Here is a 115,343-nt window from a genome sequence, read left to right as displayed (position 1 = left end):
GTCCCGTCTTTCGAAATGTCTGTAAACACAATCGTTTGAACACCTAAACTTTCCATTTGTTTCGCTAAACTAACGTAAGAAATTTCAGACAGATCAAGCCAACCTCTCGTTGCTACGAAACCATTTTTCGCATCAATTCCAACAATGATTTTCTCTTTATATAGACGAACTGCTTCCTCTAAAAATGACTTATCATAAAGAGCTGCTGTTCCTAAAATCACTTTTTCTACACCTGCTGACAATAACTTCTCCACCGTTACAAGTGAACGAATTCCTCCTCCCACTTGCACAGGAATACGTACCGCCTTGCAGATTTTTTCAATGACGGGCAAATTTAACGACTCGCCAGCAATTGCACCGTCTAAATCAACAATGTGTAGTATTTCCGCTCCAAGCTTTTCAAATATGATCGCCTGCGCTACCGGATCTTCATTCATCACCGTTTCTTTACTAAACTCTCCTTGATAAAGTCTAACGCATCGCCCTTCTTTTAAATCGATAGCTGGGAAGATTTCCATGCTTCTACCACTCCTTGAAAATTTTTTAATATTTGCATGCCAATTTCGCCACTTTTTTCTGGATGAAACTGTGCACCAAATACATTTCCTTTCGCGACAAACCCTGGTATTTGCATTCCATAATCACTTACTCCGCATACAATTTCATCTGGACAATCCGCGTAATATGAGTGAACATAATACACGAAAGAACCATCCACTAATCCATTCCAAAGCGGAAATTCTCTTTCCTTCCTTAATTCATTCCATCCCATATGAGGAATTTTATACGAAACTTTTAACTTCCGAATTTCACCTGGTAGTAAACCTAACCCGCTACAATCTTTTAGTTCCTCACTTCGTTCAAATAAAAGTTGCATGCCCAAACATATACCGAGGAGTGGTTTTCCTATGTCACAAACTTCTTTTAGTACACACACTAAATCTCTTTCTTTTAATACTTCCATCGCTTTCGGAAATGCACCTACTCCCGGTAGAATCACGCCATCGCTTCTCAATATCTCTTCTTTATCACTCGTTACAATGTACTCTGCACCAATATATTTTAATGCTTGCTCTACACTGCGAATATTCCCCATTCCATAATCTATAATGGCAATCAATTACAACATCCCTTTCGTTGAATTTACACCAGTAATGTTGGCATTTTTTTCGACCGCTTCTCTAAGCGCTCTACCAAAAGCTTTAAATAATGCTTCAATTTTGTGATGTGTATTACTTCCGTATAGAACGCGCGCATGTAATGTAATATTGGCAGCATGTGCAACTGCTCTAAAAAATTCTTCCGTCAATTCTGTATCAAAATCCCCGAGCTTCGGATTTGTTAATTCCCCTTGAAATACACAATATGAGCGTCCACTTATATCAATTGCAACAAATCCTAAAGATTCATCCATCGGTACATACGCGGAACCGTAACGATTAATTCCTTCTTTATTTTGCAATGCTTCTTTCAAGCAATTTCCGAGTACAATTCCAACATCTTCAACGGTGTGATGTGCATCGACAAATACATCACCTTCTGCCTCAACTTGCAATCCAAATCTTCCATGTCTAGCAAATAAAGTCAGCATATGATCGAAAAAACCAACCCCCGTTTGAATAGATACACTCGTACTTTCATCAAGCTGCAAACTTAATTTAATTTTTGTTTCTGTCGTCTCACGTGCTTGACTGGACTGACGCATTATTTTTCCTCCTCAAACCTTATTTGGATTGCTCTCGCATGTGCATGTAACCCTTCTTTATTTGCAAGCTCTACAATATGATGCTGTACATTTTTTAATGCTTCCTCTGTATAAGAAATAAAACTTGATTTTTTCACGAAATCATCGACTGATAACGGAGAAAAAAATCTTGCCGTTCCGCTCGTTGGTAATACATGATTCGGTCCCGCCAAATAATCCCCGAGCGGTTCAGGTGCATATGGCCCAAGGAAAATAGAGCCTGCATGTTTCACATAATCTAGAGCATTCATCGGTTCTTTTATATGTAACTCTAAATGTTCTGGAGCAATTTCATTTGATAACTTTAGTGCCTCCTCTAAAGAAGCAACGATAAAGATGGCTCCATTTCTATTTATTGATTCACGTGCAATTTCACTTCTTGGTAACGTTTCTAACTGTCTTTCTACCTCTTTTTCTACTTCTTTAGCTAGTTCCATATTCGTTGTAATACAAATCGCCGTTGCTCTCTCATCATGCTCTGCTTGCGATAATAAATCCGCTGCGATATATTTTGCATTACCTGTTTCATCCGCGACAACTACAATTTCTGATGGACCAGCAATCATATCGATATTTACTATCCCGTATACTTCTCGTTTCGCTAGAGCGACGTACAAATTTCCCGGTCCAACTATTTTATCCACTTTCGGAATCGATTCCGTCCCGTATGCTAAAGCAGCAATTGCTTGTGCGCCACCTATCGTATAAATTTCATCTACTCCCGCAAGATTTGCAGCAGCTAATATATGAGGATCAATTCCCCCTTTCCTCGGCGGTGTTACCATTACAATTTTTTTCACACCTGCAAGTTTCGCCGGCAATACATTCATTAATACTGAAGAAGGATATGAAGCTGTCCCACCTGGTACATATACACCTACATTTTCTAATGGCCGAATAAGCTGCCCTCTAATTATGCCTTTACTTTCACAATCGAAGATTGAATACTTCTTTTGTTTTTCGTGATACGAAACAATGTTTTTCTTCGCCTCTTTTAAAGCTTCTAAAAATGAATTCTCTACAAACATACTCGCTTGCTGTATTTCTTCTTCACTTACACGAAAATCTTTCATCTCTACACCATCAAACTTTTTTGTATAGAAAGATAAAGCCTCATCATTTCCTTCCCTTACATGTCTAATGATTTCTCTTACACTTCTTTGAACAGTTTCTTCTATTATATTAGCGTTTTCTCTTAGCACTTTTATTTTAGATAATGCCTCCTTAAAGTCTTCATAAATGATTTCCATTTTAAATCCTCCTATTTCCCTGATAAGATTTCTTGCTCCATCATATTTACAATACTGAATATTTCGTCTTTTTTAGTTTTTAAAGCTGCCTTATTCACAATCATCCGAGCCGATATAGAGTGCATTTCCTCAAATACAATGAGTCCATTCTCTTGTAATGTTTTTCCTGTTTCAACAATATCTACAATTGCATCCGCCAATCCAAGAAGAGGAGCGATTTCTACAGAACCTTCTATTTTAATAATTTCTACATCCTCTCCCTTATCATGAAAATAAGTAGAAGTAATATGCGGGTATTTCGTAGCAATTCTTTTCTTCCGGTAACTCTTCGGATTATACGTAGGAATAGATGCCACACAAAACTTACAAATCCCCACTCCTAAATCCAGCATTTCATAAATATCTTTCTCGTTTTCCATTAAAATATCTTTTCCAACGATGCCAATATCAGCTACCCCATGTTCTACATAAGTAGCAACATCAATCGCTTTTACTAAAATAAATGAAATATTTGTATTTTTACTTTGAAATACAAGCTTCCGACCTTTATTTTTGAGCTCGGAACAATCAATTCCAATCTGCTCAAAAAGTGGAATGACATGTTTTTCTAACCTTCCTTTCGTTAACGCAATTTGAATGTTACGCATGAAGCCTCTCCTTCTTTCTGGACTACCCATTTCTCATTCCATACATATTCCACTAAGTATTCATTCTTTGCCTCAACGACCGTTCTTATTTTATTTTTTCTTGCGAATTGAAAGGTATCGCTTAAATTAGAGAATAGAGATAACCAAGCATTTTTTCCATCCTTTCGAATTAAATTTCGTAGCCTTTCTGCTTCCGCTATTCTATTTAACTCATAATGAATCACAATCTCAATTTGATTTCGTTCATATGGTTCTTGTTGCTCTTGCAGCGCCTTCACAATTTGATTTACTTGTACCGCGAGTCCAACAGCTGGCAGCATTTCTCCAAAATTGCCAATTAGCTCATCGTATCTTCCGCCACTAACGATTTCTTCTCCAATTTCATATATATATCCTTTGAAAATAACACCCGTATAGTAATCTAAGTGTTGAATCATGCCCAAATCAATTGATATGTAAGAACCATATCCTAACGTTTCAATTGTTTCATACATTTCTTTTATTCTTGCAATTGCCATTTTCATTTCATTACTTGAAGCAAGCTTTTCTGCCTCCTCAATAACTTCTAAATTTCCAAATAGCCTTGGTAATTTCTCAAGTAATCTTACTGTCTCATCGCATCGATCTAATTTCTTTTCTCCGATAAAATTTGAGAGGGCTGCATAATTTTTACTTTCTATATACGTTCTAAGTACCCTTTCTTCTTCATCATGGATGGAGAGTTTTTTTACAATACATTTATATAACTGTACTTGCCCAATCTCAATTGTAAAAGATTGCACCTTCAACTTTTGAAGTGCTTGAATGACACTTATTACACATTCAATTTCAGCTCTTACATTATCAATCCCGATAACTTCAATACCACTTTGTACGATTTCATTATATTTTCCAGAATGGGATTCATTCGCTCGAAATACATTCCCGCTATACGTCACTTTAAGTGGCGTATCCCATCTCTGTGTTCCAATAACTCTCGCTAAAGGAATTGTCATATCTGGACGTAAAACGATAATCCTTCCCTTTTCATCAAAAAATTTATACATCTTCTCTTCATCTATCGGTCTATTTTGAAATGCAAAAACGTCATAAAATTCAATTGTAGGTGTTCTTATTTCTTCATAACCTCTCTCTAAAAAAGTAAGCCTTAATTTTTGTTCTACTTCTTCAATTAACGTACATTCTTCGAATAAATAATCTCTCGTTCCATTTGGATTTGCCCGTTTCCATTTTGTCATCTAAATTTTCACACCTTTCCCCTTCTAATGTATGCCTATTTCATTCCCCTAAGCCGAAAATAAAAAGAGCCTTGTAGACAAAATACCTACAAGGCTCTTCAGTAGAGTGTAGGTACAACGGGAATACCCCTTGTACCTACACGTTTTCACGCTAGGTTCAAGGGTTTCATGTATGATGATGTAGTTGTGTAAGCATTGTAATAGATTGCACGATATTCATAATACTTACTCCCTTTCTCCTCTGATTTTCACATAGTATATAACAGTTAATTTTGAATGTAAATACATTTTTAATATTCCGTCATTTTTTTAATGTAAAGCCACTTTTCTTTCATACTCTTTTATTTCTTGTTCATATTGCATTGTAATACTAATTTCATCTAAACCATTTAATAACTTCTCTTTCCACATTTTCTCGATTGTAAAATGGAATCTATGCGTATTCGTTGTCATTATTTCATTTTCTAAATCAACTGTGATTTGTTCTCTCGCATCTGTTTTAGCAAGTTGTTCACGCATATCTTTATCCATTACAATCGGTAACATGCCATTTTTCATACAATTCATATAAAAGATATCGGCAAATCCTCCAGCGATAATAACGCGGAAACCATAATCAGCAAGTGCCCATGGAGCATGTTCTCTTGACGAGCCACATCCAAAATTATCGCCTGTGATTAATATACTGGCTCCTTTTCTTTCTTTTGCATTAAGCGGGAAATTAGGGTTTTCTTGGCGATTATTATCATATCGCCACTCATCAAATAAAAACTTCCCAAACCCAGTTCTTTCAATTCTCTTTAAATATTGCTTCGGAATAATTTGATCTGTATCAATGTTATCATTCATCAGTACTGCGGCAGTACCTTTATGAATACGAAATGGCTCCATCATAACTCTCCTTTCTAATATCAACAAAATGACCATATAACGCAGCCGCTGCCGCCATTGCCGGGCTAACTAAATGCGTTCGTGCTCCCTTTCCTTGTCTTCCTTCAAAATTGCGATTTGACGTAGAGGCACAATGTTCCCCTTCAGGCACTTGATCTGGATTCATACCTAGACACATTGAGCATCCGGGCTCTCTCCATTCAAATCCAGCTTCTTCAAATATGCGATGTAATCCTTTATGCATCGCTGCTTCTCTTACCCTTTGAGATCCAGGTACAACAAGTGCTCGCACACCTTCTTTTACTTTTTTACCTTTCACGACAGATGCAGCAATTTCTAAGTCAGAAAGCCTGGAATTTGTACAAGATCCAATGAAAACATGTTGAACTGGAATGTCATACGTACTTTGTCCGGGACTCAATCCCATATAAGAAAACGCTCTTTCGTCATTTGCATCATGCTTTTCTGGCAATTTCTCATCGATCCGAACACCCATACTAGGATTTGTTCCCCACGTAACGTACGGTGCTAAATCCGTAACATCTACTAGAATATGTAAATCATAAACTGCATCTAAATCTGTATAAAGTTCTGAACATTTTTTCTTAATAGATTCATAGTCTTTCGGTGCATATTTACGCCCTTTTACGTAAGCAACCGTTTTTTCATCTGGTGCAATAATGCCAGCCTTTGCTCCCCCTTCAATTGCCATATTGCAAAGCGTCATCCTCTCTTCCATATCCATAGCATGAATGGCCTCTCCGTAAAATTCCATTACGTAACCTGTTCCAACTGCTACTCCGTACTTTGAAAGAAGGTGTAAAATAATATCTTTCGCATAAACACCTTGCGGTAACTTTCCTTTTAACTCAATGCCCATTGCTTTCGGCTTTCGTTGCCATAACGTTTGCGTCGCCAATACATGTTCCACTTCACTCGTACCAATACCAAACGCTAGTGCGCCAAAAGCACCGTGTGTTGCTGTATGACTATCACCACAAACAATCGTTTTTCCTGGCTGTGTGAGTCCAAGTTCTGGTCCTATTACATGAACGATCCCTTGCTCTTCATCTCCGATATCCGCTAATGGCACCTGAAATTGTTTACAGTTTTCCCGAAGTGTATCTAGTTGCTGCTTCGCAATGCGGTCGGTAATATTCCAAACATCTTTCGTTGGAATATTATGATCCATCGTTGCAAATGTTAAATCTGGTCTGCGGACTGTTCGATTTGTAAGCCGCAAGCCTTCAAAGGCTTGCGGTGACGTTACTTCATGAACAAGATGTAGATCGATATATAATAAATCCAATCCATTTTCATTAGTCGCAACTACATGTCTTTCCCAAAGCTTATCTAGTAACCTTTTCCCCATTATCTTCCTCTCCCTACTAACGCTTGCTCTTCCATTTCTTGAATAACTGCCTTTGTAAATGAAGTTGTCGTTTCAGTCCCCCCGATATCTGCTGTACATTTTCCTGATTTAAGGACTGCAGAAACTGCTTCTTCAATTGCATATCCTTCTCTCGTTAATCCGAACGATTGCCCAAGCATCATTGCAACAGAACGCATCATCGCAATTGGATTCGCCTTATTTTTCCCCGCAATATCCGGTGCTGATCCGTGAATAGGCTCGTATAATGAAGGCCCCTTTTCAGCGTGACTTGCTGATGGAAGCATTCCTAATGATCCAGCTAATACTGAAGCCTCATCACTTAAAATATCACCAAATAAATTTTCCGTTACAATAACGTCAAATCTTCCTGGATTCCGAATTAATTCCATAGCTGCTGCATCTACTAAAATGTGTTCTACTTCCACATTTGGGTAGCGAAGTGCTACTTCTTCTGTCACAGTTCTCCATAATTTACTAGACTCTAAAACATTCGCTTTATCAATAGATGTTACTTTTTTCTTCCGCTTATTCGCTAATTGAAAAGCATACGAAACGATACGTTCAATTTCATGGCGATGATACGTAAGTGTATCTGTCGCCACTTCTTCCGTTCGCTCTTTCGGATAAGAAAAATAAATTCCGCCTGTTAATTCACGAACGACAACGAAATCAATTTCATCAGCGTTTTTTAATGGTGATAAATGTGCAGTTGCACTTTCTACCGTTACAGGGCGAACATTCGCAAATACACCGAGTCCTTTTCTTAATGCTAATAATCCTTTCTCAGGCCTTTCTTTCGCACTATCCCACCTTGGTCCACCTACTGCTCCAAGTAAAACCGCATCACTCGCTAAACAGGCGGCAAGTGTTCGCTGTGGTAATGGTTGCCCAGTTAAATCGATAGCAACACCACCAAAGTACTCATCTTGCAAATGAAAATGATGTCCATATAGCCTTTCTACCATATGCAATACTTCCTTCGCACTTTCCATTACTTCTGGACCAACACCATCACCAGCTAAACAAACGATACGTTTTTCCATTTTTAACACTCCTTTTAACTGAATTTTTAGAACTTTAATTTGATAGGTGAGGAAAGCTTCTCTCACCTATCAAATATTTATTTCACAAGCGCTATAAGAGATTTTAATTTCCCTGCTGCATGGACATAAGCTCTCGCCGACGCTTCCAATACGTCTTGCGCAACTCCGAAACCTGATATTTGGTGACTACCTTCTTTTAATTCAACATGAACGTGAGCAAGTGCATCTTGACCTTGTGTAATAGATTGTATGCGATAATCTGCCAATTCACATTCTAATCCTAAAATTCTTTGAATCGCATTGTATATCGCTTCAATACTACCAGAACCAGTGGCTGCATCTTCATATACATTTCCTTCCTCATCCTTCAGCACAACTGTTGCGCATTGTGTACTATTTGATACGAAATGCACTTGTAATTGCGTAATGTTATATTGCTGAGCTGCAAATGCTGCTTCACCAAGCATAAGTGCGCGTAAATCTTCTTCAGTAATTTCCTTTTTACGATCAGCCAATTTTTTAAATGCTTCGAATGCCGCATCTCGCTCTTCATTTGTAAATTCATAACCAAGCTCTTTCATTTTTTCCGTAAACGCATGACGGCCAGAATGTTTCCCAAGTACAAAGAGATTTTGAGATTCTCCTATAAGCGCTGGTTCGATAATTTCATAAGTTGTTACTTCTTTTAAAACCCCGTCTTGGTGAATGCCCGATTCATGAGCAAATGCATTCGCTCCAACGATTGCTTTATTTTTCGGTACAACCATACCCGTTAACCTGCTTACTAATATACTCGTCGCCTTAATTTCTTTTAAAGTCATTGAAGGCTCTGCTTTATAAAAATCTTTTCTAATATGAAGAGCTACCGCAACTTCTTCTAACGCTGCATTCCCTGCTCTTTCTCCAATGCCATTAATCGTTCCTTCTACTTGCAATGCTCCTCCTTCAACCGCAGCTAACGAATTTGCTACTGCCATACCAAGATCATCGTGACAATGACAAGAAAAAATCGCTTTTTCATATGATGGAACGGATTCTTGTAAGTATTTAAAAAGAGAATAATACTCTTCCGGATTCGTATATCCAACTGTATCTGGAATATTAATTACATTCGCTCCTGCACGAATCGCAACTTCTACTGCTTCAGCTAAAAAATCTCTTGTTGTTCTTGTCGCATCTTCTGCAGAAAATTGTACTGTCGGAAATAATGATTTTCCAAGCGTAACCGAGCGATGAATACTATCTAACACATCTTCTTTAGACATACAAAGTTTATATTTCATATGAATATCACTCGTAGCTAAAAATACGTGTAGACGGGGAGATACAGCTCCTTTCACTGCTTCATATGCTCTTCGAATATCACTTTCTTTCGCTCTAGCTAAACTCATAACTGTAGCATTTTGAATCGTATTCGCAATGCGTTTTACCGATTGAAAGTCACCTTCGGAAGCTGCCGCGAATCCAGCTTCCATTACATGAATACCAAGCCTCTCTAATTGCCTAGCAATTTGTAATTTCTCTTGTTCATTTAAATTTACTCCTGGTGATTGTTCGCCATCACGAAGCGTTGTATCCATGAACAAAACCTGCTTCATATTATTTAACCCCTACCTTTACTCGCGGCTGTACGAAAGGCATCATTTCACGTAATTTACGTCCAACTACTTCGATTTCATGTTTATTCTCTTTCTCATTTGTCGCATGGAAATTTGGTCTTCCTGCTTTATGCTCTGCAATCCAGCCTCTTGCAAATGTACCATCTTGAATTTCTGCTAATACTGCCCCCATCGCTTTCTTCGTATCTTCAGTAACAACGCGTGGTCCTGATACGAAGTCTCCCCACTGCGCTGTATCTGAAACTGAATATCTCATATTTTCAAGTCCACCTTCGTACATAAGGTCAACGATTAGCTTCAGTTCATGTAAACATTCAAAATATGCAAGTTCAGGCTGATATCCTGCATCAACTAACGTTTCAAACCCCGCTTTTACAAGTGCAGTCACTCCGCCGCAGAGTACAGCTTGCTCTCCAAATAAATCTGTTTCTGTTTCTTCTTTAAACGTCGTTTCTAGTACACCAGCTCTCGTTGCTCCAATTCCGTCAGCATAAGAAAGTGCTTTTTCAGTCGCAACTCCTGTTGCATCTTGATATACTGCAAATAATGCAGGAACAGCCCCGCCCTCGGCGAACGTACGGCGTACGAGATGCCCCGGTCCTTTTGGCGCTACTAGAAATACATCTACATTAGCTGGTGGTTTTACTTGATCAAAGTGAACATTAAATCCATGTGCGAACACGAGGGAGTTTCCAGCCTGTAAATTTGGTGCAATTTCAGCTTCATATACTTCTGGTTGTAATTCATCAGGCAGTAGAATCATTACTACATCAGCTTTTTCCGCTGCTTCTGCTACTGTATATACAGAAAATCCATCTTCATTCGCTTTATTCCAAGACTTACCTTTTCTTAAACCTACTACTACATCAAATCCGTTATCACGTAAATTTTGCGCATGTGCATGACCTTGCGAGCCATATCCGATGATTGCTACTTTCTTTTCCTTTAATACATTTACTGTTACATCTTTCTCATAATAAACTTTTGCCATTTTCATTTCCCCCTATATTTAAATGATTATTGAATTAACATAACTTGCTTATCTTGTTTTTTCATACTACGTGTAAATGCTGTTACACCTGTTCTAGCAATTTCTTTCAAACCGTATGGACGAAGTAATTCAATTAACGCTTCTACTTTGTCTTGCGTACCTGTTACTTGCACAACTATGGAATCCTTCCCAACATCTATTACAGCGGCTCGAAACGGTTCAATTAAACTATATAATTCTGCCCTCGCTACAGAAGTTGCTACTTTAATAAGAGCAAGCTCTCTAGCAATCATCGCTTCTTCTGTAATATCTGATACTTTCAGTACGTCAATTTGTTTATGCAGTTGTTTAATTAACTGCTCCACTTGCTGTTCACTTTCAACGTGTACAACAATCGTCATTCGCGATATATCTGATGATTCTGTATGACCTACTGAAATACTTTCAATATTAAAATGTCTTCGTGTCATAACCCCTGTAATTCGGTTTAAAACACCACTTTGATTTCGAACTGTCGCTGTAACAATTCTCTTCACCCTTTTTCCACTCCCTCCATTTGGTGAACACCTTTTCCTGGCGCAACCATCGGCATAACCTTCTCTGATTGAAGTACACGACAATCAATTACGACTGGCTCTTGTAATTCAATAGCATGCTGGATTTGCTTCTTTGCAAGAAGTGGATCGTCAATACGAACACCTTTTATGCCATATGCATTCGCAAGAGCGACGAAATCTGGTTGGCATGGTAATAAAGAATGTGAATATCTTTGATTGTAAAATTCATCTTGCCACTGTCTTACCATTCCTAAAGCTTCATTATTTAAAATAAATACTTTAACGGGTAAAGCGTGTTCTTTTAATACACTTAATTCTTGTAGAGTCATTTGAAACCCAGCATCACCAACAATTGCAATAACTAATTCTTCAGGCTTTGCAATTTGCGCACCGATTGCTGCTGGAAATCCAAACCCCATCGTTCCTAATCCACCAGAAGTTACCCATTTATCTGGATTTTTCAGCGGATAATATTGGGCTGCCCACATTTGGTGTTGCCCAACGTCTGTTGTTACAATCGCTTCTCCCTTCGTAATTTCATATAACATATCAATTGCGTATTGGGGCTTAATACTTTCAGAATTTCTTTTATAAGAGAATGGATATTGTTCTTTTCTCCCCTTTAATAAAGTGATCCATTCATGATGATTTTCTTTTCCACCTTCTGGTTCAAGTAATACTTCCAATGCCCGCTTAGCACTTGCAACAATAGGAATTTCAGTTGGCACATTTTTCCCGATTTCTGCTGGATCGATATCGATATGCGCAACAGTAGCCCCTTTAGCAAAATAAGCTAAATTCCCTGTAAGCCGATCATCAAATCTCGCGCCTATATTAATGAGTAAGTCACATTCATATAACGCCATATTGGCTGTATAAGAACCATGCATTCCTCCCATCCCTAGAAATAGTTCATCATCTGGTGGAAAACCACCAAGACCAAGTAATGTATGCACAACAGGGATTTCATATTTACGAGCAAAATTTGTCAATTCTTTCGAAGCTTTCGCATGCAATATACCCGCTCCAGCTAAAATTAACGGTTTTTTTGCGGTTTCAATTACTTTGAGTAATTTGTTTATTTGAAGTAGATTCGGTTCATAATTAGGGTTATATCCCGGTAAATCCATTTGTACATTGCTACATTGCTCACCTTTCTCGACTACCATATCTTTCGGAAGGTCAATAACGACTGGTCCTGGTCTTCCAGTTTTAGCAATATGAAATGCTTCTTTAATAATTCGAGGTAAATCTGAGGCCTTTCGCACTTGATAGTTATGTTTTGTCACTGGCATCGTAAGTCCCATAATATCTGCCTCTTGAAAAGCATCGCTCCCAATTAACGTTGTTGCTACTTGGCCTGTAAATACTACAAGTGGCAATGAATCAATCATCGCATCAGCTAGACCCGTAATTACATTTGTAGCACCTGGCCCACTCGTTGCAATTACAACCCCTGGATGCCCTGTAATTCTGGCATACCCTTCAGCAGCGTGAATTGCCCCTTGCTCATGCCTTGTTAAAATATGCGGAATTTCACAATCATACAATGCATCATAGAGAGGTAAAACGGCACCACCCGGATAACCGAAAATCACTTCTACGCCTTCCTTTTCTAGCGCTTCTAACAATAGCTGTGCACCAGTTGCCAGTTTCTCTTCCGTTTTTGAAGACATTGTTCTTATAAGCCCCCTTTTTCAAACTTTTATACAATAAAAAAATCCTACGTCCACACTCCAGCTATGTGCTGAAGGGACGAAAGATTTCGCGGTACCACCCTTCTTCGCAAGAATACTCTTGCCTCAGTGATCCATAAATGGATCTAGCTAATAACGGAGCTACCGTCTAAGCCTAGACAAATGCTTTAGCTTAGCACTCAAGGGCGATGTTCGTCGACGTGAACCATCGGTTTTCAGCAACCACCGACTCTCTGTGAGGCTTCACAATCAACTACTCCTCCCTATCAACGCTTTCTTATGTTAAAAAAGTTGTTATCCAACTTTATTTTCTTCGTAAATTTTCTCTCCATCTTCTACAACTAACTTACGAAACTCTTTTAATAAACGGTTCGTATGTGGACCTGTTTGCCCTAAGCCAATCGTTCTACCATCTACTGTCGTAACAGCAATCACTTCAGCAGCTGTTCCTGTTAAAAACACTTCATCAGCTACATATACATCATGTCTTGTAAATAACTCTTCTCTTACGTCATACCCAAATTTTTCGCCGATTTCTAAAATGGCGTTTCGTGTAATACCTTCTAACGCTCCAGCAGAACTTGGTGGTGTAATTAATTTATTTCCTTTAACAATAAACACGTTATCTCCTGATCCTTCAGCTACATATCCTTGATCATTTAACATAAGTGCTTCTTGTACTCCAGCTAATTTCGCTTCAATACGAACTAAAATATTGTTTAAGTAATTTAAAGATTTTACTTGAGGGGATAAAACATCGGGACGATTTCGGCGCGTTGCAACTGTTACAACTGGAATCCCTTTCTCATAATATTCTTGTGGGAATAAAGATAATTGTTCTGCAATTACTACTACATTCGGCTTCTTACATGAATCGGGATCCAATCCAAGATTTCCTGCTCCTCTTGATACAACAAGGCGAATGTATCCATTAGATAATTTATTTTGTCGAATCGTCTCAACAACAATATTTGTTACTTCATCTAATGAATATGGAATTTCTAAAAGGATTGATTTTGCTGATTCATACAGCCGGACAAGATGCTCTCTCAAACGGAAAACATTACCGCTATAAACTCTAATTCCTTCAAACACTCCATCGCCATATAAATAGCCATGATCATATACTGAAACTTTTGCCTCATCTTTTGGAACAAATTCTCCATTTAAGAAAATCCATTGCTCATTCACTAGAAGCGCCTCCTATGTTCTATGAATTTTTTATTGTTTCCTAGTTTACTCTCCTTTCTAAATAAATCAAGTGAATTTTTAGAAAATTTATAATTTTTAATCGTACGTACTTCTTTGCTTATACTGATTTAACAACATTGTTAACGTTTACAAAAAGTCAAAAAATTTTTTTCGCCAATTTCCACTAAAAAAATATTTGTTTAAAAGAAGGATTTTCATCAATTGATACGAATCTATTGTATTCAATAAACGGACGTCCGATTTTATAAATCCGGGGATATATAACGACTTTTGCTGAAAAAGGGGGAAAATAACAAAAATAGCGCTGTCTAAAAATAACATTCATATTTTTCATTTCGTAATCATAATCCTATTTTTAAAAAACAATTTGTCAAAATAAAGGAGGAAATAAATATGGCGTGTGTACAAATTAAAGGAACGAGACAAGAGGTAGTAGAAATGCTGCAATTATTTGATCTAATGGATACGAAAGGTTTTTGTAAATTCGATAATTACGTAGAGGTAGAACCAAATACGAAAGAACATAATCATTTTATTGCTTCAATCGACATCCATTCAAATACTTCTTCAGCACAAGATACATTAAACGATCAATTCGTTAGTCAAATGCTTACTGGCGTATATAACGACTAAACAAAGATTTACTTCCTACCGTCTTTTCATAAATATATGCAGTGAACTTGAGCATACTAGCAATTAGATGGTAGGAGGTGATAATTATGGCTAGAATTGGCGTTGAAAACTCATTAACAGACGTTCAACAAGCTCTTCAACAACAAGGTCATGAAGTTGTTACACTTAACTCAGAACAGGATGCACAAGGGTGTGATTGTTGCGTTGTAACTGGGCAAGATTCTAATGTGATGGGCATTGCAGATACATCAATTAAAGGATCAGTCATTACAGCTCACGGTTTAACAACGGATGAAATTTGTCAACAAGTTGAAAGTCGCACTTAAAAAATGAAAGAGGACCCCTTTTAAAAGGAGTCCTCTTTTTTATATTCACCTAACGGGAAAGTAACATATACTGGATGAAAGCCCTACCTCTCTCTCATCATTACGGTTCCACTGACCGCTCCTTGATTCACTAGTATACATATATAGCTTACAAATACAATTTATAGGGTTTGTTCACAAAAGTTGTTGATAAAATTACCCGATCTTTCGCAAACTTTTCGTATTGCATTCATAAGAGATATTTACTTTACACTAGCTGTAACCGAGACACGAATTAAAATTCTAACACCAATACAATAACTTGTCAACTTTTTTCCGTAAATTAAAAACAGACATTAACGGTTTGTCTGTTTTAGAATGGAGCTTTTTCTTTTATTACATATACAACAAAGCCGCTAACTAACATAAATAAGCCAACTACTAAGTTTTTGATATTAATCATAAATTCCTCTCCCTTATTCCACACATCATATATATTTACATTTCAATTATTCCGATCATCCTAAAGCGCACTTTTTCTAATATATCATAATTCCTAAAAAATGCAAGTTCACTTTTGACGACCATTCACAAATTTATCTACAGTGCTTGGTACAGTATTTAAAGCCTTTTCAATTAAATGTGTACTGCTGTTGAGATGTAATACTTGTACCCCATTAGAACCAACTACTAAAAAAGCTACTGGACTAATGGAAACCCCAGCCCCGCTTCCTCCTCCAAATGGATGCCGTTGTTTGTTCTCTTTATGCTGATTTTGCCCACCGTTATGTTTTTCAGTGATGAAATCCCCTTTAAAATCACTTCCACCAGCTCCAAAACCAAAAGCCACTTGAGATACTGTTAATACTACATTTCCGTCAGCTGTTGAAACCGGGCTCCCAACAATTGTATTTACATCTACCATCTCTTTTAAATTTGTCATTGCCGTTTTCATTAAATTTTCAATTGGATGTTCCATTATGTATTGCACCCTTTCCTCATTATTCCTTTTTATATTTTCCAAAATAGAGGAAGTCATACTAACTTTTCCTATTTCAAAAAAACATTTTCCTTCTTTTAAAAGATACTACTCCCTGTACATGCTCCGGTATAGTGAAACTTTAATCAGTGGGATGTGTACGTAGCTCGACTCCCACAAATAGCGGGATAAAAAAGAAAAAGAGATACATACTACTATTGAACCTTGTTATGAAAGGAGTCATGACTTTGACTGAGAAATTTGATGATTATAAAAAAAGAGATAGAATAGATAGTGATTATAGTGACTATAAAGAAGAGTACGCCGCTGAGGTTGCACCACAACGCATTGATTATGATTACGATGATAAAGACGATAAAGATGTTGTAAAATCGTCCGCTGCTGGATCAACTGCTGGTTTTATCGCTCTTGCGCTATCTATCTTATCGCTATTTACATTTCCAACACTATTTGGTCTTGTTTCTGTTTTACTCGGTATTTACGCTTATAATCGCGGAGCTACTGTAACTGGCGGTATCGCTGCAGTTGTCGGTGGAATTGCTGCACTTATCGCAATTTTATTCCGAGTAGCACTTATTGGTCTATTGTTCTCCCTGTTCTAAAAAAGAAAAAGGTATCTCGCTTAACGCGGGATACCTTATCCTGTAAACACATCTTCCGATGGATATTTTATTTTTTGTTTTGCTGGTCGCGCTAAAGAGAACACAAGTGTTAATGGTCCAATTAATCCGCAGAACATAACAAACATAATAATACATTTTCCGAATGCCGATAGCTTTGCAGTAATTCCCATCGTTAATCCGACTGTGCCAAACGCTGATATTGTCTCAAATAATAATTGAATAAAGCTGAAGTTTTCTGTAAGCATTAATATGAATACCGCTGCTAAAATAAGTATTTGACTGGCAACAGCAATCGCTAAGGCCCTCGTTACTGTCGACATTTTAATTGTACGCTGAAATAAAACAATTTCCTCCTTTTTTCTAAAGAAAGAAAGGACAGATGTAATTAAGATAACAAACGTCGTTAATTTAATTCCTCCACCTGTTGATACACTTCCTGCACCAATAAACATTAAAATCATCGTAAATAATATAGATGATTCTTCCATACCTCCATAGTCAACCGTATTAAATCCAGCTGTCCGCGGAGTAATACCTTGAAAGAAGGAAGCCCATAGTTTTTCATTTAAAGATAAATTCCCTAACGTCTTCACATTATTATATTCCAATACAAAAATCACAATCATTGCTATAACATTTAGTACTACTGTTCCAATAATCATTATTTTTGAGTGAAGTGATAATTTTCGAAAACTGCGACTATACCATATATCAATTAATACGGTAAAACCGAGTCCACCAATTACAATTAAAGAGCAAATCCCAATATTAATAATGGGATCCCCTACATATCTTGTTAAATTATCTGGCCATAAAGCAAACCCTGCATTATTATAAGATGCAATTACATGAAAAATACTATAGTATAAACCTTTTCCAAAACCAAACTCTGGAATAAAGCGAAACGATAAAAAGATGACCCCAATAAGTTCAATACAAATCGAAAATATAAAGACACGCTTTACTAATTTTACAAGACCACCTATATTTGTTTGATTAAATGCTTCTCCAATTAATAAACGATGGCGTAATCCGATTTTTTTACCTAGTACCCAAACAATTAAAATGGCAATTGTCATAAGGCCTAGACCACCTGTTTGAATTAAAAACATAATAACAATTTCGCCAAACATCGTAAATGTACTTGCTGTATCCACTACTCCCAAACCAGTTACGGTCGCTGCTGACGTTGCTGTAAAGAAAGCATCTACCCAACTAATATGTACTTTCGTTGCGAATGGTAATTTTAATAACAAACCGCCAACCACAATTAAGCAGAAAAAGCCTAATGCTAATATTTGTGGTGGGTTTAATCGTATAAGACGATTATACAGCCCTTGTTTTTTTGTTACGTCCATATCACTAACTCCCTTATTAAAGTGAAACTTCCCCTCATACAATAAAAAGCTTTTTAAAAGCCCTTAAATAATTGGGACAAACCTTATATTCTCATAATATAGTTGAGCATAATCTTTTTTTTCATAGATTACAACTTTTATTTATATTCAGATTCCTTTTCGTTTTATGCTGGAAAACTCTATATCCTAATTCTATATTGCTAGCAATAACAATTTCATATGTACTATCTTTCAAATCCCCATATCTTTCACTCTATGTTCACATAGAGGTCACATCCACCTTTTATAGTATATGTATCGAAGCTGTTCCTCCCTAATTTATAAGACGTTCCCCAGTGTCTTTGAATAGCTTCCATCCCTAATTAAATTGACATAAATTGTCCCCTTCCATTGACCATCTTATAAATGATGGTCTTATTTTTTGTTTGCTTTATCTTTTATTCCGCTATTTGTGGGCAATAAACGCCCGATTGGTTAAGGCTAATAATCAACAGGGGATGAACAAAAAACACTCATTAAATTTTCATTTTATTTAAAACTCCCTCTCTCTTTCACTCTATATTCACACAGAGGTCACATCTATCTTTTATAGTATATGTATCGAAGTTGTTCCTCCCTAATTTATAAGACATTCCCCAGTGTCTTAAAGCAACTTCCATCCCTAATTAAATTGACATAAATTGTCCCCTTCCTTGACCATCTTATAAATGATGGTCTTATTTTTTTGTCTTTCTATCTTTTATTTAAAACTCCCTCTCTCTTTCACTCTATGTTCACACAGAGGTCACATCTACCTTTTATAGTATATGTATCGAAGTTGTTCCTCCCTAATTCATAAGACATTCCCCAGTGTCTTTGAACAGCTTCCATCCCTAATTAAATTGACATAAATTGTCCCCTTCCTTGACCATCTTATAAATGATGGTCTTATTTTTTTGTCTTTCTACCTTTTATTTAAAACTCCCTCTCTCTTTCACCCTATGTTCACATGAGAGTCACACCTACCTTTTATAGTATATGTATTGAAGTTGTTCCTCCCTAATTTATAAGACATTCCCCAGTGTCTTAAAGCAACTTCCATCCCTAATTAAATTGACATAAATTGTCCCCTTCCCTAGACCATCCTATGTGATGGTCTATTTTATTTTCCAAACACAAAATCAGTCTATCTACACCCAAAAACCAAAAAATTCAGAAAATATTGTTAAATTAGGGATTTTTTCGGTATAATTACTTTAGAAAGAAATTTCACAAAAACAAAAGGGGGGATTTTATTGAAACAAACAAAAGCAATCTTAATCGCATTATTTCTAGGTCTAGTTGTTGGACTCACTCTAAATTTAGCTGCTCCATCTATCTTTGAGCCACTAAATCAATATGTGTTCAACCCAATTGGTCAATTGTTTATTCGACTTATTAAAATGCTAGTTGTTCCTGTTGTGTTCATTTCTATCGTACTTGGTGCTGCCGGCCTTGGAGATCCGAAACAACTTGGAAGAATCGGTTTAAAATCAATTTCATTCTTTCTCGTAACAACTGCGGTTGCCATCTCTATAGCGGTTACATTTGCACTTATTATAAAACCAGGAGCTGGCGGTAATTTTAAAACAGAAGGTCTTAAGTATGAAGGTGCAAAAACTGAAACATCTTTCGTTGACACATTGCTAAATATCGTACCAGATAACCCAGCAAAAGCGATGGCTGACGGAAACATGTTACAAATCATTGCCTTTGCCGTATTGATTGGACTCGGTATAGCTATTTTAGGAAAACGAGTTCAAGGTATCCATTCATTACTTGAACAGGGCAACGAATTAATGATGTATCTTGTTAATCTCGTTATGAAATTAGCCCCAATTGGAACATTCGGTTTGCTCGCTTCATCCGTTGGTAAAATGGGGCTTGCAGGCGTCGCTGCGATGTTCAAGTATATGATTGTCGTTATGTTAGTACTCATTATTCACGGGGTCTTTGTATATGGTGGCTTATTAAAGGTATTAGCAAAAGAAAATATTGTTCGTTTCTTTAAACATTTCGGACCAGTAATGGCAATTGGATTTAGTACATCTAGCTCTAATGCATCGCTTCCATTTGCAATGAAAACAGCACAAGATAAGCTTGGCGTTCCAAAAGCGATAAGCTCATTTGTACAACCACTAGGGGCAACTATTAATATGGATGGTACTGCCATTATGCAAGGAGTAGCCACTGTATTTATCGCTCAAGTATACGGAGTTGAACTTACATTACCGCAATTAGCTATGGTCGTATTAACTGCTGTACTAGCTAGTATCGGTACTGCTGGTGTACCTGGTGTTGGACTTGTAATGCTTACAATGGTTTTAAATCAAGTAAATCTACCAGTAGAAGGTATCGCTTTAATTATCGGTATTGACCGTATTCTAGATATGTCTAGAACAGCTGTAAACATTTCTGGGGATGCAATTTGCGCAATGATTGTCGCAAAATCAGAAGAAAAATATAATACGGATCAATCGGCAGCATCGTAAATCAAAAAAGGAGTGAATTAATTCACTCCTTTTTTGATTTACTCCCTTTTTTAGAACGATATTCTTTCCCTTTATTATCATTACCAGTTTCAAATTCAGTGCTAAATTCCTGATTAAACTGGCCGGACTTTGGTGATCCTTGATTACCGCTCCCTTTACTACCGTTACGATTCGTCATATTTCTCCCTCCTTCCTTGTATTAGTAGTATGGCGCTCTATCTTTTTTCATACACATTTTATTTATTAACATCTATTACACACGAAAGAAGATCTCCCATATATAAGGAAGACCTTCTATTTTATCACGTAAGCGTTTTCTTGTTTATAATCACTTAAATAAGTTTTTTAGAAATTGAAATCATTACATTCATTTCATCTTCTGAAAGTGCAGAGAATCTTTCTTGTAAATATTGTTTTTTCGCATCTTCCATTTTCGCAACTAAATCTTTCCCTTGTTCTGTAATCTCTAAATACACAACTCGGCGATCTGATGTAGAACGTGAACGAGTTACAAAACCTTTATTAATTAATTTTTCTGTAACAGCTGTAATATGACTATTCGACACATTTAATTCATTTGCTACACGCGATACCATTTCTTTATTCGTACGATTTAATATTCTCAGAACGATGAATTCATTCCACGGTATGTAACCACCGAATATTTTTCCGATATCATTACGCAATGTGCGAAACATAGCAAACACATTTGTCGATAGTTCTTCCATTAATTGCTCTCGATTTTGAGACAACATTGACAGCTCCTTTTATTTCATTTAGTTAAATAAAAACCTTATTAATAATTTTACATGAAATCTTACTTTTTGTCATCTTATTTTCTCATAATTCGTAGTTTTTTAATATGTATTTCATGATAAAATGAAGTCAACTTCCAGAAAAAGGGGGATTTTAATGCGTGAGGAGGAGAGGTTCTCAAATCTCAGCCAAAAAGATAAAATAATTATTATTAGTATTATTGCTCTTTTTCTCATTATAGTTTTTGCATTTATATTTTTTGTATATGTAGGAATCTTTCAAATTACAGGTATAGCGTATAGTTCACGTACTGCTTTACTTCTCTTTTTTTTATTAATCACTTTCTTAGAAGGTATTACATTTTTTATTTTCAGTTTCTTCAAAGCGCTGCTATATCCATCGACTCAAAACATGCCAAATTGGATTTCTATCACTCTTTTCTCATTCATTGAAATTACACTAGATTGGTTCGTCATTCATACTGCTGATGATTGGATAGAAAATGTACAAATGTCCAACTTAGCTGAATTATGTGCCGTACTATTCTTTTTTCTATTAAATAAATTATTAAGTGACAAGAAAGAGTAAGAATACAAGCTTTTCTATATAAAAATTGGTACAATGAAAGCAAATCTTACTAAAGAGGTGTTAATTATGAACTTACAACAATGGGCTGATAAAGGTATGTCCTTTGATACATATGTGAATGAAATGAAAGTAAACCAATACGAGCTACTACACATTTACAATAACTTTTTAATTCCAAATGAATTACTTCCTGTATTAGAAGAACGTCAAAATGATGGCTGGCGTGTTATCGTATTAACTGCCGATTGGTGTGGCGATGCTCTTTTATGCGTACCTGTTATGAAACGAATTTCTGAAGTTGCAAATATTGACATGCGTTTATTAATTCGCGATGAAAACTTAGAATTAATGGATCAATATTTAACAAATGGAACAGCACGTGCGATTCCAATCTTTATTTTCATTGATAAAGATGGAAATGAACAAGCCGTCTTTGGACCACGCGCTCCAAAAGTACAAGAATTAGTAACTTCAATGCGCGCTACATTACCTGAAAAAGAAGATCCAACATTCGAAGAAAAACAAAAAGAAATGTATGCTAATTTCCGTGCTACATTAGCTGATGATACTTCTCTTTGGGAACATGTAATGGAAAACATGATAGAAAAATTAGTAAAATAAAAACCTGCCGAGCTCGGCAGGTTTTTATTTTACATAATGAAGAAATAGAATACCGCAGCTAAAATGAAACGATAATAAGCGAACGGTGTTAGTTTTACACGAGATAATAATTTCAAGAATGAAACAATTGCAAGCATCGCAACAACGAATGCAGTTACAAATCCTGTTACAAATAGCGTTATATCTGCTGAGCTTAATACATCCCAGCTTTTAATTAAATCTAAGCCACTTGCAGCTACCATCATCGGTACCGCTAAAATGAACGTATATTCAGCTGCCGCTGTATGCGACACGCGAGCTAATAAACCACCACTTATTGTAGAACCAGAACGAGAAAATCCTGGCCAAAGAGCTAAACATTGGAACATTCCAATTGTAAATGCCTGTTTATATGTGATTTCATCTAACGTTCTTGCTGTACTTGGTTTCGAAAACTTCTCAGCAACAATCATTAAAATACCACCGGCTACTAAGCTAATAACAACTGGTCCTGGACCAAATAAAACCTCTTTAATAGTGCTATGGAATAATACGCCAAGTACCCCGGCAGGAATCATCCCGATAATAATATGTAATAAATTTAACGATGGTCCGTCTGTTACTTTACCTATTCCAACTAACGACCATAGACGTTTCCAAAATATAACAACAACTGCTAAAATCGATCCCAATTGGATAACAACTTCAAAAACTTTCGCTCTCTCATCGTCAAATCCAATTAAATGTCCTGTTAAAATCATATGTCCTGTTGATGATACTGGTAGAAACTCTGTTAACCCTTCAACAGCACCCATGATTAAACCAATTAACCAATCAGCCACAAGTAGTGCCTCCTTAATAACAAATAATATGTAATTTTTTCACACCTTATCATAATACCTTATCCCTTTTCAAAGTGCATCCTTTTTTTATTGGTTTCATATGTTGTAGGCGCGTATTTCTTTTCTAATCTTTGATTAAATTGTATGATAGTAAGAGTTTGTTTTTTTATACGGAAAGGGGATTTTATGAAAGAAACTACTTCATTCTCACAAAAGTTAAAGCAATTTGTATTACTATTTTTTCCGATTTTCGTAACGCAAATGTCATTATTTGCGATGAGTTTTTTTGATACAACAATGTCAGGACATGCAAGCCCAACTGATTTAGCAGGTGTCGCAATTGGAACAAGTATATGGATTCCAGTTAGTACTGGGTTAACAGGGATTTTAATGGCCACGACTCCCATTGTTGCCCAGCTCGTTGGATCCAAGAAAAAAGAGGACGTTCCTCACGTTGTCATACAAGCAGTTTATTTAGCAATTTGTGCTAGCTTCGTTGTTATCCTCATCGGTTTCTTCGTCGTTTCACCTATTTTAAACGGCATGCGCTTAGAAGAACCTGTGGAACGTATTGCAGCTCAATTTTTAAGTATTATCGCAATAGGAATTATACCTTTATTCACTTACACGGTTTTACGTGGATTTATTGATGCATTAGGAAAAACTCGAACAACGATGATTATTACATTACTATCATTACCAATTAACGTAATATTAAATTACTTATTAATCTTTGGTAACTTCGGTTTCCCAAAACTTGGTGGTGTCGGAGCGGCAATTGCTTCCACTGCAACATATTGGTGCATTTTAATTATTACAGTCATTATTATTCAGACGAAAGAGCCTTTTGCCTCTTTCAACATTTTCAAACAATTATACCGCCCTTCTCTTTCGAGTTGGACAGCATTCTTAAAGCTTGGCGTCCCTATCGGATTTGCTATCTTTTTTGAAACGAGTATTTTCGCTGCGGTAACGCTTATGATGAGTAATTTTAGTACGACAACTATTGCAGCTCACCAAGCAGCTATGAACTTTGCTTCCTTGTTATATATGACTCCGCTAAGTTTAGCAATGGCAATGACTATTGCGGTCGGATTCGAAGTTGGTGCAAAACGTTTCGATAATGCAAAACAATACGGACTGATTGGAATTGGATTAGCCCTTGCCTTTGCTTTATTATATTCGATTCTTCTCTACTTCTTTGATGATCAAATTGCTTCTATTTATACGACAGATGCAAAAGTTCATCATTTAGCAAAAGAATTTCTTATCTTTGCGATTTTATTTCAAATTTCAGATGCAATTGCAACCCCTGTACAAGGAGCTCTGCGTGGTTATAAAGATGTAAATGTCGCTCTAATTATGACTTTAATTGCTTATTGGATAATAGGTCTACCACTAGGTTATATATTAGCAACGTATACAGAATGGGCCGCAAAAGGCTATTGGATCGGTCTTATTATCGGTCTAGCATTTGGCGCTGCCTTCCTACTTATCCGTCTCTTTCAAGTACAACGAAAATATACAACACAAAACAGCCGCTAATAATAAAGCGGCTGTTTTCTTTATGCATATTTTTTCTTGTAACGTATAATATAATGAACAAGAAAGGTGGGTACATATGGACGACAAAGAAAAAAAGCAATCATTCGATGAAGAATTTGCCCCTGAAATTTCACCTGGATATCGGCAAGATGTACATAAGCCACCTAAATATAAAAACACTTCGTTTTTAATGGGCATTACCATTTTCGCTGCTGTATTACTCATACTTATCATTTTCGTTTATTTTTGATGAAAGGTGGCCTATTATATGAAGAAACAAGATTCCAATCGTTCAAAAAGAACTGTTAAAACACAAAAAGGATATGCAGGGGATTCTGTTCATACCCTTAAACAAGTCGAGCAAGGAAATTTATATATTGCTCAAAAAGAACTTGGTCAACAAAATGAAAATCTTTAAAGGCCCTTTATTCCTTGAGGGCCTTTTTATTCCGCATTAAGTAGTACACACCCCAAAATGTTCTATTGAGCAATGAATTTCCTTTATTGTACGCGCTGCTTTTGTTCTAGCACCATAAATATATTATTAACCTTTACAATTTTCACTTCATAATTCAATTTCATTTCGCTTCTCTTACCATTTTCAGTACCCGCAACGTACGCTACAGCTTGATAAAGAAAACTCTCATCGGTCTCTTCACGTATCTCCTCGTTTGTAAATTTATACTCTAAATCTCGAAAACGATTTGGATAATAATTTCCCATTAATTGTTCATACCCTCTATTTAAAAATAGTTCTTCACCTTTTCGTTTCACATCTTCTTTATTAGTAGACCCAAACACTGATAGTTGCTCGGTCACAAAATGCTCTCCTACCTTTTTCATTTCATTATGAGTTAAATTTTCTATACTTTTGTTCTTTAACTCCTTATTTAACTCGTACTGATCAATCGGTTTAAAGGTAGCAAAAACCTCCTCTTTATATGACCATAACAATATAAAAGCGATACATAGAGAACTGATTAACAGTCTTTTTTTCGTAATACTCCCGCCCTTCTTCATAATGATAGCTATATTTTAACATATAGAAAGAAAATTCTGATATCGTAAAGTGGAATAACTTAACTTAGAAACGAGGAACTTGAATTCATATCGGGTACAGAACAACTGAAAATAATACTGCAGGGATGAGATTACATTCTCTCCCTATATACTCTCTCCTCATACAACATTAATTTTTTATCCATTTCAACAATGACTTTATACAGTTGAAATGCTTGTAAAATTTGCAGTTGAATTTCAAAAGGAGCATTCTGTTCTTTTAACCACTGAAATACTTTCGTTTCATCTTTCATTGATTATTCCTCCCTTTATTAAAATCTGCTACAAATATACGGTAAATGATGAAAAGCTTTTCATGTCAACAACAAAAAAGGATGCAAAGTTGCATCCTTTAATGTACGATATTTTTCTTCTGCTCCGCTTCTTTCTTTACTTCTTCCCCTTGGCATTCACTACGAAATGCACAACTTATACACTCAGAACGAAAATGACGCTCTGTATAATGCTCGGGTTGTTGCAACATTTCTTTCATTCTAGATAAATCAGCCATTCCAGTTATAATATCTTCCTGTTTTGGAATGTACTCATACTTAGTTCCTTCTATTAAATTAATAACTTCAATCTTTCCTGGAAGAACGCCGAAAGCTTTATAACTGAATACTGTCATTAGCTTCTGACAAAGAGCAAGCATTTCCTCATCCGCATCGACGACATACTTTTTAATTACAAACGACCCAGCACTCCACTCACCAACTTCAAATGTCAATGACATGTGGACACCTAACTCTTCCATATATGTTTGAAACTTCTCGTATAAAAACAATGGTGGTGTCTGACTATCATCCTTTTCAACAAACTGTAATAAGTGATCCGTTAGCTTAGCTAATACAATATAGTACTCCGTCTTCGAAGTAAACATATTAATCCTTACTTTTTTCCAATACTTTTCTATTAATATTAAAAGTACAATTTTCGTTTGTTGACCCGCAGGTAGCGTGTAATACTCGTTAATAATTTGATTGACAATCATTTGTGCTATTTGTTGCCATTCAAATGAAGAAGGTTCTCTTCTTTTTATATGACGAAAATAAAATTTATGCGGACAACGCATAAAATCATACAAATGATAATCTGTCATTGTTTTGATTGAGATTTTCTCATGCACTTGCTCTTCATCTCCCTTCTGCCATTAAGAAAGGTGTTTTACAAATTCAGCTCCAAACTGTAAACATTTTTCTACATCTTCATCTTCTGGCGTTAATTCTACTTTTAGTCCTTCTAACACAACTGCTGCCCCGCGCTCTTGTAGCTTTTCTATTAAAATGTCAACTGCCACTCCGTATTTCGGATAAGCCGAATCACATGATCCGAATACTGCCGCTTTTTTCCCAGTTAAATCAATAGAATCCATTGCATCATAAAAATCTAAGAAATCATCAGGAAGATCACCATCTCCCCAAGTGTATGCACCTAAAATAATTCCATCATACTGTTCTAATATAGAAGCTTCTGGTGAATCCATAATATCAATAACTTCAATTTCATTTTCTGTTTCACGAATTACGCCGGCAATGTGGTCAGCCATTTCCTCGGTATTTCCACTCATACTTGCAAAAATCATTACTAACTTACTCAACTGAACCTCTCCCTTTACTTTGTATCTCTTTTTCTGTTTGAATGCTCTTCTTCTCATCTACATATTCAGACCGAATTACATTTCTTTTCCATTCCATATGCTGATCAACATCTTTATCTTTATTTTTATCTTTTAATCCCCTCCGCAGAAGGTGAAAATTTTTTCTCATTAACATGTCGCATCCATCCTATTGATAATAATTATCAATTTCAACTACATTTAGATTAATTGACATTGATTATCAATGTCAACAACTATTTTTAAAAAAATGATTAAAATGTACAAGCTTGTCCGTTAGCTATTCATATACTATGAATGAGCATAGTTCTTTCTCAGCCCTCTCTGACGGAAAGAAATAAAAGCAACTGCAATAGAGTGCAGTTGCCTTTTTTTGTTTTTCTATGATTTTAGTAATCTTATAGTCGTCTCTAAAAATAGCTCCACTCCACAAATTAATGCTGATTCATCCACATCAAATTTCGGATGATGATGTGGATAACAAGTATATATATTTTCATTACCTGTTCCTAATTTAATGAAACAACCGGGTGCTTTTCTTAAATATGCTGAAAAATCTTCCCCACCCATAGAAGGTTCAAGCTTCACAACACGCTCATTCCCAAACAAATGTAGTGCACTTTCTTCTACTATTTTCGTAATATATTCATCATTAATAACCGGATCATATCCATATCGATACGTATATGTATACGATCCTCCATGTGCTTCTGTAATTCCTTTCACAATTTTCTCGATTTTCCCTTCTGCTTCCACCCTCAATGCTTGATTAAATGAACGAACGGTTCCCATTAAAGTTGCTGTACTAGGAATAATATTGTCAGCCGTTCCCCCATGAAATTGTGTAACTGAAATAACCCTTTGCATAAAAGCACTCGTATTTCTTGATACGATATGTTGTAAATTTGTAATAATCTGTGCTCCGATAGCAATAGGGTCTATCGTTTCTTCTGGCCGCGCCGCATGTCCTCCTTTGCCTTGAATTTCAACTGTAAATACGTCTGGTGCCGCCATCATCGGCCCATACGCAATTCCTACCTTTCCGCTTTCTAATCCAGACATAACATGTAAACCTATTACATAATCAACACCGTCCATTACACCTGCCTCAACCATTTCTTGTCCCCCGCCAGGATACACCTCTTCTGCGTGCTGAAAGAATAGACGAATCTCACCTGCAAAATCTTCCTTTATATTTGATAGCACCTCTGCTGTGCTTAATAAAATAGCTGCGTGAGCATCATGCCCACATGCATGCATCATTCCTTTATTCACAGATGTATAAGATTTACTTGTCTCCTCTTGAATTGGCAAAGCATCTATATCAGCTCGAATCGCAATTACTTTCCCTTGCTTCACACCTCTTTTAATTGCTAGTACACTATACTTCGTCGGTCTCGTTACTTCAAAAGAAGAAAATGAGCATAATGTATCATATATAAATTGCGAAGTTTCTTTTTCATGAAATGATAATTCCGGATACTTATGGAAGTGCCTTCTCCATTTCACGATATTTTCTTCCGAAATTAGATTCTTCCACACTCTATTCATGATAATTTCCTCCTTTTCAAAAGAACTAGAAATTTAAAAGTTTACTCCGTCTTGAATGATTAATAAAAACAAATACTGTATTTTTACGTATTCTTATAGTCCACTTTTATGTATTCACACAATCCACTTTCTATTTACATGTCAAACCCATTACAAATTCATACTGAATGTAATATAATTGCTAAGTTAGGGATTTTCTTTTTTAGTATTTAGTGCTAATATCAAAAAAGAGCCTTTTGACTTATTTTTACCTAAAATGTGGGATTTTGTTTTTTTCACAATAATGTAGGACATGATACCTACAAAGAGCTATTATTTCATTAAGAGAGGGAAAGACATGGAAAGATTAAAAGAGATATGGTCTCGACCACTCACACAATGGGTTGCAAAGACGGTTTATTATCTTGCAATTTTATTTGCATTACTTTGGTTGTATGGATTCCATGATACAAACACAAGTACATTTATTTACAATGAATTCTAGGGTGGGAACGTTATGAAGTTATTAGAACAAATTGAAAAGTGGGCTGCAGAAACGCCTGATCAAACCGCTTTTGTTTGGCGAGATGCGAAAATTACGTACAAACAATTAAAGGAAGATTCTGATGCGTTAGCACATTGGATTTCTTCTGAGTATCCAGACGATCGTTCACCAATTATGGTGTATGGCCATATGCAACCTGAAATGATTGTTAACTTTTTAGGATGTGTAAAAGCTGGACATGCTTACATTCCTGTAGATTTATCTATCCCAGCTGATCGTGTACAACGTATTGCTGAAAATTCTGGTGCGAAATTACTTTTATCGGCAACAGCAGTAACTGTAACTGATTTACCAGTTCGCATCGTAAGTGAAGACAACTTAAAAGATATTTTCTTTACTCATAAAGGGAACACTCCAAATCCTGAACATGCGGTAAAAGGTGATGAGAACTTCTACATTATTTACACATCAGGAAGCACAGGTAATCCGAAAGGGGTTCAGATTACTTATAACTGCCTTGTTAGCTTTACAAAATGGGCTGTAGAAGATTTCAACTTACAAACAGGGCAAGTATTCTTAAATCAAGCACCTTTCTCATTCGATTTATCTGTAATGGATATTTACCCATCATTAGTAACAGGTGGTACACTTTGGGCAATCGATAAAGATATGATTGCGCGTCCAAAAGACTTGTTTGCTTCTTTAGAGCAATCGGATATTCAAGTATGGACTTCGACACCTTCTTTCGCTGAAATGTGTTTAATGGAAGCATCCTTCTCTGAAAGTATGCTACCGAACATGAAAACATTCTTATTCTGCGGTGAAGTGTTACCAAATGAAGTGGCTAGAAAATTAATTGAGCGTTTCCCAAAAGCAACAATTATGAATACTTACGGTCCAACAGAAGCTACTGTCGCTGTAACAGGTATTCACGTTACAGAAGAAGTGCTTAATCAATACAAATCACTTCCAGTTGGCTATTGTAAATCAGACTGTCGCCTTCTTATTATGAAAGAAGATGGCACGATTGCACCTGATGGTGAAAAAGGTGAAATCGTAATTGTCGGTCCAAGCGTAAGCGTTGGATATTTAGGAAGCCCTGAATTAACAGAAAAAGCATTTACTATGATTGACGGTGAGCGCGCCTATAAAACAGGCGATGCTGGCTATGTTGAAAATGGTCTTCTATTCTATAATGGTCGTCTTGATTTCCAAATTAAGCTGCATGGTTATCGAATGGAATTAGAAGAAATTGAGCATCACCTTCGTGCGTGTTCTTACGTAGAAGGTGCAGTTATCGTTCCAATTAAAAAAGGTGAAAAATACGATTATTTATTAGCGGTTGTTGTTCCTGGAGAACATTCATTTGAAAAAGAATTCAAATTAACATCTGCAATCAAAAAAGAACTCAATGAGCGATTACCAAACTACATGATTCCACGTAAATTCATGTATCAATCTTCTATTCCAATGACACCAAATGGAAAGGTAGATCGCAAAAAATTATTGAGTGAGGTTACAGCATGACCGCATATGGATCATTTTATTTTTTCGCTATAGTGGGCATTTTATTAATACCTACTATCATAGCTGGATTAAAAGGTAAAATGTTGCGTAAATATAATGCAGTATTAACATTAGTCATGATTGCTATTATCTTCTCAGATAAACCGAAGCAAGCAATGATGTTAGCCGCATTTATTATTTGGCAATATGCCCTAATTAAAGGCTATTTAATTTTAAGAAAACAAAATAATAGTACATTCACATTTTGCATAGCTGTTATTTTATCGATTTTGCCTCTTATTTTGGCAAAAATCGCACCATTTGCATCGTTACTACCTGAGTTAAAACTTGTTGTTTTTCTAGGTATATCTTACGTAACATTCAGAGCAGTTCAAATGGTATTTGAAGTTCGTGATGGTTTAATTAAAGAGCTTTCTTTCTTTAACTTCTGGGAATTCGTTTTATTTTTCCCTGCGATTTCAACAGGACCTATCGATCGTTACCGTAGATTCCAAAAAGATATTCAAAAGCCACCTAGCGCTGAAGAATATCAAAATTTACTATATACAGGACTAAATCGTATTTTCCAAGGTTTCTTGTATAAATTTATTATTGCTTACTTAATAAAGCAATATTGTATGGATCCAGCATTCGCTCAACACGATACAATCTTTTCAAATATGATTTACATGTATAGCTATAGCTTATATCTATTCTTTGATTTTGCTGGTTATAGCTCTTTTGTAATTGGTGTAAGTTATATGATGGGAGTTAAAACGCCAGAAAACTTTAATAAGCCATTCCTTAGTCGCAATATTAAAGACTTCTGGAACCGCTGGCACATGAGTTTATCATTCTGGTTCCGTGATTTCATCTACATGCGTTTCGTATTTTTTGCAACGAAGAAAAAGTTAATTAAGAACCGTTACACAATTTCGTATATCGGTGCATTTTTAAACTTCTTCATTATGGGAATTTGGCATATCCAAGGAAGCGCTGTTGCGCAGTATATTATTTATGGTCTCTATCATGCCGCACTGTTTATTTTATTCGATATTTTCGAACGAAAAAACAAGAAGCATAAATTTTGGCCAAACAATAAATTCACACGCATCCTTGCGATTGTAATTACGTTCCACGTTGTATGTTTCGGTTTCCTAATCTTCTCTGGACACCTTAACAGATACTTTTAATGCACCCTTCTTATTCCATTAAGAAGTTGCACATATAATATATTTCGGATATAAAGGAGATTTTAAAAATGGCAGAATTCAAAGAGCAAGTATTAGATATTTTAGAAGAAGTATGTGAAAACGATATTGTGAAAGAAAACTTAGATGTTCAATTATTTGAAGAAGGTATCCTTGATTCTTTCGCTGTAGTATCTTTATTAGTTGAATTCCAAGAGCGTTTAGATATTGAAGTTTCTATTTCTGATTTTGACCGTGACGAGTGGGCTACACCAAACATGGTTATTAAAAAGTTGGAAGAAATCCGATGAACAAAGCAAAATTTGGTCCGATGCTTTTAGCATTGGCCCTTTTTGCTGTATTCTTACTTATTCCAACGCGCTTCCTACTTCCACTTTTAAGTGATGAAAAAGTAGAACAAGCTGCCACTTCTTTAAAAGAAGAAAAAATTCAAAGTATGATTTTACAGCAAAAGATGTTAGCAGATCCAAAATATCTTCCGATGTACGGTTCATCGGAATTCGCACGTATGGATGCTTTCCATCCATCTAATTATTTTAAAGTAAAGCCTGAAGGATTTACGCCATTCCTTCTTGGACGCGGCGGAACACAAGACCTTGTACATGTGTTAAACTTCGCATCTACAATGGATCAATTGAAAGATAAGAAAATGGTATTCGTTCTTTCTCCGCAATGGTTTGTACCACAAGGTATTGACGAGACGCACTTTGCACCTAACTTTTCAAAACAACAAGGTTACCACTTTATTTTCAACAATGATTTAAAACCTGAAATGAAAAAACAAATTGCAAAGCGTTTATTAAACTTTGAGATTGTAAAAAAAGAAACTTTATTAAAAATCTCGCTTGAAGGCATCGCTTATGATGATACGAAGTATAAAGTAAAAGCACTTGCTGCTAAACCTTTCGCTTATATTTACCGTAACATTTTAGATCGTAAAGATTTATTTACAGCTATGTTTAATATTAAACCGCACAAAGAGAAGCTCGATCCTTCATTAAAACAAATGAACTGGGAAGAAGCTCGTAAACATGCGGATCAAACAGGTGCAGCAGAATCTGGATCTAATGAATATGGTATCGAAGATGGTTACTTCAATAGCAAAATTAAGAAAAAATTAAAGCAACGTGAAGGTTACTTAAAAAATGATGCTTACGACCAATCGCCAGAATATGAAGATTTACAAATTGTACTTGATTTATTAAAACAATCTGGTGCAAAACCACTCTTCATTTCTGTTCCTGTAAAAGGTCCTTGGTACGACTACGCTGGCTTCCCAAAAGAACGCCGCGAAGCATACTATAAGAAAGTTCATGAGCAAATTAAAAAAGCTGGTTATCCAATTGCCGACTTCTCAAATCATGAATACGATAAATACTTCTTAAAAGATCATATGCACTTAGGTTGGAAAGGCTGGGTTTACATCGACGAAGCCATCCAACAATTTTATAAAGCAAACTAATGAAAAGACCGCTTGAATTACTCAAGTGGTCTTTTTGTATATATTTTGTAATTGTTCGATTGCATTCTCTGCTTCTTTCATAACTCGCTCCACTACATGCTGAGCTGATTCGATTCGAGCTAATGATGCTGCCTGTCCTGCCCAAAGTGACATATATTCTTCCTTATTTTGCTTCGCTGCCTCTTGGCGTATTTTAGAAGTTAATACGTTTTGCACTGGATACATCGGTAGCCCTTCTTCTTTTCCTTCATGTCTCTCTATAAATTCATTCCGAATACCCCGCGCATATTTCCCAGAAAACGCACGAGTTACAGTTGTGCTCGTATCTGTACTATGTAAAACCGCTTCTTTATACACATCGTGCGTAATACTCTCTTCACTTGTTAAAAAGGCCGATCCCATTTGAACACCTTCTGCTCCTAGTGCCAATGCCGCAACAAGCCCTTGTCCGTTCATTACACCACCTGCTGCGACAATTGGGATATGTGGAACAGCCCCTACTAACTGAGGTATCAACGCAAAAGTACCAATCATAGCATCTCGTTCTTTCCCAATAAACGTTCCTCTATGCCCTCCTGCTTCGCTACCTTGCCCAATAATAATATCTACTCCTAGCTCAGCAAGTACTTTCGCTTCCTTCACATGGGTAGCTGTTCCGATAACTTTTATTTCACTTCTTTTTAAATCATTTATTTCTTCTTTTTCTAACGTTTGAAATGCAAAACTAACGACCGGTACTTTTTCATCTAATAGCACTTGTAATTGTTCCTTATAGCTTTTTGGAAGCTTTAACGTTCCTTCTACTTCTATACCTAATTCTCTATTCACTCCGCTTAGTAATACTTTCGCCTCATTTACCTTCTCTTCTTCTATTTCTATCTCTTTCGTTACAAGTAAATTAACACCGAACGGCTTATCTGTTAGTTCTCTTATTCTATAAATCGCTTCACGAATTTGTTCTGGGCTCATATAGCCCGCTCCAAGCGTCCCTAATCCTCCGCTATTACTTACTGCTGCAACAAGTTCTGGCGTCGTAATCGCGCCTGCCATACCGGCTTGAACAACGGGATACTCAATTTTTAATATGTCTGTTACTCGACTTATAAACATCATTTCCCCTCCTATTTCCTTTATATCTTCTTTATTTGATAAGCTTTCCCCTGCTTTTGCAAGGGTTGAACTTCATATGAAGCGAATATATTGAAAGAGAAGGAGGCTGAGCTTAATGATTTATCCAAATGCATTAAAACAAGGTGATACAGTAATGATCATTGCACCATCTGGTCCACCTACAATCGAAAATGTATTACAAGGTGTGAATGTATTACAAGAGATGGGGTTATCCGTAATAATCGGGAAGAGTGTTTACGAGAAATATGGATTTTTAGCCGGAAGTGATCAAGTTCGGCTTGACGATATACATGAAGCATTTACAAATAATGAAGTGAAGGCCGTTTTCTGTGCACGAGGTGGTTACGGAAGTGCTCGTCTCCTCCCTCACATTCAATATGAAATCATTCGGCAAAACCCTAAAATCTTTTGGGGATATAGCGATATTACAGCTTTACATACTGCTGTTTCACGTTATGCAAAGCTTGTGACATTTCATGGCCCAATGGTTGAAGAATTAGGGAAAGGTGTAGATTCTCTTTCTTTATCTTCTTTCAATCAGCTATTCCATCCGTATTCAACCATTTTATCTGCATCAGAATGTATCGTACCTAGCTCTCACAGTACAGTTACAGGTACGTTAGTTGGAGGAAATTTAGCTGTGTTAACAAGTATAATTGGCTCGCCCTACGAGATAAATACGGACAATACACTTTTATTACTTGAAGACATTGGTGAAGAACCGTACCGCATTGACCGTATGTTAAATCAGCTACTTTTATCTGGAAAGTTTAATGAATGTAGGGGCGTTATTTTCACAAGTTGTCACGACTGTACTCCTTCAAAGCCATCTCAATCATTGCAAGCAATATTATATGAATATTTCGCACCATATCATATACCGGTCCTATTCGGTTTACCAATTGGACATATAAGTCCAAACATCGGTATTCCACTTGGAGCTACAGCGACAATAAACACGAATAATAAAACAGTCTCTATTTCTTCCGGTATAGCCACTCCATATTCAAATTAAAAAGGAAAAGCGATTACGCTTTTCCTTTTACTTATAATAATTAAAAATTCGTCCAGATGAGATATCTGCAATTTCTTCTGGAATAAATGTTTTACTTATATCAGTACCAACATTTAATACAGCTGTAGCATCTTTCTCAATGCTACCAAATAACTCTTTCCCACGTATCGTAATAAGGGGCGTTCCTTCTGGCAACACATCTTTTACAAATTCCATTTGTGTAAAGAACGGAACGATCCATCTACCTTCTCCTTGGAAATGACGCAAACGAAGTATTCCCTCTGTTGCCCCGTCCTCTGCTTCTAGTGAACCAGCAACATAAAACTCAGTAGATAAGAGCAATTCATAAAATTCCTTTTGCTTCTGTTTATCATCCCCTGCTACAACAAGTACCTCTTCTAATTTCTTTACTGAAATTTGCTCCATATGATGCCACCCCTATTTTCAAAATGATTGTACTTAGATTATACGAAATATTCTTATTTTTTTCTACATAATTTGCAATTATTTTCTTAAAATAATTTTAATACTTCTTTTGTCGTCACAATCGTAGCAAACTCTTCATGTAAATTTACAAGTGTCATATTGTGAATATCTTCTGCACTATACTCCTTACCATCTAAACCTTTACGGCTAAAAGTAGCCGTTGCATCACTCACTAAATATGTTGTAAATCCTAAATTCCCTGCCATTCGTGTTGTAGTTTCCACACAGTGATTTGTCGTTAATCCTACAACCACTACTGCATTACATTTGTTCTTTCTTAATTGCTCTTCTAAATTTGTCCCAATGAACGCGCTGTTAACGAATTTCTGAATAACCACTTCACCAAGTAGTGGTTGCACTTCTTCTTTAAAGTTTACCGTTTCCGCTCTCTCATAAAACATTGACTGAGCATTTTCTTTATTTACATGTTGAATATGAAAAACTGGTCGTTCCCTTTTTCTCCATTCTTCTAATAAAATTCTCATGTTTTCTTCAGCAAAAATATTATTTCTCTCGCCCCAATCTGGTAATTGAAATGCCTTTTGTACATCGATTATGATAAGTGCTATTTGATTTGTCATCATTTCCCCCTTAATTTGGCTGTAATTGAAATAGAAAACCAAGTTGTTGTGACGCAGTAATAAAGCAAACATAGGCGCAAAGCTCTACAATTTCTTTTTCTGTCCAATATTGTTTTAATACGTGAAACATAGTATCATCTATTGCTTTTCGGTCATGAACAAATGTATGCGCAAAAGTAACGGCTACACCAATCTCCTCTGCCTTTTGCATATCATCAGGTCTTCCTTTTGCCATACAGTACGGACATTCATTCCCATACGCTAATGTTCTTCTCACTTGCTCCTTCAACTCTGCTGAAAGAGTTCCTTTATTGTACAGTGTATCTTCTAACGTACTCCACGAATGTAATATATCCGAATTATGCCCTAATAACTTTTGAAACTTTGTATCTCCTACATTTGATAATAAAATTCTCTCCATCATTTCCCCTCCTATTTCCTTCTGTTTTATTGTAAAATAAATAACGTTCACTTTACATTTCATATGAATCTTAATTTATATTTTCCCTTTACAAAAATCATTATTTTACTGGAGGTATATTTACAAATGCAATTAGACCGTGTTGATCGGAAAATTTTAAATGAATTATATAATGATAGTCGCCTTTCGATGCGTGAATTGGCGAAACGAGTAAACTTATCTGCTCCATCTACTTCAGAACGTGTTCGTAAGCTCGAAAGCGAAGGTGTTATTCAAAAATACACAATCGATATTGATTATAAAAAAGCAGGACTCGTTTTAGATTGTATTTTAGAAATCACTTTAAAAAATGGTGATACAACACGTATGCAACAGTTTATTCAGTCTTATCCATCTGCAAGTTTTTGTTACCGAGTAACAGGAAGCTTATGCTACATTGTAAAAATTTCTGTTCCTTCACTCGTTGAACTGGAAGAATTTATCAATGATGTTTCTTCATATGCAACGACCGTTTCTCATATCGTATTATCAGAAGTATCTCTTACTCCTGATATTGAACATATCTTCCCAGAAGATTAATTTATTTTTATTCATAAAATATAAAAAAACCCCTTACAATAAGAATAAAAATAATATATCATGTATTAAAATACATAAAGTTCGAGAAAGGGGCTTTACATTGAAAATCTGGTTTTATGAAAAAACGGCACAATTAGATGACTTGCTTGGTATTTGGGACAATGTTCCAACCATCCCACGAATTGGTGAAAAAGTGGAGATTTTAAAGACGGTCCGCACTGTTACAGATATTAAATATGTAAAGAACGGTAATAATTTTCGTGTAGAAATTATTACAAATTAAAAAGTAGCTCCTTAGGAGCTACTTTTTAATTATCTATTATGTGCTTTCTTTATAACGATTTTATCTTCTTCTACAGATACTGTTACATAATCATTTTCTTCTAACCGAAGCTTATTTACAGCCTCATCTGGTAACTCTATGGCCATCAATCTATCGGTTACGATCACTTGACTATACACTTCATTTTCTTGTGATGAACTCACTACTTTTTGCTCATTTATAAAACGTACTCGTGGCACGCCAACTTCTTCTACTGTACGCCATTGTTTCCAAACATAAGGAATTAACCAAAGTAATCCAACAACTGTAAGACCGATACCAATCCATAAATTACTTTGCGCTTGTAATTCAGTAATTGAGATTGTACCACTTTCTTCTCCACCGAAAAATTGCATACTTGTTGCAATCAAATTATTTAGAGCGTGCACAGCTATATTCGTCCATATATTTTGTGTCCTTATATATAAAAGACACATAACGACACCAAACATGAACGCACCAATAACATCAAAATGTCCTAAGCCAAAAATAATTGAAGATATAATTACAGCTTTTTTAATTCCCCATTTATAAGCCATTCGCTGTAAGAAAAATCCCCTAAAAATAACCTCTTCCATAATAGGTGCTAACACACATGCTGAAATGAAAGTAAATATCGTCATATATACGTTACTCGTATTAATAACATTTCCGTCTTCTAGCATAGTAACTAAGAAATTAGGTAACGTATGTGCTAATATGTAAAATTGAATCTGAGATATGCCAACTGAAGAAATCATTCCCATTATCGTTGCTAATACAATTAATCCCCAAGGTAAATGTCCTGGCTTATAAAAAAAACTGTTAAATACAATATTATTTTTATTTGTTTTTACGTATAGCCAAAGTAACGGAAATACAAAAAATACAGTTATTTGTGAAATAACCTCCATCGTATTCTCAGAAACATTTGCTAGACCTAATGGGATGATTATAAGGAGCACCCCTATAATCATCCATCCAAAAAAGCTACGTAGCCTTATACGTGAAAATGCATAGTGCATATAGAACCCCCCAAAAGATAGTAAAAATACAATAAAACTTTAATCAATACTTTATAGGCAATCCTTTCCCTATAAATAGCAGGATAACTAAATTATAATATGAATATAGTTGAAATTCTTCCTATTTTTCTCAAATCATTTCAAACAGCATATCTCTTAAAATAACATATCGCTGTTCTTCAGGTTGCAATCTAAGAGAAATTTATGTAATAAAAATCCCCGTTTTTACAAGCGGGGATTTCTTTTATTATAATACGTCACGTTTTTGGAATAATGCACTTGATGCTACAAGTAACACAACAAAGTATGCAGCTACAAGTAATAATGAAGTTGTAAACGTAAATTCTGTAAATGTTGGTTCCATTCCACCATTGATTAATTTATTACTATCGTAAGCTCTTAAATCCAAATGGTTGAATACTACAAACTTCGCTACACCTTTTGCAAACATTATTAATACCATATTAATTGCACCTTGTAAGAAGAATAGGAACATCGTAATAATTAATGGTAATACAGATTTTCTAAAGACATTTGCTAGGAAAAATGCAAGTGTTGCAAAAAAGAACGGTGAAAGTAGTTGATATAAAGTAGACTTCATTACGATTCCTAATGTTAATTCTGTTTTACTACCATCCATTACAATACCGCCAATAATCATTGCAATTAGCATACCAGCTAATACGATAAATAACATTGCTAATAACACTGTAATATATTTAGAAAATAAAACTGCAAGTCTTTTTCTTGGACGGATTAACAATTGTTTAATTGTACCTTTTTGGAACTCATCAGTAAGAGTACGGGCAGCAAGTGTAATCCCAAAAATCGTTGTAAATAAAACAATTAAGCCAATCTCTGAGTTTGCATAATCTAAATATGCCCCCTTAAACTCATCACCTTTTCCCCACTTCAACATTGCTAAAGTACCTAAAATTTCGAGTGCCGCAATGACACCAATTAAAATATACATACCTTTTTTCGCATGCAACTTTAAAAATTCATTTTGAATTAATTTAAACATTACGCTTTCACTCCCCCAGTAATCGCTAAGAACTCATCCTCTAACGTTTTATTTTGAACAGTAACGCCATATACAAGCACATCAGCATGAACAAGTTTTTTTACAAGTTGCGGAATGTTGTCTTTTGTTACAGATGCTACAATTACATTCCCTTTTGCTTTGCCTTTAATGATTTCATTTGCTTTCTGAACTTCATCTACTTCAAACGCTACAACGACTGCCTCATCATGTTTCACTTTTTCATGTAAGTTGTACTCTTGTACAAACTCACCTTGTTTAATAATAACAACGCGATCACACATTAATTCAATTTCACTCAATAAGTGACTTGATACGATTACAGCAATATTCTCTTCTTTCGCTAAACGTTGTAAATAATCACGAATTTGGCGAATACCAGCTGGATCTAATCCATTTGTCGGCTCATCTAAAATTAAGATTTTCGGCTGATGAAGTAATGCCTGTGCAATTCCTAAACGTTGTTTCATACCAAGTGAATATGTTTTCACCTTTTTATGAATCGCATGCTCTAATTCAACAAGCTTTACAATCTCAGCAATGCGCTCTTTACTAATTGGTGTAATGGCCATATTCGCAAAATGCTTTAAGTTTTGCATTCCTGTCATATAATCATATAGTTCAGGATTTTCTACAATCGCTCCAATTTGCTCTAGTGCCTTTTCACGCTCCGAGCGAATACTATGTCCACAAATTGTAATATCGCCCTCTGTCATTGAAATAAGACCTGTCATCATACGGATCGTCGTCGTCTTACCGCTACCGTTCGGCCCAAGGAATCCGTATACTTCTCCTTCACGAACCTCAAATGATAAACCACGAATAATTTCCGTTCCACCAATCTTTTTTCGAACATTCTCTAACTTTACTACTACGTTTCCCAATGCTGATTCCTCCTTTAGACTTCTAGTTTTTTATCGATAATGTGACCTGTAACTACTAGTAATATAATTGTTAATAAACAATTAAAAAATAGATTTAAAATTGTAACCTCTGTACCAGAATAAAATGATGTATTTAAAAAACCATTTTGATCTATAAATCCAATATTATTTATAGCAAACACATACTTTTCTATTTGCTGAAAAATATACGTTATTCCTCCATTAAATGCGGTAAAAATGACGAATAAAACTAAACAAGCAACTTTATTCATCGATGATTTCACATTGAATAGTTTTACAATTACTATAATAAAATAAATAGAAACTAGCATATTAAGAAAATCTAGTCCCCATAAAAAAATAGATAATATATGATGTAATATTCCATAATTATATAAACTGTGTATTGCTTGCTGAATACCTAAATTAGTTTTTCCATTGTAAATATTTAAAGAAAAATAGTATAGAAAAATGATTCCTATTCCTAGCAAAATCATAAAGAGTAGTACACAGAATAAAATATTTGCACATATATACTTTTTTGCTGAAATAGAAGTATAACGTAGCATAGAGTTTTTTAACATTTTCCGAAAAGACGATACACCTGTTAAAAGAATTGCAAATCCATTTATACCTAGTACGATAAAGAATATAATAATAATTATATCTTGCCTACCTGAAATTCTAACTCCTGAAACTCCTTTCATATTAAATAAAAGAATTAATGAAACTGTAATAAAACCAAAGTAAATAATGGCTATCTTTCTCTTATTACAATTATACAGATAATGAAAAAGCTGATTCATTTCTCATAGGCCTCCTTAAACAACTCATGTACTGCTTTACCCTTTTGAAATCGTAGTTCTTCCACATTTTCATGCAATATTATTTCTCCATCTTTCAAAAAGATTACTTCATCGAATATATTTTCGATTTCTCTTATTAAATGAGTCGATATAAGTAGCGTACAATCTTCACGATAAAATTTAAGTATTAGCTCAAGTACATGTTCTCTAGAAACAAGATCTATCCCGCCCAATGGCTCATCCAGTACGTATAGCTTCGCTTTTCGAGAAAATGTTAAAATAATCTGCAGCTTCTCAACCATACCTTTTGACAATGCTGTAATTTTTTCTTCTAACGGTATTTTAAATTCTGCAATCGTATCTACCGCTTTTTGAATATCGAAGTCTTTATAAAAATCTCGGTAAAAAAATAAAGCATCTTTTACAGTCATCCAATCATCAAAGACTGGCTTATCGGACATAAATGAAACGATTTCTTTCGTCTGTAATCCTACCTTTTTACCGTCTATTGTAATACTACCTTCAGAAGGGTGTTGCAAGCCTGCAATCATTTTCAATAACGTCGTTTTCCCGCTCCCGTTATCTCCAACAAGCCCAACGATTTTCCCTTCCGTAATCTCTATGTTTAATTCACGGATCACTGCTTTTAATCCGTATCTCTTCCATAAGTTTTCTATTTTCAATAGCTCTATCATTGGCTCTCCTCCCTCTTATCATGTAATGAAGAACGAAGAATTGTAAGAATTTCTTCTTCTGAAAAACCTAAATTGTCCATTCCATCTATAAAAGAATGAAGTAATTCTTTCGCCATCTCTTTTCGTAGCTCCATAATTTTCTCCCCTTCATTCGTTACATACCGTCCCATTCCTCTACGTGTGACAACAACTCCATCCCGTTCTAGCTCTTGAAATGTACGCTGAATCGTATTTGGATTCACTTGTAATTCACTCGCTAATTCACGGACAGAGGGAATTTTATCACCAGGCAATAAATGTCCTGTTACGATCTCTTTTTTTATGTATTCCATTACCTGAATGTAAATTGGTGTATTTGGAGAAAACTCTATTTTCATTTCTTCCCTCCTTTTGTATCGGTGTACTAGTTGAATAATACACTGATACAAAAGGTTTGTAAATACCCATTTAATTACAAAAAAGTTCTATCCGTTAACCGAATAGAACTTCCCAAATATAAATCGCTATACAAAAATAATAGTGTTATGTAAACAAAATTATAAAGAAAAGCTGTCTTATCAATCAATAAGACAGCTTTTCCTTATAATCCTATATTAAAAGTTAAACACGAAGTCATCGTCAGCTAACTTTTCAACGTTCGTTGCTTTTACGTAACCATTTCCTTTTACAGAGAAGAAATCATGGTTTTTCGTATCTGTACGTAAACCATTTAAAACGATTGGGTTAATTTCTTCTTCTTCAAACTTCGGCTCAAGTCCTAAGTTCATAAGCCCTTTATTTGCATTGTAACGAACGAAACGATTTACATCTTCTACAAGACCGATAGAAGTGTAAATTTCTTCTGTATAGGCCATTTCAATTTCATATAGTTCCATTAATAACTCTTGTGTTTCTTTTTGCACTTCTTGTTGCTCTTCTACAGAAAGTTCTGCGAAGATTTGTTGTGCTAAAATACCGACGAATACGCCGTGAATTGACTCATCCTTTACCTTCACATAAGTTCGCTACTCCTATGCCGTTTATACAGCTTACAGTTTCCTGTAAGAAGAGACTATATCATCTACCTTCTCAGGTAGCCCTCCATTTCGATTTAAGGGATTCTCACCCACCGCTTGGCCCTACTCCTCTTGCGGAATTTCACCGCCATTGGGATAGTCGTTGAACGTTCCTTTATCTACGTATCGCACCCACCACTGTTTATACAGTTTTCGATGTCTGATACGGCTTCCTGTGCCGCTCGATAACCCATGTTTTCTTTCAATGGATGCATTAGATTCACCGGCTTGTAGCATCTGAACGATATCCAAAAACATTTCAAGAGTCACACGTCCCCTTGTTTTCAGTTGGTGTTCAGATTTAACCGGCATATAATTTTGCACTTTTCCCCAAAGATATTTATAACGTTTCTTATGTCGAATTAAAGATACATAATTAGGATGAAGATTATACATATCAGCAATTTCTGGATTTGTCTTTCCGCACTTTAGTAGTTCTACAATCTCAAAAAATTGTGCATCTGTAATTTTTGATTGTGGATTTTTTTCACCTATAACACGTTGCCTTTTCTTCTCTAATTGTTCTTCAGTGAATTTAATTCCACCCAATCCTTCTCCGCCTAACGTCAAGTTATAGCCATTATTATAAGAATCATACAGCCAAATATACTGTTGCTCAATCTCACTCAATTCTTCCAATGAACATTCTATTTCCTCTAGAATTCCATATTCTAAAGTGGATTCATATTTACAGTATACTGCTTGTAAATACCTATTATAATGTGTACCACTCTTTAACATCCACATATGTTCCCTAATTCGTTTTAAATTTGAAACGTTCACATCTTTACCAATATAATACTTCCCATTGATTTTTAAATAGTAAATTCCGTACATGTTATCGCTAGATAAAGGCTTCGCTGCTGATTGCCCTATCAGCTATTCTCCTTTCCATCTATTGATAGTTAGAGAATAACCTGAATGCATATATTCATCAATAATAATACAGATAAATTTACAATAGGGGGTCCCAGCAATTAAAAGGGTTTTTCAATTGGTATCTCTACCAAAAGCCGCCATAAGTTAACGGATAATAAGGTTAATAATTTCACCACTTGCCGTCAGTTTACCTTGACCAGCTAAGTAAAGTGGATAGAAAAATCCACTATAGAATAAGTAACTTTCTAAGAACACACTTGCTACCATTGCCATGTATAACTCTTTTTTCGTTACTTCAGGCTTTAATAAACGACGATAGTAACTAGTAATAATACCAGCTTTTTTCTCAAGTAACGGATGATTGTCTACCCAGTCAAAAATATCATCAATTTCTTCTTCTGTAGCTAATGTTGTGAAAATGTGACTATAACTTTTCGCATGTACTTCTTCCATAGCTCCCATGAAAGCTAATACACTTTTCGCTTGTAAATTTTCAAGATGAACAAGTACAAGTGGCATTCCTTCGCCACCTTGTTTCGTATCTAAAAGTGTTAAACCACCTAATACACGCTTATAAGCAATTTGCTCTTCTTTCGATAATTGCACCCAAGTATTTTTGTCAGACGAAACCGCGATTTCTTCTTCTGTCCAAAACTGAGCGATGTTTTGCTTCCAAAACATTAAACTGAAATCATCTTCCTTTTTATTCCAGTTAACAGCGCGCATTGAATCACCCCTATATCTATTATTGTTCTACTGAACGGTTAAATTTCCATCTAACAATGAAAAGCTAACCGTTTAGTAGAACAAACCAAGTATGAGCAGGGTTCATAACCCTGCTCATACTATTGGGTTATTCATTTAGTATGGCAATATGCCATTAAACGGTACAAGCCACACACTCTTCCACGCTTAATTTACGTGTTCTCGTATAATACAGACTCTTTAAGCCTTTTTTATGTGCATAGATGTAGTAACGTGCTAATTCACGTGTTGAAATATCACTATTAACGTAAAGAATTGTACTAATTCCTTGGTCAATATGTTCTTGAATTTCTGCGATTAAATCAATTAATTTAAACTGATTCATATCGTAAGAAGATTTATAGTACCAGAACGTATCTTTTGATAAATACGGCATTGGATAATATGTTGTCGCATTCGCATATGTTCTTGATTCGATTTGACTTACGATCGGCATTACGCTTGAAGTTGCATTTTGAACGTAACTGATTGATTGTGTTGGAGCAATGGCAAGACGATATGAGTTGTATAAACCATTCTTCTGCACTTGCTCTTTTAAACTTGTCCAATCTTCTTTTGTCGGAATATGAATTCCTTCAAATAGTTGCTGAACTTTTTCAGTTACAGGACTGTAATCTGTCGTTTCATACTTTTCGAAGTATGTGCCATTCGCATAATCAGATTTATCGAAGTCTTTAAATGTCTCGCCTTTTTCTGTAGCGATTTCCATACTTTTCTCAATAGAATAGTAATTTAACATCATAAAGAATGTACGAGCGAATTCTTTCGCTTCTGCACTTTCATAAGCGATTTTATTTTTTGCTAAATATCCGTGTAAGTTCATTGCTCCAAGTCCAACTGAATGAAGCTCGTCATTTGCTTTTTTCACAGTTGGTGCATTCGGAATAATCGTCATATCAGAAACAGCTGTTAAAGCTTCCATTCCCGCATGAACTGCTTCACGAATTTCTTTATTTTCCATTACGTTTACGATATTTAACGATCCTAAGTTACAGTTAATATCACGACGGATAATGTCATCTGTACCGTAATCATTTATTTCTGAAGTTTCTTGAAGCTGGAAGATTTCTGTACATAAGTTCGACATCTTCACAGTTCCAATATCCTTCAATGGATGTTGATTATTTGCATTTGATTTAAACATTAAGTATGGGTAACCAGACTCAAGCTGAATCATAGCGATTTTAATAAGCATATCACGTGCACTAATATCTAGTGGCTTCTTCTTCACTTTCGGATTGCTCATTAATTCATCGTACATTTCATCAATGTCAATATCATCTAAATGCTTGCCATATTCTTTATAAACCGTATAAGGCGCGAAAACATGGAAAGGTTCGTTTTTCTCAGCAAGCTCAAAGAACTTACTTGGAACGATAATTCCGATTGATAGAGACTGAATACGGCTCTTCTCATCGGCATTTATTTTTTTTGTATCAAGGAATTCAATAATATCCCAATGGAAAATGTTTAAATATACTGCACCGGCACCTTTTCGTTGGCCAAGCTGATTCGCATATGAAAACGAATCTTCAAGCAATTTCATAACAGGTACTACGCCACTTGCAGCGTTGTCGATACCTTTAATTTGCTCACCACGTGCGCGTAGCTTAGATAAGTTTAAAGCTACTCCCCCGCCGATTTTTGATAATTGCATCGCAGTATTAATGTTAAAGCCAATTGAATTTAAGCTATCATCCATCTCTAACAAGAAACAAGACACCATTTCTCCTCTTCTGCTTCTTCCCGCATTTAAAAAGGTTGGTGTCGCTGGTTGGTAGTTTTGTTTTACAATCATGCTTGCGAATTGTCTTGCTTTCGAAACATCACCGCGTCCTAAGTATAATGAAACAATTGCTACACGATCTTCATAGCTTTCTAAGTATTGTTTTTGATCATTCGTTTTTAACGCATAATCTTTGTAGAACTTAGATGCTGCCATATAAGATTGGAACTCGAAGTTTTCACCATAAGCGATGTTATATACTTCCTCTACTTCCTCCAAGCTATACTCGTCCAGAACGTTGTAATAGTAATCATGTTCTTTCATATACTCCATTCGCTCTGCCACGCTATTAAAAGGAACGGTATTCTCTCTAGCTTCTTCCATAAAGACTTCTAATGCCTCTTTATCTTTATGAAGCTGATAAAAACCGTCCTGCATTTGCGTGATTTCATTATTCAGTTCAATGTGTCGCAATCTCCCGCACCCTTTCCTTAAAATATTCTACATCGTTATTTGTTCCAGATAACTCAAATTTTGATACAATAGGCACTTCATATTTAGTAGAAATCTTGTCAGCACTTGCACCGAACATGTCTCCCCAGTTACGATTGCCGCTTGCAGATACGCCTTTTAATTTTTCATTATTGCGCTCTAAAAAGTCTAAAACACGTTCTGGTACATTTCCAAAACCTGTTGTATACGTAATAAGAATAAAGTCTTCATCTATTACTAGATCTTCATCAATTTGAACGGCCGGCATATTTAATTTGTGAATGAAACGCTTCACGTTTCCTGTCATAGAATCATATGCAACTAACATTTCCGACCCTCCCTCTCAAATCTATATTCTCTATATGTTGTTCTTGATTTCTCTATATATTGTATTACGTTTCAAAATAAGACACAAGATATATGTATAAATTCTTTCTTTTTTTAACTTTTACTTTTCGACATGATAGCCGTTTTTTTTCAATACAATGACTATGAAACAACATTCTAAAACTCATGTCAATAAAGTGCTTTTCAAAAAAGTTGTCAACGAATTTAACCTTATTTTTAAAAAAGTTAACAATATATTTTGTCATAAAACGGTAGATGCTGAAGAAATATATTTCTCCAGCATCACGCAAAAAAGAACAGATATGAAACTATAATCTGCTCTAAAAAACGATTACATTTATCAAATTTACCTTATTAAATATATTATACATATACTTTCGTTTTTCGTTACATACTAAAAGATAACTATTATAGAAAAAGATTATTATTATGGAACTTCAATTTATTTATGAAAAGTTTATTCAGAGTACTCAATGCGCAAAATATCTTTTACAAATATATGATGTGGATTTTCATCTTTATCAAGCATTGTACATACAGGAGCCTCTTCATCAAAGTATACAATCAGTCCTTCTACGTACTGATATGTATGTTGAACTTGTACAGTTACTTTAATTTCTATTGCTTCTTCATATGCTCTTTTTATTTTCTGAAGCATTTTTGCTGAACATTTTCGTTTCTCTGGATACATAACCATTCCCATAAATCGATTGCCGGCTCTATCTTTCCACATATAATCCCAATGTGGTAAAATGCCTTGTTTAAAATCGCCCATAATTCCCCTCTCCTTTATCTTTTATTTATCCCGCATGAAACGTCCGTTTGGTGAAGGCTACTAATCAATGAGAGATGCCCTGCTGATCAAAATTCTCCTTTATGAACGTGGCGTTTCTGAATATGTATAAATCACTTGCCCGCCTCGCTGTGCGTTACCAATGAAATGCTTAAAGTCTTCTCTATTTACAACAACTTCTCTGAACGTATAAAATACATCTTTCGTAACAACATACTCCTTTATTTCACCATTTTTTAGCTGATCTAAAATTGTATTTGCTAATTCTTTATCCATGTATTTCACCTCTCTGCAATATTTTATTTTATCTTATATTCTATAGGTCAACAACTGTAAATTTATCCCGCTATTTGCAGGTAGTCCGATTGGTGTTGACTACTAATCAGTCGTAGAATGAACAAAAAATCTTACTGATTAACGTTTCACTTTATCTCGTTGTTATGCCATGATTTTATTTTCGTTATTTCGCAAACAATATTGTTTTACTATATGTCCACTAAATATCATATACTAACATAGCTACTTCTCTATATCAAACATTTCGGCATTCAATTATGCAAAGTTCCATACCACTATGCTACAATATACAAATAGAACTAGGAGGGATACTATGATTCGGAAAGCAAAAAAGACAGATGCAATGGCAATAGCTCCTTTATTGTATAATGCTCTGCATGAAATTGCTGAAAAAATCACAGGTAGCACAGTTGAAGCAGAAGTATTACTAGGACTTGAGACATGGTTCTCAAAAGAAAATAACCGTCTGAGCTACGAAAACTGTTTTGTCTATGAACAAGACGAGAGTGCAGTTGGAATTATTGTCGCTTATCACGGTAGTGAAGCAACACAGCTTGACGCACCAATTGTACATCACTTAAGAGCATTACATAAAGATGAATCAATTACGTTAGAAAAAGAAGCTGAGCTTGATGAGTATTACATTGATACATTATCAGTTTCAAGTGCACACGGCGGAAAAGGTATAGGTTCTAAATTAATTGAAGCTGCCGAAATCTATGCAACTGAAAAAGGGCATAAAAAAATCGCTTTACTTGTTAATTTAGAAAACAAACGCGCCTATTCACTATACGAAAAGTTAGGTTATAAAAAAGATGAAATTGTTATGCTAGTAGGGGAACCTTATGCTCATCTCGTAAAACCATTAAACGTCAAAATTTCTATATCTTAAAAAGAAAGCACACGATTTATATAAATCGTGTGCTTTTATGTTAAATTTGTATTTAATATATTTCCATCCATCGCCTCGTGAAACGTATATGTTGTACATCCCCATGGCTCTCTGTGCAAAATAGGAGAACCAGACCATCCCATCGCTCTCAGTTCGGCACCAATCATTACATTCACATAATTATGACCTACAAGAGCTATACTTCCATGTACGAGAGCATAACGATGTAACAGGTAAGCCGCTTGCCTTACCCTCTCTCTTACTTCCTTATAAGACTCAACATCTTTATGGTAGCCAAGTATCCATAATGTTCGTCCAATGAACATCCATACCTTAATTGTGCATTTCAACCACTTCGGAGCAAAAAAGCATGAAGGAACTTCAGCTTCTCTAAAAAGAGAATTTTGCATAAAAGATAAAGAATCCGTCAATTCAGCTGCTGATTGTACAGCACGCCTTTGATCACTTGTTAAGACAAATTTCGCTGCTTCAATTGCCTCTATTGTTTCTATCGGTATTTTAGCTTTTTGTATCATTGACTCGGAATCATACTGTTTCATCCATTCGTGAAATGAATTAATTGTCATCGGTTCTCTTATACGACTTAAACAACCATGACGAATAAAAGAAATCTTCATTCTTTTCACTCTCCATTCATCACTTATGAACTCTATTATGCACTAGTTCTAAACATCATACCACGCAAGAAAATAAAGTTATATACCTTTACATCTCCCCACCACTATCATGTGTTATCGAAGCATGGATACCATCCATCCCATCAAAATATGTACTCGTATCATATTGACGAATCTTTTTTAAATGCATATAAGAAAATAAAAATAAAATTAAAGCTATAACACTCCCCACAAATTCAAACATCATTTTACCGCCTCTAATTTCTCCCACTTCAGCAGGTTATTCTACTTTTTCATTATACCTCGATATAAAGATTCTCGCATTTTTGCTATTTTTTCTAAAAAACATGGATTTTCTACATATTTTCTTACAAAAAGTGAATATTTTTCGAATTTTTACTTTGGAAACATTTACAAAGTAGGAAATATGGTTCAAAATAGGAGGAAATAAAAAAACCCAAATTTATTCTTTTTTTGGGAAAACTGTAACAAGGAGAGTTGCTTATGCAGATCGCAGAAACTGGAGATATCATCGAATTTAAAGGTGGAATGCAAGGCCGTGTTCAAAAAGTAAATCAAAACTCTGTTATTGTTGATATAACAATTATGAAGAATTTTAGAGAACTAGATATGGAACCTCTTACAGTTGTAAGTCATAAAAACTATACTGTCATTAATCAAAATGCATAATATAATAGAAAGAAAGGGCCTGTATACTATACAGGCCCTTTCTTTCTATTAACGATTATCAATTGTTTCCGGATATAGATCGTGGTTCATCATGCGGTAGTCAGCCATTTGTTCATACTTCGTACCTGGGCGCCCGTAGTTGCAGTATGGATCAATTGAAATGCCACCACGTGGTGTGAATTTCCCCCATACCTCAATATAACGCGGATCCATTAATTTAATTAAATCGTTCATAATAACGTTCATGCAATCTTCGTGGAAATCACCATGATTGCGGAAACTAAATAAATACAACTTTAAAGATTTACTCTCTACCATTTTTTGCTCTGGAATATAGCTAATATAAATTGTTGCAAAATCTGGTTGTCCTGTTTTCGGGCATAAACTTGTAAATTCAGGACAATTGAATTTTACAAAATAATCACGGTTTGGATGATTATTATCAAATACCTCTAATATTTCTGGGCTATATTCAAATAAATATTTTGTATTTTGATTCCCTAGTAATGTTACATCTTTTAAATCTTCATCTAATCTTCCTGTCATTTTAAACATCCCTTCTCGTTATACGCCGCGCTTATTTCCCCATACTAACGCATGAAGCTGAGGCAATACTTTTGCATCATTCATCTCTTTACAATTTACAGCTTTATCAATCAGCCATTCATACTTATCTAATAATTTTTTTATAAGCATCGCATCATCCACTGTTTTTGTATCATCGTTTCCTACTTGTAAGAAAAATGGTACCTTTGGATAACGTTCGTGCATCTTAACTGCATATTCAAAATCATGATCATCGAATACTACTACTTTTAAACTAATATCTTTTCCTGCTAGTTTCTGAATAATAGCATCTAACTTATGAAAATCTGTTTTCATCGTTGAACTTGGTGGTTTTGGAGAAATTGTTACCTCATCAATTTGAAGTAACCAATCTTGCCATTTACTCCCTTGCGTTTCAATTGCCGTTCGCATTCCATTTTCTTTTAATATAGAAAGAAGAAACTCAATATTTTTCAGTAATGCCGGATTTCCACCTGAAATCGTAACATGAGAAAAATTTTCTCCTCCAATTGCAACAAGCTCATCCCAAATATCTTCTGGTGTCATCTGTCTAATTTGATCTTTAGCTGATCCATCCCACGTAAAAGCAGAATCACACCAAGCACAGCTATAATCACAACCAGCTGTACGGATAAACATTGTTTTTTGCCCTACAACCATTCCTTCACCTTGAATAGTCGGACCGAATATTTCTAAGACAGGGATTTTACTCATCAAGCATCCACTCCCGTCTTACTTCCGCATAACTAGTCGGCGTCTCAAATAGACGAACAAATTCAACGCGAGCTCCTTTATATTCGTTCACTCGATTCTCTTTTGTTAGTGCTTCTGCCATCTTTTCATAAATCCAAACGACCATATTTTCAGCAGTCGTATTCATTGCAGGTAACGTTTCGTTTAAATAACGATGATCTAGATAAATTTCGATTTCATTTTTCCAAATTTCTTTTATATCTCCAAAGTCAATTGCAAGACCTATTTCATTTACATATCCACTAATTCCAAATACAACTTTATATGTGTGACCGTGTAAGTTTTTACATTTCCCTTCATAACAGTGTAAATGGTGTGCTGCATCAAATGTAAATTCCTTGCTGACCATTACTCTTTTATTATGGTATTTGAGTTGTTTACGCTGAATATCCTTGTCCATTTTTTGCAAATTCTCTACGATGCGAAATCCAAAAAAGTTATCCATTAGTTATTCGCTCCTTCGCGTTCTTGTAGGTACGTATCTAATCCTGCTTTACGAAGTTGACATGCTGGACATTCACCGCAACCATCACCAATGATTCCGTTATAACATGTTAATGTTTTTTCTCGAACAAACTCAAATGCTCCAAGTTCATCTGATAATTTCCATGTTTCAGCCTTATCAATCCACATAAGTGGCGTGTGAATGACAAACGGGTAATCCATAGATAAATTTAAAGTAACATTTAACGATTTCACAAACACGTCACGGCAGTCTGGATAACCACTGAAATCAGTTTCACATACACCCGTTACAATATGACGTGCTCCAACTTGTTTTGCTAATACAGCAGCAAATGATAAGAAGAGTAAATTTCGTCCATCTACAAATGTCGATGGCAATTCACCTTCTTCATGTGTAATCTCCATATCCGTTCTGGTTAACGCATTTGGAGCAAGTTGATTTAATAGACTCATATCTAGTACCGTATGCTTTATTCCTAGTTCTTTTGCAATTTCCGCTGCACAATCAATTTCTAGCTTATGACGTTGATTGTAATTAAACGTTACAGCTTCTACCTCTGCAAACTGCTCTATTGCCCAAAATAAACATGTCGTACTATCTTGTCCTCCACTAAAAACAACAACTGCTTTTTCTTTTTTCATTTCACTCATTCTCCTTCTCTACTATAAATAAGAAGAAAGAACGTTCTTGAACTGTCACAATAAAAAAACAAAACAATACCTAAGGATATTGTTGTTTCCATAGTTTTTTATAGAGGGAGTTCGCGAACCTCTCCCGCGCGATGCACGGAATTTCTTCTTTCATTGACACAGCTTATTGTAACATATTGTATACTAGCGTAAAAATTTCTGATTTTTCCGCTATTTATTATTTCATTTCTTTCATTTTATAGTATGATTAATTTAATCTAAGAAGAGAGGAGGCATCCCACTGAAATCCTTTATTATTTATCTCTTTTTAAATATATTATTCATCCTGATTACAATGCTCGTATATCATTTATTTTGGAATCAAAAAGGGAAACGCTCTCCTAAATTAAATTCAGCTATATTCATTGTACTCTGTTGCCTTGCTACCGTACTCTGTATTACATTTGCAGCAAAAACAAATAATGGTTTTCAATTTGATATGCGCCATATTGTATTAATTGTCGGTACATTAACGGGAGGGCCTATTGCTGGTGGTTCTATCTTAGTTGTATTAAACATATATCGCTTATTATTAGGTGGGGTAGGTGTTTTCCCATCTCTTATCGGTTCTGTTCTTCTATTTATTGTTCTACTATTAACATATAAATTTTTTAATCAAACTTCTAATCGTATAAAAATAACACTTGCTATTATCTACAGTCTCACATACGGATTTAGTTGGATACCCTTCTTCCTTTCAAAGGTTACAAATAAGACTGATTATATACTGCATATTATTGTGTATGAGTTATGTTCAATGCTTGGTACGATTCTAATTTTATATTTACTGCACATATTACAAACTCAAGTTCGTCTCCAAAACGAACTTATAAATGCTGAAAAGTTTCATTTAATTGGTGAAATGGCAGCGTCTATCTCTCATGAAATTCGCAATCCATTAACTTCAACGAAAGGTTTTTTACAACTGTTACAATCAGATACATGCACTGAGCAGGAACGAAAATTGTATATCGACATTGCCATTAACGGCATCGAACAAGCAAATCATGTTCTTACAGATTATTTAACCTTTGCTAAACCAAGCATTGAAAAAGAACAAACATTACAGTTAGAAGAAGAATTACTACATGCATTGTCGTTAATTACACCGCTTACTAATTTAACAAATGTACGTACTCATTATATAAAGCAAAGCACTTCTTTTTTTATCGCTGGTGAAAAGCAAAAACTAAATCAATGTTTATTAAATATTTTAAAAAATTGCATTGAGGCTATGCCAAAAGGCGGTGATCTTTATTTCACATTAGTTCCTGATCATAAGCATATTCAGTTATATATAAAAGATACAGGAGTCGGTATGGATTCAGAACAAGTAAAACGTCTTGGCTCTCCTTTTTATTCAACGAAAGAAAAAGGTACTGGACTTGGAATGATGGTCGTATTCAGTGTTGTTCAAGCTATGAATGGAAAAATTGATATTATAAGTGAAAAAGGAATCGGTACAACCTTTTTATTAACTTTTCCACTCATACAAAAAACGTGATGAAATACTCATCACGTTTTTTCTGTTCCTTCAACTAATTCAGCAAAAGCTTTCACTTTTCCGTGCGGTTGTTGATTTTCTTTACGTGCTTTCCAGGCGCGCTCTTCTTCTCGCTTCTTCTTAGACATGTTTTTTCAACTCCTTCTTTTCTTTCTCCATGTAGTATTCCAAAATAAGAAAGAAAACTATGCACGTATCAAAAAAGAAGTGGTTTCCCACTTCTTCCACTTTAGCGTTGCAAAATTGCATGTTTCGCCTCTTTTAACTGCGTAAGATGTCTTTGTTCATGCAAATCAAGAAATTGAACCCATTGATACAAATTCAGATCATTAAAAACAGGATGCTTTAATCCATTTTCAAATAAATCTTTTTCATCTATAACACTATGAAGCGCGTGTAATAGTTCTTGGCGTGAATGTTCTAGCAATTGAATTCCTTGCTGTTTTTTCATTAAAGTTTCTGTTGGTTGCATTTGCTGAGGAGCTTCTCGTTTATGTGTGCGATCAAGCGTAAGTTGGAGGTCTTTAAATGGAGTCATGTTTCTTTCCTTTTTTTGTAAAGCATATACAAGGGCAGACGTGACAGATTGTTCAACTAAATGCAAGTGGTGTAAAATTTGAATAATGCTCCATTTATCACGGCGTGGCTTTACATTCACTTCTGTGTCATTTAACATTTCAATTTCTGATAATAGCGTGCTTCGAGTAGACTGTAATGAGTTTACTAAACTTTCTAAACTTACATCCATATTAGATTGAAGCATACTTGTTCCCCCCTTTTGTTTGTGAAAAGAGGTGCTCCTTATTAGAAACACCTCTTTAGTATTCTGAATTTTCTTTTATTATCTCATCATTTTCCCATTATGTCGATGTTAAACATGTGAAAAAAAGCGCATGTTTTTTACAATTTTGTGTCGTCAATCGCATGTAACCATGCTTCAATTTCTGTAATAACACTTTTCACACAGCCTTCAGCAAATGGTGATGTTAAATTTGCAACTTCTACTAATTCTAAGAACGATTTACTTCCACCTTGTTGGCACAGATTCACATAATCTTCCCAAGCCTCTTGTCTATTATCTCTTGCACGTTTCCAAAATTGTAGCGCACAAATTTGAGCAAGCGTGTAATCAATATAATAGAACGGTGAGCTATAAATATGCCCTTGACGTTGCCAAAAACCACCGCGCTCTAAATAATCATTATCCTCATAATCACGATGTGGTAAATATTTCTTCTCTATGTTACGCCATGCTGTCTTACGCTCTTCAGGTGATGCTTCAGGATTTTCATATACATAATGTTGATATTCGTCAACAGATACACCATAAGGTAAAAACAGGAGTGCTGAACTTAAGTGAGAGAAGTAATATTTATCTGCATCTTCTTCAAAGAATAGCTTCATCCATGGCCATGTAAAGAATTCCATACTCATAGAGTGGATTTCACATGCCTCATATGTTGGCCAATTATATTCTGGAATTTCAAATTTACGACTTTCATATACTTGGAAAGCATGACCTGCTTCATGTGTTAATACATCAATGTCACCAGATGTTCCATTGAAGTTTGAGAAAATAAATGGCGCTTTATAATTCTCAATATATGTACAATATCCGCCACCAGCTTTTCCTTTTTTCGCAACTAAATCTAATAAATCATTATCTAGCATGAAATTGAAAAATTCATCTGTTTCAACCGATAACTCTTTATACATTGTCTTTCCATGATCAACAATCCAATCCGCATCTCCTTTTGGAGTTGGGTTACCTGTAGCAAACTCAAAGTTTTCGTCGTAATAAGCTAACTTCTCTACACCGATACGTGCTTGTTGTCGCTTTCTTAATTCCGTTGTAACGGGAACGATATAATCTAGCACTTGCTGACGGTAATTAGCCACCATCTCCGCATTATAATCTGTACGGTACATTCTTGCATATCCAAGTTCAACAAAGTTTTTGAAACCTAAAGATTTTGCGATTTTCGTTCTCACTTTAACAAGCTCATCATAAATACGATCTAGTTCTTCCTCATTTCCAGCTAAAAATCCGTAGTATGCTTCACTTGCTGCTTTACGTTCGCTTCTTTCTTTTCCTTGCATAAACGGAATCAGTTGCGATAACGTTCTTTCTTCTCCAGCAAAGTCAATTTTTGCAGATGCTAATAACTGTGTATATTGCGATGATAATTTATTTTCTAATTGTAAATCTTTCACGACTTCATCTGAATATGTTTTTAAATCACATTCTGCTAGAGCAAATAATTGTTTTCCATAATACGCCTCTAATTCTTCACGAAATGGAGAATTAATGAGTGCCTTATAATATTTTGTACCATATCCTTGTACAACTGGAGAGAATTCATCAAAGAAATCCTGCTCCTCCTTATAAAAAGTATCCGTCGTATCAACAGAATGGCGAATGTAACAAAGGTTTCCCATTGTACCAAAATCGTTGCGAATCTCATTAATTGAATGAATGACTTGTTTTTGTTCTTCTACAGTTTTTGCGTTATCAAACTTCTCTAAAGCAACAGTAAATTTCTCTTTTAACTCTTCAATATTTGGGCGTTTATATTCATAGTCTTTAAATGACATGAACGAGCCTCCTCTCCATTACATACCTTTATTATAATTCAATACGTATTCTCGAATCCCCTCTTAATTTTCAACAAATTTCGGCAGTGACTGCCATGAGTTCATTACAAATAAAAAAGCCTTGGATTTATTTATCCAAAGCTCCTTTGGAACATATTATTTTTCATACTTCCCAATTTTTTTTAATAAATCAAGTAATTCATCTTTTTCATCTTTCGTTAACATTTCAAAAGACTGATGTATAACTTTCTCATGCCCCGGAAAAATAGAAGCAATAAAGTTCTCGCCAGACTCAGTTAATTGCGCGTAAATAACACGTCTGTCATTCGGACATGGGATTCTCTTTACTAATCCCTTTTTCTCCAACTTATCTACAACATATGTAATGCTGCCACTAGCTATTAAAATGCGCTCACCAATTTGCTGGAGTGGTTGACCGCCTTTATGATATAGCAGTTCTAATACAGCAAATTCAGTTGGATTTAACCCGTTACTTTGTATAGATTTATTTGTAGTATCCATAACAGAACGATGTACACGAGATAATGCAATAAATACTTTTAAAGATTGAGAAATATCTTCTCGTTCATTATTTGATGTCATACAACTTTCAACCCTTCACTTAAATTCTCAGCAATAAAAAGAAAATACCACTTCATACTTCATGTGAATTCCGAATGAGCATTCACTCATCCATTTCCTCTCCCCTAATATATTAAAAATCATTCTTGAATAAAAACATGACAATTTTAACATAGTTTATATATAATGATAATAAAAAAAGAAGGAGTACCACATTTGAAAGTCAAATTCCAAAGCATAATTATATATATATTGCTTGTTATCCTACCGACAATAGGGATTGGTGCTACATTTTATTCGTATCATACATATAAAATGAAACAGGAAAACAAATTATCTGCTCATACAGTTCTCTTTTTATATAGAGATTATTTGGATCATCATCTTGGTGAAGCAATTTCTGCTTTAGACATGCTTGCAAAAGTTGTAGGCACCGAGACTGGTAATATAAATGGCATTAAACAAATTGTACATGATACAGATGGAAACGATGCACGCTTTTCTGGTCTATATTACGCTACACCAGAAGGAGTCATTACAATCGCATCTGAAGATGAATCAAAGCCTATAGATGTTTCAGACCGTAAATATATTCAAGACGCGCTCCAAACTAAAAAAACCACTGTATCATCAGTCATTACTGATCGCGTTCTTGGACATAAAGCTATTATGATTGCTGCCCCCATATTTAATAAACAGAAGGAGCTCTCAGGATTATTATTAGCTAGTTTACGCTTTGATTACATTTCCTCTTCTTTAAATGCCATTAAACCACAATACCATTTTGAGGTAACTGATAAACATGATGTAGTTTTTCTAACCGATGATAATAACGACACAAGTGATACGCATTCTAATATGCTTACTACCCCACTCCAAAGATTAAATTGGAAGGTCTCTGTTTCTCCATTACCCATTCATCAAAAAACCTTATACCAGTGGGTTGCAATAGAGTGTATAGCTACTTTATTTTTAATGTCTATTTTATTTTTGCTTGCTCAATATATGTTGTTAAAACGTCAAACAAAACTTGAAAGACAACAAAATGAACTACAGAAAATTGAATTAGTTGGAACTTTTGCAGCGAGTACAGCACACGAAATCCGTAATCCTCTTACTGGAATTAAAGGACTCGTCGCTCTATTAAAAGAGAAATATAAAGATGAACAAGATCAGTTCTACTTTTCCGTAATTGAACAAGAAATAGAGCGAATCAATGAAATTGTAAGTGAATTTCTTATTCTAGGAAAGCCAACCGCCATCATCGAACAAACATATGATGTAAGAACAATTCTAAATGAGGTAGCATTAATTATTCAATCTGAGGCGAATTTACATAACATTGTATTCCATTTACATTTGCCAGACCATCCTGTTCATATCCGTTGTTCGAAAGACCATATGAAACAAGTGGTTTTAAACATTACCAAAAATGCAATTGAGGCCATGACTTCTAATGATACACTAACCATTGTAGTAAAAAACAATGAAACACACGCACAACTGCATATTACAGATACTGGAAAAGGGATTCCGCAACATATTCAAAAACACCTCTTTCATCCGTTCTTTACTAATAAAGATACTGGAACAGGTCTTGGACTTGTCATATGTAAACGAATTGTAGAGATGTATAATGGGCATATTTTTATCGACAGTACAGAAAATGAAGGAACGACAGTTCATATCGAAATTCCGTTACACATAGTATAATTATCCTTATCCTATAAGGGTAATTATACTTATTTCATAAAACCAGCCACAAGCATTCGCCAAAAATTATTTGATTTTCCTTCATACCCGATTTGGAAAATAGGTATTTTTATAATTGAAAACCATTTCGGTGTTTGTTTTTCTTTATAACATTGATATTGTAAAATAAGCTTGTCCAATTCTTGACTAACTTGAATTGTCTCCCTACTATTTAGCCCACTTGTTAATCCTAGTTGAATCATTTCTTCACGTTTCATATGAATATCACGTGAAAGCTTTTCTAATGTGTACTTCCTTTTTACAGTAAACATCCATATCCCCCTTATTATACTTCCATGCTCTTAACTTCACTTCTCCATTGACTTGTTTAACTACTTAATCATATGCAAATTTGAAGAATCAGAAAATTTAACATTTTCTCCCTGTAATTTACAAATCTTTACCCTCACTTTGAGAATTATTACAAATTATTCTATCTTTGTAAATACATTCGCAATAATAGACATTTTTTTCATCTTCTTTTTTTATAAATTCTACGTAAACCGGGGATTCTTAATTTTCTACCTACTTTTCTTCGACATTTTTTGTTTAATTTATATAAAAAAGCAAAACATAATGATGATTGATAAAGTGAAACTTTAATCAGTGTTTTTTTGTTCAGCCCCCACTGATAATTAGCATTCACCAATCGGGTAGGCAGTGAATCTCCCACCTATCCAGCCCAATGTTGAGGTGGGAGTCTTACTACCCACAAATAGCAGGATAACAATAGAAAGGAAATATTTATATGCGAAAATATACGATTGCATTATTCATCATTGTTTTGTTTTTACCGTCTTTCTTATTTCCTATTCAAGCAAATGCTCATACGAATAAAGTTGCTATTGTCATTGATGATTTCGGTAATAATATGAAGGGGACTAATCAAATGTTATCACTTCCCATTCCACTCACTGTTGCTGTTATGCCTTTTCTTCCTTCCACAAAAGAAGACGCAATAGCTGCCCATAAGAAAGGACATGAAGTTATTATACATATGCCAATGGAACCTATAAAAGGTAAAAAAGAATGGCTTGGGCCGAAAGCAATTACAACTGATTTAAGCGATGAAGAAATAAACAACCGACTTGAACAAGCGATTCAAGAAGTACCGCATGCAATTGGAATGAACAATCATATGGGGTCAAAAGTAACAGCGGATGAAAGAATTGTTCGCCTTATACTTGCTGCTTGTAAAAAACACGGTTTATTTTACTTAGATAGTAAAACGAATCCTAATAGTGTCGTCCCAAAAATCGGAAAAGAATTAGGAGTTCCTATTATTGAAAACCAACTATTTTTTGATGATGTATATACAGCAGGGCATATTTCAAAACAAGCCCAATTACTCATCAAAAAAATTCAAGAAAAACCTATTATGGTAGCTATCGGGCATGTGGGCCCCCCAGGTGAAATTACATCACGCGTTATTGAAACTTCTATCCCTAAAATTCGTGAGCATGCAGATTTTATTTTCTTATCTGATCTAGCATTATCCCCGCCTCCTGTTTCAAAGTAAAGTTCATTACTCACATATAATCAGCCCTCACCAATTGGGCTTTTACGGGCAATCCGCCCCCACTTAACTTCTTTGCTTGCGCTGAATTTTGAGGCGAAGATCTTACTGCCCACAAATAGCGGGACAAAAAAGTACCTATCTATATATAACAGATAGGTACTTTTCTTTTTAACTTAAATATAATCTACATGACTCACTCTGAATCCTTTTTTCTCTATTTTTCCGATTAATTGCTTTAATTTTGTTTCATCTAACTCATCTGATATATTTACAATAACGCGGCGGATATATTGATCACCGTTATCTAGCGTAAATAGGCCACCGATATTATATGCTTTTAACAATGTCCCAAGCTCTTTAATCGTTCCCTTACAATCTTGTGTTGCAATTGTTAATATATAACCACCTGTTCGCATACCAAATGAATCTTCAATAACATCAAATATATTCGAATGCGTTAACATACCGACAAATTCATTATAATCATTTAGCACGGCTAAAAACGGAAGCCGACGAATTACATAAAAAGCTCTGAAGAAGGAATCCTTTTCAAAAATAAATGCATTGGAATCGTCGAGCATATCTCCTGCACTTACATGCTCTAATCCGCTATTGCATTTTTTTTCTAATAAATCTACTTTATAAATAATCCCTGTGAATTTCTTCTCATCTTCTGCTAATACCGGGATGGCTCGAAATCCCGTTTCGTTCATCATTTGCAGTGCCTCTTCACCAGAATCATTTATTTTGCAAAATGTTACTTGCTGCTTTGGCAGAAAATGATATTTAACTCGCAAAATATGTTCCTCCTTACATGTCAACATGTAATCTATATATAATAAGGAGACCTATATTTTATGAGTGAAATTATTTTTAAAACGCTTTCATTTATTTATTAACTTGTAGCTATATCACATCCATTTTTATATAACAGAGCTCCTTGCCCCCTTAATCATTAATAACTTTACATGATAGTTCATTAAATATTCTATACCCTCTAGCCATTTTTTCGCCTCTTCTGGCGTTTTTCCCCACACAATCATGCCGTAATTATGAACAAGAACTACTCCTCCACCTTCAATGAAATTCGGAACATTCCTTTCTAATAAATCAGCGAATTTTTTTTCATCTTCTACAATTGGAATTGTCATTTCTGTTATACCTTCTTTTCCGAAAACACGCTCCACACTGCGTTTATCGAACGTTACTTCTCCTTCTTCCCCATATAACTCTGATATTAAATGACTATCTACAGTCTGCACTTGTAAAATACATCCTGCACTACTTTTTTTATAAATATCCGCATGCATAAATGACTCTGCAGCTGGTTTTTCTTCATTTTCAAATACTGACTCGCACATGCAATTTACGACAATAAAATCTTCTTCCGAAAATAGCCCTTTATCTCTTCCTTCAACATTTACTAAGAATGTTAACGGCTCTTTTGACGTACATAGCGATAAGCTAATTTTGGTACCATAAAACCAATCACGAAGTGCCAATTCAGATTTCACATCTTTTAATTCATTCCATTTCTTCAGAAAAAATAACATTTCGTCACCCCCGGCATAATATTCATATAAGGTTCGAATCCTTTCTATGTAAAAGGAATATTTTTTGATTATTCTAAAAATTAATTGAATTATCACATGAGAACGCTTTTTTGTCAATATAGTTTCGTGGTTCTTCTTTAAAATAGGCTATTCATATGTCTATACTCTATCTATTTCCTATTTCATTTTGTACATAAAAATACGCTACTCTTTAATTAAAGAATAGCGTATTTTCCTCATTTTTTATTCCGCATTAACGGGCAGCCCGATTAGTGAGGGCTAATAATCAGTGGGGAATGAACAAAACCCCCACTGATTAAAGTTTCACTTTATTTCTTTATTGCATTATATAAAAACTGTGCATATTGTTCACGTGTTACGAAATTATCTCCTAAAAAATTCCCTTCCCCATCGCCTTTTGATATTTTATTATCCACTAAAGCTTTCACATATCCTTTCGCCCAATGGTCATTTGGTATATCTTTAAAATTCTCTGCACTATTTTCATTTTCTTTTAACTGAAATACTCTTTGTAATACTACTGACATTTCATATCGAGTTAATACTCCATCTGGACGGAACATACCATTTCCATAGCCTGTCATAATTCCAGCTTGAACCACTGCATCAATAGCCGTTTCATACATATTTCCTTTCGTATCTGTAAATGCCGTTTTTGGTACTAGATTATTTTCTAATTTTAAATACCTTTGTATTAGAAGAGCTACTTGTCCACGAGTAATGTTATCACCAAATCCAAATTCACCATTTCCATAGCCTATAAATAATTTTTCTTTCGCTAAGTAATTAATTGCTTCTTCTGACCAATGTCCCTTTGGTACATCTTTAAATTCTACCACTTCTGTTTTCTCATCTTCTTTAGACGTATTACCGTCTTTACTTTCTACTACATTTTGAATAACAGACCCTGTAAAGAAAATTCCTGTATCCGCGAATGGATCTTTCACACCAAATTCATATATTTTCTCACCTGGTGTACTCCATTTCACTACACCATTACTATACGTACCGTTATCGCTCTTCAGACGGATTTTCGTAGAAACCTCACCATCTTTTTCATATATAGGTACTTTTACTTCTTTATTTACTTCTGTTTCCTCTAAAAATACTTTTTGATTTTGGACATTAATATAAGCCGTCTTACTTATTTCTATAACTGGTCGGACATCACGGATTTCATTTGCAACAAAACTTAGAAATACTAATTTTTTCAAATTACTAACTGGTGATAAGTCTGAAATATAATTCGCTTCTAAATCAAGCTTTTGTAAGTTTACTAAACTTGATAATGGCGTAATATCCTTTAACTCATTGTTAGGTAAGTGTAATTGTTTTAACTGTGTCATCTTACTTAGAGGAGTAACATCTTTTATTTCATTTTTCCCGATCCACAATTCTTCTAATTGCTTCATTTGCTCAATGCCGGATAAATCTTTAACTTTATTACGTGTTAATACTAAGTCTGTTAAAGGTAATGAATATAACGCTTTAATATCTTCAATTTGATTACCTGCTAAAGTTAAGTATGTTACATTTTTCAAAGCGCTTAATGGAGCAACGTTCGTAATTTTATTATTTGCTAAATTCAAGTAATCTAGTTGTTCCATTTTCGCTAATGCTGTTACATCTTCTATTTGGTTGCCTGATAGAAATAAACTTTTTACATTTTTCATTTCAGTTAGTGGTGCAACGTTTGTAATTTTATTATTACTTAAATCAAGAGATTCTAAATTATCCATCTTAACAAGTGGCGTTACATCTGAAAATTCATTACCACGCAAAGCTAAATGACTTAATTGCTTTAAGTTCGCAAAGAACGACGGATCTTTTATCTTCGCATTCGCAACTGTTAAAGATTTTAAATTTGGCATATATTTTAATGCACTATAATCAAGTATCTCATTCGTATTTAAAAACAAATCCTTTACTTGTAATAACTCTTCTTTCGTAATTGGTGTATTTAAATCTTTTCTATTAAATACTTTTTTATTCACAAGTTCTCTTAATTTGTTATCTGTTATCATATTTTGATTATCAACTGGATTATCCGTTTCCGTATTGCCTGAATTAGAGTTATCATCTGGTTTCTCTGTTTCTTTGTTACCTACAGTTGGATCTTTAATTTCAAATTGAACTTGATATTTGTGATCATATCCAATAGCTGGAATAAGTATATGCATTTGCATATTGTGCTTCTTCTCAAACTCACCAATTTCAAATTGAACTACTTTCGTTCCATTCTTCCTCTTATCTTCTGACAAAACCTTCACATCATGAAATACACCAGGCTGGTTTCTATCTTCTATTCTAAGATATTGAAAATAATCACTATCTTGCATTGTTACAGTGACAATTTTTTTGCCAGCTGCAATCGTTACTTTAGGATCTTTTATATATTGAGAAACCATAGATGGCTCATCTTTTTGGTCCTTATATATTTTAATCTCAGTATCATACGTGCGATCACTCGCTGCTGCTACCGATTGATTTGCTTCAACTTTTAATGCCGCTAATGCTGGAGTAGAGTACGTAGCAAATGGAATTGCTAATGTTGTCGCTACTACTAGCGCCTTCATGTAATTTTTTTTCAAAATAATATCCCCTATCATATATAATCTTTACAATTGATAAGTATTATCAATTATCCACAAATAAATGATAATGAATATCATTATCATTGTCAATGAGAATATTACATTAAATTTATATTTTTAAAGATAAAAAATAAAAAAGCCCTTTATTCAAAGGGCTTTTTTACCTATCGTATGAAGAATTTCACTTTTTTCCTTCTCATTGATGACACCGATTTTTTGCAAAATATTCGCGTACAATACAAGTTTATTATATATTCGTTCTGACATGTTCTCCCTTCTTTCCTTCGACCAACTTTTTTTGTATTGGTAAATTATATGAAAGAGGTGAGAAAATGTGTCCACTTTTTGCATAACTGCAAATCTTTTATTTTACGATTTACAGATAATAAAACTCCCTCCTAAAAATTAGGCGGGAGTTTATGTGCTTTCACTGTATTTAACAAACTGTCCACTGAATATTATGCTTCTTAAGTTCTTCTTCAAAGCTATATGGCATTTTTTTATCACAAATTACGTGTTGAATACGCGAAATTACTGCTATACGATAATTCCCTTTCACGCCTACCTTCGTATGATCACATAAAATATATGTTTTCTCAGCTAATTTCATCATCGCCTCTGACAATTTCGCTTTCTCTAATTCAAAGCTGGAAACTCCAAAACTAGGTAATAACCCATCAATCGAAACGAACGCTTTATGAAAATGAAATTGCTGTATGACTTGCTGAGAAATAGACCCTGATACACGCGAATGCTTTGGAGATACTTTTCCACCTATAAACAAAACTTCACCGTGAAACATCTTTTTATTAATAGAAGAAATTAATTGTGTTGCGACTGGAAATGAACTTGTTACAATCGTTAAGTTTTTACGATGAACAAGGTATGGAACCATTTGAAGCGGTGTACTTCCATCATCAATTGCAATGACATCACCGTCTTCTACAAATGTCGCTGCTTTATAACCAATTCTTTTCTTCTCTTCTATATGTAGCATTTCTCTTTCTAACATTGGTGCCTCTACTCCAGCGCCTGGAAGTTGAACAGCTCCACCATACACTTTTTTCAGCTTCTTTTCACGATCTAATTCTTCTAAATATCGACGAATCGTTTCTGTTGATACAGCAAATTCTCTCGCTAATTCTGAAACCTTTACTTTCCCTTTAAATTCTACCTTTTCAAGAATGGTTCGCTTTCTTTCTTCTCCTACTACAGACATAGCTTCACCTCATTTATATCTCCCTTATAAACGTCCTTACTTATACAAAGCTATAATTTTCTTTATAAGTAGAAACTTCTTCATGAATATGAATACCGCGCTTTGCTAGCTCATCAAAAATCAATTGTGGATTTTCAAAGGCTTCTTCAGGCGTAACAACACCCACCCTATTTACATTTCCATTTGCAATTAACTCTGCAGCAATCCCAAATGGAATACCGACGTTTCTCGTATACGCTCTTAATTTTTCCCATCCTACAACAGAACCATCAGATAACGGATGTGTATGATATAACACATGTCTTTGCTTCTCATTATTTTTCATACCTATTACTTCTACATGAAGTGCATAACCATAAAGCTCTGTTTCTTGCCCTTCTTTCGATTGCAATAAATACTGTGAAATACAATCCATAATGCCTATTTCTTTCCCGTTTATTTCAATCTGATCATTACGCAATATGCCGTAATCATATAAAGCACGTACAAGTTGCATATTTTGCTGTGGCCAAGTTCCTCTCGTCTCTATCAGTTTGACACCTTTATTTTCTAATGCCTTTGCTAGCGTAATCGTTTCAGAATGCGGAATGATATACTGCGTTGCCTTACCATAAGGCTCTGGCAATTCTATTTCTCTCGGACGCGCAAACGGAGGTACTTGCTTAAATTCACCATCTTCATACACTGTACGCAATGGTAAATATGGATCATATTCATATGTCGTTGTCTCTGTAATTGATACAGAAAAAGCAATCGGACGATACGAACCGTGACTTACACGGACAGACTCTACAGTATCCAATTGATTTGCTGCATGCATTGCCATCATTTGCGTTACACCCGGCGTCATGCCAAATCCAGGTAAACATATCTTTTCATTTTCAACAAATATAGCATGCGATTCATTTTCTTCACCAAATCCATTTAAGTTCACACCGTGACATCCTGCTTCTGCAATACAGCGGGTCGACAATCTGTTTAACTTTATCGTCGTACCGTCCATTACAATGTCATAACCAATCATTTTTGCAACCGTATCCTCGTGATCCGTTACATCTACTTTTACAAAATCAACACGAGGGTCGTTGAGCCATTCTACTACTTTACGGCCCTCTACCTCGTTAAAATCAGCTACTGTAATTGTCTCAAAAGATGAAAATTGAACTAAATCCAAAATAGCTTCGCGACAAATTTTACCTGCTCCACCTAAGCAAAACACTTTCACCCAATAACAGCTCCTTTAGCAATACTATCAACTAAGCGATTAATATCTTGTTCATGTACATCACCGATATTTCCAATGCGGAACGTATCTACTTTCGAAATTTTCCCAGGGTAAATAACAAATCCATAACGCTTTAATTCGTTATATAACTGTTGAAACTCGAATCCCTCTTTTGGATAAATGAAAGATGTAATAATAGGAGATTGGTATTCCTCATCTACTAGTGGCTTAAATCCGATTTCTCCCATTCTATTTACTAGTAGTTTTTGATTGTTGTAATATCGATTGTAACGCGCTCTTACTCCTCCCTCTTTTTCTAGTTCAAGTAGTGCTTGATAAAAAGCATGTACAACATGTGTAGGTGAAGTAAAACGCCATTTCCCATTTTGTTTTTCCATCGTTTCCCATTGATCATATAAATCAAGAGATAAAGAGCGTCCTTGCCCTTTACACTTCAATAATTCATCACGTTTTGCGATTACAAATCCGAATCCAGGAACCCCTTGAATACACTTATTCGCACTACTAATTAAAAAATCAATTTGTAAATCAGCAATGTCTATTTCAATCCCGCCGAAACTACTCATCGCATCAACAATTGTAACCTTTCCATACTGTTTTCCTAATTTACATACATCTACAATTGGATTTATAATGCCTGTCGTCGTTTCGCAATGAACAACTGCAATATGCGTAATCTCTTTATCTTCTTGCAATAACTTCTCTACTTCTACAATATTAGTAGGTTCCCACTCTTCTGTTTGACTGACCACTACATCAATCTGTAACATCTCTGCCATTTGCACAATGCGCTTACCGTACGCACCATTTGTACAAACGAGAATCTTCCCATTTGCCGGAATAACAGAACCAATTACTGCTTCAACTGAAAACGTACCGCTTCCTTGCATTAACACTGTTGTATATTTCTCTTCTTCCTTCGTCGCTAACGATACAAGTTTAGCTCTTACTTCTTGCACCATCGTATTATATTCATCATCCCACGTACACCAATCGTATAGCATAACTTCTTTTACTGATTTTGTTGTCGTTAATGGTCCTGGTGTTAATAATAAGTAGTGATTTTCAGTCATGATCCTATTCCCCTTTTATGAAATAATAAGTTCTTGTTTCTCGATATGTTCCATTACGCTTTCGAGTTCCTGCATCGTTTCTATCGTAAAGTGCGCCCCATTTTCAACGAAACGATTGCGAACTACTTCTATTTTTTCACGAAGTTCTACCGAATCCATATTCTCCACTTCCTCTTCCGTTAAACCGAGCTCGCTACTGCCAAGAATTACACCAACTGTCCACATTCCAGCATTTCTACCTTCTTTCATATCTGATACTGTGTCCCCAACTTTTATCATATGGTTCATCGGATACACACCAAGTTCCATTGCATTTTTATAGCACATCCATGGATATGGACGGCCTGCTGGAACATCATCTGGCGTAACAAGAAAATCAGGTTTATATCCTTGTAACGCTGCTTCCTTTGCTACAATATCCATCATTTCTCTCGTATAACCAGTCGTTGAACCAATTTTAATTCCTCTTTCACGTAAAGAAGCAATCACTTCTTTTACTCCATTAATCGGCGAAGCATAGCGTGGTAAAATAGCGAAGAGAATCTCTTCAAATTCTTCATACATCTCCTGAATGTCTGTTTCTGTTGGTAATTGTTGGAAAACACGATTCCACTCACTCGCAATACGAGGCATCTCAGTAAGTGCCCTTACATGATCTATTTTTAATAACCCCATTGGCTTACGAGCTTCTTCTGCTGTAATTGCTACACCCCGTTTATGAAAAATCTCCATGAATACTTCTAGTGGTGCAAAACATCCGTAATCAACTGTTGTCCCTGCCCAATCAAAAATAACTGCTTCAATTTTCATTCTGTCCATCACCTTTCTTACTTATCTTTTTTGCCATTGTGAAGTTCGGTTACGAAGTGCTTTCGTTCCCCATTCATATACAACTCTTACTACAATATTTGTAACAACAATAAGCACACTCATTGCAGCTGCTGGCGCCACATTTCCTGCATCATCCATATTTACGATTGATACGGCAGCTAGTTTAAAATCAGCTGCATATAGGAATACAACTGCCGATACAGTTACCATTGAATTTACGAAGTAGTACATTACCATTTCTAAAATTGCTGGTAAACACATTGGTACCGTTACTCTAAAGAATGTTTTATAAAACGGAATACCCATCGACTGCGAAACAAGCTCAAACTCTCGATCTAATTTCTTTAAAGCAGTCGTTGCCGTGACAAATGTTACAGAATAAAAATGAATGATATTTACTAGTACTAACACAGCGATTGTTCCGTATAAAGAATGAAACGGGTTCGTTACTGATAGTCCCAAAATTTGAATCGTTGGTTGACTAAAGAAAAAGACATATCCTAATCCGAGTACTAAACCTGGTATGGCTAAAGGAACGATAGAGAAAAAGTAACCTGTTTTTCGGAAGAATTGTAGCTGGTCTATTTTCTCAATTGCATATGCAAATACAAATGTTAAAATCGCCCCAATAACTGCTGTAACTGCTGAAACAATTACGCTATTTTTAAATGCTTCAAGTCCATCTCCTGTTAAACTCGAAAAATTAAAATGCTCAAATGTAAAACTCATATTATATGGCCATACTTTCACACTTGCAGCAATACCAACTGCCACAAATAACAGAATGATCATAAATGTAATCACACTACAGTATATGAATGAGATGACATCTCTTTTCTTATTAGCTATTATTCTGTATGGTACTGCTTTTGAAGATAAGAAATTCGCCTGCTTTCTTTGCGTAATACGATCAACTGCAAATGCGAATATAGCTGGGATTAATAAAATCATTCCAACTGTTGCACCCATCGACATATTTTGCTGTCCAATTACTTGTTTGTATACGTCAGTAGCAAGCACATTATATTGTCCACCAACAATTTTTGGTGCCCCAAAATCAGTGAAACTAAGTGTAAACACAACAAACATTGCACTAATTAATCCGTACTTTACACTAGGTAAAGTAACCGTGAAAAATTGTTTTGTTTTACTCGCCCCTAGCATATTAGAAGCTTCATATAAACGATAATCGGATCCTTGAAAGGCAATTAGTAATATGAGAAAGGCTTGCGGAAATGTATACATAACTTCAGCTATTACAATTCCTACTGGTCCATATAAAGGGATTTGTATACCTTCAAATAACCCAAACATTCCTTTCGTTACTAGCCCTTGATTACCAAATAAATATGTAAGTGCTATACCGTGCATCATCGTTGGTGCAAACAATGGTAATAACGCTACATACTGAAATACACGCTTTCCAAAAACATTCGTACGGGCAATTGCATATGCGTAAACGAATGCAATTGAAACTGAAATAATTGTTGTTGCGCCCGAAATCCATACCGTATTTTGTAAAGACTGAACTAAAGTTGGTGTTGTAAAATATTTACTGAAATTCGCTAAACCAATGAAAACTCCATCTTTATTATAAAAAGCTTGTGTAAATAGTTGTAATAGTGGTAATACAAGTATGACAAGGAAGGAAAGAATCATACCGATAATTACAAGCCTTTGGATCCATTCCTCTTTCCCTATACTTCTCTTAATCTTTTTTTTCGCACTTTCTACCTTGTAGTTTTCTAACATCTCCATCTATACAATGACCTTCTTTCCATATGACAACATATGATTTTCTGAGAAAGAGATTTGAATCGGCTTTCCTTTTCTAATATCAGCTACTTCTACTTCTGATGCTAATATATCCACTACAATTTTCTCATTATAAAGGTGTGTGTTTTCTTCTACGACTCGCACTTCCGTTCGATATACAGATCCACGAAATTCCATACTTTCCACAACTGTTTTAATACCGTCCTTTTGTACAATTGTTACATGTTCAGGACGAATTGCATGCTCTTCGTTATTTTTCGAAAAGAAATTAATAGAACCAATAAAATCTGCCACAAACGGATTGGCCGGTCTTTGATAAATCTCCTCTGGTGTTCCAATCTGCATAATTTCCGCATGATTCATTACAACAATTTTATCAGCCATCGTTAATGCCTCTTCTTGATCATGCGTGACCATAATAGTTGTTACTCCTACTTGCTCTTGCAAATCACGCATTTCTCTACGTAATTTTTCACGTACTTTTGCATCTAAAGCAGATAACGGCTCATCGAGTAACAAAATATCTGGAGACAGAGCGAGCGCACGTGCAAGTGCCACTCGCTGCTGTTGTCCACCAGACATTTGAGCAGGATATTTATCTTTTACATTCAGCAAATCTACAAGTTTTAACGCCTCTAGCGCTTTCTCTTTTACTTCTACTTTTCCATATTTTTTTGTCTTTAAGCCGTATTCAATATTTTCAAGTGCTGTTAAATTCGGAAATAATGCATACGATTGAAACACCATTCCGAAGTTTCTCTTTCCAGGAGGTAATGCTGTAATATCTTTTCCATTCACAGCTATACTACCTGTTGTTGCCTCTTCTAGCCCTGCTAAAATTCGAAGCAATGTCGTTTTCCCACAACCACTTGGGCCTAATAAACATACAAACTCATTTTTGTTCACAGTAAAAGAAATATCTTTTAACGCTGTAAATGCATCAAACTGTTTTTGAATGTGTTGAATTGATAAATATTCGCTCATTTTTTCTCTCTCCCACTCACTTACTTTTTCGGTTCTGCTTTTTGGCCAAACTCTTTTTCCCATTTTTCTAAAATTTTGTCACGATTTTCTGCTGCCCACTTAAAGTCATTCTTTTTGTATAACTTTTCTGTTACATCTTTAGGGAATCCATCTGGAAGTTTATAACCATTTTTAATTGTCGCAAATCCATTTTTCTCGAAGTATAACTTCATTACATCATCAGTAATCGCCCAATCTAAAAATGCTTGCGCTAATTTTTCATTTTTTGCATTATCTTTTTTAATAAGTGCGTTCGCTTCTACTTCCCAACCTAATCCTTCTTTCGGCAATACAACTTCAACTGGTGCACCTTTTTGTTTCTCTTTCAAAGCACTATAAACCATTGATACGCCAACTGGATATTCACCCGCTCCTGCTAATTTCGCTGGTTTTGATCCTGAATGCGTATAACTTGCCATATTATCATGAAGTTTCTTCATGTAATCCCAGCCTTTATCTTCACCCATGATTTGTAGCCATGCAGAAACTGTTAAAAATCCTGTTCCAGATGATGCTGGATGTGGCATAACAAGTGTTCCTTTATACTCTGGTTTCGTTAAATCTTCATATGATTCTGGCATCGGTAAATTTTTCTTCTTTAACTCTTCTTTATTTACAGCAATCCCCGTCATAAATGCAGTATTTCCTACCCATTTTTCAGGTTGCTTATCATCTTTAAATTGTGGAAGAACACGATCTGCTCCTTTTGGAGAGTATCCTTTTAACATATCTTTTTTATCTAAAGCTAATAGACTTGATGCCGCAGTTCCCCATACAACATCTGCTTGTGTATTTTTCCCTTCAGCTAGCAATTTCGCAGTAATAACTCCTGTTGAATCACGTACAATGTTCAATTTCACATCAGGATATTTCTTTTTAAAGGAATCAAGATAAATTGGTACAAGCTCTTCTTCAATTGCTGTGTAAACAGTTAATGATCCAGATAATTTGTCATCTTTCACTTTCGCTCCAGCACTTTCTTCCTTCTTTGCACCACACCCCATTAATAACGAAAATACCATTCCAGTCGCTACAGCTTTAAAGATTGTTTTTTTCACTGTTTCTCTCTCCTTTTACAAATCTTATGTACAACTCAAATATAAACAACTAGTGTAAAAGCAGTATTAAACCAACATTAATCTTTTGTTTGTTGTTTGTTTTTGTGTAATACGTTGCTACTTCTATGTTTTTTCGCATTTTTCTGCTAATAGAAAACACTAAATTTACAAATAATTAAAAAAACCTTTATAATCCCACAAAAAAATGAGGCGTTTGTAAAAAACGCCTCATTTTTGTTTCCCTTTTTTTGAATTACGATTCGCATACTTTGCGCTATTTTCTCCTTCATACTCTAATGCAAATTCTGCATCTGGTAAGCTTTCTTTCGGAGTTTTATTATTATTGATTGCCGCATTTTGTTTCACTTTTCTTTTTACCAATACATTCACCTGCTCTCAAGAAATCACTTTCTACTCTAGTTTGAAACAACTTAAAATAATTATTACTGGCAAGTGTTAACAAGTACATAAGAGGCGTTAGATGGAAATACTACATATGAAGAAATCATTATAAAAAGGAGCGATAATTTTGAAGAAAAAAGAAAAGATTCAATCACCCATTTTAGACGAAACGCTCCCGCATCAAATGAATTTTCCATCTTTTAAAGGAACAGGAAAAACGATGCAACAACCTTTTGTGAATCAATATAATATTGTAATTGGAGACAGTAAATATAATTCCGAGAACAGTCCGCTTAACAATTGGAGTGATGAAGTAGATCCTGCCATTATGGCTGGCGATGAGTGGATCCATCCGACAAATGATATTGGGTGGATTTCAGAAGAAAATCAAGAGTTACTAAAAAACGAAGTGGATAATAAAAATGAAGCTTTTATGCATCCACAATTTGGCATTAACGACTAAAAAACCATTCTACCTAACATAGGTAGAATGGTTTCATACTATCCAATAATAATCCGCTCTTTCGGGTATTTATAGCGAGGTGGTTGTTCCCTTCCACCACTAGCTAAAATAAATGTTAAAATACCAACGCGTCCGATAAACATAAGCACAATAAGTACAAGTTTCCCAACAGTTGTTAAATCAGGCGTAACACCTGTTGATAGTCCCGTCGTTCCGAAAGCAGAACAAACTTCAACAATTAAGCTCATAAGCGGTACATTTTCCGTAATAGATAAAATGAATAGCGCAGTAGCACATAACAAAATCCCCATCGTCATAACGACAGATGCTTTCAGTACATCCTCTTCATGTAGCTGACGTTTAAAGACTCTAACTGTTCTACCGCCCCTTGCAAAGGTGTATAGTGACAATATACTAACAGCAAATGTAGTTGTACGTATTCCGCCCCCAACCGAACTTGGAGATGCCCCTATAAACATTAATATACTCATAAATAAAAGCGTCGGTTGTGATAATTCACGTATATCCATTGTTGCAAGTCCACCACTTCGCGTCGTCACAGATTGAAATAATGTATAAAATACAGTTTCATGCCATGATTTTCCTACTAAAAAATGATTTCTCTCCAGTAAAAAAATCATAATTGTACCAACAACAACGAGTGTGAAAAATGTTGTTGTCGTCAATTTTGTAAATAATGAAAAACGGAATAATTGTTGTCGCCTTTTACTAAGAAATTGCTTTACTTCCATTAGCACAGGGAAACCAATCGCTCCTAAAATAATTAGTAACATATGAATCATTTGAACAATATAATCTTTTTTATACGGAATTAATGATTGTCCTGTTAAATCAAATCCGCCGTTCGTAGTCGCACTAACAGCTGCAAAGAAACCGTGAAAATAAGCTTCTTGCCAAGTCGGAAAGTAAAGTAAAAATCTTGTACCTAATAAGATTGCTCCAATAAGTTCTATCGAAATAATTACAATTAAAATAGAACGCATCAATTCTACGAGACCCGATAAATTTCCTTGATTATGGTCTGCCATAATTAATCTTCTTCTTTGCAAACCAATCTTTTTCCCCGTAATGATCCAAACAAATGTACCAAGCGCCATAATTCCTAAGCCGCCTAATTGTAAAATAAGAGCTAAAACAATAATTCCTGCAGTAGTAAACGTATCTGAAATCGTAATAACAGACAGCCCCGTAACACTTACCGCACTAACCGATGTAAAAAGAGCATCTATAAATGTCCATTTCACACCGGGCTTCGTAACAAACGGGAAACTAAGCAATATCACCGATACAACTACCGCTAATAAATAAAACAAAACGATGAGTTGTACAGGACGTAATTTTTGTAAAAACTTTTTTATATCTCTCATTCCATCACTTCGCTACCTTTTTTCTATCGATTAAATAAAGAAAAATCTTTACTTTCTTTATTTGTAAATAACTGCTCAAATAATTTGGCAAAGACCATTCCATATACAGTTCCATTACCTCCATACGGCAATGCGTAAAATAAATTATGTATCTTTTCATCTTCTTTTAAAATGGGAAGACCATCATGAGTACCACCAAATGCGGCTGCCCAATAGTAGTCTGCCTGTATATTTTTATACTGCGGGAACATCTCTTTTACAATATTAATAAGGATATCACGCTTATGCAATAATTTCGTATCACCGATTGTTTGAATTTGCATCGCTTCATCTAATCCGCCTACAATAATGCGGTTTTGATACGTTCGAAAATATAAGTAGGGTCGTGCCGTTTCCCAAATTAACGATCGCTCATGCCAGCCTTCAAACTGATCTATTTCATTTGTTACAATTGCATAAGAGGTGTCTACTGTTGTATTTTTTTCTTTCTTTCCAAAAAGCGCTTCATAACCTGTCGCCATAATAATATTCTTTGCTACAATTTGACTCCCTGTTTTCGTGTAACAAATTAAATCATTTTTGCGTTTTTTTATATGTATTGCCTCTGTATGTTCATATATATTAGCTCCCATTTGGTTTGCTTTATGCAAAAGACTATGTGCTAATAAATACGGATTTACCTCAGCATCACCGTGTGTATATAATGCCGCTTGTTTTATAAAAGGATAACGCTCCTTAATATCAGATGCTGTAAAATACTCAACAGGAAATCCATAATTCTGTAACGTATTGTACTCCTCTTGTAAAAATGAGACATCCTCACTTTTACTTGCATAATATAAACTATTTCGCAGAATAAAATGGGGATTAATATCAAGAGTCGGTATTACCGCTTCCATTGTTCTTAGCGCTTCATAACAAAGCTTATATGCTCGCACCCCTTTTTCTTTACCAAATGTATGGATAAGAGAGGTTAACGATTTATCATGAAGAAATTGTAGTAAACCTGTATTAGCAGCTGTGCTACCACATGCAATGGCTCTTTTTTCAATAAGTGTAACACTCATGCCAATTTTCGCTAACGAATGCGCTATATGAGCACCAGCTTCGCCGCTTCCGACTACGAGCACATCACATATCATATCATTTTCTAACAGTGGATAACAAGGTACAGAAACTCCTGTATTCCAAAACAACTTACCCATCATAAGTTTCATAATTATACTCCTAAAATATAAATTTCTCCTTTCTATGTTTTGTTATTTTTCATAAAAAAATCCAACTAACATAGGCTAGTTGGATTTTTTTATTTTTAATTAGAACGCTCTTCAAGCCAATTTCCAATCGTCGGATATGTTTGTTTTACAGCTGTTCCACCGTAAACGATAGACATATGCCCTGTTGGTAAACATACATATTGTTTATCTGTGCTAGAAATATGGTCTAGTAATGCTTCTACTTGACATGGCAAAGCGATATGATCACGTTTCCCGGAAATATTTAAGACATTCGCCTTAATATTTGCAAGGTCTACCTTTTGTCCGCGAATAACGAGTTCACCCTTAACCAACTTATTATTTTGATAAAAATCACGAATCCACTGTCTGTATGATTCACCTGGGAACGGAATACCATCACCAACCCACTTTTGAACCAATCTCCAGCTTTCGACGAAGCGCTCATTCTCTGAACGATCTACTAAAGCAACATATGGACCAACAAAGTTCGTAATTGGCTTTAACATTTTGTTTCCGAAATCAATCATTTCTGGCGGAATATTTCCAAATGTATCAACCGCTTTATCTAAATTGAAGTATTTCTCATCTAATAAAGGGCCATACAATCCTGTTTCAGAGAAATCAAAAGGACTTGTCATGAAAATTAAATTACGAATTGGCATGTGCGGATGAAGTGCTGCATAAATAGAAGTTAGCGTTCCACCCATGCAATAACCAAGTAAAGAAATCTCGTCCGATTTTGCAGTTCGCATTACTTTTTTTACTGCTTTTGCAATATAATCAAACACAAAATCATCAAATTTCAAATGACTATCTTCTAAACCAAATGTGCCCCAATCAAGCATATACACATCAAAACCACGATCCACTAGATATTCCACTAAACTATTTCCAGGAGTTAAATCCATAATATATGGTTTATTAATAAGAGCATATATTAACAGAATTGGAACTCTTTGTGTTTTTTCTTGTTTTGGAATGTAGCGATAAAGCTTCGTCTTATTCTTCGTCCAAATAACCTCTTTCGGCGTTAACCCTACTTGCGGCTCTGGTTCACGTAATAAAATTTCACTCGCCCTTTTCACTCGGCGGTATGCTTTTCGGTACTCTTCTGGGTATAGCTCTAATTGCTTTTCCCATTCTGTTGCGAATGTAGTCATTTTTTTATCTCCTTTTTGGTCGATTTCCTTCTTAAAAAAAGAAGTGCATTCCTGCTATGGATATGCACTTTTTTCTTACTTCATTACATATATAATCCGCCGTTAATGTTTAATTGTTGACCTGTGATATACGCACCGTCACGGCATAGGTATACTACACCTTTTGCAATTTCATCGGCTTGACCAAAACGTTTTTTCGGGATTTTTGCAACGATTTTTTGACGTACTTCTTCTGGTACTTCTGCTACCATTTCAGTATCAATAAATCCTGGGCAAATAGCGTTTACAGTGACATTTGTTTTTGCAAGTTCTAACGCTAACGATTTTGTAAATCCTAGCATACCTGCTTTTGCTGCTGAGTAGTTTGTTTGGCCAAATCCACCTGCTTGACCAATAATAGAAGAAATGCTAATAATCCTTCCTTCTTCCGCTTCAGTTATGTATGGAAGAACCGCGCTTGTCGTATTAAATACGCTACTTAAATTCACGTCAATTACGCGCTCCCAATCTTCACGATTTAACTTTTTGAATGTACGATCTCTTGTAATACCAGCATTATTAACAAGAATATCAACTTTACCAAAATGATTCACAGCTTCTTCTACAAGTCGGTTTGCATCTTCTACTTTAGAAACATCCGCTTGCACTGCATAAACGTCATGTCCGTCTTTTCCTAATTCGTTTACTAAGTTTTCAGCTGCTTCTTTACTGCTATTATAGTTAATAACTACTTTTGCTCCCTCTTGTGCTAATGCTACTGTAATCGCTTTTCCAATTCCTTTTGCTCCACCTGTTACGATTGCTACTTTTCCATTTAATTGAACCATTTCTTTTCCCCCTTAAATGAATTTGTGAACGATTGTTATGAATCATTTTGGTACTCATACTATAGAGTCCATATATAATTATGTTTCGCTGTTTATACGTGAAAAGAGATTCTCCCTCTCTCTTTTATCTGTTATAAACAAGCGCTTTTATCATTTTTTATTTTCTGGCTTATTCGCAGGCTTTACCTCTTCTTTTACAGGTACTTGTAGTTTAGCTAGTACTGCATTTTGCTTTTCTAGCAATTCTAAAATTTGATCTACTTTTGTTTCAAGCGTACGAATATCTTGTTTTACTTTCGTTACATCACGCTTTAATGTAGGAGCTTGTCCTAAAGAATCTACTTTTTCCTCTAGAAACTCCTCAATGTTATCTACTTTATTTTCTAAGTTAATAACTAGCGTAGCTACTCTTGCGATATCCTCTTTCGTCGGCACATTTACTTGTTCTAAATAGTTTTTTGTCGTATCATTTAATGCTTTTTGATAAAACAAATTCAAATCTAGAACGCTGCCCATCCAAGCAGAATATTCTTCTGTTTTAATTGTTTCATTGAGCGCTTTTCCCCAAAATGTTTCGGTTTGTTCATAAGCATTTTTCCATGCTTGTAGTGGATCGAATTTTTGATCAATCACTTTACCTACACTCCCTTTTTCGTTTTTGAAACAATTCAACCTATTCACTATTTTCTAATATTCTGAATAAAACTTCAAGTCTATATTTTATTTTTTTCTATTTTCTAACAAATGTGTTGACTTTAAAAACAGATAAGTGTAAATTGCACTTATAAGCAAAAAATTCCATCTAACTGATTCATGAGGTGATGCACAATCATGCTACAAAATGAACCAGAACAACGCGAAAGTTTGGAAAGCAACCAAGCGAAACAACCAAACTCCATGCCAAAAAACTTCTTAGTTCCCTTCTTACTTCTCTGTCTAAAAGACTGGAGTCTTCATGGTTACAAACTTATTCAAATGCTAATGGATATCGGCTTTTCTTCTGTTGACCAAGGTAATGTTTATAGAACACTACGCAAGTTAGAAAAAGAAAACCTTATTTCTTCTACTTGGGATACAAGCGATGGAGGGCCGGCAAAAAGAATTTATTCTTTAACTGAATATGGAGAGCAATATTTAACAACATGTGCGACTTCTTTTGAACATTATCAAAATATGTTGCGAACGTTTTTCACGTTATACACCAATGCATTCTTTCCATTTTCTACTTCTCCAGAAAAGGATGAAAAGGATTCTTCATCTTCACCTGGTGGTACAGCAGAGTAATCTGCGTTCACAATATGCAAAAAAACATTTGGGGGTCAAACAATGGAAACTAAACCATACGAATTAGTCGATGCATTTTGGAAAAACTGGTCTCAATCACTTTCCCTTTTCTCTTCAGCTGGGAAACAATTAGAGCAGCTTACTTTAGAAACATTAAAACAACAACAAGACGCTTTGCATAAATTAACATCAGGAGTAGATGAACTAGAAAAAGAACTACAACAACTCACTGCTCAGTTCAACAACCAATATACAGATTACGTGAAACAATTAACTGGAAACTCCTTAAATGATCAAATTAACGAGTGGCAGGACAAATGGAAGGAACTTTCTGCTCATATGCATCAACTTACTGTTTCTCCTACAAAAACATCTTTGTCAATTCTTACACAAACAAGCGGTCAATTTGAAGAAACAACAAAACAATTTATTGTGCAACAACAATTACAACGTGAAGAGGCTCAAAAACAGTTAGAGGGTTTTTTGGAAGAGTTCAAGTCAAAACAGTTGGAACTCGCAAAAAAGTTCGAGGAAAACTCAAAAAATCTATTTACTTCCATCAAGTAAGAAAAATGTGGGAGCTAACTGCAGCACAAACAAAACTCTTTCTTCCTCCTACTACATCAAGATGGCTGGCATTTTTCGATATGGAAAAGAAGGAGGACAAAATGAATCCATTCCAAGAAGCACAAACCGTCCCGGAGCTTCGTTATGATGAGATTCAAGTCGGTGATCAAGCATCCCTTACAAAAACAATTACAGATGAAGATGTTATCAATTTTGCAAAATTGACTGGGGATGTGAATCCTATTCACATTTTAGACTCTTTTGCAAAAACGACAATGTTTAAAGAACGCATTGCCCATGGTATGCTCGTTTCGAGTTTTATTTCTACCATCCTTGGAACGAAACTCCCAGGCAAAAATACGATTTATTTATCCCAAAATGTTTCATTCCGTGCCCCTGTCAAAATCGGTGATACACTTCGCGTTGTGGCAGAGGTTATTAAGAAGCGTGACGATAAAAAAATCATTACGTTGCAAACAAATATATATAATCAATCGGATGATATTGTCGTGGAAGGTACAGCGACAATACTAAAAAAAGAGTAGCAAATTTGCTACTCTTTTTTCTATCCAATAACTTCTAATCACACCGATTACTTCCGCGTATGAGCACGCCGGTTCCACATAAAATAACAGTACCAATTCAGATAAGTACTTATCTGGACTGGATTACTCATAAGGATGTGTATCATCATGGCAAAAACAAACAAATTACTAGTTCCAGGTGCTGAACAAGCACTTGATCAATTTAAATATGAAATTGCACAAGAATTCGGCGTAAGCTTAGGGTCTAATACAGCATCTCGTTCTAACGGATCAGTTGGCGGTGAAGTAACAAAACGTCTTGTTTCTTTAGCTCAACAACAATTACGCGGATAATAATATAACATATGGCTTAGAGGCAGATATTCTCTGCCTCTTTCTATTTTTCACATACATAATCGGACTTTTTCACATACTAGTAAGAGCAAACAGAAAGGAACGATATATAACATGAAACGGATTAACATTCGTATGAGTCCTCCCCGCGTTCTTACTTTGTCTTTTATCATGTTATCAATTATAGGTACATGCTTATTAAAGCTTCCAATCGCTACAACAACGTCTATTTCATGGCTCGATGCTTTATTTACAACAGTTTCTGCCTGTACGGTTACAGGGCTTGGTGTTGTGGACACTGGAAAAGTATTTACTTTGTTTGGACAATGTGTCATTTTAACGCTTATACAAGTTGGCGGACTTGGTATTATGAGCTTTGCTGTCTTAATTGCGATTATGCTCGGCAGAAAAATCGGTCTTCAAAACCGTATTTTATTACAACAAGCATTAAATCAAACGAATATAGGCGGCGTCATCCGTCTTGCCAAAGCATTATTTTTATTCTCTTTTACAGTCGAATGTATCGCTACTTTAATTCTTTCTTTTGAATGGGTACCAAAATACGGGGTTACCAAAGGGATCTATTATAGTTTTTTCCATTCAATCTCAGCCTTTAACAATGCTGGTTTTTCTGTGTGGAGCGATAATTTAATGTCCCATTCTCATAGCATTATTGTCAATTTCGTCATTTCCTCTCTCATCATTTTAGGTGGAATTGGTTTTACAGTGATCGTAGACATAAAAAGAAAGAAAAACTTTAAAAACCTTACACTACATTCAAAACTTATGCTCTCTTCTACTCTAATCATCAACATTATTGCTACCCTTTTTATTTTTATATTCGAGTTCCATAACTCTCTTTCTATGAGAGGTTTTACCCCATTTGAAGAAGGAATGGCCTCTTATTTCCAAGCAATTTCAACGCGAACTGCCGGGTTTAATACAGTTGATATTTCTACATTGTCAAAACCTTCCCTGCTATTAATGATGCTACTTATGTTTATTGGTGCTGGTAGTGCTTCAACGGGTGGGGGGATTAAGTTAACAACATTTTTAATCATATTTTTTGGTGTATTTAAATTTTTACAAGAACAAGAAGATATTGTCGTATTTAAAAAATCCATTAAAGATACTCTCATTGTCAAATCATTAACCATTACTATTATTTCTATTTCATTTATCTTTTTTGCTATTTTAATTTTGAGTATTACTGAACGAGTTCCTCTATTGATGAGTGCTTTCGAAGTATTTTCAGCATTTGGGACTGTTGGCCTCAGTATGAACTTAACACCCCACTTAACTATAATTGGAAAAGCGATTATTATTTTTATGATGTTTTTTGGGAAAATGGGTCCTTTAACATTGGCATTTTCATTTGCTCGTAAAAAGAACCGAAAAATAAAATATCCGAATGAAGATATTTTAACAGGTTGACAACCGTATAAATTATCCATATAATGAGAATACAATAACATATCTCCAAAGGGGAGTAGCGTCCAAGAATATATCTTGGAAACAAAGTCGTCATTACGTAGAACTTAGTTCTTCCGGCTTTGTTGGCATTTTTATTACATATGTCTAGCAAGACCTTTGCCTATTAACGGCAGAGGTCTTTTTTGCATTCATTTCCAGATTCTTCCAAAGTTAATAGGCAGGAGTATGGGGAAACTAAATAGTGGGGAAATTCTTCACTTATTTAGAAGTTATAGAGATGAGAGGAGAATGTACATGGATGTATCATTATTATTGGAGTATGGTTGGGTATTACTCATCCTAATTGCACTTGAAGGGATTTTAGCGGCTGATAACGCTCTTGTTCTTGCAATTATGGTAAAACATTTACCAGAAGAAAAACGAAAGAAAGCACTATTTTACGGATTAGCGGGGGCATTCGTTTTCCGATTTGGATCGTTATTTATGATTTCGTTCTTAGTCGATGTATGGCAAGTGCAAGCAATCGGTGCCATCTACCTTATGTTTATCGCTGGTAATCACTTATTTAAAACATATGTTAAAAAGAATACAGATGAAGAAACAGAAGAAAAAGAAGCAAAGAAAAAACAAGAGAACTTTTGGTGGACTGTATTTAAAGTTGAGGTTGCTGATATCGCCTTCGCAGTTGATTCAATTTTAGCTGCTGTTGCACTAGCAATGACTTTACCAAAAACAGGACTAGGTACAATTGGTAGTCTTGATACTGGGCAATTCGTTGTTATCTTTGTAGGTGGACTTATCGGATTAATCATTATGCGATTTGCAGCAACTGCTTTCGTACAAATCTTAAAACGTAAACCAGGGCTTGAAACTGCAGCATTCTTAATTGTAGGTTGGGTTGGTGTGAAGCTAGCAGTTTATACATTAGCACATCCTGCATTAAATGTAATTCCACATTCATTCCCAGAATCCACTCCGTGGAAGCTTACATTCTGGATTGTATTAGTCGGAATCGCAGTTGGTGGTTGGTTCTTCTCAAAAGAAGTAGAAGTAAAAGTGGAAAAGAATTTAGACGAAAAAGCGCTGTAATTACAGCGCTTTTTCTTTTTCCTTTCTTCCTCGCAATGTCCAGAAAAAATTCCATTATACTACCTTTTGTAAACGTTTTCTTAATGTATGTATGTCCTTTTTGTGAAACATTGCACAAACTTATTGAAAGTAAGAACAATTCCATGTACTTTATTCATATAAGGAGTATTTATAGAAGATTTACTAAAGGAGCGTATTACTCATGCTAGAACAAGGACTAGATTATGTTGTCAAACTGGCTAAAAGCAAAAAGAAAATACTAGATACAAACCCAATGCAATATTTCATTCGTGCTGCACTTGCTGGTATTTATATCGGTTTTATTATTGTACTATGTTTTAAATTAGGTAACTTTTTTCACATTGCAGATTCACCAGCAACTTATTTAGCCGCTTCTATGTTTTTCGGGATTGCTCTCGTACTTATTATATATGGCGGTGCTGAATTGTTTACTGGGAACACAATGTACTTTACTGTCGCAACTTTAAGAAAAGAAACAACGATTTCTGATACACTTCGTAACTGGGTTGCTTGTTATGCAGGTAACTTAGCCGGCGCATTATTCTTTGCCTTACTATTTTACGCAACTGGAATTTTTGAAGCAATTGATCACGGTCACTTAATGAGTAAAGTCGTTGAAGGAAAGATGAATACACCTACAATGCAGTTATTCTTTAAAGCCATTTTATGTAACTGGCTCGTATGTCTTGCTTGCTTCTTACCTTCTCAGGTTAAAGGTGACACAGCAAAAATAATGGTCATGATGCTACTTGTTTTCACATTCTTCTTATCTGGTTACGAACATAGTATTGCAAACTTATCACTCTTTGCTTTATCTTTAGTTTCACCGCATCCTGAGACAATTTCTTTTTCAGGTGCTATTCATAACTTAATTCCTGTTACAATTGGTAACATTATTGGCGGATCAGTATTTGTCGGTATGGTATACCACTACTTAACAAAGAAAACGCCTGAAGTTCAACAGGAAGAAACTGAAATCGCAACAGCTCAACAAGAAGAGATTATTCCTTTACAAGCCCATATGAAACATTAAAAACTCCAAAGTTTTACTTTGGAGTTTTTAGCTTCCCACGTATTTAATAACAAGGTGAGGAGTAATTTCTCCTTCTTCCTTTCCCTTATCCATTCTCTGTTTCATCTTGTGCATACCGATGACATCATTCGTATGAAAGTGAATTTCATTTACATATAACCCCTCTGTACAAAAAGCTTCTACAAAATCTAGTCCATTTTTCGCTCCCCATCCCATATTAAAATCAAGAGAAAGAATATTCACATCATAATCCCGAACCATTTGCAAAGCACATTCTACTGTAGTTGCGGGCACATACCCGAACGGGCAACTTCTTTGATCATCCAATATATACGTTCATTTTCGATTCCCTCTCTAATTTGAATATGCGGCCAATACATAACATATTGCCCCGAGACTAATAAAAGGACCAAATGGAATTGGCTTTCGTACTTCTATACGTTTTAATCCGATACCAATCCCGAAAAAACAAAGACTAAAACAAGATGCTAAAAATAAAACGATAAAAACTCCTTTCACTCCTACTATAAATCCAAGTAACGAAAGTAGTTTTATATCTCCTCCGCCAAGCCCTTCTGGATATATCTTTTGCATGCAATATAACAAAATAAATATAACACCACTACCAGCTATACTATCTGTCCAAGTAACTAATTGTACAAAAACACTTTCGAGAATGAGTAAAAAGGCAAACGAAATTAAAATACAATCAGGAATTAACATATATAAGTAATCTGTAACTGAAATAATAAGAAGTAGCGAAAAAAGGGATAAAATAATAATAAGCTCTCGTTCTATTCCAATCATATACACTGTAAGAAGAAATATACCTCCTGTTATACATTCAAATGCTACATACATAATTGGAATTTTCCTCTTACAATTCGTACAACAGCCTCTTTGTATATAAAATGAAATGATGGGGATTAGTTCTTTTGTCCTTAGCACATATTTGCAATAATCACAATGTGAACGCGGGGTAATAATAGAAGCACCTAATGGAACCCTCATCGCAACTAGCATAAAAAAAGAACCAAACACCATCCCTGCTAACAGTGCATATAAATAAGTGAACATCCCTTCCTCTCCTTTCCCAAAAAACATAGCAAAAAAAGGAGAGAACTTCTACTTCATATTATCCTTTATTCTACTAAAAAGCAGGCCATTTCCTGGCCTGCTTTCCCCTCTTTTATACGATGAAATAAACTGCTTTTAATGGTCCATGTACTCCGACAACAAGATTCATCTCGATGTCAGCCGAGTTACTTGGCCCTGTAATAAAGTTAATACAAGATGCCGCTGTCTCCCCATTTTCTACGCGTGAGTTCATATCCTGAACTGCTTGTGTAATACGAGGCACAAGTGTTTCACGTGGAATAATAGCAAAATATACAGTCGGTAAAAAGTGTAAAGAACGCCCTTGACCTTTATGACTTTGTACAACAATTGTACCAGATTCAGCTAATGTATAATCACTAAATGCAATACCAATATTCGCTTTTTCAGCTAAACGCATATTTTCGTCTTTTCTCTCTGGATCCCATACATTTACTTCAACATCTCGCTTTGGAAGTTCTTCTTTAAATAAAGATGTTAAACCATATGCATCAAAACGCGCATCTGCTGATAATAAAATAGGTCCCCCGCCGTTTTCCATGATTACTTTTTGAAGGTCTTCACCTAAACGGTCGTTTGTCGTTTCTACTACAGTTGTATGAATGTTTGTACATTGCTCTTTAAACACTTCTAGTAATTCTTCTTGTGAATAATCTTTTAACGTTTCTATATTCACATTACTTTTCCATACTGGACGCTCTACACCTTCTGTTTTACGCGCGCGCCCAAGTTCTTTTGCAATGTTATCTAGAAAGGCATCACGGTTTTGAATTAATCCTGTCATTATTTATCCCCGCCTTTCTTATGATCTTTATACCAATCACGGAATCGTTCTTTACTTGGAGCTGGGAATTCACGAATATCCGTCCAGTTTTTAAGTGGTCCAACACCTTTTGATACACGATTACCAGATGTAAATGGACTCATTGCCGCTGGTGCCATTTTTGAACCCATTTTATATAAAGCAGCTGAAGAAGCACCCATACTAAACATTTTCATAGCCAGTTTTTCTGCAAGTGGTGCACGACCTTCTTGCTCAACGATGACTTGACGATGTTTTAATAATAAATCATGCAATGGAATTTTTACTGGACAAGCTTCTGTACATGCTCCGCATAAACTAGATGCATAAGGAAGCTCTTTGTAATCATCATATCCACCTAGAAGCGGTGTTAATACCGCACCGATTGGTCCTGAGTAAATCGATCCATATGAATGTCCACCAACGTGACGATATACAGGACATACATTAACACAAGCAGCGCAACGAATACATTGTAATACTGAACGGAATTCAGATCCAAGAATTTGAGAGCGACCATTATCAACAACAACTAAATGAAATTCTTCAGGTCCATCAACTTCCTCTTCTTGAATTGGCCCCGCTACTGTTACATAACTTGTTAATTTTTGACCTACTGCACTACGACATAGTAAACCAACTAAAACATCTAATTCTTCCATTGTCGGAACCATACGTTCCATACCCATTACCGCTATTTGTGTTTTAGGAATTGACATAACAAGATCTGCATTACCTTCATTCGTTACTAAACAAAGAGAGCCAGTATTTGCAACAGCAAAGTTACAACCAGTTACACCAATTTCTGCATCCATAAATTTCTCACGAAGTTGTTTACGAACAAACTTTGTCATTTCATACGGGTCATCAGAATTTTCATAGCCTAGCTTTTCTTTAAATACATCGCGAATTTGCGTTCTATTTTTATGAAGTGCAGGTGCAATAATATGTGAAGGTGGATCGTTATCTACTTGCAAGATATACTCTCCTAAGTCACTCTCTAACACTTCACAGCCAATCTCTTCAAGCGCATGGTTCATACTGATTTCTTCTGTTACCATCGACTTTGATTTTACTATCTTTTTTGCCTGCTTCTTTTTTGCAACGTCTTGAATATACTTTGCTGCTTCCTCTTTCGTTTTCGCAAAGTACACGTGTCCGCCTCTTTTTGATACATTTTCACTTAACTGCATTAAGTAATAATCAAGATTTTCTAACGTATGTTGACGAATTTGTTCACCTAGTTCACGCCACTCTTCCCAGTTTCCTAGTTCATCTGCGGCTTTTAAGCGATTCGTATATAAACGCGTTTGTGCAGAAGATACTGCTCCGCGCATAAACGAATCTTGAATTCCATCACCAACGCGATCATTAAATTTTTTCTCACTGATTTTCATAGACATAGCTTATGTTCCCCCTTCATGAGCGACTATTCAGTACCTCAGCAATATGCATTACTTTTACTTCTTTTCCTAAACGCTCAATACGTCCGCCAATGTTTAACAAACACCCACAATCTGCACCGATTAAATAATCTGCACCTGTTTCCATTACACTATCTACTTTTTCGTCTACCATTTGCTCAGAAATTGGAGTCATCTTAACTGAAAACGTTCCCCCAAACCCGCAACAATTTTGCACGTTTGGCAAATCTCTCACAGTTAATCCTTTTACATTTGATAATAAAATTCCTGGTGCTTCTTTTATTCCAAGCATACGTGTCATATGACATGATTTATGAATAGTAGCGACCCCTGGTAAACTTGCACCAACATCAGTAACCTTTAAAACATCCACAATAAACTGTGTAAATTCATAAGTTTTATCAGCAACTTTTTGTGCACGTTTAGCCCACTTTGGATCATCTTTGAAAACATGTGGATACTCATGAAACATTGTCGCACAAGAACCAGATGGCGTAACAATATATTCTGCATCTTCGAAAGTTTCAATCATATGTTTCATTGCTTCTTTTGCTGCTTCTACATGGCCGCTATTATAAGCAGGCTGACCACAACAAACTTGCGCTTCTGGAAATTCAATTTCACAACCTAAACGCTCCAACACTTCAACCGTTGCTTTACCGACATTTGTTTCAAACATATCGACTAAACAAGTAACAAATAAAGTAACTTTCATAACTATTACTCCCCCTTTTTACAACTTCACCAACAAACATATGGTCATCAGATGACTTAGCAGAGAAGAAATAGGCTCAACCATGGCCTATCCTCTCCCTCTTCTAAAGAAAACGCTTACTTAATCTTTCTCTATTTTATCAGAAAATTAAATTTTTAAAAGATTAAATTACGAATTTATATCGTTTTTACCTGTGACAATATGTTCTACATTTGTTAAGTGATCTAGCATTGCTTGCTGCGCTAATTCTACATCTTGTTTTAACACCGCATCATATATAACTTGATGCTCTTCTATAAGTCGTTCTGATGTCGTTTGTTCACCATATAAAATAATGCGTCTTGATTCACCAATCGTTTCAGCAATCATCTCTGAAACATGATTCATGAGTTCAAGCAAAATGCTATTATGCGAAGACTCTGCAATTCCCATATGAAATTGAAAATCGGCTTTTTCGCCAGCCTTTTCATCTCCAATGCTCTTTGCCATTTCATCTAACCAATGTTTCATATTTTGTAAATTATCTTCCGTACGTTTTGCCGCCGCTACTCGAACTGCCCCCACTTCAAGCACCTTTCGTACTTCTAATAAATTCAAAATATCTTCTTTCTTCATTAATAATCTATTGTTTAATGATTTCGTTAATGAAGAAGAATCGAAGTTCTTCACATATGTACCTTCTCCTTGTTTCATCTCAATTAAGCCCATCGCTCTTAGCGCACTTAGCGCTTCACGAACAGCAGATCTGCCAACTTGAAACTGCTCAGCTAATTGATGCACAGGGAGTAGTTTGTCACCAGGTTTTAACGTACCATTTTTAATCATTGTTAAAATAGCTTCAGATACTTCTTCGTAAATTTTTTTCGGTTTAATAGATTTGTACTCCAGTTAAATCACCTCAGTATCTTCCAAACAACAATTGAAACGATTTATAAGAACTTTGCATCATAACTATTTTAGACCGAATTGATAAGAAGTACAAATGTTTTGTTCATAAAATAGTCAAATTTTCGATATTTATTACATATTAATTTATATTTTTACGTATAAAGTGAAACTTTAATCAGTGAGGATTTTGTTCATCCCCCACTGATTATTAGCCCTCACCAATCGGGCTTTTACGGGCAGCAGTGCCTCCACCTAACTTCTTTGCTTCCGCTGAATTTTGAGGTGAGGGTCTTACTGACCGGAGAATAGCGGGATAAATATTTTCTTCAATATAAAGAACATGCCCTAAAAATTAGAACATGCCCCCCTCATCCTGTACATTCAGTTTAATAATAACCGTTGTTCCCTTATCTTTTTCACTTTCAATTTTCCACTGTCCACCATGTATATGAACAATTTGTTTCACAATAGCAAGGCCTAAACCTGTTCCACCATGTTGACGACTTCTCGCTTTATCAACTCTGTAAAAGCGTTCCCCAAGATTCTCCAAATGCTCTATATCAATGCCAATTCCTGTATCTTTTATTTTTAATTCACAGTAATCATCGATTTGCTCTAAAGTTATAACGATATTTCCTTTTTGATTTGTATATCGTATCGCATTATCTAACACATTATGAAGCACTTGTTGCATACGATCCTCATCAATCATGACAATGACCTCTGGATTTAAATTGGTTGAAATATGAATTTCCTTTTCTATAAACTTAATCTCATACGTATCTAATACGTCTTCAATCAGCTGTGAAAAAACGATAGGTTGCTTCTTTAACGGAAAGTGCTCACCTTCTAATTGTGCTAAGTCTAACAAGTCATGAACGAGACGCTGCATACGACCTGCTTCTTTATGAATTAGCTGAGTTACTTTTTCCTGCTGAGCTCCCTTTGCAACACCATCTAAAATAGCCTCGCTATACCCTTTTATATAACTAAGTGGTGTTCTAAGTTCATGCGAAACATTTGCTAAAAATTCCTTACGCTTTACATCTTCTGTTTCTAATGAATTTGCCATTTTATTAAATGCTTTTCCTAATCGTCCAATTTCATCCTCTGAAGAAACTGTAATCCGCTCCGAAAAATCTCCCGTAGCCAAATGATTTGCAACCCGCTCCATTTGCGAAAGTGGCTTCGTAATTGCAATTATAATTTTTCTTCCAACCCATATCGTAATTAAAATCATAGCAATTGCTAACGGTGCTAAAATAAGACCCATATCATAGATTAAATCTTTTATACTTTTTAAAGGAATATACGAATAGACAATTCCGACTAATTTTTTATTTTCCAATACAGGAATGACAACCCCCATAATATTACGGTCAAAATGTTCTTCATATCCTATTTTTGTCACAGTTTTCCCATCTAATAGCGTTTGCCTATCTCCTTCACTTATAAGAGAATGATGATGCACATCAAAAGGCAAACATGCGCTTAAATCACGCGGATTAGATACGAAAATAACGTCTGAACTAGATATTTGATCAAACGATCTTACTTTCTCTTCAAAAGTTGATATTCCTTCACGCTTATCATATTGAGCAGCAAGACTTTTCCCTTCCATTACTAACGAAGTTTTTAAATTATCAACGTATAACTTTTCATACGAGTATAAAGATACGAAATAAAGAAAGGACACTGTTACACATACTGCACATACTACTGTAAGCCAAAGTTTTTGTACCATCGTAAACATATGTTACACCTCAAATTTATAGCCTACACCCCAAACAGTTTGAATGTAGTTTCCACTTTCTCCAAGCTTCAAGCGCATCGTTTTCACGTGCGTATCTACTGTTCTTGTACTTCCGGCATAATCATATCCCCATACCTTTTCAAGTAATTGCTCCCGGCTAAATACTTGTCCTGTATGCTGACAAAGAAAATATAGTAAATCAAACTCTTTTACAGTAAGAGAAATCGACTCACCATTCGCCTCAATTCGTCTGCTTTTTTCATTGATAAGAATTGGTCCAAATTGAATCTCTTCTTGCTGTTCTTGCTTTGTATATCTTCTTAGTACAGCTTCCATACGGGCAACCAATTCACCAGGACTAAACGGTTTTACAATATAATCATCTGCTCCCATACGTAAGCCATTCACCCTATTCCACTCTTCACCTTTTGCGGTTAAAAATATAATCGGCACATCTGACGTTTTTCTAATTTCTTTACAAACTGAAAGTCCATCCATTTCTGGCATCATTATATCTAATACAACGAAATCATAATGATTCGTTTCTAGTTTTTTAAGAGCCTCTTTTCCATTTTCAGCTTCTCCCCACTCATATCCAAAGTTATCCAAATACATTCCAACAAGCTGCCTCATATCACTTTCATCATCTACAACTAGCACTCTATATTTATTCATTGTCCTTCCCTTCCCTCTCTATGAGTTGAAACGGTCCTTTTCCGACTTTAATTGTTTGTTTTATTTTCATACTCTTCATATCCATAACACACACTTCATCACTATCATAACTTGCTACATATCCTTCTGCTCCGCTTTTCAAAAATGCAAATGGATTTGAGCCTATTTCAACGGAAGCTACCTCTTTATACGTACTAGTATCAAATTTTCTCAGCATATTCGAACCGTGGCTTAATGCATATACGTACTTATTATCTTTCGTTATGTTCACAGGCATAAATGGAGCGTGTAAAGAACGTACCATTTCACCGCTCTGTAAAGAATACACTAATACTTTCTCATTCACTTGATTTCCATCACCATGCCCGCCAATCCATATTTCTTTCCCATCAGGACTAATCGTCGCTCCTGTTGATGCTGGCGGAATCATAAAGGATTGAACAACTTCTTTTTTCTTCGTATCAATTGTCGTTAGTTTCGTATCATAAAAGTTTAGTACAGATAACCGATTCTGATACTCTACCATCGTTATAGGCCCTTTTCCTGTTGAAACATTTCCTGTCTCTTTCCCATTTATCGTAAAGAACCTTACCTTTTGAACATTTTGATCAGCAGCAAATAATTGTTTTTTATCTGCTGATACGACCACATTTACAATGCCCTTTCCAGTTTTATATTTTCCCACTTGCCTTCCTTCCGCTAGTGAATATACATACATATATTCTAATTGCTTACCGTATACAAGTATTTCATCGCCATTTGGAAGCAGTGTGATTCCGGCCATTGGCTCATTTAGTTCCCATGTCGTAATTAACTTTTTATCTTTTTTATCAATAAAACTAATACTGCCTTCTTTTATATTCGTAGTTATAATAACATTTTTATCTTTAGCAATTGGTGTATATGAACTTCCTTGACACCCTACTAATAGAAATAAAAAACAGAGAAGAAAAACATACTTTCTCAAAAGATTCCCTCCATCTTCAGATGATTTCGTTATAATTGTAAAATAACAAATAAATGTGTGGAAAGTGTGAAATTCCCCTTTCTTACTCAATTTACATATATAATGTACAACAAATAGAATTTGAGGTGTGTCAATTATGCTATTTCCTGATTTAGCGAATAAAATTGTACGAGAAGTACGCAGACTAATTACAGAAAATATAATTATCATTAATATAGAAGGCGTTATTATCGCAAGTACAGATACAGAAAGAATTGGCCAATTTCATGAAGGTGCACTCCGCTGCGCTAAACAAAAGAAAACCGTCATCATTACAAAAGAAGATGAAAGGCGATTGCAAGGTGTAAAGGCTGGGATGAATCTTCCTCTATTATTTCATGATGAAGTAATTGGTGTCATTGGGATTACCGGAGAACCTGAAAATATTTCACGCTACGGAGAAATATTGCGTAAGATGACCGAATTATTAATTCATGAAAACTACTTTTTAGAGCAATTAGAACTTGAGCACCGTTCTTATGAAGCTTTTGTCTTTGATTGGCTTCAAAATACAGAGTGGTCCCCGAGTTTTCTTGATCGTGCCAAAACACTTGGCATTGATTTATATAAGAAAAAACAACTTGTTTTGTTTTCTATTGGCAAAAATGACACAATGCTCCAGCGTAAAATATGGCAACATGTACGAAATATTTTAACAAAAGAGCATCTATTTGTTCGCTGGGGAAATGATCGTTTTATTTTATTTACAGCGATGAGCTCCAAAGAACAAACTTATCAGTTTTTAAAACGGTTAAAACAAGACTGCGAAGCTTTATTTTCTATTCCTTTATATATCGGGATTGGGCAAACAGTTACCCCAAACAATATGAACATATGTTACGAACAAGCATTACGTGCTCTTTCTGTATCATTGGAAACGAAAAAAATTGTATTTAATGAAGATTTACGTTTAGAAATGTGTTTACAAGATATTTCTGCCGAAACGCGTGAACAATTTCTAGAGCGTACCATCGAAAGCTTACTATCATCTCCTGAGCTTATGCACACTTTACGCTTATTTATCGATTATAACCAATCTTATAAACAGACAGCTAAACAATTACATATACACATTAACACCTTACATTATAGGCTAAAAAAGATTGAAGAACATACAGGACTTGATCCAAAACAATTCAAAGACTTAAACGTTTTATACTTCGCACTCCTCCTATTAGATAATCATACAAAAAAGAACGATAAAACAGATTAATCTTTAGATGATTATACATAGAAAGAACCCCTCGACTTTTTTATCATTATAATGAAAGCACTGTTACCACGTTGTTTATTATAACTAAACACGTTAACAGTTTGAGGGGGATTTCCAATGTTAGAAAAACAAATTATTCATTCATTCGTATCTATTGTTGGCGAAGATAATGTAGATACATCCAATATGGGGCGTTTAACTTATAGTTATGATGCCACTCCAAACTTCCAAGCAATGCCTGATGCAGTCATTGCTCCTCGTAATACAAATGAAGTAGCTGAAGTGTTAAAAGTATGTAACACTCACAAAATTCCTGTGTATGTGCGCGGGTCTGGAACAAATCTTTGCGCAGGAACATGTCCACTTGAAGGCGGTATCGTCCTTATTTTCCGCCATATGAACAATATTTTAGAAATTGATGAAGAAAACTTAACAATTACTGTACAAGCTGGTGTCATTACACTTGATATTATTAAAGCGGTAGAAGAAAAAGGTTTATTTTATCCACCAGATCCAAGCTCGATGAAAATTTCTACAATCGGCGGTAATATTAATGAAAACTCAGGTGGATTACGCGGTTTGAAATATGGCGTAACACGCGATTATGTAATGGGGCTTGAACTTGTCTTACCAAATGGTGATATTATTCGCACTGGTGGTAAATTAGCAAAAGATGTAGCTGGTTACGATTTAACTCGTTTATTTATCGGTTCTGAAGGAACACTTGGCGTGGTAACAGAAGCCATATTAAAACTTGTTCCTATGCCTGAAACAAAGAAAACAATGCTTGCATTATATGAAGATATTAATGAAGCTGCACGTGCTGTTTCTTCTATTATTGCAAATAAAATCATTCCAGCAACACTGGAGTTTTTAGACCAACCGACAATTGAAGTAGTAGAAGAGTTTGCACAAATCGGTTTACCTACAGATGTAAAAGCAATTTTATTAATCGAACAAGACGGTCCACCCGAAGTAGTCAATCGAGATATTGAAAAAATGGCTAACGTTTGTCACTCTATGAATGCAGTTGATGTTCGCGTTGCAAAAGATGAGACGGAAGCAGATGCGCTTCGTACCGCTCGCCGTAGTGCCCTATCAGCGCTCGCACGATTAAAACCTACTACAATATTAGAAGATGCAACTGTACCACGTTCACAAATAGCTCCAATGGTTGAAGCTATTAATACCATTGCAAAAAAATATAATATTCCTATTTGTACGTTTGGACACGCTGGTGATGGTAACTTACATCCAACTTGTATGACAGACGCTCGTAATGCAGAAGAAATGCACCGAGCTGAACAAGCTTTTGCTGAAATATTTGCGAAAGCAATTGAACTTGGTGGCACAATTACTGGTGAACATGGTGTTGGTGCGATGAAAGCTCCATATTTAGAAATGAAATTAGGTAAGGAAGGTATTGCAGCTATGCAAGGAATAAAGCAAGCTTTCGATCCAAATAACATTATGAATCCTGGAAAAATGTTCGCGAAAGACACCCGAAAAAGAGTGGTGGTTGAGCGATGACGACATTGAATAAAGAAAATATTCAAAAAGAATTTAAAGAACGATTAAGTGAAGATGAATTACTAAACTGTATGCGATGCGGTTTTTGTTTACCTACTTGTCCTACCTACATTCAATCCGGATATAAAGAGTCACATTCACCGCGCGGACGTATCGCATTAATGAAAGCTGTCGTTGATGGTTTAATCGAACCAGATGAAGATGTTGAGAATACATTAAACGTTTGTCTTGGTTGCCGTGCTTGTGAGCCTGTTTGTCCATCTGGTGTAAATTATGGGCATTTATTAGAAGAAGCTCGTGATATTATTAATCAAAATAAAAAATTCTCGGTGCCAGTGAAAGCTGTTCGAAAAGTCGTTTTTGAAGGATTATTCCCCCATCAAAATCGAATGAGAACATTAACTGGACTAATCGGATTTTATCAACGTTCTGGTTTACAAACGCTAACACATAAAACAGGGATTATGAAGTTATTCCCCGAAACACTTGCAACGATGGATCTCGTTTTACCAAAAGTCCCTAAAATGAAAGCGATGAAAGATCGTCCTTCATTTTTACCTGCAGAAAGTACAAAGAAAAAACAAGTTGCATTCTTCACAGGCTGCTTAATGGATACGATGTTTTTAGAAACAAATAACGCAACGATGAAACTTCTTCAATTAGCTGGTTGTGATATCGTTATTCCGAAAACACAAAGTTGCTGCGGTGCATTGCATGGACATGCTGGTGAAAAGAGTGGAGCAAAAGAATTAGCAAAGCGCAATATAAAAGCATTCGAAGACTTAAACATCGACTATATTATTACGAATGCAGGTGGTTGCGGAGCTTACCTCGTAGACTATGATTATCTTTTAAAGGATGATCCGGATTGGGCTGAACGTGCTAAGCAGTTTGTTTCTAAGATTAAAGATATTACTGCTATACTAGTAGAACTAGACTTCCATAAGCGAACTGACTTACGACTCACGCCGCAAGTTATTACGTATCAAGACTCTTGTCATTTACGCAATGTTATGCGCACATCTTCTGAACCTCGTATGTTACTAGAGGCTATCCAAGGTGCAACATATCGAGAAATGAAAGATGCCGATCGTTGCTGTGGCTCTGCTGGTATTTACAATATTGTTCATTCAGAGTTATCAATGGAATTTCTAGATTACAAAATGGACCGTGTGCATGAAACAGAAGCAGCAACCATTGTTACTGCAAATCCAGGTTGTTTATTACAAATGAAATTGGGTATTGAGCGAGAAGGGCTTTCTCATAAGATAAGAGGAATTCACATTGTGGATTTATTATTAGAAGCAATTGAAACTAACTCGTAATAACTCGTAACATACGTAATAATAGGAAAACGGCTATCTCCTTCGTCTATGTAAAGAGATAGCCGCTTTTTTGTCTGCTACAACATTAAAAATATGTTACTTTATTATAAAAAAGAACAACAGAAACATTACAGTTTTGTAAAAATCAATCCATTATATTCCTCAAAAAATCGCTCAAACCATTGATACAATAGGATTCTTCATTTTCTATTTAGGTAACTTTATCCAAAAACCCCCTCTTAAAACCAAGTATAAAAACACTATAAATTCCTTTTATACTCTATATTTCTCTTATTTTTGCTCCCTCCTTCTCTTAGGATAAATTAGGTAATTTTAAAGTCTATGAATTTTTTTCCATCTTTTTTCTCGCAAATTGTATGCTACGATGAATTTGTCAGTCAGACAGGCTGTCAAAAACAAATCGTGTGAAAACAAATTAAAACTTTATATAGGGGGACACACATCATGAAAAAGCGTGTTTTATTATCTGTAGCTGCTGCAACAGCTCTTACTTTAGGAGTATCTTCTCTAGATGCACAAGCTGCAACAGTACAACCATCTAACTTAAAGGTTCAAAATATTCAGCATTCAAAAGTGATGATGAAACAAATGAGCCAACAAGAATTACAAGCATTCTTACAATCTATGGGAGTTGAATCATTAGCACAATGGCAACAAGGAAACTTCCAACCAAACTGCTTCATTCCTGGTCAACAACCTACTGAAAATGTTGTAACTGAGCAACCAACAGCTAAGCCAGAAACTCAAAAGCCAGTTGAACAAAAACCAGCCGAGCAAAAGCCTGCTGAAGAAGTTCAAAAACCAGAAGCTCAAAAACCTGCTGAAAACAACAATACTCAAAAACCTGCTGAACAAAAACCAGCTGAGCAAAAGCCTGCTGAAGAAGCAAAATCTTTAAGCGAGTTCGAACAACGTGTTGTTGAATTAACAAACGCTGAGCGTGCAAAACAAGGCTTACCAGCACTAAAAATCGATACTGAATTAAGTAAAGTAGCACGTATTAAGTCTGAAGATATGCAAAAAAACAACTACTTTGATCATAACAGTCCTACATACGGATCTCCGTTTGATATGATGAAGAAATTTGGTATTTCTTATACATCTGCAGGTGAAAACATCGCTCAAGGCCAACGTACACCTGAAGAAGTAGTACAAGCTTGGATGAACAGCGCTGGACACCGTGCAAACATCTTAAATAACGGCTTCACTCACATCGGTGTTGGCTATGTAGAAAGCGGCAACTACTGGACACAACAATTTATTACGAAATAAATAGATTAAAAGAGTCTTCTCATGAGAAGACTCTTTTTTAAGTTTCATAGCTTTCTATTATGTATGAATAGAAAATATATAACATAAACAACATAGATCCACAGCTTATTACACTAAGCAATACATAAAATCCCCACTCTAAGTTCAAAAACAATGAAAACAATATGCCACATGCCATCACTTGAAAAATTCGTCTACTTACTAAACGAATTTTTTGTAATTTAATTGGATCTTTTTCTTTGCCTTTTATTTTCTTAAATTCTTTACTCAGCATAAAAAGAAACATACTAATCCCAATCGTTAATCCTGTTTGAAAGGATATCAAATCCCCAAAATTAATAAAGAGGATAAGCATATGAATAAACAACATAAATAACGTAATTTTCTTTATAAATCCGCCTATAATACCATGCTCTCTTTCATTAAACTTAAATATATTATGTGAAATAATATACAAAAATCCATATGAAAAAATAATAAAACAAGGAATAAATGCTACAACAACTTGTTTACTCATAAACTCGTTTGGCTCACCATTTACATTCCAATGTACTGCCATACGATTTGGTAAATAGGGATAGAGAAATAGAGTAAGTAAAAGACAAGCGAAAAATATTCCAAGTACATACTTATATTTGATCAAGTGATTCTCACCTCTCTTTTCTCTTAACGGCTTCGCTTCTTTTAGAGAAATCCCTGCAAAAATCTACTTTTTTCAAGTTAAAACTTATACTTTACGCATTTTCTTTTTGAAATTCTTTTATTTTTTTATTTAAATTTGTAGGAAACGGCACATCAACTTCAATTGCTTCTTTCGTAATTGGATGCAAGAAATTTATCTTCATCGCATGCAATGCTTGACTGGACATATATTTTGTTTGTCCACCATATAATACATCCCCAACTAGTGGATTACCATTATGACTCATATGAACACGAATTTGATGTGTTCTACCCGTTTCTAATTGTAACGTTACGAAAGTCGTGTTTTGCTTCCTAAAATACTTTTCTACTTTATAATATGTGATAGCTTGGTCACCTTTTGGAGAAATACGACGCCTTGTAGCATGATGGCGATCCCTTCCGATAGCAGCATCAATCTTTCCTTGTTTCTTCTTTACTTTCCCTTCAACGAGCGCTGCGTACGTTCTTTTAATTTTTCTTTCCATTAATAGACGATCCATAATTGCACCAGCAATTCTATGCTTAGCAAACACGACACCACCTGTCGTATCTTTATCTAAACGATGAATATGACGCACCTTCGTCTCTAAACCTTGCATTTGAAAATGAAAAGCAACAAGATTTGCAAGCGTCCCGGTTCCACCTTTTTCAGCAGGGTGTGTGTCCATTTGCTCTGGTTTATTTACGATAAGTACGTGATCATCTTCGTATACTACATGTAATTCACCATATTCTGGATCTACACCGTACTCTTCCTCCGCAAACATATGGACTTGTAACTTATCGTTCTCTTTTAAAAGCTCATTCCATCTTCTTTGTTCCCCGTTAACCGTAACACCTTTTTCCATACGAAGCTGATGTAATAGCTTTTTCGGTATTTCCCATTCTACTTTTAATACCGATTCAATACTTATACCATTCCATTTAGCTGGAACGATAATTTCACACCATTCGCCCTTTTTCTTTGTTTCCATACTGTTTATCACCTTATTTCTATTGATTCTCTCATTGTAACGGAAAACACACTTTGATGCACTGTCAAAAATAGAGGACAGTCTTATAATAGACTGCCCCTCAAGCTCTAAGTCTTTTCATTTCTAACAATACTTCTTCAGCTTTTTGTTCATACGATAAATCCTTAAAGAAATCCGCCAACCTTTTATAATCATTGTAAGCATCTAATAAATCGTCCATCTTTTCTATTTTCATCACTTGTTGTTTTTGTTTCATTTTTACTGGATAGCGATAACCTGATACTTCTTGTATTTTGTAATACTCATCCTCTACTTGAACGACCTTTACAAGTTCTTCCTCTTCTGCATCCATCGTATACCCGTCAAATTCTCTAAGTAGTTCATAAATGATATGAGTCCATTCATCTTTTGGATAAAATCCTTTTTCTAACCGATAACCGACAATGCGATACATATGCCCATCGTTCTCAGCAAACTGTACTGTATCATTTAACTTAAACTTAAAATAACGAAACATTGCCTTCACCTACTTATTATGTAATGTTCTTATCACATACTATTTGCAAAATGTAGGCTTTGCTATTCATAAAAAATGCTCATCATATTGATGAGCATTTTTTACGATGCTTTTTCTCGTTTTTTTGGAAATGGTAACCACCAGTTCCAGTCTCCAAATAACTTCATTAAGCTTGGTACGAGCATAAGACGAATAATTGTTGCATCAAGAAATATTGCTAATGCAACGCCAAGACCCATCTGCTTTACTGGTAAAATATCAGTAAATGCGAATGCACCAGTTACAACAATCATTATTAAAGCAGCTGATGTAATGATTCTACTTGTTGAAACGAGCCCTTCTAACGTTGCTTGATCGTTATCTCCTGTTTCTTCATAGAGCTCATGAATACGTGAAATAAGAAATACTTCATAATCCATACTAAGCCCAAATACGAGGCCAAAAATGAAGATTGGTAAGACAAACAGAACCGGACTTGCTTCTAAACCGAAATGACCACCTTCAAATAACCAAACAACAATTCCAATGGTTGCACTTAAACTAAGTATATTCATAACAATTGCCTTAATTGGAATGAGTATAGATCGGAATGCAAATAATAATATAACAAAGGTCGATCCAAATATAACAGACATACCAATTACAACTTTATCTTTAATTTCATCTTCTAATTCTTGTTGAAACGTCGTCATTCCGCCTAGATAATACGTAACATCCGTTTCTTTATAGTTCTTTTTAAAGTCACGTACCCACTGTTTTGCAGTCTCTGTACGTGGTTTTGTTTTCAAAAAGATTTCTATCGTCGTCTTATTCCCTTGCGTGTATGCTTCAAATACAGGAGTTAGTTTCGCTGATTCTGGCGACTGCAATATTCCAACAACTTGATTTGCTTTCATTCCAGTTAACCCGTCGTATAAACTTCTTACTTCATGTACTTTCTTATCATCTTTTAACTTTCGAACGACTTCTTCTATCTTTTGTAGACTTTCTTTTTCTTTCATATCTTTTTTCGTCTCTACAACTAACGTAACATCAGCGTGTGTTTTGAAAGTTTCATTAAATGCTTCTTCATACTTTTCATATGCAATCCTTGTATCACTCTTTTCAGGTAAAGCTTCAACACCAGGGAACTGCAAATTCGCTGTACGTAATGGTAATAAGCAAATAACAATAAATGTTGTAACAACAATAATCATTGCAATTGGATGTTTCATGACAAATTGTGCAAATTTACGCCATGCTTTTGCCGGCGTATGTGCTACTTGATTCTTTTTTAATATTCTTTTACCTATTAACGATAATAGTGCTGGAAGAAGTGTGAGTGAGAATAAAATGCTCATAATGACAACAATCATTCCGCTAATAGCGACAGATTGAATATAATCTATCTTAAAGAAAAACAAACCGGATAACCCAACAAATACGCATAATCCTGAAAATACAATCGCACGTCCTGCCGTTTGATATGTAATTGCTATCGCTTCTTTTACCGTTCGTTTAGCAACTTCCTCTCGAAAACGGTTCACAAATAATAGCGCAAAATCAATAGATAATGCAAGTCCAATCATCGGCGCAACGTTTAACACGAAAATAGATAGTTCTTTATCAACACCGATGAAATACAATATCCCCATCGTACTAATAACACTAAGCGCCCCATTCAAAATCGGTAAAATTGATGCCAAAAGACTACCAAACGAAAATAGTAATACAAGAAACGCAATTGGTAATCCAATCATTTCTGCTACTTTTAAATCATTTTGCGTTCTTTCATTAATCTCTTGATTAATTTTCGGAAATCCTGTAGGTGTTACTTTTAATGCTACATTACTTTCTTTCTCAATCTCATCAGCAAATTGTAATGTCTTTTCCATTCTTTCTTTATTTGTTTTCCCGGAAAATAAAATTGTCGCATAACCGATGTCATCTTGTAGCATTTCTTTATTTTGGATTGGGTGATGGAAAGATTCATAGCTCTCTTTCTCTTGAACATTCTTTACAATTTCATCTATTCGCTTTTTAAATTCCTCATGCGAAGCATCTTTATTTTTCTCAAAAACGAGCAGTAGTGTATCTTGAGACTTCTTAAAATCTTGATCTAAAATTTCTTTTGTTTTTTGATAGTCGCCTTCCGTTTGGAAACCGTCACCACCTAATACTCCCGGTAACTTTGGAGCAAAAATCCCAAGTGCGATTGCGAGCAACAGTAACGCTACAATTACTGTATAACGAAACTGATACAAAAAAGCTCCTAACTTCCCCCACTTATCAACTTTATGTACATTTGTCTTCACACATTTTCACCTACTTTAAATAATTCAATTGTCACTTATACTGTATCACATCTTGATATAAACAAAAAACGTCTGGAAAAACTATAATAATAGTTTTTCCAGACGTTTTTCTATCTCTCTTTATTAAACCCTAATCTCTCAGTAAGTAAACGATGGTAGTAAATCGCGATAATTAACAAAATACCACCTACGCAGTAACCAGCTAAAATATCAGTTGGGTAATGTACATTTAAAATGACTCTACTTAATCCAATCGATAGAATTACTATACCCATCAAAATCGTTGTGACACATTTCCCAGCTACGCTTTTCAAATTAGCAGCAATGATATAAGTAAGAAATCCAAATGTCATAATCGATAGCATTGCATGTCCACTAGGAAAACTATATCCAAGTGCATCTAGCGCTTCATTTAATGACGGACGTTCTCTCTTTACAATCTCTTTTATCCCTTTATTCACAAGATGTGTTATTAAAATTCCCATTGGATATACAATCATCGCAGCATAATAACGCTTCTTCCAAAAAACAAGCAAGCTTATGACGAGCGTAGCGACTATCCCAATTGCTGATCCCAATTTTGTAAAGTACGAGAAAAATATAAGAGAACTTTCCGTTTGTAGCCCTCTTACTAATCCACGGACATATGTATCCATCACTGTAACGCCACCTGCATGTACGCGCCAAGCAACAATACCAAATACAGCAAATAACAAACCGATACACATTACCTCATACTGATGTAACTTCTTATTCAAACGATTTCCTCCTACTATGAAAAAATGCGATTTCTACTTTAGAAACCGCATTTCCTTACTTATTTACCTTTTGTTTTTAGCTCTGTCCAGTAACGATCATAGTCTTTTAACTTATCGTCTACATCAACAAGCCATTCTGTACGATCTAACTCTTCTTTCGTTAAGAAAATCATGTGATTATCACGGTATTCTTTACTATGAAGAGGATGAGCTTTTTCATTTGGATTACTGTAACCAATTGACTCGTAGTTTTTCACACTTACTTTTTCATCTAGTAAGTAGTTCATAAATTTCTCAGCAAGCTCTTTATGTTTTGCACCTTTTGGAATTGCTAACGTATCAGCCCAAATTGTGCCGCCTTCTTTCGGTACAACATATTCTACATCTTTATTATCTTTTGCGATAAATGCTGCATCTCCAGACCAAACTGTTCCGATCCAAGCATCTTCTGTAATGAATTTTTGTTTAATGTTATCTGTATCAAATGCTAATAAGTTTGGAAGCAGCTTCTTTAAATCATCTGCTGCTGTCTTTAATTGTGCATCGTCTTTCGTACTGTTTGAGAACCCGTGCTTCTTAAGACCCACTCCTAATACCTCACGAGAATCGTTCAGTAACGTTACATGTCCTTTATATTTCTCATTCCATAAGTCCGCCCAGCTTGTAGGTGCTTCTTTCACATACTTTTTATTGTATGCAATCCCTGTTACACCCCAAGTGTACACTAAAGAATATTTATTCTCTGGATCAAACGCAGGTGTTTTGAAATTAGAAACCATATTTTCGATATTCGGGATATTCTTTTTATCTAACGGCGCTAATAAGTCCATTTTCGCCATTGTTTTAACCATGTAATCCGACGGCTGGATTAAGTCATACTTTGCGCCACCAGCTTGTAATTTCGCAAGCATTTCTTCATTACTTGCGTACTTGTCATAGTTAATTTTCACATTATATTTCTTTTCAAAATCTTTTAGCACTTGCTCATCAAAATTGTCAGCCCAGCTATAAATATTTAATTCTTCTTTCTTTTCACCACAACCAGCAAGCACACCAGCAACAAGGCTAAAACTAATTGCTGCGCCAGCTATTCTTTTCATTAATTTCATCGGTTTATTACCCCCTTGTACTTTCTATATCGTTCGTATTATAAAGGAAGGTGTCCTCCAGAGTTTTCTTCACCATCTGCACCTTTGTTCCGGAAGATTTCAGATAGAACCATTAATCCTACGATAGCAACAATTAAAATTGTAGAAAGAGCATTAATTTCTGGTGATACTCCGCGCTTAACCATACTGTAAATATATAATGGCAATGTTGTTGATCCTGGTCCTGATACGAAGAAACTAATTACAAAATCATCAATTGATAATGTGAATGTTAATAATGCTGCCGAAATAACTCCCGGTGCAATTGCTGGGAACGTTACATAACGAAACGTTTGCCAAGGCGTTGCTCCTAGATCATTTGCAGCTTCTTCTAAGTCACGTCCCATACTTGAAAGACGCGCAGCTAAAATAACAACAACAAACGAAATACTAAATGTAATATGTGCAATAATAATCGTTGTTTGTCCAAGTTCCATTCCTAACTGGCTGAAAAGAATTAGTAAAGATAATCCCATTAAAATATCAGGAATTAAAATTGGTAAATATACAAGGCCATTAATAGCCCCTTCGAAACGATATTTATAACGATGTAAAGCAATTGCAAAGAATACACCAAGTACCGTTGTCACAATCGTTGTTATAACTGCAATCGTAATACTATTTACAAATGCATCAATAACATCTTGTTTTTGAAATAAATCTGTATACCAATGGAATGTAAAACCTTCCCACTCCGCATTAATGCGAGAGTCGTTGAAAGAATAGACCATTAAAACCATCATTGGAAAATACAAGAATAACAAAATTAACCAAGAATAAGAAACTAAAAACTTCTTCATCTTTGCCTATTCCCCTCCGTTCTCATTATATTTATATACTTTCGTTGCACGATAATATAAGTAAATTAACAGAACAGAGAATAGAACAACGATAATCGATAACGCAGATCCAAATGGCCAGTCACGTGCACCTAAGAATTGATTTTGAATAACGTTTCCGATTAATGCTACTTTCGATCCGCCCATCACGTCTGATACAACAAACATTCCGATAGAAGAAACGAATACTAAAATAGAACCAGTCGCAATTCCTGACATAGTCATCGGCACTGTTATATTCCAAAATGCCTTTATTGGTGTTGCTCCTAAATCATAAGCCGCTTCTAGCTTACGCTTATCCAGCTGCTCAATTGCTGCATACACTGGTAAAATCATAAATGGTAATAAAGAATAGACCATTCCGAGTATTACAGAAGGAGTATTATATAATAAATTTAACGGTTCACTAATAATGCCAAGCTTTAATAACAACGTATTCACAAGACCTTGTGAACGTAAAATAACAATCCATGCGTATGAACGAACAAGAAAGTTAATCCAAAACGGGATCGTTGCCAATAATAAAAGAATAGAGCGGTATTTGCGGTCAACAATTGTAATTGTATACGCAAACGGATAACCAATTAATAAACATATTACTGTTGTAATAACTGCGATCTTAACAGTTTCCCATAACGTTCCTAAGTACAAAGGATCAAACACACGGGATATATTCTCCAGCGTAAATTGCATTTCTACTGTCCCGTAAGCTCCGCGCTGCATGAAGGCGAATCCTAATACGAATACGAGCGGGATTAGGAAGAAAATTAACAGCCACGCGACTGTAGGTAGTGCGAGTAATTTCCCTTTTTTCAATTTAAGGTCACCTCGTCCTCTTGCTCCCAGCCTACATATACATTATCTCCAATGCTCCACTGCGCTGCCTCTTCAGCAGTTTGATATGCCATTAGTAATTCTGATGTTTTCTCATCACGTACATAAAGCTTCTCCATATTTCCGACAAACTCGATATCTTCAATATGTCCAAGATGGTATTCTTTTAAAATTGACTCTTCAACCGAACGTACTTTTACATTTTCAGGGCGAATTGCTACATAGCCTTCCCCGTTTTTCACAATATTATTTTCACCGATGAATGTCGCAACGAACAATGTTTTCGGCTTATTATAAATTTCTTTCGGTGTTCCGATTTGTTCGATATGTCCTTTATTCATAACTACAATACGATCGCTCATGCTCATTGCTTCTTCTTGATCGTGCGTTACGTATATGAACGTAATTCCTAAATTACGTTGTAAGTTTTTCAATTCACGTTGCAAGTCTTTTCGTAACTTAAAGTCAAGCGCTCCAAGTGGCTCATCTAATAGTAATACACGCGGATTATTTACAATCGCTCTTGCAATTGCAACACGCTGCTGTTGTCCACCAGAAAGCTTCGCAGGTTTACGATTACGGAACTCAAGTAACTGCGTTAAACGCATTGCCTCTTCAGCACGCTCTTTCTGCTCTGCTGCTGATACTTTCTGCATTTTCATACCAAAACAAATATTCTTCTCTACTGTCATATGTGGGAATAGTGCGTAATGTTGGAACACTAGGTTCATATGACGCTTATATGGCGGCAAATCGTTAATTCTTTCAGCATCTAATAAAAGATTCCCTTTAGTTGGAGTTTCAAATCCTGCGATCATACGAAGTAAAGTCGTTTTCCCGCAGCCACTCGGTCCTAAAATTGTTAAAAACTCTCCCTCTTTAATATCTAAAGAAAGAGGTGGGATAATCACTTGATTTCCAAAATGTTTTTCAACTGCTTCAACTTTAATAATCTTTTTCATTTTCCCGTCCTATCTACCTTAAATTTTTAATTTTTATATTCATGAATAAATATTTATGTTCTATAGACTATTTTTTGTTTCGATCCAAACAAAAATGATTATTTAACAAGCGTTCGTTTCTATTCTTTATGTAGTATGTTGGATTCATTTTCGCATGATACATAACGTCGAACAGAAAAACCCCTTCCATTGCGAAGGGGCTATTATCATACGGCTACGCCTACTGATAAACACCATCATCATTTTAACAACTTTCGTATGAATTTTAAAGCACTTTTTGTAGAAGAGTAACGAATTTTCATGTCGAATGCTGTAGATTGGGCTAAAATGCTTTTATAATGTGAAAAAGTCCGAAAACTTTCTTTCCCATGATACCCCCCTAATCCACTACTTCCAACACCCCCAAAAGGTAAATATGGCGTGGCAAGATGATAGACAACATCATTAATACAGCCTCCACCATATGAAATATTACTCGTCACTTTCTTTTGTACTTCTTTATCTTCAGAAAATACATATAACGCTAGCGGCTTCGGATGTTGCTGGATTGTGCCAATTACATCTTCTATGTTGTCGTACTCTATGATTGGTAAAATCGGACCAAAAATTTCATCTTCCATAACAGTATCTTTCCATGTAATATCCGCTAGTACTGTCGGTTCAATATGTAATGTATCTTTCTTATAGTTTCCACCAATTACGACTTGACCATCTTGTAAGAATCCACATAATCGTTCAAAATGACGCTCACTTACAATACGCACATAATTTTCATTTCGCAAAGGTTCTTTACTATACTGCTCTGTAATTTCATGTCGCAGTGCCTCAATTAGCTTTTCTTTCACGGAAGAATGCACATACATATAATCAGGCGCTACACACGTCTGCCCTGCATTTAAAAACTTACCCCAAACAATTCTTCTTGCTGTCATCTCTATCTTTGCATCTTTATGTACAATACAAGGACTTTTCCCGCCAAGTTCTAAAGTGAGCGGTGTCAACTGTTTCGCTGCTGCTTCCATTACAACTTTTCCAACTCCAACACTACCAGTAAAGAAAATATAATCAAACGGTTCCCTCAGCAAAGATGTACTCTCTTCAACGCCACCTTCTACTACCGCTACAAGCTCTTCTGGGAATAATTCATCTAACATTCTCTTAAGCACTTTTGAAACGCTTGGCGTTAACTCTGACGGCTTTAAAACGATTGTATTTCCAGCTGCCAGTGCTCCTACAAGTGGTGCAATTGCTAATTGAAAAGGATAGTTCCACGGTGCAATAATAAGCGTCACACCATACGGTTCTGGCACTACTTTTCCTTTTGATCCAAAATGAGTGAGTGCTGTTCGAACTCGTTTCGGTTTACTCCACGATGACATATGTTTCAATTGAAAGGAAATTTCTTTTAATACATATCCAACTTCCGTTGTAAACGACTCGTGAACTGACTTATTTAAATCTAATTTCAATGCCTGAAATATTTCTTCTTCAAAACGCTGAATGCCTTCATAAAGCTTCTTCAAATTATTCTTTCTCATTTCGATGCTTCTCGTATGCCCTTTTAAAAAATATTCCTTTTGCCTACTTACAATAGAGGAAATACTCATTCACTCACCTTCTCCCACTATTTTTATCCAATTCTTTCATTATTTATATAGACTTCATATATAACAAATTTCTATTCTTAAGGTTACATTATATATGACTTTTTCAGCTATATAAAATTCATTGCTCACAAAAAAACTACCGAAAGAAAATCTCTCGGTAGTTTTACTGTATTAACGATATAAACGAACAGCACCTGCAGAATTATCATCAGCTTGTCCTACTACTTCAAATTTCAAACCAAGCTTCGGTAAAATACGTCCTGCATCTGGAATCTGTTGATTAATATACGTTTTAGAATCATCAAACTTTGGTACGCCTGCTAAACCATCATACGTAAATGTTCCACGCGTTGGAGATACGACTTTCCAAGCTGGCGTTTTGTCGAATGAGAACGCTGCATCAGCGATTTGGAATCGTGTACTACTCTTAACTGTTGGTTTACCATTTAAAGTACCAACAATTGCTTCTGGATGAGAATCAACTACACCAAGGAAACCGTGTCCTGGATGTACACCAACCCAGTTATCTGTATAAGCTGAATCTGCATACCATACAACCATACCAGTGTTAAATACTGGACCGCGAGCAAATTTCAACGCGTTATCTGCCCCAGCATAGTTTCTCCACTCAACATAGTAGTTATGTTTTTTCTTCTCTGTTCCGTTAGATACAACGAAACCATCTAATTTTAATTGTGGTGTACCTTCTGCGTCATCAGAGAATGCTACTTTACCATCTACTGTTAATGAAGCATTATCAAGAGCGAATCCATTTAATGCTAAACCACCATCAGTAATGTAATCAAATGTTAATTTTACTTTCTTGCCTTTGAATTGACTTAAATCATATGATTTGTCAATCCATTTTCCATTTGTCGAATCTGCATTTCCACTATTTGCTTTCTCACCAAGTCTTTCAATTAACGTTTGTTGACCATCTTCCGTTACAGCGTGTACTTCAAGGAAATCATACTCTGCTTCAATTTCATATAATGATTTGAAGTCAAATTTTGCAGTCGTTGCATTTGTTAAATCGAACAGTGGTGTTTCCATCTTCGTATGAAGATCATCACCTTTTGTGCTGTAGTAATACTGTTTTCCAAATGCCGGCTCAATTGTTTTTATATCTTTGTCTGGTAAGTTAACACGAATCATACCCGGACGGTTAGATTTCGTAACACTTTGATCCAAATATGTCGCTAGACCGATACCTTTATTTAATTTCTCGTAATCTACTTCTACGATATTTGCCCAGTTACCACCGATTGTTTTTTGGAAAAACTCTTTATTTTGTGGTGAGAAACTCGTTGGCGTCGTTCCAGCGATTTTACCAGCCCAGCTTCCGCCACTCATAATAGACCAAGCTTCAATCGGCTCACCTTGACCACTATATTGTGTATCGTACTCATCTGGAAGACCTAAATCGTGACCATATTCATGTGCGAATACACCAACCGCTCCATCTTCTGGTTCAATTGTGTAGTCGAATGCTGCCATCTTTCCACCCCAATATGGTACTTTCGCTTGTGTACCTTCAATTGGGAATGGCTTTGGTCCAACTGTCCAACGGTGCGACCAAATTGCATCATCGCCTAATTTACCACCGCCTGCTTCTTGTCCAACACCCGCATGAATAATCATTAAGTGATCGATTAAACCGTCTGGTTGATTTTTATTTCCATCACCATTTACATCGTATTGATCAAATTGGTCGAACTCTGATAAATCAATACCACTATCTACAGCTGCTTTTAATGCATCTTTTACTAAATCACGTGGCCCTTTTGGTCCTTTATTATCATGGCCGCCGCTAGCAGCATCTGCACCATAATCAGCCGCCTTACCAGGAACTGTTAACCATTTTGTAACTGTTCCGTCCACTGTGTAACTACCACCAGATTGTTCTTCGTAATATTGTTTAAACGTTTCAATTTTACTTCCATCATCTAATGTGAATGGCTCGTTGCCGAATAACATTTTTTCATAATGTTCTTTATTAAAATCGTTAGAATACATATATCCAGGCTCTTTGTCGATATTATTATGTTTAAAGTCAGCGTACTCTACAAGTAAAACGAGTACTTTGTCTTTACGAACTTCACCGTTATAGTCTTTTTGTTTCGCTGGAGAAGTTGGTACTTTACCATTTAGACCGCCTTTAACTGGGCCTGTCGCTGCAGGTGTGCCTGTTGCTGGTTGATTTAATTTTTCTTTCGTGTCTGCTTTCGCATCTTTCACTTTCTTTAAAAAGTCGGATGCATCTTTCGTAAGTTGGTCCCCATTCGCTGCTTCTTTCCCAGGATTTTCACCCTTTTTGTTCTCTACATACTTTTCGACTGCTTTCTTTGTTTCTGTCTCTGAAGCCTTCGAATCAATTACCCCACGTTTTTTTAATGCATCTGCTAAACGTTCTTCCGGAATTAAATGATCATCAACTGGGCTCGTAGCTGTTTTATTCACAGGCGTTTCAGCATATGCAGATTGAGTGCCAGCTCCGAATGAAAGGCCTAATACAGCTGTCAATGCGATTGATGACAAAACTTTGAACGGTTTCTTGTTCATCCCTTATTTCCTCCCCTAATAAATAATATGTATTACAAATTGAATTTTATTAAAAATTCAATATTTTTTCAATATTTAGTCATATTATGTAATGTTTTTAATATATTTGTAAAAATTTCATAGTTAGCATACGAATATATCACAATTCAACAATGTTTTCTGAAAATATTGAAAGTTTTTATCGAACAATTTATAATTTCCATAGAGGGAGTTTAATGGGGATTTTATCTTTGTTTCATCTACACAATATTTGATAATTCACTATATAAAACACAAAATCGGATTTCATTATCATGTATTCTGTAGCAGCAATTATGACCGATAATTAGGGAGGAATTACATTTGTACAAAGATAAGACAGACGCACTGGATCAAGAATGGATTGATTTAATACTTGAAGCTCTAGATGCTGGTATCGCCATGCAAGACATCGAGCAATTTTTCCAACGTATGAAGCCATCCAGTCAGGCTCAATAGGTTTGTTCTTTTTAACGAAGTTTATGTTATAATAATGACATCATAAGACAACTACATATTGATAGAAAGGTGCGCAAATATGATTGGAGAACGTATAAAACGCCTTCGTTTACAAAAAGGGATTTCATTAACTGAACTTGCCGAAAAAGCTGGCGTTGCTAAATCTTACATTAGTTCTATAGAACGAAATTTACAAAAAAACCCTTCCATTCAGTTTCTTGAAAAGATCGCAGCAGTTCTACAAATTCCAGTTGATACTTTACTTCATGATGAAACAACAAAGGAAACTAACCTAGACTCCGAATGGACACAACTCGTTAAAGATGCAATGAACTCTGGTGTCTCCAAAGAACAATTTCGTGAATTTCTTGAATTTACAAAGTGGAAGCAAAATCAAAAATAATAATAGAAAGAAGTGCTTACAACCAGCACTTCTTTTTCTTTATAAAAAAAAGCGGGAATACCCGCTTTTTTATTATTTTTCTTCCCCAGCTTCTTGGTTAGCATTGAATGTCCATTCTAAATTCAATGTATCACCTTGGAAGATATTTTGATCTTTTCCATCATCTACAAATTCAAATTGTACCCATAGATAATCCTCTGTACCAGCTGCTAATCCACCCTTTTCTCCCCACTCAGGAGCAAAGATATCTTTAGCTAAAAGATCTGGATCAACTTTTTGTAAGTCTGCTAAAGTTGTTTCGTATACAGGCTCACTTTGTTTATCCCAGTTCCAAAGGAATTTTACTTTAACGTGCTTACCAAAGTCTTCACCAGCATTATCACCTTTTGCATCTTTAACAGTATACTTTGTTGCTAATTTAACGTCTTTAATAGTTAACGAACCGCTGTTTTGTAATAAGAACTCTTTCTTAACAGAATCCCCTGGTTTTAAATCTTTAATATCTACAAGCGTCTTAGGGTTTAATGTAAGGTCTAACGTCCCAGCTGCAAATGTATTGTTTGATACTTCTTTATCGCTAAAGAATGCAAATGTTCCTCCACCAATTAAAGCTAACCCCAATGCTGCTGATGCAACTCCCATACCTAATTTCTTTTTCAGACTCACAATCAATTCCCCCTAGCTTTTTTTTATATTTTTATCACTTATTTTCCAATAAGAGATGTAAAGAAAACTATATTAGCTTAGCTAATATGCGTTCTTTTTTAAAAACCTTATGTTCATTATAACGAACAACCCTATATAAACACAACACATATTTATTAATATTTTCAGTTATTTTTATTTCTCAATATCATTTAGACTTTTCAGAAAAAAACAATGATAATTTATAACTTTTTTCACACTCAAATCATTTAATACTATAAGAAAAAAGAAAAACAAAGAGGTGAGGGCTAACGTTCCCTCACACTCGTATAAATATTACTAGTCTTGCTTATTCGTTCACTCTCTCTTACACCACATTCTTGTTTTCCGGCTGTTTCACTAAAGCAGTTACTCCGCTTTCTTTTGCTCTTCTACTTTCTTCTGTTCTTCTACTTTCTTCTGTTCTTCTGCTTTCTTCTGTTCTTTTGCTTTCTTCTGTTCTTCTACTTTCTTCTGTTCTTCTGCTTTCTTCTGTTCTTCTGCTTTCTTCTGTTCTTCTGCTTTCTTCTGTTCTTCTGCTTTCTTCTGTTCTTCTACTTTCTTCTGTTCTTCTGCTTTCTTCTGTTCTTCTACTTTCTTCTGTTCTTCTGCTTTCTTCTGTTCTTCTGCTTCAATTGCAACGTTTAATTGTTGCTGAAGAGCCTGAATTTGCTCATCAATAGCTTTCAAGCTAATTTCTTTCTCAATATAGTCACGCTTCTCTTTGATACTGCGGAAGCCTTCATTTACATATATGGACACTTGCTGCATCGACTCATCTTTA

At 35.3% G+C, this 115,343-nt stretch carries 125 protein-coding genes, 3 pseudogenes, 2 riboswitches and 1 other annotated feature (2 of these 131 only partly in view); of the genes and pseudogenes, 36 read left to right on the top strand and 92 right to left on the bottom strand.

Going from position 1 to position 115,343, the window contains the following annotated elements:
* The 14 genes from hisA to ilvE all read right to left on the bottom strand — a co-directional run.
* Positions 1-518, bottom strand: the 5' portion of a protein-coding gene (hisA, locus tag NST27_RS07085) for a 1-(5-phosphoribosyl)-5-[(5-phosphoribosylamino)methylideneamino]imidazole-4-carboxamide isomerase (RefSeq protein WP_000402298.1). Its footprint begins 202 nt before the window's first position; the window shows 518 of its 720 coding nt (coding positions 1-518); it begins with the start codon at positions 516-518; its stop codon lies beyond the left edge, outside the window.
* Positions 491-1,120 carry an imidazole glycerol phosphate synthase subunit HisH gene (gene hisH, locus NST27_RS07080; protein WP_000560356.1) on the bottom strand — a complete coding sequence of 210 codons (630 nt, stop codon included), beginning with the start codon at positions 1,118-1,120 and terminating at the stop codon, positions 491-493. The genes hisA and hisH overlap by 28 nt, the downstream gene beginning before the upstream one ends.
* Positions 1,121-1,705, bottom strand: a complete 585-nt coding sequence (gene hisB / locus NST27_RS07075; RefSeq protein ID WP_001249951.1) for an imidazoleglycerol-phosphate dehydratase HisB — start codon at positions 1,703-1,705, stop codon at positions 1,121-1,123.
* Positions 1,705-2,994: a histidinol dehydrogenase gene (hisD, locus tag NST27_RS07070; RefSeq protein ID WP_000402912.1), complete on the bottom strand. Its 1,290-nt coding sequence runs from the start codon at positions 2,992-2,994 to the stop codon at positions 1,705-1,707. The genes hisB and hisD overlap by 1 nt, the downstream gene beginning before the upstream one ends.
* Positions 2,995-3,005: 11 nt before the next feature.
* Positions 3,006-3,641 carry an ATP phosphoribosyltransferase gene (gene hisG, locus NST27_RS07065; RefSeq protein ID WP_001244484.1) on the bottom strand — a complete coding sequence of 212 codons (636 nt, stop codon included), beginning with the start codon at positions 3,639-3,641 and terminating at the stop codon, positions 3,006-3,008.
* Positions 3,617-4,879 carry an ATP phosphoribosyltransferase regulatory subunit gene (locus NST27_RS07060; RefSeq protein WP_000170291.1) on the bottom strand — a complete coding sequence of 421 codons (1,263 nt, stop codon included), beginning with the start codon at positions 4,877-4,879 and terminating at the stop codon, positions 3,617-3,619. The genes hisG and NST27_RS07060 overlap by 25 nt, the downstream gene beginning before the upstream one ends.
* A 309-nt stretch (positions 4,880-5,188) precedes the next feature.
* Entirely contained in the window at positions 5,189-5,770 is a 582-nt protein-coding gene (gene leuD / locus NST27_RS07055; protein WP_000433179.1) for a 3-isopropylmalate dehydratase small subunit, read from the bottom strand.
* Positions 5,748-7,142 carry a 3-isopropylmalate dehydratase large subunit gene (gene leuC, locus NST27_RS07050; protein ID WP_000518100.1) on the bottom strand — a complete coding sequence of 465 codons (1,395 nt, stop codon included), beginning with the start codon at positions 7,140-7,142 and terminating at the stop codon, positions 5,748-5,750. The genes leuD and leuC overlap by 23 nt, the downstream gene beginning before the upstream one ends.
* Positions 7,142-8,206 (bottom strand): 3-isopropylmalate dehydrogenase, encoded by a 1,065-nt coding sequence (gene leuB, locus NST27_RS07045; RefSeq protein ID WP_000415384.1) that lies wholly within the window; start codon positions 8,204-8,206, stop codon positions 7,142-7,144. The genes leuC and leuB overlap by 1 nt, the downstream gene beginning before the upstream one ends.
* Before the next feature lie 77 nt (positions 8,207-8,283).
* A complete protein-coding gene (gene leuA / locus NST27_RS07040; RefSeq protein ID WP_000815748.1) occupies positions 8,284-9,804 on the bottom strand; it encodes a 2-isopropylmalate synthase in 1,521 nt (506 codons plus the stop codon).
* A gap of 1 nt (position 9,805) precedes the next feature.
* Positions 9,806-10,816 (bottom strand): ketol-acid reductoisomerase, encoded by a 1,011-nt coding sequence (gene ilvC / locus NST27_RS07035; RefSeq protein ID WP_001151747.1) that lies wholly within the window; start codon positions 10,814-10,816, stop codon positions 9,806-9,808.
* Positions 10,817-10,842: 26 nt separating this feature from the next.
* Positions 10,843-11,352 (bottom strand): acetolactate synthase small subunit, encoded by a 510-nt coding sequence (gene ilvN, locus NST27_RS07030; protein WP_000822952.1) that lies wholly within the window; start codon positions 11,350-11,352, stop codon positions 10,843-10,845.
* On the bottom strand, positions 11,349-13,049 hold the full coding sequence (gene ilvB, locus NST27_RS07025) for an acetolactate synthase large subunit (protein WP_000095832.1): 1,701 nt from the start codon (positions 13,047-13,049) through the stop codon (positions 11,349-11,351). The genes ilvN and ilvB overlap by 4 nt, the downstream gene beginning before the upstream one ends.
* Before the next feature lie 72 nt (positions 13,050-13,121).
* Positions 13,122-13,349: a binding site (T-box leader), on the bottom strand.
* Between the two features lie 15 nt (positions 13,350-13,364).
* Positions 13,365-14,261, bottom strand: a complete 897-nt coding sequence (ilvE, locus tag NST27_RS07020; RefSeq protein WP_001005483.1) for a branched-chain-amino-acid transaminase — start codon at positions 14,259-14,261, stop codon at positions 13,365-13,367.
* A gap of 414 nt (positions 14,262-14,675) precedes the next feature.
* Here ilvE and NST27_RS07015 point away from each other — a divergent pair, with 414 nt between their 5' ends.
* Both NST27_RS07015 and NST27_RS07010 read left to right on the top strand, forming a co-directional pair.
* Positions 14,676-14,915, top strand: a complete 240-nt coding sequence (locus tag NST27_RS07015) for a DUF3911 family protein (protein WP_000752512.1) — start codon at positions 14,676-14,678, stop codon at positions 14,913-14,915.
* Between the two features lie 86 nt (positions 14,916-15,001).
* Complete coding sequence (locus NST27_RS07010; RefSeq protein ID WP_000101022.1) at positions 15,002-15,241, top strand: YkuS family protein; 240 nt, start codon at positions 15,002-15,004, stop codon at positions 15,239-15,241.
* Positions 15,242-15,593: 352 nt separating this feature from the next.
* Here NST27_RS07010 and NST27_RS07005 read toward each other — a convergent pair whose 3' ends face one another.
* Together NST27_RS07005 and ytfJ are read right to left on the bottom strand one after the other, a co-directional pair.
* Complete coding sequence (locus NST27_RS07005; RefSeq protein WP_000608227.1) at positions 15,594-15,683, bottom strand: hypothetical protein; 90 nt, start codon at positions 15,681-15,683, stop codon at positions 15,594-15,596.
* 108 nt (positions 15,684-15,791) lie between these two features.
* Positions 15,792-16,259, bottom strand: coding sequence for a GerW family sporulation protein (gene ytfJ, locus NST27_RS07000; protein WP_001986234.1), 468 nt, complete (start codon positions 16,257-16,259; stop codon positions 15,792-15,794).
* A 188-nt stretch (positions 16,260-16,447) separates the two neighbouring features.
* Here ytfJ and NST27_RS06995 point away from each other — a divergent pair, with 188 nt between their 5' ends.
* Entirely contained in the window at positions 16,448-16,822 is a 375-nt protein-coding gene (locus NST27_RS06995) for a hypothetical protein (protein ID WP_000136535.1), read from the top strand.
* A gap of 35 nt (positions 16,823-16,857) precedes the next feature.
* Here NST27_RS06995 and NST27_RS06990 read toward each other — a convergent pair whose 3' ends face one another.
* The gene (locus NST27_RS06990; RefSeq protein WP_000383526.1) at positions 16,858-18,201 is read right to left on the bottom strand and encodes a TrkH family potassium uptake protein; all 1,344 of its coding nucleotides are present in this window, start codon (positions 18,199-18,201) and stop codon (positions 16,858-16,860) included.
* Positions 18,202-19,475: 1,274 nt separating this feature from the next.
* On the opposite strand from NST27_RS06990, the gene NST27_RS06985 reads away from it, so the two are divergent.
* Entirely contained in the window at positions 19,476-20,711 is a 1,236-nt protein-coding gene (locus tag NST27_RS06985) for a dicarboxylate/amino acid:cation symporter (RefSeq protein ID WP_000814808.1), read from the top strand.
* 22 nt (positions 20,712-20,733) lie between these two features.
* Here NST27_RS06985 and NST27_RS06980 read toward each other — a convergent pair whose 3' ends face one another.
* Positions 20,734-20,889, bottom strand: a complete 156-nt coding sequence (locus NST27_RS06980) for a hypothetical protein (protein ID WP_000184928.1) — start codon at positions 20,887-20,889, stop codon at positions 20,734-20,736.
* Between the two features lie 154 nt (positions 20,890-21,043).
* Complete coding sequence (locus NST27_RS06975) at positions 21,044-21,463, bottom strand: MarR family winged helix-turn-helix transcriptional regulator (RefSeq protein WP_000081432.1); 420 nt, start codon at positions 21,461-21,463, stop codon at positions 21,044-21,046.
* A 160-nt stretch (positions 21,464-21,623) separates the two neighbouring features.
* Between NST27_RS06975 and NST27_RS06970 the strand changes: the two genes are divergently transcribed.
* Both NST27_RS06970 and NST27_RS06965 read left to right on the top strand, forming a co-directional pair.
* Complete coding sequence (locus tag NST27_RS06970) at positions 21,624-22,055, top strand: regulatory YrvL family protein (RefSeq protein ID WP_001206404.1); 432 nt, start codon at positions 21,624-21,626, stop codon at positions 22,053-22,055.
* Positions 22,056-22,088: 33 nt separating this feature from the next.
* Complete coding sequence (locus tag NST27_RS06965) at positions 22,089-22,676, top strand: thioredoxin family protein (protein WP_002004705.1); 588 nt, start codon at positions 22,089-22,091, stop codon at positions 22,674-22,676.
* A 29-nt stretch (positions 22,677-22,705) separates the two neighbouring features.
* Here NST27_RS06965 and uppP read toward each other — a convergent pair whose 3' ends face one another.
* On the bottom strand, positions 22,706-23,497 hold the full coding sequence (gene uppP, locus NST27_RS06960) for a bacitracin resistance undecaprenyl-diphosphatase (RefSeq protein WP_000796256.1): 792 nt from the start codon (positions 23,495-23,497) through the stop codon (positions 22,706-22,708).
* A 186-nt stretch (positions 23,498-23,683) separates the two neighbouring features.
* Between uppP and NST27_RS06955 the strand changes: the two genes are divergently transcribed.
* From NST27_RS06955 to NST27_RS06945, 3 genes are all read left to right on the top strand, one after another.
* Entirely contained in the window at positions 23,684-25,042 is a 1,359-nt protein-coding gene (locus NST27_RS06955) for an MATE family efflux transporter (protein ID WP_000665550.1), read from the top strand.
* A 76-nt stretch (positions 25,043-25,118) separates the two neighbouring features.
* Positions 25,119-25,292 carry a hypothetical protein gene (locus NST27_RS06950; protein ID WP_000341062.1) on the top strand — a complete coding sequence of 58 codons (174 nt, stop codon included), beginning with the start codon at positions 25,119-25,121 and terminating at the stop codon, positions 25,290-25,292.
* 18 nt (positions 25,293-25,310) lie between these two features.
* Positions 25,311-25,460 carry a hypothetical protein gene (locus tag NST27_RS06945; protein WP_000743742.1) on the top strand — a complete coding sequence of 50 codons (150 nt, stop codon included), beginning with the start codon at positions 25,311-25,313 and terminating at the stop codon, positions 25,458-25,460.
* Positions 25,461-25,543: 83 nt separating this feature from the next.
* Here the strand turns inward: NST27_RS06945 and NST27_RS06940 are convergent, their stop codons facing one another.
* The 6 genes from NST27_RS06940 to amaA form a co-directional block, all read right to left on the bottom strand.
* Positions 25,544-26,062 (bottom strand): hypothetical protein, encoded by a 519-nt coding sequence (locus NST27_RS06940; protein WP_000715262.1) that lies wholly within the window; start codon positions 26,060-26,062, stop codon positions 25,544-25,546.
* A gap of 131 nt (positions 26,063-26,193) precedes the next feature.
* Positions 26,194-26,355, bottom strand: a complete 162-nt coding sequence (locus NST27_RS06935; protein ID WP_000651084.1) for a hypothetical protein — start codon at positions 26,353-26,355, stop codon at positions 26,194-26,196.
* Positions 26,356-26,453: 98 nt separating this feature from the next.
* Positions 26,454-27,227, bottom strand: coding sequence for a hypothetical protein (locus tag NST27_RS06930; RefSeq protein WP_000544582.1), 774 nt, complete (start codon positions 27,225-27,227; stop codon positions 26,454-26,456).
* A gap of 24 nt (positions 27,228-27,251) precedes the next feature.
* Positions 27,252-27,698, bottom strand: a complete 447-nt coding sequence (locus NST27_RS06925) for a flavodoxin (RefSeq protein ID WP_000041153.1) — start codon at positions 27,696-27,698, stop codon at positions 27,252-27,254.
* Entirely contained in the window at positions 27,691-27,873 is a 183-nt protein-coding gene (locus tag NST27_RS06920; protein WP_047385784.1) for a hypothetical protein, read from the bottom strand. The genes NST27_RS06925 and NST27_RS06920 overlap by 8 nt, the downstream gene beginning before the upstream one ends.
* A gap of 224 nt (positions 27,874-28,097) precedes the next feature.
* Positions 28,098-29,267, bottom strand: coding sequence for an N-acyl-aliphatic-L-amino acid amidohydrolase (gene amaA / locus NST27_RS06915; protein WP_001082785.1), 1,170 nt, complete (start codon positions 29,265-29,267; stop codon positions 28,098-28,100).
* A 337-nt stretch (positions 29,268-29,604) separates the two neighbouring features.
* Here amaA and NST27_RS06910 point away from each other — a divergent pair, with 337 nt between their 5' ends.
* The 5 genes from NST27_RS06910 to dltD all read left to right on the top strand — a co-directional run bounded on the left by NST27_RS06910 (position 29,605) and on the right by dltD (position 33,930).
* Complete coding sequence (locus tag NST27_RS06910) at positions 29,605-29,751, top strand: teichoic acid D-Ala incorporation-associated protein DltX (protein ID WP_000440293.1); 147 nt, start codon at positions 29,605-29,607, stop codon at positions 29,749-29,751.
* A 12-nt stretch (positions 29,752-29,763) separates the two neighbouring features.
* On the top strand, positions 29,764-31,278 hold the full coding sequence (gene dltA / locus NST27_RS06905) for a D-alanine--poly(phosphoribitol) ligase subunit DltA (protein ID WP_000770512.1): 1,515 nt from the start codon (positions 29,764-29,766) through the stop codon (positions 31,276-31,278).
* On the top strand, positions 31,275-32,450 hold the full coding sequence (gene dltB, locus NST27_RS06900) for a D-alanyl-lipoteichoic acid biosynthesis protein DltB (protein WP_000127931.1): 1,176 nt from the start codon (positions 31,275-31,277) through the stop codon (positions 32,448-32,450). Before dltA ends, dltB begins: the two co-directional genes overlap by 4 nt.
* A 68-nt stretch (positions 32,451-32,518) precedes the next feature.
* Positions 32,519-32,758, top strand: coding sequence for a D-alanine--poly(phosphoribitol) ligase subunit DltC (gene dltC, locus NST27_RS06895; RefSeq protein ID WP_000807310.1), 240 nt, complete (start codon positions 32,519-32,521; stop codon positions 32,756-32,758).
* A complete protein-coding gene (dltD, locus tag NST27_RS06890; RefSeq protein WP_001030269.1) occupies positions 32,755-33,930 on the top strand; it encodes a D-alanyl-lipoteichoic acid biosynthesis protein DltD in 1,176 nt (391 codons plus the stop codon). The genes dltC and dltD overlap by 4 nt, the downstream gene beginning before the upstream one ends.
* A 21-nt stretch (positions 33,931-33,951) precedes the next feature.
* On the opposite strand, the gene NST27_RS06885 is transcribed toward dltD, so the two are convergent.
* A complete protein-coding gene (locus NST27_RS06885; RefSeq protein WP_000470900.1) occupies positions 33,952-35,040 on the bottom strand; it encodes an NAD(P)H-dependent flavin oxidoreductase in 1,089 nt (362 codons plus the stop codon).
* Positions 35,041-35,155: 115 nt separating this feature from the next.
* On the opposite strand from NST27_RS06885, the gene NST27_RS06880 reads away from it, so the two are divergent.
* Positions 35,156-36,076 (top strand): S66 peptidase family protein, encoded by a 921-nt coding sequence (locus NST27_RS06880; RefSeq protein ID WP_000640076.1) that lies wholly within the window; start codon positions 35,156-35,158, stop codon positions 36,074-36,076.
* Positions 36,077-36,103: 27 nt separating this feature from the next.
* Here the strand turns inward: NST27_RS06880 and NST27_RS06875 are convergent, their stop codons facing one another.
* The 3 genes from NST27_RS06875 to NST27_RS06865 all read right to left on the bottom strand — a co-directional run bounded on the left by NST27_RS06875 (position 36,104) and on the right by NST27_RS06865 (position 37,564).
* Positions 36,104-36,502 carry an SseB family protein gene (locus NST27_RS06875; protein WP_000435266.1) on the bottom strand — a complete coding sequence of 133 codons (399 nt, stop codon included), beginning with the start codon at positions 36,500-36,502 and terminating at the stop codon, positions 36,104-36,106.
* A gap of 86 nt (positions 36,503-36,588) precedes the next feature.
* On the bottom strand, positions 36,589-37,143 hold the full coding sequence (locus NST27_RS06870; RefSeq protein WP_000184431.1) for a cysteine hydrolase family protein: 555 nt from the start codon (positions 37,141-37,143) through the stop codon (positions 36,589-36,591).
* Between the two features lie 10 nt (positions 37,144-37,153).
* Entirely contained in the window at positions 37,154-37,564 is a 411-nt protein-coding gene (locus NST27_RS06865; protein WP_000439702.1) for a carboxymuconolactone decarboxylase family protein, read from the bottom strand.
* Positions 37,565-37,690: 126 nt separating this feature from the next.
* Between NST27_RS06865 and NST27_RS06860 the strand changes: the two genes are divergently transcribed.
* Both NST27_RS06860 and NST27_RS06855 read left to right on the top strand, forming a co-directional pair.
* Positions 37,691-38,143 (top strand): Lrp/AsnC family transcriptional regulator, encoded by a 453-nt coding sequence (locus NST27_RS06860; RefSeq protein ID WP_001175505.1) that lies wholly within the window; start codon positions 37,691-37,693, stop codon positions 38,141-38,143.
* Between the two features lie 100 nt (positions 38,144-38,243).
* The gene (locus tag NST27_RS06855; protein WP_000707107.1) at positions 38,244-38,426 is read left to right on the top strand and encodes a DUF3913 family protein; all 183 of its coding nucleotides are present in this window, start codon (positions 38,244-38,246) and stop codon (positions 38,424-38,426) included.
* A 29-nt stretch (positions 38,427-38,455) separates the two neighbouring features.
* On the opposite strand, the gene NST27_RS06850 is transcribed toward NST27_RS06855, so the two are convergent.
* From NST27_RS06850 to NST27_RS06790, 13 genes and pseudogenes are all read right to left on the bottom strand, one after another.
* Positions 38,456-39,469 (bottom strand): CPBP family intramembrane glutamic endopeptidase, encoded by a 1,014-nt coding sequence (locus NST27_RS06850; RefSeq protein ID WP_000558816.1) that lies wholly within the window; start codon positions 39,467-39,469, stop codon positions 38,456-38,458.
* Between the two features lie 247 nt (positions 39,470-39,716).
* A complete protein-coding gene (locus NST27_RS06845; RefSeq protein WP_000475422.1) occupies positions 39,717-40,493 on the bottom strand; it encodes an ABC transporter permease in 777 nt (258 codons plus the stop codon).
* Entirely contained in the window at positions 40,493-41,395 is a 903-nt protein-coding gene (locus NST27_RS06840; protein WP_000528788.1) for an ABC transporter ATP-binding protein, read from the bottom strand. The genes NST27_RS06845 and NST27_RS06840 overlap by 1 nt, the downstream gene beginning before the upstream one ends.
* A gap of 14 nt (positions 41,396-41,409) precedes the next feature.
* Positions 41,410-42,201, bottom strand: coding sequence for a hypothetical protein (locus NST27_RS06835; protein WP_001072486.1), 792 nt, complete (start codon positions 42,199-42,201; stop codon positions 41,410-41,412).
* Positions 42,198-42,896, bottom strand: coding sequence for an ABC transporter ATP-binding protein (locus tag NST27_RS06830; protein WP_000571495.1), 699 nt, complete (start codon positions 42,894-42,896; stop codon positions 42,198-42,200). The genes NST27_RS06835 and NST27_RS06830 overlap by 4 nt, the downstream gene beginning before the upstream one ends.
* Entirely contained in the window at positions 42,893-43,273 is a 381-nt protein-coding gene (locus NST27_RS06825) for a GntR family transcriptional regulator (RefSeq protein ID WP_000687512.1), read from the bottom strand. The genes NST27_RS06830 and NST27_RS06825 overlap by 4 nt, the downstream gene beginning before the upstream one ends.
* Positions 43,274-43,489: 216 nt before the next feature.
* Positions 43,490-43,885, bottom strand: a pseudogene (locus NST27_RS06820) (ribonucleotide-diphosphate reductase subunit beta); the annotation flags it as partial.
* Positions 43,886-44,014: 129 nt separating this feature from the next.
* On the bottom strand, positions 44,015-44,788 hold the full coding sequence (locus tag NST27_RS06815; RefSeq protein WP_000274263.1) for a GIY-YIG nuclease family protein: 774 nt from the start codon (positions 44,786-44,788) through the stop codon (positions 44,015-44,017).
* Between the two features lie 189 nt (positions 44,789-44,977).
* Positions 44,978-45,556 (bottom strand): annotated as a pseudogene (locus tag NST27_RS06810) (ribonucleotide-diphosphate reductase subunit beta); the annotation flags it as partial.
* A 154-nt stretch (positions 45,557-45,710) separates the two neighbouring features.
* Positions 45,711-47,795: a class 1b ribonucleoside-diphosphate reductase subunit alpha gene (gene nrdE, locus NST27_RS06805; protein WP_001215839.1), complete on the bottom strand. Its 2,085-nt coding sequence runs from the start codon at positions 47,793-47,795 to the stop codon at positions 45,711-45,713.
* Positions 47,782-48,141, bottom strand: a complete 360-nt coding sequence (nrdI, locus tag NST27_RS06800) for a class Ib ribonucleoside-diphosphate reductase assembly flavoprotein NrdI (protein WP_000959447.1) — start codon at positions 48,139-48,141, stop codon at positions 47,782-47,784. Before nrdI ends, nrdE begins: the two co-directional genes overlap by 14 nt.
* Before the next feature lie 477 nt (positions 48,142-48,618).
* Positions 48,619-48,936, bottom strand: a complete 318-nt coding sequence (locus tag NST27_RS06795; RefSeq protein WP_000502197.1) for a hypothetical protein — start codon at positions 48,934-48,936, stop codon at positions 48,619-48,621.
* A 99-nt stretch (positions 48,937-49,035) separates the two neighbouring features.
* Positions 49,036-49,230, bottom strand: a complete 195-nt coding sequence (locus NST27_RS06790) for a hypothetical protein (RefSeq protein ID WP_000356684.1) — start codon at positions 49,228-49,230, stop codon at positions 49,036-49,038.
* 334 nt (positions 49,231-49,564) lie between these two features.
* Here NST27_RS06790 and NST27_RS06785 point away from each other — a divergent pair, with 334 nt between their 5' ends.
* Positions 49,565-50,143: a GNAT family N-acetyltransferase gene (locus NST27_RS06785; RefSeq protein ID WP_000619548.1), complete on the top strand. Its 579-nt coding sequence runs from the start codon at positions 49,565-49,567 to the stop codon at positions 50,141-50,143.
* A gap of 35 nt (positions 50,144-50,178) precedes the next feature.
* Here NST27_RS06785 and NST27_RS06780 read toward each other — a convergent pair whose 3' ends face one another.
* The gene (locus NST27_RS06780) at positions 50,179-50,781 is read right to left on the bottom strand and encodes a phosphoglycerate mutase (protein ID WP_000703097.1); all 603 of its coding nucleotides are present in this window, start codon (positions 50,779-50,781) and stop codon (positions 50,179-50,181) included.
* A gap of 88 nt (positions 50,782-50,869) precedes the next feature.
* Entirely contained in the window at positions 50,870-51,025 is a 156-nt protein-coding gene (locus tag NST27_RS06775) for a hypothetical protein (RefSeq protein ID WP_000461432.1), read from the bottom strand.
* 260 nt (positions 51,026-51,285) lie between these two features.
* Here NST27_RS06775 and NST27_RS06770 point away from each other — a divergent pair, with 260 nt between their 5' ends.
* A complete protein-coding gene (locus tag NST27_RS06770) occupies positions 51,286-51,471 on the top strand; it encodes a YkvS family protein (protein WP_001165082.1) in 186 nt (61 codons plus the stop codon).
* A gap of 48 nt (positions 51,472-51,519) precedes the next feature.
* On the opposite strand, the gene queF is transcribed toward NST27_RS06770, so the two are convergent.
* Genes queF through queC form a run of 4 tightly spaced genes read right to left on the bottom strand, consistent with a single transcriptional unit; the run spans position 51,520 to position 53,898 of the window.
* Positions 51,520-52,017: a preQ(1) synthase gene (gene queF / locus NST27_RS06765; RefSeq protein ID WP_001986050.1), complete on the bottom strand. Its 498-nt coding sequence runs from the start codon at positions 52,015-52,017 to the stop codon at positions 51,520-51,522.
* A gap of 18 nt (positions 52,018-52,035) precedes the next feature.
* Entirely contained in the window at positions 52,036-52,752 is a 717-nt protein-coding gene (gene queE, locus NST27_RS06760) for a 7-carboxy-7-deazaguanine synthase QueE (RefSeq protein ID WP_000036297.1), read from the bottom strand.
* Positions 52,745-53,236 (bottom strand): 6-carboxytetrahydropterin synthase QueD, encoded by a 492-nt coding sequence (gene queD, locus NST27_RS06755; protein ID WP_000368414.1) that lies wholly within the window; start codon positions 53,234-53,236, stop codon positions 52,745-52,747. Before queD ends, queE begins: the two co-directional genes overlap by 8 nt.
* Positions 53,236-53,898: a 7-cyano-7-deazaguanine synthase QueC gene (gene queC, locus NST27_RS06750; protein WP_000711595.1), complete on the bottom strand. Its 663-nt coding sequence runs from the start codon at positions 53,896-53,898 to the stop codon at positions 53,236-53,238. Before queC ends, queD begins: the two co-directional genes overlap by 1 nt.
* A 93-nt stretch (positions 53,899-53,991) precedes the next feature.
* Positions 53,992-54,035, bottom strand: a riboswitch (PreQ1 riboswitch).
* A 206-nt stretch (positions 54,036-54,241) separates the two neighbouring features.
* Here queC and kinB point away from each other — a divergent pair.
* Positions 54,242-55,450 carry a sporulation sensor histidine kinase KinB gene (kinB, locus tag NST27_RS06745; protein ID WP_000964152.1) on the top strand — a complete coding sequence of 403 codons (1,209 nt, stop codon included), beginning with the start codon at positions 54,242-54,244 and terminating at the stop codon, positions 55,448-55,450.
* 11 nt (positions 55,451-55,461) lie between these two features.
* On the opposite strand, the gene NST27_RS06740 is transcribed toward kinB, so the two are convergent.
* From NST27_RS06740 to NST27_RS06725, 4 genes are all read right to left on the bottom strand, one after another.
* Positions 55,462-55,578 carry a DUF6254 family protein gene (locus NST27_RS06740; protein ID WP_000038355.1) on the bottom strand — a complete coding sequence of 39 codons (117 nt, stop codon included), beginning with the start codon at positions 55,576-55,578 and terminating at the stop codon, positions 55,462-55,464.
* A gap of 101 nt (positions 55,579-55,679) precedes the next feature.
* Positions 55,680-56,213, bottom strand: a complete 534-nt coding sequence (locus NST27_RS06735) for a DinB family protein (protein ID WP_000941970.1) — start codon at positions 56,211-56,213, stop codon at positions 55,680-55,682.
* 137 nt (positions 56,214-56,350) lie between these two features.
* Positions 56,351-58,045: a M3 family oligoendopeptidase gene (locus NST27_RS06730; protein WP_000008578.1), complete on the bottom strand. Its 1,695-nt coding sequence runs from the start codon at positions 58,043-58,045 to the stop codon at positions 56,351-56,353.
* A gap of 156 nt (positions 58,046-58,201) precedes the next feature.
* A complete protein-coding gene (locus tag NST27_RS06725; RefSeq protein WP_000203336.1) occupies positions 58,202-58,648 on the bottom strand; it encodes a MarR family winged helix-turn-helix transcriptional regulator in 447 nt (148 codons plus the stop codon).
* A gap of 195 nt (positions 58,649-58,843) precedes the next feature.
* On the opposite strand from NST27_RS06725, the gene NST27_RS06720 reads away from it, so the two are divergent.
* Positions 58,844-60,340, top strand: a complete 1,497-nt coding sequence (locus tag NST27_RS06720) for a DUF3149 domain-containing protein (RefSeq protein WP_000865053.1) — start codon at positions 58,844-58,846, stop codon at positions 60,338-60,340.
* A 29-nt stretch (positions 60,341-60,369) separates the two neighbouring features.
* Here NST27_RS06720 and NST27_RS06715 read toward each other — a convergent pair whose 3' ends face one another.
* The gene (locus tag NST27_RS06715) at positions 60,370-60,651 is read right to left on the bottom strand and encodes an aspartyl-phosphate phosphatase Spo0E family protein (protein WP_000495536.1); all 282 of its coding nucleotides are present in this window, start codon (positions 60,649-60,651) and stop codon (positions 60,370-60,372) included.
* Between the two features lie 476 nt (positions 60,652-61,127).
* Between NST27_RS06715 and NST27_RS06710 the strand changes: the two genes are divergently transcribed.
* Complete coding sequence (locus NST27_RS06710) at positions 61,128-61,898, top strand: divergent polysaccharide deacetylase family protein (RefSeq protein ID WP_001234107.1); 771 nt, start codon at positions 61,128-61,130, stop codon at positions 61,896-61,898.
* A gap of 173 nt (positions 61,899-62,071) precedes the next feature.
* On the opposite strand, the gene cbpA is transcribed toward NST27_RS06710, so the two are convergent.
* The 11 genes from cbpA to NST27_RS06655 form a co-directional block, all read right to left on the bottom strand.
* Positions 62,072-62,695, bottom strand: coding sequence for a cyclic di-AMP binding protein CbpA (cbpA, locus tag NST27_RS06705; protein ID WP_001264207.1), 624 nt, complete (start codon positions 62,693-62,695; stop codon positions 62,072-62,074).
* Between the two features lie 126 nt (positions 62,696-62,821).
* A complete protein-coding gene (locus NST27_RS06700; protein WP_000896005.1) occupies positions 62,822-63,451 on the bottom strand; it encodes a class II aldolase/adducin family protein in 630 nt (209 codons plus the stop codon).
* A 329-nt stretch (positions 63,452-63,780) separates the two neighbouring features.
* Positions 63,781-66,081 (bottom strand): NEAT domain-containing leucine-rich repeat protein, encoded by a 2,301-nt coding sequence (locus NST27_RS06695; RefSeq protein ID WP_061661813.1) that lies wholly within the window; start codon positions 66,079-66,081, stop codon positions 63,781-63,783.
* A gap of 421 nt (positions 66,082-66,502) precedes the next feature.
* Entirely contained in the window at positions 66,503-67,285 is a 783-nt protein-coding gene (locus tag NST27_RS06690) for a DeoR/GlpR family DNA-binding transcription regulator (RefSeq protein ID WP_000117670.1), read from the bottom strand.
* A 40-nt stretch (positions 67,286-67,325) separates the two neighbouring features.
* Positions 67,326-68,510 (bottom strand): saccharopine dehydrogenase family protein, encoded by a 1,185-nt coding sequence (locus tag NST27_RS06685; protein ID WP_000862175.1) that lies wholly within the window; start codon positions 68,508-68,510, stop codon positions 67,326-67,328.
* Positions 68,507-69,604, bottom strand: a complete 1,098-nt coding sequence (gene phnW, locus NST27_RS06680; protein ID WP_000138230.1) for a 2-aminoethylphosphonate--pyruvate transaminase — start codon at positions 69,602-69,604, stop codon at positions 68,507-68,509. The genes NST27_RS06685 and phnW overlap by 4 nt, the downstream gene beginning before the upstream one ends.
* Positions 69,605-69,619: 15 nt before the next feature.
* On the bottom strand, positions 69,620-70,414 hold the full coding sequence (gene phnX, locus NST27_RS06675) for a phosphonoacetaldehyde hydrolase (RefSeq protein ID WP_047385775.1): 795 nt from the start codon (positions 70,412-70,414) through the stop codon (positions 69,620-69,622).
* Between the two features lie 21 nt (positions 70,415-70,435).
* Positions 70,436-72,193: a putative 2-aminoethylphosphonate ABC transporter permease subunit gene (locus NST27_RS06670; protein ID WP_000425518.1), complete on the bottom strand. Its 1,758-nt coding sequence runs from the start codon at positions 72,191-72,193 to the stop codon at positions 70,436-70,438.
* The gene (locus tag NST27_RS06665; protein WP_000006193.1) at positions 72,194-73,195 is read right to left on the bottom strand and encodes a putative 2-aminoethylphosphonate ABC transporter ATP-binding protein; all 1,002 of its coding nucleotides are present in this window, start codon (positions 73,193-73,195) and stop codon (positions 72,194-72,196) included. It lies immediately after the preceding gene.
* Positions 73,196-73,215: 20 nt separating this feature from the next.
* Entirely contained in the window at positions 73,216-74,292 is a 1,077-nt protein-coding gene (locus NST27_RS06660; protein ID WP_000750896.1) for a putative 2-aminoethylphosphonate ABC transporter substrate-binding protein, read from the bottom strand.
* A gap of 228 nt (positions 74,293-74,520) precedes the next feature.
* On the bottom strand, positions 74,521-74,673 hold the full coding sequence (locus tag NST27_RS06655; protein ID WP_000240799.1) for a hypothetical protein: 153 nt from the start codon (positions 74,671-74,673) through the stop codon (positions 74,521-74,523).
* Positions 74,674-74,821: 148 nt separating this feature from the next.
* Between NST27_RS06655 and NST27_RS06650 the strand changes: the two genes are divergently transcribed.
* Complete coding sequence (locus tag NST27_RS06650; protein ID WP_000726026.1) at positions 74,822-75,157, top strand: DUF3905 domain-containing protein; 336 nt, start codon at positions 74,822-74,824, stop codon at positions 75,155-75,157.
* Between the two features lie 38 nt (positions 75,158-75,195).
* Here the strand turns inward: NST27_RS06650 and NST27_RS06645 are convergent, their stop codons facing one another.
* The 5 genes from NST27_RS06645 to phaR all read right to left on the bottom strand — a co-directional run bounded on the left by NST27_RS06645 (position 75,196) and on the right by phaR (position 80,403).
* Entirely contained in the window at positions 75,196-76,545 is a 1,350-nt protein-coding gene (locus NST27_RS06645; RefSeq protein ID WP_001204693.1) for a TrkH family potassium uptake protein, read from the bottom strand.
* A 23-nt stretch (positions 76,546-76,568) separates the two neighbouring features.
* Entirely contained in the window at positions 76,569-77,762 is a 1,194-nt protein-coding gene (locus tag NST27_RS06640) for an NAD(P)/FAD-dependent oxidoreductase (protein ID WP_000772516.1), read from the bottom strand.
* Positions 77,763-77,857: 95 nt separating this feature from the next.
* The gene (gene phaC, locus NST27_RS06635) at positions 77,858-78,943 is read right to left on the bottom strand and encodes a class III poly(R)-hydroxyalkanoic acid synthase subunit PhaC (RefSeq protein ID WP_000206336.1); all 1,086 of its coding nucleotides are present in this window, start codon (positions 78,941-78,943) and stop codon (positions 77,858-77,860) included.
* An 83-nt stretch (positions 78,944-79,026) separates the two neighbouring features.
* Entirely contained in the window at positions 79,027-79,770 is a 744-nt protein-coding gene (locus NST27_RS06630) for an acetoacetyl-CoA reductase (RefSeq protein ID WP_000250407.1), read from the bottom strand.
* A gap of 150 nt (positions 79,771-79,920) precedes the next feature.
* Positions 79,921-80,403, bottom strand: a complete 483-nt coding sequence (gene phaR, locus NST27_RS06625; RefSeq protein WP_000566942.1) for a polyhydroxyalkanoic acid synthase subunit PhaR — start codon at positions 80,401-80,403, stop codon at positions 79,921-79,923.
* Between the two features lie 198 nt (positions 80,404-80,601).
* Here phaR and phaQ point away from each other — a divergent pair, with 198 nt between their 5' ends.
* The 7 genes from phaQ to NST27_RS06590 all read left to right on the top strand — a co-directional run bounded on the left by phaQ (position 80,602) and on the right by NST27_RS06590 (position 86,076).
* Positions 80,602-81,054, top strand: a complete 453-nt coding sequence (gene phaQ, locus NST27_RS06620; protein WP_000939955.1) for a poly-beta-hydroxybutyrate-responsive repressor — start codon at positions 80,602-80,604, stop codon at positions 81,052-81,054.
* 42 nt (positions 81,055-81,096) lie between these two features.
* Positions 81,097-81,621 carry a polyhydroxyalkanoic acid inclusion protein PhaP gene (gene phaP / locus NST27_RS06615; protein ID WP_000448595.1) on the top strand — a complete coding sequence of 175 codons (525 nt, stop codon included), beginning with the start codon at positions 81,097-81,099 and terminating at the stop codon, positions 81,619-81,621.
* Positions 81,622-81,722: 101 nt separating this feature from the next.
* Positions 81,723-82,166: a MaoC family dehydratase gene (locus tag NST27_RS06610; protein WP_001067916.1), complete on the top strand. Its 444-nt coding sequence runs from the start codon at positions 81,723-81,725 to the stop codon at positions 82,164-82,166.
* 147 nt (positions 82,167-82,313) lie between these two features.
* Positions 82,314-82,499, top strand: coding sequence for an alpha/beta-type small acid-soluble spore protein (locus tag NST27_RS06605; protein WP_001140707.1), 186 nt, complete (start codon positions 82,314-82,316; stop codon positions 82,497-82,499).
* 114 nt (positions 82,500-82,613) lie between these two features.
* Positions 82,614-83,933: a TrkH family potassium uptake protein gene (locus tag NST27_RS06600; protein ID WP_000822339.1), complete on the top strand. Its 1,320-nt coding sequence runs from the start codon at positions 82,614-82,616 to the stop codon at positions 83,931-83,933.
* A gap of 38 nt (positions 83,934-83,971) precedes the next feature.
* A riboswitch (yybP-ykoY riboswitch) is annotated at positions 83,972-84,145 on the top strand.
* A gap of 82 nt (positions 84,146-84,227) precedes the next feature.
* The gene (locus NST27_RS06595; protein WP_000383326.1) at positions 84,228-85,022 is read left to right on the top strand and encodes a TerC family protein; all 795 of its coding nucleotides are present in this window, start codon (positions 84,228-84,230) and stop codon (positions 85,020-85,022) included.
* Between the two features lie 202 nt (positions 85,023-85,224).
* On the top strand, positions 85,225-86,076 hold the full coding sequence (locus tag NST27_RS06590) for a formate/nitrite transporter family protein (protein WP_000893027.1): 852 nt from the start codon (positions 85,225-85,227) through the stop codon (positions 86,074-86,076).
* A 27-nt stretch (positions 86,077-86,103) separates the two neighbouring features.
* Here the strand turns inward: NST27_RS06590 and NST27_RS06585 are convergent.
* The 9 genes and pseudogenes from NST27_RS06585 to NST27_RS06545 all read right to left on the bottom strand — a co-directional run bounded on the left by NST27_RS06585 (position 86,104) and on the right by NST27_RS06545 (position 94,416).
* A pseudogene (locus NST27_RS06585) lies at positions 86,104-86,416 on the bottom strand (cyclic-phosphate processing receiver domain-containing protein).
* Between the two features lie 14 nt (positions 86,417-86,430).
* The gene (locus tag NST27_RS06580; RefSeq protein ID WP_000495716.1) at positions 86,431-87,153 is read right to left on the bottom strand and encodes a prepilin peptidase; all 723 of its coding nucleotides are present in this window, start codon (positions 87,151-87,153) and stop codon (positions 86,431-86,433) included.
* 112 nt (positions 87,154-87,265) lie between these two features.
* Entirely contained in the window at positions 87,266-87,976 is a 711-nt protein-coding gene (locus NST27_RS06575) for a LutC/YkgG family protein (RefSeq protein WP_000147183.1), read from the bottom strand.
* Positions 87,976-89,397 carry a LutB/LldF family L-lactate oxidation iron-sulfur protein gene (locus tag NST27_RS06570; protein WP_000061922.1) on the bottom strand — a complete coding sequence of 474 codons (1,422 nt, stop codon included), beginning with the start codon at positions 89,395-89,397 and terminating at the stop codon, positions 87,976-87,978. Before NST27_RS06570 ends, NST27_RS06575 begins: the two co-directional genes overlap by 1 nt.
* 16 nt (positions 89,398-89,413) lie before the next feature.
* On the bottom strand, positions 89,414-90,133 hold the full coding sequence (locus tag NST27_RS06565) for a (Fe-S)-binding protein (RefSeq protein ID WP_000869150.1): 720 nt from the start codon (positions 90,131-90,133) through the stop codon (positions 89,414-89,416).
* Between the two features lie 168 nt (positions 90,134-90,301).
* Complete coding sequence (locus NST27_RS06560; protein WP_254904472.1) at positions 90,302-90,991, bottom strand: FadR/GntR family transcriptional regulator; 690 nt, start codon at positions 90,989-90,991, stop codon at positions 90,302-90,304.
* A gap of 382 nt (positions 90,992-91,373) precedes the next feature.
* Positions 91,374-92,774, bottom strand: a complete 1,401-nt coding sequence (locus NST27_RS06555) for a sensor histidine kinase (RefSeq protein ID WP_000494818.1) — start codon at positions 92,772-92,774, stop codon at positions 91,374-91,376.
* A gap of 3 nt (positions 92,775-92,777) precedes the next feature.
* Positions 92,778-93,449 (bottom strand): response regulator transcription factor, encoded by a 672-nt coding sequence (locus tag NST27_RS06550; protein WP_001046405.1) that lies wholly within the window; start codon positions 93,447-93,449, stop codon positions 92,778-92,780.
* Entirely contained in the window at positions 93,442-94,416 is a 975-nt protein-coding gene (locus NST27_RS06545; protein ID WP_047385769.1) for a YncE family protein, read from the bottom strand. Before NST27_RS06545 ends, NST27_RS06550 begins: the two co-directional genes overlap by 8 nt.
* Before the next feature lie 127 nt (positions 94,417-94,543).
* Here NST27_RS06545 and NST27_RS06540 point away from each other — a divergent pair, with 127 nt between their 5' ends.
* From NST27_RS06540 to NST27_RS06525, 4 genes are all read left to right on the top strand, one after another.
* Entirely contained in the window at positions 94,544-95,668 is a 1,125-nt protein-coding gene (locus NST27_RS06540) for a CdaR family transcriptional regulator (RefSeq protein ID WP_001999325.1), read from the top strand.
* A gap of 117 nt (positions 95,669-95,785) precedes the next feature.
* The gene (gene glcD, locus NST27_RS06535; RefSeq protein ID WP_000890754.1) at positions 95,786-97,198 is read left to right on the top strand and encodes a glycolate oxidase subunit GlcD; all 1,413 of its coding nucleotides are present in this window, start codon (positions 95,786-95,788) and stop codon (positions 97,196-97,198) included.
* On the top strand, positions 97,195-98,523 hold the full coding sequence (locus tag NST27_RS06530) for a (Fe-S)-binding protein (protein ID WP_000209648.1): 1,329 nt from the start codon (positions 97,195-97,197) through the stop codon (positions 98,521-98,523). Before glcD ends, NST27_RS06530 begins: the two co-directional genes overlap by 4 nt.
* 465 nt (positions 98,524-98,988) lie before the next feature.
* Positions 98,989-99,816 carry a CAP domain-containing protein gene (locus tag NST27_RS06525; RefSeq protein WP_000747588.1) on the top strand — a complete coding sequence of 276 codons (828 nt, stop codon included), beginning with the start codon at positions 98,989-98,991 and terminating at the stop codon, positions 99,814-99,816.
* Positions 99,817-99,853: 37 nt separating this feature from the next.
* Here the strand turns inward: NST27_RS06525 and NST27_RS06520 are convergent, their stop codons facing one another.
* The 11 genes from NST27_RS06520 to inhA1 form a co-directional block, all read right to left on the bottom strand.
* On the bottom strand, positions 99,854-100,459 hold the full coding sequence (locus NST27_RS06520) for a DUF1648 domain-containing protein (RefSeq protein ID WP_000598995.1): 606 nt from the start codon (positions 100,457-100,459) through the stop codon (positions 99,854-99,856).
* A 91-nt stretch (positions 100,460-100,550) separates the two neighbouring features.
* Positions 100,551-101,474 (bottom strand): RluA family pseudouridine synthase, encoded by a 924-nt coding sequence (locus tag NST27_RS06515; protein WP_000448323.1) that lies wholly within the window; start codon positions 101,472-101,474, stop codon positions 100,551-100,553.
* Positions 101,475-101,574: 100 nt separating this feature from the next.
* Positions 101,575-101,991: a hypothetical protein gene (locus NST27_RS06510; RefSeq protein ID WP_000490301.1), complete on the bottom strand. Its 417-nt coding sequence runs from the start codon at positions 101,989-101,991 to the stop codon at positions 101,575-101,577.
* A gap of 101 nt (positions 101,992-102,092) precedes the next feature.
* Positions 102,093-104,285 (bottom strand): MMPL family transporter, encoded by a 2,193-nt coding sequence (locus NST27_RS06505; RefSeq protein ID WP_047385767.1) that lies wholly within the window; start codon positions 104,283-104,285, stop codon positions 102,093-102,095.
* Between the two features lie 110 nt (positions 104,286-104,395).
* Complete coding sequence (locus NST27_RS06500) at positions 104,396-105,043, bottom strand: phosphatase PAP2 family protein (RefSeq protein WP_001035520.1); 648 nt, start codon at positions 105,041-105,043, stop codon at positions 104,396-104,398.
* A gap of 59 nt (positions 105,044-105,102) precedes the next feature.
* Positions 105,103-106,152: a spermidine/putrescine ABC transporter substrate-binding protein PotD gene (potD, locus tag NST27_RS06495; protein ID WP_000772485.1), complete on the bottom strand. Its 1,050-nt coding sequence runs from the start codon at positions 106,150-106,152 to the stop codon at positions 105,103-105,105.
* Between the two features lie 38 nt (positions 106,153-106,190).
* Positions 106,191-106,991, bottom strand: a complete 801-nt coding sequence (gene potC, locus NST27_RS06490) for a spermidine/putrescine ABC transporter permease PotC (RefSeq protein ID WP_000714192.1) — start codon at positions 106,989-106,991, stop codon at positions 106,191-106,193.
* A 6-nt stretch (positions 106,992-106,997) separates the two neighbouring features.
* Positions 106,998-107,846, bottom strand: a complete 849-nt coding sequence (potB, locus tag NST27_RS06485; RefSeq protein ID WP_000715500.1) for a spermidine/putrescine ABC transporter permease PotB — start codon at positions 107,844-107,846, stop codon at positions 106,998-107,000.
* Positions 107,843-108,826, bottom strand: a complete 984-nt coding sequence (gene potA / locus NST27_RS06480; RefSeq protein WP_000720318.1) for a spermidine/putrescine ABC transporter ATP-binding protein PotA — start codon at positions 108,824-108,826, stop codon at positions 107,843-107,845. The genes potB and potA overlap by 4 nt, the downstream gene beginning before the upstream one ends.
* A gap of 239 nt (positions 108,827-109,065) precedes the next feature.
* Positions 109,066-110,433, bottom strand: coding sequence for an aldehyde dehydrogenase (locus NST27_RS06475; RefSeq protein WP_000028383.1), 1,368 nt, complete (start codon positions 110,431-110,433; stop codon positions 109,066-109,068).
* A gap of 171 nt (positions 110,434-110,604) precedes the next feature.
* Positions 110,605-112,995, bottom strand: a complete 2,391-nt coding sequence (inhA1, locus tag NST27_RS06470; RefSeq protein WP_001035944.1) for a M6 family metalloprotease immune inhibitor InhA1 — start codon at positions 112,993-112,995, stop codon at positions 110,605-110,607.
* A gap of 342 nt (positions 112,996-113,337) precedes the next feature.
* Between inhA1 and NST27_RS06465 the strand changes: the two genes are divergently transcribed.
* Both NST27_RS06465 and NST27_RS06460 read left to right on the top strand, forming a co-directional pair.
* The gene (locus NST27_RS06465; protein ID WP_000276219.1) at positions 113,338-113,472 is read left to right on the top strand and encodes an anti-repressor SinI family protein; all 135 of its coding nucleotides are present in this window, start codon (positions 113,338-113,340) and stop codon (positions 113,470-113,472) included.
* Positions 113,473-113,551: 79 nt separating this feature from the next.
* A complete protein-coding gene (locus NST27_RS06460; RefSeq protein ID WP_000578885.1) occupies positions 113,552-113,875 on the top strand; it encodes a helix-turn-helix domain-containing protein in 324 nt (107 codons plus the stop codon).
* A gap of 72 nt (positions 113,876-113,947) precedes the next feature.
* Here NST27_RS06460 and calY read toward each other — a convergent pair whose 3' ends face one another.
* Both calY and NST27_RS06450 read right to left on the bottom strand, forming a co-directional pair.
* Entirely contained in the window at positions 113,948-114,541 is a 594-nt protein-coding gene (calY, locus tag NST27_RS06455) for a biofilm matrix protein CalY (RefSeq protein ID WP_000053713.1), read from the bottom strand.
* A 387-nt stretch (positions 114,542-114,928) separates the two neighbouring features.
* On the bottom strand, positions 114,929-115,343 hold the 3' portion of the coding sequence (locus tag NST27_RS06450) for a DUF4047 domain-containing protein (protein ID WP_047385765.1). Its footprint extends 392 nt past the window's final position; the window shows 415 of its 807 coding nt (coding positions 393-807); the start codon falls outside the window, past its right edge; the stop codon is at positions 114,929-114,931.

Origin of the sequence: Bacillus sp. FSL W8-0770 (assembly GCF_038008705.1) — a bacterium.
GTDB classification, from domain to species: Bacteria; Bacillota; Bacilli; order Bacillales; family Bacillaceae_G; genus Bacillus_A; species Bacillus_A cereus.
Note: the sequence above shows the minus strand (reverse complement) of the source record. Positions and strands in the feature narration are given on the sequence as shown.

Excerpts from the sequence above, each read along its gene's own strand:
- hisB (WP_001249951.1), bottom strand. The coding sequence starts at position 1,705 with ATGCGTCAGTCCAGTCAAGCACGTGAGACGACAGAAACAAAAATTAAA.
- hisD (WP_000402912.1), bottom strand. The coding sequence starts at position 2,994 with ATGGAAATCATTTATGAAGACTTTAAGGAGGCATTATCTAAAATAAAA.
- hisG (WP_001244484.1), bottom strand. The coding sequence starts at position 3,641 with ATGCGTAACATTCAAATTGCGTTAACGAAAGGAAGGTTAGAAAAACAT.
- NST27_RS07060 (WP_000170291.1), bottom strand. The coding sequence starts at position 4,879 with ATGACAAAATGGAAACGGGCAAATCCAAATGGAACGAGAGATTATTTA.
- leuD (WP_000433179.1), bottom strand. The coding sequence starts at position 5,770 with ATGGAGCCATTTCGTATTCATAAAGGTACTGCCGCAGTACTGATGAAT.
- leuC (WP_000518100.1), bottom strand. The coding sequence starts at position 7,142 with ATGGGGAAAAGGTTACTAGATAAGCTTTGGGAAAGACATGTAGTTGCG.
- leuB (WP_000415384.1), bottom strand. The coding sequence starts at position 8,206 with ATGGAAAAACGTATCGTTTGTTTAGCTGGTGATGGTGTTGGTCCAGAA.
- leuA (WP_000815748.1), bottom strand. The coding sequence starts at position 9,804 with ATGAAGCAGGTTTTGTTCATGGATACAACGCTTCGTGATGGCGAACAA.
- ilvC (WP_001151747.1), bottom strand. The coding sequence starts at position 10,816 with ATGGCAAAAGTTTATTATGAGAAAGATGTAACAGTAAATGTATTAAAG.
- ilvB (WP_000095832.1), bottom strand. The coding sequence starts at position 13,049 with ATGTCTTCAAAAACGGAAGAGAAACTGGCAACTGGTGCACAGCTATTG.
- NST27_RS07015 (WP_000752512.1), top strand. The coding sequence starts at position 14,676 with ATGGCGTGTGTACAAATTAAAGGAACGAGACAAGAGGTAGTAGAAATG.
- NST27_RS07010 (WP_000101022.1), top strand. The coding sequence starts at position 15,002 with ATGGCTAGAATTGGCGTTGAAAACTCATTAACAGACGTTCAACAAGCT.
- NST27_RS07005 (WP_000608227.1), bottom strand. The coding sequence starts at position 15,683 with ATGATTAATATCAAAAACTTAGTAGTTGGCTTATTTATGTTAGTTAGC.
- ytfJ (WP_001986234.1), bottom strand. The coding sequence starts at position 16,259 with ATGACTTCCTCTATTTTGGAAAATATAAAAAGGAATAATGAGGAAAGG.
- NST27_RS06990 (WP_000383526.1), bottom strand. The coding sequence starts at position 18,201 with ATGGACGTAACAAAAAAACAAGGGCTGTATAATCGTCTTATACGATTA.
- NST27_RS06980 (WP_000184928.1), bottom strand. The coding sequence starts at position 20,889 with ATGACGAATCGTAACGGTAGTAAAGGGAGCGGTAATCAAGGATCACCA.
- NST27_RS06970 (WP_001206404.1), top strand. The coding sequence starts at position 21,624 with ATGCGTGAGGAGGAGAGGTTCTCAAATCTCAGCCAAAAAGATAAAATA.
- NST27_RS06965 (WP_002004705.1), top strand. The coding sequence starts at position 22,089 with ATGAAAGCAAATCTTACTAAAGAGGTGTTAATTATGAACTTACAACAA.
- NST27_RS06955 (WP_000665550.1), top strand. The coding sequence starts at position 23,684 with ATGAAAGAAACTACTTCATTCTCACAAAAGTTAAAGCAATTTGTATTA.
- NST27_RS06950 (WP_000341062.1), top strand. The coding sequence starts at position 25,119 with ATGGACGACAAAGAAAAAAAGCAATCATTCGATGAAGAATTTGCCCCT.
- NST27_RS06945 (WP_000743742.1), top strand. The coding sequence starts at position 25,311 with ATGAAGAAACAAGATTCCAATCGTTCAAAAAGAACTGTTAAAACACAA.
- NST27_RS06940 (WP_000715262.1), bottom strand. The coding sequence starts at position 26,062 with ATGAAGAAGGGCGGGAGTATTACGAAAAAAAGACTGTTAATCAGTTCT.
- NST27_RS06935 (WP_000651084.1), bottom strand. The coding sequence starts at position 26,355 with ATGAAAGATGAAACGAAAGTATTTCAGTGGTTAAAAGAACAGAATGCT.
- NST27_RS06920 (WP_047385784.1), bottom strand. The coding sequence starts at position 27,873 with ATGTTAATGAGAAAAAATTTTCACCTTCTGCGGAGGGGATTAAAAGAT.
- amaA (WP_001082785.1), bottom strand. The coding sequence starts at position 29,267 with ATGAATAGAGTGTGGAAGAATCTAATTTCGGAAGAAAATATCGTGAAA.
- NST27_RS06910 (WP_000440293.1), top strand. The coding sequence starts at position 29,605 with ATGGAAAGATTAAAAGAGATATGGTCTCGACCACTCACACAATGGGTT.
- dltA (WP_000770512.1), top strand. The coding sequence starts at position 29,764 with ATGAAGTTATTAGAACAAATTGAAAAGTGGGCTGCAGAAACGCCTGAT.
- dltB (WP_000127931.1), top strand. The coding sequence starts at position 31,275 with ATGACCGCATATGGATCATTTTATTTTTTCGCTATAGTGGGCATTTTA.
- dltC (WP_000807310.1), top strand. The coding sequence starts at position 32,519 with ATGGCAGAATTCAAAGAGCAAGTATTAGATATTTTAGAAGAAGTATGT.
- dltD (WP_001030269.1), top strand. The coding sequence starts at position 32,755 with ATGAACAAAGCAAAATTTGGTCCGATGCTTTTAGCATTGGCCCTTTTT.
- NST27_RS06885 (WP_000470900.1), bottom strand. The coding sequence starts at position 35,040 with ATGTTTATAAGTCGAGTAACAGACATATTAAAAATTGAGTATCCCGTT.
- NST27_RS06880 (WP_000640076.1), top strand. The coding sequence starts at position 35,156 with ATGATTTATCCAAATGCATTAAAACAAGGTGATACAGTAATGATCATT.
- NST27_RS06875 (WP_000435266.1), bottom strand. The coding sequence starts at position 36,502 with ATGGAGCAAATTTCAGTAAAGAAATTAGAAGAGGTACTTGTTGTAGCA.
- NST27_RS06870 (WP_000184431.1), bottom strand. The coding sequence starts at position 37,143 with ATGACAAATCAAATAGCACTTATCATAATCGATGTACAAAAGGCATTT.
- NST27_RS06865 (WP_000439702.1), bottom strand. The coding sequence starts at position 37,564 with ATGGAGAGAATTTTATTATCAAATGTAGGAGATACAAAGTTTCAAAAG.
- NST27_RS06860 (WP_001175505.1), top strand. The coding sequence starts at position 37,691 with ATGCAATTAGACCGTGTTGATCGGAAAATTTTAAATGAATTATATAAT.
- NST27_RS06850 (WP_000558816.1), bottom strand. The coding sequence starts at position 39,469 with ATGCACTATGCATTTTCACGTATAAGGCTACGTAGCTTTTTTGGATGG.
- NST27_RS06845 (WP_000475422.1), bottom strand. The coding sequence starts at position 40,493 with ATGTTTAAATTAATTCAAAATGAATTTTTAAAGTTGCATGCGAAAAAA.
- NST27_RS06835 (WP_001072486.1), bottom strand. The coding sequence starts at position 42,201 with ATGAATCAGCTTTTTCATTATCTGTATAATTGTAATAAGAGAAAGATA.
- NST27_RS06830 (WP_000571495.1), bottom strand. The coding sequence starts at position 42,896 with ATGATAGAGCTATTGAAAATAGAAAACTTATGGAAGAGATACGGATTA.
- NST27_RS06825 (WP_000687512.1), bottom strand. The coding sequence starts at position 43,273 with ATGAAAATAGAGTTTTCTCCAAATACACCAATTTACATTCAGGTAATG.
- NST27_RS06815 (WP_000274263.1), bottom strand. The coding sequence starts at position 44,788 with ATGTACGGAATTTACTATTTAAAAATCAATGGGAAGTATTATATTGGT.
- nrdI (WP_000959447.1), bottom strand. The coding sequence starts at position 48,141 with ATGTTAGTTGCATATGATTCTATGACAGGAAACGTGAAGCGTTTCATT.
- NST27_RS06795 (WP_000502197.1), bottom strand. The coding sequence starts at position 48,936 with ATGGGCGATTTTAAACAAGGCATTTTACCACATTGGGATTATATGTGG.
- NST27_RS06790 (WP_000356684.1), bottom strand. The coding sequence starts at position 49,230 with ATGGATAAAGAATTAGCAAATACAATTTTAGATCAGCTAAAAAATGGT.
- NST27_RS06785 (WP_000619548.1), top strand. The coding sequence starts at position 49,565 with ATGATTCGGAAAGCAAAAAAGACAGATGCAATGGCAATAGCTCCTTTA.
- NST27_RS06780 (WP_000703097.1), bottom strand. The coding sequence starts at position 50,781 with ATGAAGATTTCTTTTATTCGTCATGGTTGTTTAAGTCGTATAAGAGAA.
- NST27_RS06775 (WP_000461432.1), bottom strand. The coding sequence starts at position 51,025 with ATGTTTGAATTTGTGGGGAGTGTTATAGCTTTAATTTTATTTTTATTT.
- NST27_RS06770 (WP_001165082.1), top strand. The coding sequence starts at position 51,286 with ATGCAGATCGCAGAAACTGGAGATATCATCGAATTTAAAGGTGGAATG.
- queF (WP_001986050.1), bottom strand. The coding sequence starts at position 52,017 with ATGACAGGAAGATTAGATGAAGATTTAAAAGATGTAACATTACTAGGG.
- queE (WP_000036297.1), bottom strand. The coding sequence starts at position 52,752 with ATGAGTAAAATCCCTGTCTTAGAAATATTCGGTCCGACTATTCAAGGT.
- queD (WP_000368414.1), bottom strand. The coding sequence starts at position 53,236 with ATGGATAACTTTTTTGGATTTCGCATCGTAGAGAATTTGCAAAAAATG.
- queC (WP_000711595.1), bottom strand. The coding sequence starts at position 53,898 with ATGAAAAAAGAAAAAGCAGTTGTTGTTTTTAGTGGAGGACAAGATAGT.
- kinB (WP_000964152.1), top strand. The coding sequence starts at position 54,242 with ATGCTCGTATATCATTTATTTTGGAATCAAAAAGGGAAACGCTCTCCT.
- NST27_RS06740 (WP_000038355.1), bottom strand. The coding sequence starts at position 55,578 with ATGTCTAAGAAGAAGCGAGAAGAAGAGCGCGCCTGGAAAGCACGTAAA.
- NST27_RS06735 (WP_000941970.1), bottom strand. The coding sequence starts at position 56,213 with ATGCTTCAATCTAATATGGATGTAAGTTTAGAAAGTTTAGTAAACTCA.
- NST27_RS06730 (WP_000008578.1), bottom strand. The coding sequence starts at position 58,045 with ATGTCATTTAAAGACTATGAATATAAACGCCCAAATATTGAAGAGTTA.
- NST27_RS06725 (WP_000203336.1), bottom strand. The coding sequence starts at position 58,648 with ATGACATCAAATAATGAACGAGAAGATATTTCTCAATCTTTAAAAGTA.
- NST27_RS06715 (WP_000495536.1), bottom strand. The coding sequence starts at position 60,651 with ATGTTTACTGTAAAAAGGAAGTACACATTAGAAAAGCTTTCACGTGAT.
- NST27_RS06710 (WP_001234107.1), top strand. The coding sequence starts at position 61,128 with ATGCGAAAATATACGATTGCATTATTCATCATTGTTTTGTTTTTACCG.
- NST27_RS06700 (WP_000896005.1), bottom strand. The coding sequence starts at position 63,451 with ATGTTATTTTTTCTGAAGAAATGGAATGAATTAAAAGATGTGAAATCT.
- NST27_RS06695 (WP_061661813.1), bottom strand. The coding sequence starts at position 66,081 with ATGATAGGGGATATTATTTTGAAAAAAAATTACATGAAGGCGCTAGTA.
- NST27_RS06690 (WP_000117670.1), bottom strand. The coding sequence starts at position 67,285 with ATGTCTGTAGTAGGAGAAGAAAGAAAGCGAACCATTCTTGAAAAGGTA.
- phnW (WP_000138230.1), bottom strand. The coding sequence starts at position 69,604 with ATGACTGAAAATCACTACTTATTATTAACACCAGGACCATTAACGACA.
- phnX (WP_047385775.1), bottom strand. The coding sequence starts at position 70,414 with ATGAAAATTGAAGCAGTTATTTTTGATTGGGCAGGGACAACAGTTGAT.
- NST27_RS06670 (WP_000425518.1), bottom strand. The coding sequence starts at position 72,193 with ATGGAGATGTTAGAAAACTACAAGGTAGAAAGTGCGAAAAAAAAGATT.
- NST27_RS06665 (WP_000006193.1), bottom strand. The coding sequence starts at position 73,195 with ATGAGCGAATATTTATCAATTCAACACATTCAAAAACAGTTTGATGCA.
- NST27_RS06645 (WP_001204693.1), bottom strand. The coding sequence starts at position 76,545 with ATGAGAGATATAAAAAAGTTTTTACAAAAATTACGTCCTGTACAACTC.
- NST27_RS06640 (WP_000772516.1), bottom strand. The coding sequence starts at position 77,762 with ATGAAACTTATGATGGGTAAGTTGTTTTGGAATACAGGAGTTTCTGTA.
- phaC (WP_000206336.1), bottom strand. The coding sequence starts at position 78,943 with ATGACTACATTCGCAACAGAATGGGAAAAGCAATTAGAGCTATACCCA.
- NST27_RS06630 (WP_000250407.1), bottom strand. The coding sequence starts at position 79,770 with ATGGTTCAATTAAATGGAAAAGTAGCAATCGTAACAGGTGGAGCAAAA.
- phaQ (WP_000939955.1), top strand. The coding sequence starts at position 80,602 with ATGCTACAAAATGAACCAGAACAACGCGAAAGTTTGGAAAGCAACCAA.
- phaP (WP_000448595.1), top strand. The coding sequence starts at position 81,097 with ATGGAAACTAAACCATACGAATTAGTCGATGCATTTTGGAAAAACTGG.
- NST27_RS06610 (WP_001067916.1), top strand. The coding sequence starts at position 81,723 with ATGAATCCATTCCAAGAAGCACAAACCGTCCCGGAGCTTCGTTATGAT.
- NST27_RS06605 (WP_001140707.1), top strand. The coding sequence starts at position 82,314 with ATGGCAAAAACAAACAAATTACTAGTTCCAGGTGCTGAACAAGCACTT.
- NST27_RS06600 (WP_000822339.1), top strand. The coding sequence starts at position 82,614 with ATGAAACGGATTAACATTCGTATGAGTCCTCCCCGCGTTCTTACTTTG.
- NST27_RS06595 (WP_000383326.1), top strand. The coding sequence starts at position 84,228 with ATGGATGTATCATTATTATTGGAGTATGGTTGGGTATTACTCATCCTA.
- NST27_RS06590 (WP_000893027.1), top strand. The coding sequence starts at position 85,225 with ATGCTAGAACAAGGACTAGATTATGTTGTCAAACTGGCTAAAAGCAAA.
- NST27_RS06580 (WP_000495716.1), bottom strand. The coding sequence starts at position 87,153 with ATGTTCACTTATTTATATGCACTGTTAGCAGGGATGGTGTTTGGTTCT.
- NST27_RS06575 (WP_000147183.1), bottom strand. The coding sequence starts at position 87,976 with ATGACAGGATTAATTCAAAACCGTGATGCCTTTCTAGATAACATTGCA.
- NST27_RS06570 (WP_000061922.1), bottom strand. The coding sequence starts at position 89,397 with ATGTCTATGAAAATCAGTGAGAAAAAATTTAATGATCGCGTTGGTGAT.
- NST27_RS06565 (WP_000869150.1), bottom strand. The coding sequence starts at position 90,133 with ATGAAAGTTACTTTATTTGTTACTTGTTTAGTCGATATGTTTGAAACA.
- NST27_RS06555 (WP_000494818.1), bottom strand. The coding sequence starts at position 92,774 with ATGTTTACGATGGTACAAAAACTTTGGCTTACAGTAGTATGTGCAGTA.
- NST27_RS06550 (WP_001046405.1), bottom strand. The coding sequence starts at position 93,449 with ATGAATAAATATAGAGTGCTAGTTGTAGATGATGAAAGTGATATGAGG.
- glcD (WP_000890754.1), top strand. The coding sequence starts at position 95,786 with ATGTTAGAAAAACAAATTATTCATTCATTCGTATCTATTGTTGGCGAA.
- NST27_RS06530 (WP_000209648.1), top strand. The coding sequence starts at position 97,195 with ATGACGACATTGAATAAAGAAAATATTCAAAAAGAATTTAAAGAACGA.
- NST27_RS06525 (WP_000747588.1), top strand. The coding sequence starts at position 98,989 with ATGAAAAAGCGTGTTTTATTATCTGTAGCTGCTGCAACAGCTCTTACT.
- NST27_RS06515 (WP_000448323.1), bottom strand. The coding sequence starts at position 101,474 with ATGGAAACAAAGAAAAAGGGCGAATGGTGTGAAATTATCGTTCCAGCT.
- NST27_RS06510 (WP_000490301.1), bottom strand. The coding sequence starts at position 101,991 with ATGTTTCGTTATTTTAAGTTTAAGTTAAATGATACAGTACAGTTTGCT.
- potD (WP_000772485.1), bottom strand. The coding sequence starts at position 106,152 with ATGAAATTAATGAAAAGAATAGCTGGCGCAGCAATTAGTTTTAGCCTT.
- potC (WP_000714192.1), bottom strand. The coding sequence starts at position 106,991 with ATGAAGAAGTTTTTAGTTTCTTATTCTTGGTTAATTTTGTTATTCTTG.
- potA (WP_000720318.1), bottom strand. The coding sequence starts at position 108,826 with ATGAAAAAGATTATTAAAGTTGAAGCAGTTGAAAAACATTTTGGAAAT.
- NST27_RS06475 (WP_000028383.1), bottom strand. The coding sequence starts at position 110,433 with ATGAGTATTTCCTCTATTGTAAGTAGGCAAAAGGAATATTTTTTAAAA.
- inhA1 (WP_001035944.1), bottom strand. The coding sequence starts at position 112,995 with ATGAACAAGAAACCGTTCAAAGTTTTGTCATCAATCGCATTGACAGCT.
- NST27_RS06460 (WP_000578885.1), top strand. The coding sequence starts at position 113,552 with ATGATTGGAGAACGTATAAAACGCCTTCGTTTACAAAAAGGGATTTCA.